Source organism: Mesoflavibacter sp. CH_XMU1422-2 (assembly GCF_037029245.1).
Taxonomy (GTDB): domain Bacteria; phylum Bacteroidota; class Bacteroidia; order Flavobacteriales; family Flavobacteriaceae; genus Mesoflavibacter; species Mesoflavibacter zeaxanthinifaciens.
Genome location: NZ_JAYMEE010000034.1, coordinates 59,397 through 174,739, shown reverse-complemented (window position 1 = coordinate 174,739; position 115,343 = coordinate 59,397). Strand labels below are relative to the sequence as shown.

The following is a 115,343-nucleotide window of genomic DNA, read 5'->3' as shown; positions in this document are numbered from 1 at the left end:
AACATTCTGGGTAAAACTGTTGCTAAACCATAAATAAATGTTTGCTTAAAAAGAGATTTAAATCCGCTCAAAAGGTTGTTTATTTTGACCTAAATGTATTGAATTTGTTACAGTAATAAAAACATTAATTAATTGGTGGTCCTTCTGGATAGTAAACACCTTCTTTTTCTTCTATATTTGAAACCTTGTAATACTTAGTTGTACCATTTTCTATATAACTAATTATACATTCTCTATTTTCTAATTGAAAAGGAAAAAAACCTTTAGTTGTAAGAGCATTCCCTTCTTCGTTAGTTAATCTTTTAGTTAATCGAGAAAAATATTGACCTTTTAAAGGTGTTAGTTTTCCTTTCATTTTTCTAAAGTACACACTATCCATTTTAATACTTGAATGGTTTGGATAAAGGTTAGAAAAATAAAGGTTGACACCAGAGCTACCAATAGCTACACCTGTTGTCCAATGCTGTAAATACGTTTTAGTTAATTGAATTGGTGCTTGTTTTTGTAATGCGTATTTAGAAGGTGAACAATTACAAATACAAATAAATAACACAATTAGTGTTATTGATTTAAGGGCTTTCATAATGTAAGTAGGTTAATAATTAATTATTTTTTGGTGGCGCACTCGGAAAATACTCAGCTTGTTTTTCTTTTATATTATTAATTTTATAATACTTCTTTTTATCGTTTTCGGTATAAATGATAACTGCTTCATTTTCTTTTAAATCGAAAGGAATTTCTGCTTCTGTTTTAGGAGAGAAATCTTCATTTTGATTAGCTTCAGTTAAAATACGTCCTATAAACAGATTTGGATTATTTGGTTTAGTTTCTAGTAAAACTTTATGCCCTCTAAAATATAAACTGTCTAATGATGTATTAGTCTTTAAGTTAGTTACAGGAATAAATATATTAATACCTGATCCGCCATTTTTAACTCCTGCAACCCAGTTTTGATAATAAGATTGTTCTATTTTAAAACTCACACTATCTTGAAGTTTTTGGACACTAGAGCATTGTAAAAAAAATGCAAATACTAAAAATGTAAACGTGATGTATTTAAAAAAGTTAATCATGACCTTAGTTTTTATAAATATAACAATCAAATTGCATTCCATAAAAAAAAGCCTTATCAAAATTGATAAGGCTTTTTATTTATTATAATTACTTTTAGTTTAGCACAATTAATTATTTAATGCTTCTGCACCACCAACAATTTCTAATATTTCATTAGTAATTGCTGCTTGACGTGCTTTGTTGTAAGTTAATTTTAATTGATCTCTTAACTCTGTAGCATTATCTGTTGCTTTATGCATTGCTGTCATACGTGCTCCATGCTCGCTAGCAAAGCTATCTCTTATACCTTTATAAAGCTGAGTTTTTAAAGATTTAGGGATTAACTCTTCTACTATTTCGGCTTTAGAAGGCTCAAAAATGTAATCTAAATTAACGTTTTCATCCTGTTGTATTGGAACAATAGGTAAAAACTGTTCTGTCATTACTATTTGTGTTGCTGCATTCTTAAATTTGTTGTAAACGATTTCAATTTTATCAAATTCGCCTGTAACAAACTTATCCATTAGCATTTGTGCTATTTCTGCAACGTTATCAAAAGTTAGATCGTCATAAATATCACTTTTGTTAGCAATAACAATTCCTTTTTTTCCAAAAGCGTCATTAATCTTTTTTCCTATTGCTAAAACAGATACTTCTTTACCTGCGTAAACATTATCTATCAAATTGTTTGTTTGTTTGATAATGTTAGAGTTAAAAGCACCACATAATCCTCTATTTGAAGATATTGAAACTATTAATACTCTGTTTACTTCACGTTGGTCTGCAAATTTACTTCCTGCATCTGCTTCTAAAGTTGCACTTAAGCTTTGTAAAAGTTCTGTTAACTTGTCTGCATAAGGACGCATTGCTGTAATAGCGTCTTGGGCTTTCTTTAACTTTGCAGCAGATACCATTTTCATAGCACTGGTTATTTGCATTGTTGAAGATACCGAAGATATCCTATTACGTATTTCTTTAAGATTTGCCATTTTTTAGTAATTAGTATTGAGTATTCAGTAGTGAGAAAACTTTCTATCTCACTACTCAATACTAAAATCTATTATTATGCTTTATATTTAGCTGAAAGGTCTTTTGCTACTGCAGATAATGTATCTGTAACCTCATCAGTTAATTTTCCTGCTTTTAAAGTATCTAATACACCTCTGTGTTTAGCATTTAAGAACTCGATGTAATCTCTTTCAAATTCTTTTACTTTTTCAACAGGTACATCTCTTAATAAGTTTTTAGAACCAGCGTAGATAATTGCTACTTGGTCTTCTACTGTATAAGGATCGTTTTGTGCTTGCTTTAAGATTTCTACGTTACGCTTACCTTTTTCAATTACATTTAACGTTGCAGCATCTAAGTCTGAACCAAATTTAGCAAATGCTTCAAGCTCACGGAACTGTGCTTGGTCTAACTTTAATGTACCAGCTACTTTCTTCATTGACTTAATTTGCGCAGATCCACCTACACGTGATACCGAGATACCTACGTTAATTGCTGGACGTACACCAGAGTTAAATAAGTCTGACTCTAAGAAAATCTGACCGTCCGTAATAGAAATTACGTTAGTTGGAATATATGCAGAAACGTCTCCAGCTTGTGTTTCGATAATTGGTAAAGCTGTTAAAGATCCACCACCTTTTACTACTGGTTTTAACGATTCTGGTAAATCGTTCATGTTTTTAGCAATATCATCATCTGCAATTACTTTTGCAGCACGCTCTAATAATCTAGAGTGAAGGTAGAAAACGTCTCCTGGATACGCCTCACGTCCTGGTGGACGACGTAATAATAATGATACCTCACGGTAAGCAACTGCTTGTTTTGATAAATCATCAAATACAATTAAAGCTGGTCTACCAGTATCTCTAAAATACTCACCTATTGCAGCACCGGTAAATGGCGCGTAAACTTGCATTGCAGCAGGATCTGATGCATTTGCAGCTACAATAGTAGTATAAGCTAAAGCTCCTTTTTCTTCTAAAGTTTTAGCAATGTTTGCAACTGTAGACGCTTTTTGTCCTACTGCTACATATATACAATACACAGGCTCTCCTGCATCGTAAAATTCTTTTTGATTTAAGATGGTATCAATACAAACTGTTGTTTTACCAGTTTGACGGTCACCAATTACAAGCTCACGTTGCCCACGTCCTACAGGAATCATGGCATCTACAGATTTAATACCTGTTTGTAATGGCTCGTTTACTGGCTGACGGTAAATAACACCTGGCGCTTTACGCTCTAATGGCATTTCGTAAGTATCACCAGCGATAGGTCCTTTACCATCAATTGGATTTCCTAATGTATCTACTACACGACCAACAATACCTTCACCTACTTTAACAGAAGCAATACGGTTAGTACGTTTTACTGTAGAACCTTCTTTTACTCCAGTTGATCCTCCTAATAATACAATACCTACGTTGTCTTCTTCAAGGTTTAGTACAATACCTTCTAATCCTCCTTCAAATTCTACTAACTCTCCGTATTGAGCATTTGATAATCCGTAAGCACGTACAATACCATCTCCTACTGTTAATACTGTTCCAACTTCGTCTAATGAAGCACTTGCTTCAAAACCAGATAGTTGTTGTTTTAAGATTGCTGATACTTCAGCTGGTTTTACTTCTGCCATCTTATTTAGATATTAGATGTTAGATTTAAATCTAACTATATTTAATTTATTGTAAATTCTCTTTTTAATTTGTTTAGTTGGTTAGCAATACTTGCGTTGTATTGTGTATCTCCAACTCTTAAGATGAAACCTCCTAAAATGTTTTCATCTACTATATTTGTTATTGCTGCCTCTTTACCTGTAAGTTCTTTTACTTTTGCTAGTACTTTTTCTTCTAACTCTTTAGTTAAAGGTACTGCTGTAGTTACTTCTGCAATTTGATTTCCTTTTTGTTGTTCAAAAAGTGTTACAAAACTAGAAGCTACTTCTGGTAATAGAGATGTACGCTTGTTAGCAATAAGTACATCTATTAAATTAACTGTTGCTTTGTTAGCGTTTTTAAAGATTTCTAACAATGCTGCTTTTTTAACAGATGAACGTATTACAGGACTGTAAAGCATATCTTTTAAATCTTTACTCTCAGCAACAGTACTTTTTATTAGCTCCATATCTGTATTTACAGCATCTGCTGTATTACTTTCTGTAGCTAAACTTAATACTGCTTTTGCGTAACGTATTGCTGCTCTTTCTCCTGCCATTTTTTGACTAGTTTAATTTAGCGTCTCCTAACATAGACTCTACTAATTGTACTTGCTTGTCTTTGTTAGATAATTCTTGACGTACAACTTTTTCTGCTATCTCTAAAGATAATCCTGCTACTTGACCTTTTAGCTCAGCCATAGCAGATTTCTTTTCGCTTTCTATTGCTGCTTGAGCTTGCTCTATAATTGTATTAGCTTGCTCTTGTGCTTCTGTTTTAGCGTCTTCAATCATTTTTGTTTTTAACTCGCGTGCTTCTTTTAACATTGCTTCACGTTCTGCACGTGCTTCTTTTAATAACTTATCGTTATCTGCTTGAAGGTTTTGCATTTCTAACTTAGCATTTTCTGCTGCATCTAATGCATTTTGGATACCTTCTTCTCTTTTTTCTACTGCATCAAGAATTGGCTTCCATGCAAACTTTCTTAAAAGTAAGACTAATCCAACAAATAATACTAGTTGCCAGAAAAATAGTCCAATTGAAAACTCGTTAATTAACTTGTCCATTTATATCTATAGTTTTTTAATAAATATTTTTTAGTTTAAAAAACAGCTTTAACCAACCGTTAAAGCTGTTTTTATGTTTTTAAGCTGCGAATAACGCTGCGAATCCAATACCTTCAATAAGTGCTGCTGCAATAAGCATAGCAGTTTGGATTTTTCCTGAAGCTTCTGGTTGACGTGCAATAGCATCCATTGCTTGTCCACCGATTCTACCAATACCTAAACCAGCACCGATAACGATCAAACCAGCTCCTACGAAATTTAAACCTGTCATAATATATATATTAAAAATTAAACATTCTTATTTTAGTGGTCGTGGTGTTCTTCTACCGCAGAACCAAAGTATAGTGCAGATAACATTGTAAAAATATACGCTTGTAATGCTGCAACTAATAATTCTAATAATGATAAAGCAAATGCTAAACCAAATGATAATGAACTACCTAACCAGTTTTTAAATATAAACATTAAACCTATGATACTCATTAATACGATGTGTCCTGCGGTAATATTTGCATAAAGACGAATCATTAATGAAAAAGGTTTAATAATTGTTCCTAATAATTCTATTGGTGCTAAAATAATTTTCATTGGAACTGGCACACCAGGCATCCAGAAAATATGTCCCCAATAATTTTTATTAGCTGTAAATGTTGTTAAAAGATAAGTAATTAAAGCTAACGCTAAAGTTACTGCTATGTTATTTGTAACGTTTACTCCTAAAGGCGTTAATCCTAATAAATTTATAATCCAAACAAAGAAAAATACAGTTAATAGATATGGCATATACCTTTTGTATTTCTTTTTTCCAATATTTGGAAGTGCTATATCATCTCTAATGTAAAGTATAATTGGCTCTAAAAATCTACCCATACCTTTTGGCATGCTTCCCGTTTTATATTTTTTAGCCATACGACTAAACATAAAAAACATTAATAAGCCTACAATAAAAATTGTAAATACGTTTTTAGTGATCGAAAAATCTAAAGGCTTAGTATTTGTTGGATGATCGTGATCGTCTAAGTTAATTGTTCCTTCTGCATCGGTTTTGTAAATTTTACCGTGAAAAGATTTGTAGTAGTTACCATTAACTTCTGCTACAGCTTCTCCATGATGTAATTTTGATGAAGAAAACACCTGTAAACCATTATCCCAAAGAATTACAGGTAACGGAAATCCAATATATTTATGCTCTCCACTATCTGTTGTATATGACGTCAAGCTAAAATCATGAGAGTCAAGTAAGTGATGATTAATGTATTCTTTAATTTCAGTTTTTATACTTTTATCTACGTGCTCTTCAGTATATTCTTGAGCAAAAGAAAAAGATGATACAAAAAGTAATAGTAAACTAATTGTTTTTATAGAAATAATATTTTGCATATCACTTATTATAAATAGTGGCTTAAAAATCGGTGCAAAGGTATGCTTTTATATCAAAATCAAAAAACAAAATTTAATATTATTTAATAGGCTTATAATTAGGCTTTAATATTTATCTAAATTATTTAAAAATTTGGCTAAAATTATACACTCTATCGTTAGGCAAATTGCATACGGAATAAAGAAGGTAAAAAACTCAGGCTTAGTCATATCACCATCCATTTTATATGATGGATAAAAAAGAAGAAAAAAGAATACAAACTTTAATAAACTAGCTGCCATAAATATAAAACCTAATTGGTCTTTTAGTTTCTTTTTTAAAAGAAATAAAAGCACAATTACGCCACAGGCTAATAAATAATTTATGATGTATGAATAAATAATTTGTCTACTTGTAATTTCGGTATCAATATTTTTGTTGATATAAACATGTATTACAAAAAATACCAAAGCAACGAGACTTAGCTTTAGACAATTATTTATTATCCATTTAAGTGTCAAGGATTAAGTTTTTTGATTTGCCTTAAAGTTGCATAAAGAGAAATAGCTACTCCTGCTAAAGTACATATTATTAAAAAGGTTTTACCTGATTCTGTATATTTAGAGTCTAACCACTTACCAAGTAAAACAAACAAATAAATAGTCACACCCATTTGTATTGCAATACCCGTTAATGCAGCAAGTTGCTTAAGCTGTTTTTTGGGTTTTTGAGGTTCCATTTATATCTTTTACAGAAGATTTCATCTCACAAGTTACGTTAAATGTAGCTCCTGGTTCTACAGCTAATTTTTCGGTAATAACGTCGCCTTCAATATGCGCTGTAGACTTTAATGTTAATGTGCCGCTAAGCTCTAAAGTTCCAGTAAGTTTTCCTTCAAAATAAGCATTACTACATGATAGTTTTCCAGAGATTTCGCCGTCTTTTCCTACTACAACTTTTCCTGGTGTTTGTATGTTTCCTTCAATAATTCCATCTACACGTAAGTCGCCTTCACTAAAAAAATCGCCTACAATTTTTGTTCTTTTTGCTATTATATTTTGGATAGAAATATGTTCTTGATTTTTGCTCTTCTTCATAATTTAGGGGAGATTATTGATTTGCTATATATGTATCTAAGTTTTTATGTATTTGGATAATCTGGTAATTTTCTTGCGAAATCCCAAAAAATGGTCTATCTATTTTCTTTTTATCCTCTTCTTCTACAATATTAGCAAACCCTTTTGCACCATCTATACTTTTTATACCATGTACTACTAGAAATGTTTTGTCTTTATTATAAACATCTACAGAGGTTGATAAATCGTAGTAAGATATTTTTTCTATCACTTTATCTAGTGTTTCTTTAAATTCTTTCATTTCTTCAGATTGACTACTTTCAAACTGGTATACTACTTTAAAGTTTTTAGATACATCATTTGGCACAAATATTTGTTTACTTAAAGACTGTAAGCTATTAATTAGATTTTGTGCTTTTATACCTTCTTCTGTGTTAGCATAATCTAATGCTATTTGGTTTAAGGCATCCATGTAAGCTGTGTAACCATTTAATCTACCGTTTGCTGTTGCTTTTAGTAATTCAAATTTTGGCACAATTGGATCGCCGTCAAAGTAGTTTATATATTGGTCACTATCTTCTATAACAGATTGATATTGTTGCTCTTCAAGTTTTTTATAGGTTTGCTCGTAAAGATTTTCTGGGCTTCTTTCATTGTCTGCAACTGCTTGATTTGGATTCTGTAAAATAAAGGCATATCTAGAATCTGGATAATTACTTATTATATCTTGCTTAGTAATTTCAGCTTCATTTGTTTGTCCTAAAATTTCATAGATTTTATACAGATTATATTTTGAAGGTAATATTAAACGTTCTTCTGGAGCACTTTTTAAAAGCGTTTTAAATTTAGTTTTTGAAAGCTCGTATTCTTTAAATTTCTCTTTATAAATTAAACCTAATTGATAGTAAGCATAGTTTCTATCTTTCATTATACTATCAATTTCTTTATCTGTGCTTGGTAATTGTTTTAAATAATAATCTGGAGAGAATTTTTCGTTTTCAGAACTATTTTCTCCTGCAGAAGCAATTGCGTCTTGATTAGCAAATCCACTTCTACCGTTTGTTGACCAACGCCAATTATCTTCATTACTTCTTTCTCCCCAAAGTTGATCAAATTGGTTTTTACCGTAAGCTACAGTTTCTTGATTATAAAAATAGAAACTTGCTGCGTTACCTGCTGGCGAAGCACCACGTGGTGGACCAAAACCGCTTTTAGTATCTGGAGTATTTTGTTGAAAATCTTTTATGCGCTTTTCGGTTTCTAAACGCTCTTGCTCTTCTTCGGCTTTAGCTTTTAATTTATCTGTATATTCTACAAAAAACTGTTCTCTTTCTGCTATTGGCATAGCAACTAACTTTAAAATACTATCGTTAGTTTCTGCAATACCTTCGTAAAAGATAACATCTTCTAAATTTTCGTTTTTCTTTTTAATTACACGGTATGGTTTACTGTTTTCTACCATATTGATTAAAGTACTGTCGTAATAGGCACCAGCTAGTTTATACTCTGTATTGTCAAAATAGTAATTACCTAAAGTTTCGTAGTTTTTGGCTACTAAAATTTTGTCTTTAGAGTTGGTGCGAAGTGATTTATTGTAATATGCTATTGCTAAAGAATCGAATTTATTTTCTAAATGAAACTCGGCAATTTGATAATAAATTTTATCTAAAAACGGACGGTTTTCACGATTTTCTTCAAGCTTAGTTAGATGTTCTAAAAATTCAATTTTATTACCGTTTTCATAATCGAAATTTTTAGCTTTTTCCACTTCAGCAGCAATAAGATATTGACGTGGTATTTTTCTGTTTAAATCAATAACCTCATCAAAAGCTATGTTTGCGCTATCTTTATCTTCTAAAGCATTGTAAAGCTGACCTTTTATAAAGTTGAAACGACCTTTTTCTTCATTCTTTTTTGTAGCTTTAGACGCTGTTTTTATATGCACAATTGCACTATCTAACTGCTCTAAATTAATATAAGCTTGTGCCAAAGTAGATGTGGCATCTGCAAGTTGTTGGTCTTCTAGATCTTCTTGTTCTAATAGGCGTTTAAGGTTTTCAATAGCAATTTCGTTATTTTCTAATCGCATATTGGTTTTTTCTCGCCATACTTTTGCTGTGTTGATTTTATCAGAATCGCCATAACTTGATAAAATTTTATTAAAAGCGTTTAAGGCTGGTACAAAACGTTGGTCAAAATAACGGGCTTGACCCAATAGCAAATAAGCTTCATCTATTTGTGGATTGTGCTCTTTACCTTGAATATTCATACCGTGTTTTTGAACGGCTTTTACTGCTTTTTCTTCAGCTTTTGTAAAATCAGAATTTTTGGATTGACCTGGTAAAACAACTTCATCTGTAACTTGCATACGCTCTACAGGAAGTATTTCCCAATAATTATCAAAATAAGTGGCATTAAGACTATTACGTCCTTGCTCTAACGCGTTGTAACCGTTAAATAACGTATTATATTCTGCGGTTACTGCGTGAAAATTACGACTTATAAAACTGTCTTTTTTACGAGAGCAGCTGGTAATTGTTAGTACTATAACCGTAAAGGCTAAACTTATTTTAAATGCTAATTTCAATGCGGTTGTATTTTGTGTAATACATAACTGTTTACATGCAATTTTATTATATTTTTTGCATGTAAGAGCGTAAAAATAAGCATCTTTTTTTAAATAACTTAACGCATATCAATTTACAGAGAAAAAACTATAAAATATTACACTTCTGATATGCCCGAAAAATGCGCTTCTAATTCTTTTAAAGTCGCCTCGCTAGTTTTAATATCTTTTACAACTTGACCTTTATCTAAAACCACAATACGCTCGCAAACATCAGTAACGTGTAATAAATCGTGACTTGACACTAAAACAGTAACACCTTGTTTTTCGGCTAAATCTTTAATGATTTGTTTTAATCTAATTTGTGTTGTTGGGTCTAAGTTTGCAAAAGGTTCATCAAGAATAATGACTTCTGGATTACCTATTAATGCAGCAACAATTCCGGCTTTTTTCTGGTTTCCTTTACTTAAATCGCGTAAATATTTTTTCTGGTTTAAGATTTCACCATGAAAAAAATCTTCAAACTGTGCCAATAAGTTGTCTACGTCTTGTTTGTTTTGCCCACGTAAATCACCAATAAAATAAAAATATTCTTCTGGTGTCAAGTAACCAATTAAGAAGCTTTCGTCTATAAATGCAGAGGTAAATGGTTTCCAATCTTCACTTTCGCTAACAATAACGCCATTATTTTCTATCTGTCCTGTTGTTGGTTTTATTAAATCAAGAAGTAAACTAAAATAAGTTGTTTTACCTGCTCCGTTGTTTCCTACTAATCCAAAACTTTGTCCTTTTGGGATTTCTAAAGTTGAAATATTTAAAACTTCTTTACTATTATATTTTTTTGAAAGGTTTGTTGTCTTTATCATGATTAAAAGTGAATTAAGGTTAGCTGTCTTGACTAAATGCGTCTATCATTTTATATTTAGAGTCTAGGTATTTTTGTGTAATTAGTTTCATTAATTTTTGATGAAACACAATACCTAATAAACCTAAAAAGGCTAGTGCAAATAGACCGACTTGAAAATTGATAAAAAATGAAGTCAAGCCAAATATTGCTGCAGGTAAAATCATTAAAGGAATACCAATAATCCATTGTACTGCACCAGTACCTTGATAGTTAAATGCTGCACGTTGGTTTAAGTCTATTTTTTTGCGATTAAAGCTTCCGCCAAGCATAATTACATAACTATTAACACCAATGTTATAAATGGCTGCTGCAAAATGTGCTGCTAAAATTTTCCAACCAAAATACACATACGGAATACTAAGTACAAACATGATAATTACGCTTAAAATCATTAGCGTGTATTTAGATTTTAGGTATTGCTCGTATTTAATGTTTTGGCTCATTAACATTTTGTAGTAACCGCTATCCCAAGCAGGAATAAACTGCCCAAAATTGATTAAAAAAATACCTGTTACAAAAATACCTACAAAACCAAATATCATTGGCGAATCTTGAAATTGAGGATTAGGGTAAAAGAATAATCCATATAGTAAGCCAATAACTAAAATAAATACCGAAGATTTTGGTCTTTTATTACGCCATATTAAACGTAAGTCTAATTGCATAAAAGGTGCAATGTCCCCAAAGTTTTTTGTCCAGCCAAGGTTAGAAGCATTAACTTCTTTTATTTTAGTTTTTAAAGAATGGTCTAAATACAGTTTTTGTCTTAAAATCTTAAAATTAAACCAATAACAAACACCTAAGATAGCGACTAATATTAATAGATATATTGGGTTATTAGCTATAGCTAAAATGGATGCAGATAGTAATCCTGAAATATCTAAGATCTCAAAATAGTTTAAAGCAAATAATCCTCCAGCAACTACAATAATTGGTAGGTAAGATAATTCGGTTTCTGACGAGATACTTTCAATAATAAAATTTAAAAAATTACTGATTAACGATATCAAAACCATTGCTACTAACCATGTTAACACCATAGATTTTGAATATCCTTTTGACATTAAGACTATGCTAAAAGGTATTGTTGCAAAAAGCGGTAAAAAGTTAATAAACGCTAAAGTTGATTTACCCAAAACATAGTTAACCACTGTGTTTCTTTTAACAGGAAGCGTTAGCAAAGGTTTTACACTCATTACTGGTAATTTCTGAAAGAAAAAACGAATAAGAAGCTCCATTAAAACCCAGTAAAAAATAACTTGATTTACAATAATAAAAGGATCTTGATCTGGAAATGCTTTTTTTAAACCAGGATATAGTCCAACACCTAACGCTAAAAATGTAACAATAAAATAAAGCGCAAAAAAGCCCATTAAAATTTTTAGGGCTAAGCTTTTTCCGAAACTAGCAGAACGAAAAAATTGTTTCCACTCTAAACTTATAAACTTGCTTATCATAGATTAATATTTTGGTTTGGTTTATGTATTGGTAGCTAAGTTTATAGATTTGTTACAAACTAAATTCAGGATAGGTTGTTTTTAACAACTCTTCTGCTTTATCTGGTATAACTCTAAAGCTTATATAATTAACTAAATATAAGAGTGTAAAAATTGCTGCAGTTAATAAAACTAATTTGGTATTAGATATAAAAACATCACTCCACGTTGAGACATTATAAAATTGAGATAAAAAAATTATACCAATACTTCCTGCTTGTTTAAAAATAAGCTCTTCTAACAACCATTTTTTACTAGATATCTCTTTTCTTTTTCTAAACTCTCTATTAAGCTGTATACTTCTAAATAATGTCCAAATTGCTAATACACCAAATATTATAAAGAAAAAATATTTAGCATAACTTGTTTGAAGTAGTGTAAAAAAGGTAACAAATAAAGTTGCGGTTATTATTATTTTTGGGATAGAAAACCATTGTTTAAGTTCTGATAATAAATATTTGTAATAACGTTTATTCATTGCTTTTTGGCGTTGCTCTACCACATCCATAAAACCAAAAACACCAAACTTTTTAAAAGATTGGTCTCTTGCTTCTTCAAAAGACAGCTTAGGGTTTTCTTGCCAAATAGATTCTATATCATTAGCTAAATGGTCTACAAGCTCGGTTTGTAAATCGTAATGATATACATAATGATTTCTTGTAAAGGCGTATAAATCTTGTAATTGTGATGGTGTAACTTTCAAAATCTAATTTGTTAATTTAGAAAAAATATTTTTGTATTTATTATAATATTTAAAGTAAGTGTTTGTACTAGACCTCATGATAGGGTAAAGTAATATTGCTGTTATAAATAGTATATAATATGGTTTATTATCTTGGTCTTTATTAAGCATTACAAACAACTGAAAAACCATATTATATAAACTCCATGCCAACATTATAATACCAGAAGACATTGTAATATTTAAAGACCGTTTTGAAACCTTATCCTTTATTGAGTGTAAAGCGCTAAAAAATAATGGTAACATTAGTAGTCCTAAAACCAATGTACTTGACACTTTAGGATAAAAATTAAAACCATAGTAACTAATAATGCCAAAAGCTGTAAACTCTAATAAAAACTTAGGCGTAAACATTAAATTTTTCAATTCTTGCCAATGTGCTTTTCTTAGTTTTCGGCCTATACTTTTCTGTTTTTGTCTTTCAAATTTTTTAAAGCCATTATTATCTGCATACAATCCTTCTTTTAAAAGTTTACCATGATAAATCCCGTAAACCTCTGTACTATTTCCAAAACTTTGATGCACTTCTAATAAAGCTTCGTTAAATGAAATTCCTTCTTCTTCTATTTTTTCTTCTACTGCAGATGCAATATGATCTAATAGTTCTACACGTACATCCCAATACTTAACCTTAGATTTGATTAAGTAATTGTCTATATATTGTATTTCTTCTTTTGTAAGCTTCATTTATTAAATAAGATTTAGTCTATTACTGTAATATTGAAAGTTTTTAATAGTTATACTAATAAAATTAAACCACGTTACAATAAAGAACACTAATAATCCTAAATACAGGTAATCTTTATTATCATTTGTTACAAAACTCATACAAATATCAATAAAAGCACTTTTTGCGAAGTAAGTTAAAAGTAACATTGCAAGAAATAACTGCTCTATTGCTATAAATCTTGTTTTAGTTTTTGTATTACTATATAACCATAAAACAAAAACTAAAAGCGTTGTGAAAAACCAAAGCATAATAAAAACATCTTCATTTAAATATGTAACAATGTGTTCTTTAAAGAATAAACCTAAGCCCAATAAAACACAGGTTAAAAAAATAGATTTTAAAGTTAAAAATGATCTCAAAAGCTTTAATGTTAATTTGTTAAGCGTTTTACTTTTAAATGATTTATAATTGTTTAATAATGAGGCCTTATTATTAACCATGTAATCTTTAAATATGTAATAAAAATCTCTTTCATCTCCATTTTTCATAGAGTTTTCTATATCTGAGGCTATATGGTCTACCATTTCTAACCTAACATCTGCATAAACCACATCTGAGTTATCTAAATAAGTGTCTATAAACTGTATGTCTTCTTTAGTTAACTTCTTCATTACTCTAAACCAAATTTTGGATTAACTAAAATCTGCATGGTTTTTATATACTCTTGTAATTCATTTAGTTTATTAACCGTTTCTTTGTTTCCTTTTTCTGTAAGTTTATAGTATTTACGCAAACGATTATCAACTTTTTTTATCTCAACTTCCAACAAACCATCTGCTTCTAATTTATGAAGCGCAGGGTATAATGCGCCTTCTGTAATTTTAAGCTCTCCTTTTGTAATTTCTTTTACTTTTTGGGTAATTTCATATCCATACATTTTATCACTTTCATTTAAAAGCTTTAAAATAATTGTAGTTAAACTACCTTTATATAATTTAGAATTTGCCATGATTCAAATATACATAATTTTCTTATGCATAATAAACTTAGGTATTAATTTTTTATAAAACAGACCACTTTCCGTTTAGGCTTCATTATTTTTGCATTAAAATTTAAAACTATGTCTCAATTTCATACACTAAATATTAAAGATATTACACGTCAAACAGATCAATGTGTATCTATAACTTTTGATGTACCAGACCATTTAAAAGAAGATTACAAATTTAAAGCAGGACAATACATTACTTTAAAAACAGATATAGATGGTAAAGAAGTAAGACGCGATTACTCTTTGTGTACTTCTCCGTCAAGCGGAAATCTAACCGTTGCGGTTAAAGAAGTAGAAAATGGAACATTTTCTAAATATGCTAATCAAGTTTTAAAAGTTGGTGACACTTTAGACGTTGCGCAACCACAAGGTCGTTTTACCTTTACACCTGACACTTCAAAAACTAGAACCATAGCTGCATTTGCTGCAGGTAGCGGTATTACACCGGTTTTAAGTATTTTAAAAACAGTTTTAGAAGAAGAACCAAACAGTAAATTTGTCTTAGTTTATGGTAACAAGACATTAAAAGACACTATCTTTTTAAACGACCTTTTAGATATTCAAAATAAATATAGCGACCGATTAACTATCCAGTTTTTATACAGTCAATCTCAAGAAAAAGATGCGCTATTTGGTCGTATTGAAAAAAGCACAGTCAACTTTATTGTTAAGAATAAATACAAAGATGTAAATATTGACGCATTTTACCTTTGCGGACCAGAAGGTATGATTAATACCGTAAAAGATGTGTTAGCAGAAAATAACATAGAAGATAGTAAAGTCTTTTTTGAATTATTTACAACAACTTCTTCAGTCTCTGTAGAAGATTTAGAAGAAGTCACTGACGGCACAACATCTATAACCGTAATTGTTGATGACGAAGAAAAAACATTTACAATGTCACAACAACAATCTGTTTTAGAAGCTGCTTTAGAGCAGGATTTGGATGCTCCTTATTCTTGCCAAGGTGGTATTTGTAGCAGTTGTTTAGCAAGAGTCAAAGAAGGTAAAGCTACAATGAGACAAAACAATATTTTAACCGATAATGAAGTTGCCGAAGGATTAGTCTTAACATGCCAAGCACATCCTGTATCTTCAAAAATTATTGTTGATTATGATGATATTTAAGCGCTTTGTCGGTTTTTATTGTGTTTTATCGAACAATTCAAATCGTTGGATATCATTTTAAAGTTCTTAAACAAATCACTATAAATTAGCTAAAGATTAGAATGCTACAAATGTGTTAGTTTAAGGGATAATATTAATATGAATTAGTAGTAAAATCTAAAAAGCCTCAAGAAATTGAGGCTTTTTTTTATGCTTTTAAAATAGATTGAATTTTTTCTATAACTTCTTCTGAAGCAATACTTCCTGCAACATCCTTATAGTCTTCTGGGTATTTATTACCATAAATTGAGGTAGGAATTTTAGTAAATGTATTTCTATCTGGTAATAAATGATAATCTGATGGTTGATTAAACGCTGAAAAACCAGCATAAGGATGAGTTACGCCCCAAATTGTCAATACTTTTACTCCAAACATAGCTGCTAAATGAGCATTACCAGAATCCATAGCAACCATTAAATCTAAATTTGAAATTAAATCTAATTCGTCTTCAAAATTTAGTAATCCTGCAACATTTACAACATTTTTTGAACTTGACAATTCACTTAATTGTTGCTGTTCTGCTTTAGCTCCAAATAAAAATATATTGTATTGCTCTTCTAAAGCATTTACAACGTTTTTCATTTGTGACAAAGGGTATATTTTTGAAGGATATTGAGCAAATGGTGCAATACCTATCCATTGTTTTTTTGATGGTTGTACTTGCTCTATAATTAACTTAGGAAGCGTTTTTCTTTCAGGAAACCTTGGGTTTGATAAATCTAAAGAATAGCCTAATTTTTTAAACACGTCGGCGTATCTTTCATGGGTTGTTTTTAAGGGTTTAAAACTGTCACCATTTATCAATGCCTTCTTCTCTGCTCTACCTTTATCGATTTGTACAAACGTCTTTCCGAAAAAAAATAACTTTAAAATTTTGGTACGTAAAACGTTGTGTAAATCGGCAACTTTATCAATATTTAGCGCTTTTAGTTCTTTGTATAATTTATACAACCCAAAAACACCTTTATGCTTTTGCTTTTCGTCAAAAATAAAAACCGAAGTATTTGGTAGATTTTTAAAAAAAGGCGCAAAAAAAGGTCTAGTTAACACCGTTAACTTGACCTTTGGATGTTGTTGTGTAAATGCTCTCAACACAGGAACTGTCATAGCAACGTCACCCATTGCAGATAGACGTATAACTAAAATGTGTTGTGTTGTTTGCATTTCAACTTATAATTAAATTGAAATTATTTCTGATTTCTTAATACAGGATTAAGCTCATCATCGTTATACATTTTCATCTGCTTATACACTTTCATGTATTTATCACCTTTAGAAATATCGTCTAAAAGTGTATCTATTGCAGTACTTAAATCTACACGTTGCTCTAATAATACGTCTAGTTTTTTCTGGCAAGCTTCTTTGTGTGCATCCGTAGCATCTTCACGAGTTGCTTCTTCGTGCATGTGATAGATTTTTAATGCTAAGATTGATAATCTATCTATTCCCCAAGCTGGACTTTCTGTATTAATAGTTGCATCTGCTTTAGGTGTAACGTCTTTATATTTTTCTAAAAAATAACTATCAATATACTCTACCATATCCGTTCTATCTTGGTTAGAGGCATCGATTTGTCTTTTTAATTTTAAAGCTGCGACAGGATCTATTTGTGGATCTCTAATTATATCTTCATAATGCCATTGTACGGTATCAATCCAACATTTACGGTATAATAAGTGTTCTAAAAGGTTAGATTTTTTGTCATAAGGGTTTGTAAACGGTTGATCTACGGTATTGATAACGTGGTATTTTTCTATAACGTCTTGAAAAATTTTATTGGCTTTGTCTGTAAACATATTTTGTAATTTAAGACTGTAAAATTACGCATTTTAAAAATAAAAATGAGTCATACCTTAAAAGGCTTTACAAATAATAATAAATTTGTAATTCACATTAATAATTAAGTCATGATTGTTCATAATTTATCTGAAGAAAACTCTATCCTAAATCAATTTATAGCCGAACTTAGAGACGTTTCTGTTCAAAAAGACAGTATGCGTTTTAGACGAAATATTGAACGTATAGGTGAAATTTTAAGTTATGAAATGAGCAAAACCTTAGAGTTTTCTTCTAAAAAAATAACAACACCTTTAGCCGAAATGGAAGTTAAAACTCATGACAACAATATTGTTTTATGCTCTGTTTTACGTGCTGGCGTACCTTTACATAACGGATTACTTAATTATTTTGATGCTTCTGAAAATGCTTTTATTTCTGCATACAGACATCATTTAGATAACCCAGAATCTTTTGAAATTGTTGTTGAATATTTAGCCTGTCCTGATTTAAATAACAAAACATTAATCCTGGCAGATCCAATGCTAGCAACTGGACAATCTCTAGTTGCAACTTATAAAGCTTTACAACCTTTTGGAACACCAAAAAACTTACACATTTTTGCCGTTATTGGAGCTAAAGAAGGCGTTGAGTATTTAGAAAAACATCTACCTAAAGATGCCCATTTATGGATTGCTACTGTAGATGATAAACTAAATGATAAAGGCTATATTGTACCAGGTTTAGGAGATGCTGGCGACTTAGCTTTTGGAGAAAAACTACAAAACTAACAGCACAATTGGCGCTATGATTAGTAGTGCTAAAAATGAGTTTTTAAACCAATTGTCTGTAATCGTTTCAATGTAATTCATAATAATTACAGATAAAGGCGCGAATAAAAACAACATCTCACTACCGTTTTTATTTGGTGTAATTATAGCAATTGCAGTCGCTAACATACAAGCAACAAACATAATTTTATATGATGGTCTGTAACTTCTCATTTTCTTTTTTATATCTGCTAAATAAAACACAGAAGACCATAAACCAAAAGACAATAAGATTGTTATTGCACCAATGAGTTGAAACGAATTGTATGCTGTATAATTAAAGCTGAAGGCTACTTTCTGAGGAAAAATTGAAAAAATATCACCATAAAATATTACTGAAACTGCAGTCAAAATGACAACTAAAGTTGCTAAACCTAACACCGGAATAAAATAATATTTTGCTTTAGATTCAGAAAAAAACAATAGTGAAATTATGATTAACGGAAAGAATAATATGGACCAAAAATAAAACACACTTGCTAGTCCAATTAAAAATCCAGAATCGAATAATTTTTTAATAATTTCTTTTTTAGATCTAATGCTTATCATTCGGCGTAAAGCCATCAAAATAAACATATTAGAAACTATAATTTCATAAGATATAAATGTTTGTGGTACAGCTAAAACAAATAAAGCAAACACTAAAAGTTCTATATTACTTTGTTGTGATAGACCATTTTTTAAAACAATAAAGTGAAGCACTAATACTGAAAAAAATACTATTAAAAACATGCTTATTTTAGTACCTAAACCATAATTTACCGATAGGCCGTGTGCATACTTAAATTCCAATATTAAAAGTGAAGCAAGTAGCACACAAAACACTATTAAAAAATTAATTGGTTTGGATTTACTAAAAATTGTTGTAATCATTAACTCTTTTTGTATTTTTGCTGTATAAATATACAATCATGAAAGATTTTTTTTACGCAATACAAGATTTATTTGTTAACGTTTTATTTGCTCCATTAGACGCTTTAAGAGAATTAGAGTTAGAAAACTGGTGGGCAGCAAACATAATGAACTGGTTATTTGTGATCATTGGTTTTGTTGCATTTGTTTATTGGATGGGACAATTAAAAAAGTTTAATAACAACAACGAAGAAGATAAAAGTATTTCGTCTCATTCTTATTTATAAGTCGAAACCAATATCTTTTCTATAATACATCTTATCAAACTTTAGATTATTTTCTATAGTTTGGTAAGATTTTTTTATGGCCTCTTGGTACGTATCTCCATAACTAGTTACCGCCATAACACGTCCGCCAGACGTTACTATTTTACCATCTTTTTCTTGTGCTCCAGCATGAAATAAAATAGAATCTGTTGGTTTTTCTACTCCAAAAATTTCTTTTCCTTTTTCGTAAGCTTCAGGATATCCGCCAGACACTAACATGATTGTTGTTGCAGCTCTTTGATCTACTTCTAAAGTAACTTTATCTAATGTTTGATTTGCTATAGCATCCATTAAAACAACAAAGTCGTTTTTAAGTCTTGGTAGTACAACTTCTGTTTCTGGATCGCCCATACGCACGTTATATTCAATTACTTTTGGATCGTCACCAACTTTTATTAAGCCAATAAACACAAACCCTTTGTATGGTAAATTATCTTTTTGTAAACCTTCAATAGTTGGTTTTACAATTTGGTTTTCTATTTTATCTAAAAACGCTTGATCTGCAAAAGGTACTGGAGATACTGCTCCCATTCCGCCAGTGTTTAAACCTGTATCGCCTTCGCCAATACGCTTGTAATCTTTTGCTGTTGGAAGTATTTTATAGTTTTTACCATCGGTTAACACAAAACAACTTAATTCTATTCCGTCTAAAAACTCTTCGATAACTACTTTGGTACTCGCATCACCAAATTTAGCGTCTACAAGCATACTTTTTAGTTCGGCTTTAGCTTCATCTAAATCATTTAAAATCACAACACCTTTACCAGCTGCTAATCCGTCTGCTTTTAATACATACGGCGGATTTAAAGTCTCTAAAAACGCATAACCGTCTTCTACATTTTGCGCGTTAAAACTTTGGTATGCTGCAGTAGGAATATTGTGTCTAAATAAAAATTCTTTTGCAAACTCTTTACTACCTTCTAAGGTTGCTGCTGCTTTTTGAGGTCCGATTACAGCGACGTTTTTAAGTTCTTCGTCTGCTAAAAAGTAGTCATGAACACCTTGCACTAAAGGATCTTCTGGTCCAACAATAACCATTTCTATATTGTTGTTTAGTACTACGTCTTTTATTGCAGGAAAATCGGTTACCGAAACTGGTACATTTTTAGCAATTTTTGCTGTTCCAGAGTTTCCTGGTGCTACAAAAAGATTACCACATTTTTCGCTTTGCGCTAATTTCCAAGTTATTGTATGTTCTCTTCCGCCAGAGCCTAGTACTAAAATATTCATGAGTTGTTTGTTGTGTTGTTTGGCACAAAAATAATTATTTAAAAGAATTCTGTTAGGATTTAATCAGATAGTTTTAATATTTAAATTCGCTTTCAATTTGTAATTGAAATTTATCAAATATTGTCTATTTGAGTAATTTTGAAATATGAGAAATTGTATCGAGATCTATTTTAGTTAAAATTCTTGTTTTCGATACAAATTTTCACTCTTTCTAATCGTGAAAATTCACTCAAACTGACGAATTTCATTATAAAGTGTAATATATTTACAATATAAAATTCAACCTTTTGAAACGATTTGAATGGTCTTTACGTCTTAAAGGTTTCCCGATAAAGGAAGCTAAAAAAACCTTGCGCTTAATTGAAAGTTATGACGAGAAAGCGTATGCTAATTTTTTAAGCAGACAATTGCGAAGTATTGTGCAATTTCATTTAGAAAACACGCCATTTTATCAAGAGTTATGCAACGGTATTGACTCTAATAATTGGAACGAATTACCTGTCTTAACCAAAGCTAATTTACAGCAACCTTTAAAAGATCGTTTGTCTAACAAATACACCGAAAAAACGGTACATCAACATAAAACTTCTGGCTCTTCGGGTACGCCTTTTAGCTTTGCCAAAGACAACTTTGCACATGCGATGACTTGGGCTACGTTTATGCAACGTTATGCTTGGTATGATATTGATTTAAACACGTCTAAACAAGCGCGTTTTTATGGCATTCCGCTAGATAAAAAAAGCTATTACAAAGAGCGTTTAAAAGATTGGTTGGGTAATCGTTTTCGGTTTTCAGTGTTTGATTTAAGTGATGCTGCTTTAGAAACTGTATTGAAAAAGTTTAAGCATACTAAATTTGATTACATTAACGGTTATACCAGTAGTATTGTACAATTTGCGAAGTTTTTAGAGCAAAAAAATATCATTTTAAAAGAGGTTTGCCCAACGTTAAACGTATGTATTGTAACCTCTGAAATGCTTTTTGAAGCCGACAAAAAATTACTTGAAAGACAATTTAATATTCCAATTGTTAACGAATATGGCGCTGCAGAATTAGGTTTAATCGCTTTCCAAAATAAAGACAACCAATGGTTAGTTAATAGCAACCATTTATATGTTGAAATTTTAGACGAAAATAACCAATCTTTACCTTACGGAAACACAGGAAAAGTAGTAATTACAGATTTGTTTAATCGTGCGCATCCATTTATACGTTACGAGCTAGGTGACATTGGACGTTTATCTAAAGCTAGCACCTTACAACAACCCATTTTAGAACAATTAACAGGAAGAACTAGTGACATTATTAAATTGCCTAGCGGAAAAATGGCAGCAGGATTGACATTTTATTACGTCACTAAAACCGTGATGGATACAAAAGCCAACGTTAAAGAATTTGTCATAGAACAGACACAATTAGACATGTTTTTAATTAGTTATGTTGCTGAAAACGAATTAACCAATGATCAAAAACAAGCAGTACAACTTGCGGTTGATAAATACTTAGAACCAAATCTTAAGCTAGTTTTTGAGCAAAAAGAGGTATTACAACGTCAAAACAGTGGAAAGTTGAAGCAGTTTGTTAGTAGGCTATAACGAAAATTTCTTGCTAAACAATAATTGTCTAGGTCTAAGTCTAAAATTTGATTCTTTATTGTTAAAATTATCAATATTAATTGTTTTATTACTTTTAGTATTAAAAATCATAATTTGTTAGATTAGAATTCTAAACTCTTAGAAAGAATATGTAAAATTTACTAAAAAATATCTTTTTAATAAATTAATACGAAAGGAATTATTCGAAATATCTGTCGTATTTTCTTGAATAAAATAGTTTTGATTTAACAAATTAATCCCAGATATATTTAACATCCAATTTTTATTTTTGGGCTTAAAAATTATTTCAGAATTTAAGAACGAGAAATTGTTAATTTTATTCTTAAGTGAAGGAACGAAATAATCATAAGAAATTGTACCTGAAATTTCTTTATAAGGTTTAAAAATTAATTTTAAATTATTCTCTATGGACTTATTAAGAAATGTACTTGTATTCTTATTTTCTTGTAAAATATACGTAGTCTTATTCTCTAAATTAATGGGTAAATTAAATGCTGTTTTAAGAAAAAAACTATTAGAAGAAAAAACACTTTTATTGTTTCTTAATCCAGAATTATTTACTATGTTTTTAGAGTTAAAAATTGAATAGTTAGAACTAAGTTTTACGTTGGTTTTTAAAAAGGTTATTAATTTTGAAAAATTTAAATTAATAGCAATATTTTCTGTATTTTCTGGGAGAAAGAAATTTTCGATTTCTGTTGTGTTTTCAGTAATTGATACGTTATTAAAAATGTTCCCTTTTTGTTTAGTGTAACTTGCTCCTAAATATAATTCTAACTGATTAAATAGGTCGTTTTTTGAAAAAAAAAGATTTATAGTTTTGTTTTTTTGCAACGATATATTTGGTATGTTTTTTTTTACTAATCTATTATCAATTAATATTTGATTAGTAAAAAAATACTGTAAAGATGAAGTATTTCTGTTTAAACCTGAAGTTAAATTAAAATAAGAAGTTCTATCAACTTTATATGCTATGGTAATTGAAGGCTCAAAAACTAAATTGTGAGATTTTGATGAAGAGAATTCTTGTTCTAAAATTTGATCTATATATTTTAAAGAATAATTTGGTGTTATCGTAAATTTGCCTAAACGCCAATTATAAGAACCATTAGTATAAAATACATTCTTTTTATAATCCAAATTATTTGTACTATCTTCTATAGTTACTATTTGCGTGTTATTTTGACTGAACAAATTAGAGTTGAAGGATTCGTTATTTAATTTAAATCCAAAATCAATACTATATTTATTATTCTTTATTCCTTTACCAAGAAAAAGAGCTTTTAAAGACGTATTTTGCTTTTTGTTATTATTATTTTGAACATCATACCCGAAATCTAAGTCATTTAAAGTTGATGGTTGAATATTAAAGTTTTGACCTAAAATGTTTGTTGTATTTGTGATTTTAATTTGTAAGGCTTCTTTTTTTGATATTTTTTTAGTGTAATCAAGATTCTGTTTTAAAAACGTATTAGTTGATTCTAAATATGATCTAAAATCATTTTCTTGATTTGATAAGATAGAAGCGTTTGTATCAATAGATTCATCTCTTAAACTTAAATTATATTCGAGTAAAGAAGTTTCAGAAGTATTAAATTTTAATTCTATATCACCTCGATATTGAATAGGTTTTTTTTCAATTAAATTATTATCAAATGTGTTAAACTCTTGATTATTAATCCTAATGTTACTCTCAGAGAGTTGATCACTCCTAATTCTGTCAGAAATAAAATATAGATTAATTTTTGTTTTAATTTTTTCTGAAAATGTAAAAATACTATTTAAGTTTCCAAAAAATTGATTATTAATATTTGAAAGATTATTTTTTGTTACCAGAGGCAGGTATAATTCTGGTATAATTTGCTTAGCTAAATATTGGTTTTCTTTTAATTGTTCTAAATTAAATTGATTGCCTGAGTAGTTAAAAGGAGAAGAATTTTCACCAACGTTATTGTATGTGGTTATTAAAAATGATTTATGTTTTTTATTAATAGCTAATAGATTACTGGATAAATTTATAGGTGTTTTATTTACATCAGGAAAATCTCCAAACCCTATATCTGTAGTTACTGATAAATCAGTTTTATTTTCTTTTATCTTTAAATTTAATATTACTTTATCACTATTTTCAATACCCTTTAATAGCTTGTTTTCTGAATAATTCTCTATAGCTTCAATCTCTTTTACTAAATCAATATTAATATTCTTAGTACCTATACTGTAATTGTAATCAAATAAGTTGTCTCCCTCAATAGTAACAGTTTCAATACTTTTACCTCTATATTTAATTATGTTATTATCATCGCTAATTTCAATTCCAGGTAGTTTTTTTAATAAGTCCTCTACTTTTCTTTCTGTACCATCTTTATAAGATTCTACATTATAAACTACTGTGTCATTCTTTATTGAAAACGGTCTTTTTCTACTTTCTAAAAAAACTTCCTCAAGTTTTTCTACTTCTTCCTTTAATAGAATGATGTCAAAATTTATATTTTTTTTTAATTCAATAGCTTTGATAAGCTTTTCATATTTTTTATAACCAATAGCAGTGACTTCTAATAAAAGACCATTAGTACTATATTTTTTTTTAAGTTTATAATTAAAGATGCCTTTTTGGGCTATTACAAATTCGCTTACGTCCTCTTTTTTATTAGGATCCTTTATTAATATATTGGCTTTAATAGGATTGCCTTTACTGTCAGATACCGTTCCACTTATTGTTTGAGCATAACTATAATTTAGAAAAAAAAATAAGAGATAAATAAGTTTAGTTGTGCAGTTATTCAAAATTGAAAAAATCAATATGTTATTGTTGTGATTTATGTATTTTTTTTAAAGCTTTGTTATATTCCTCGTCATCTTCGTCGATATAGTTCTCAATACCTCCTCTGGAAGACTCTACACCAACTGCATTTTCATTTGGTTTATAACTAATAAGTTCTATAGCTTTTTTCTTATATAAAGCTTTAAATTCTTCCCAAGTAAGTACTTTTTTTGTGTTAAGTGGGTTTTCAATAGTCTCTAATTTAATTTTTGCATTTTTAACATTAAATGCTTTGAAAGCTATAAAATTATCTAATGATTTAATTTCCAAAATCATTCCTGGTAACCCATCATACTTCCATGGACCACCAACAGGAAGTTCTGTTGTAAACCACGCTTCATATTGTCTTCCTCTAAAAGACATAGTAGCTAACTGGCATTTAAAACCTAAAATCTCTTTACTATCGCTTAAAATAGTCCAATTATAGATGTTTAGACTGTCTTTGACTACAAAGTATTTATATGCAATCTCATGCTTGTTGTAAAAACAATTCTTATCATAATCTTTATATACTACACTCACATTTTTTTCTGATGGTGTATTTATAAAAACAGTATCATCGTCATCATCCACGACAAGTTTATTATTATTTTGATAGGCATTTTTTCTTTGAAAAAAAGATTTTTCAAACTCAATAAAAGTAGTTAACTCATAAACGCCATGCAAAGTGTTTTGAGTAGACTCTACGGTTAAAGTTCTATCATATTGTACTTGATAAACATTTATAGAGTCTTGCTGTGCGTAAATATTTGATTGAAATAGAATAATAATCGATAATAGAAATATTTTTTTTATCATAATCAATTTAATAAAAAAGTTTCGGAGGTTAGTTAATAATTATTAACTAACCTCCAAATTTAATTTAAATATAAAGGTTTGTTTTTATTGTAGACCATCAATAGTAGACTGTGCATTACTATATGCATTTGATCCACAATTAGACAATGCAGCACTTGGTGATGATCCAGAACCTATACCATAAACTTTTTTAGTTTCCCCAGTTTCAGCGTTTACTATAGTTACATAACAAAGTGCAATATATTGTTGGTCAACATTAGTTTTTTCTTTGTTAGGTGTAATAAGGTTTTTTAATTCAAGATTGTTAGTTTCGGATTTAATGTCTTCGTTTTTTAAAGAGTTATTTGCAAAACTAGTTAGAGCAAAAAACATCATAAGAACTACTAATAATTTTTTCATAATTTCTAAAATTTTAAACCAGTTATATGTTTTATACTGGTTGGTTAATAATTGTTTAATTAGCCGTAAATTTTAGTCGTTGGGTCTAGTCGTAATACTATTTTAATAATTTAGTCAGGCTATTAAAATAAAAAACAAGCGCTTGTTAAAGATTAATCTTGTTACCTATAAAAGAGAATGAATACGACTAAATTTTCATTCTAGTTTTAAAGGCAAGATAAAACTATAGGAAAAAACTTAATGTTATTTGTTTTTAATCGTTTTTTTTTTTGCGGTTTATCTAATATCTGTAATATTCATTCTTTTTTGTTGTGGTAAAAGCCGTAATTAGAAAATATTGCAGTGCATTTAATATTAGGGTTATTAGGTTCACTTCGACTACGCTCAGTGACCAAGATTAACATTTAAAAAACGGTAGTTGTTTATTTTAAAATTACAAATAGTTATATGGTTCTCGATACAAATTTGTTCACGCTTCACAAATTTACTCGAACTGACGCGTGAACTTATTTTGTAGAAACGATTTACCATTGTTGCTGTTTAATTAGTAATTTACCTAATGTGAGATGTCTCGCTATGCTAGACATGACAAAGACTATTTTATTTTGGTTATCAACTTAGATTTTACCATAAAATGTTCCCAAAGAAAAATAAGCATTCTGTAAAGCGATTTTATAGTACTAAATCCTAAGCCTTTTTTATAGACTAGGTAATTGTATTTAAGTAATTCTATTTTATTAGAAGACATTGAATTTTGCCTAACACGATAATACGCTAAAGATTCTTGAATACCTAACGCTGGTTTGCTTGACTTTTTAATTGCAGCTAACCATAATAACCAATCTTGTCTTTTTCTTAAATCTGGACTTGTTATTTTGCCTAAAGTTTTGGCATTATACATTCCTGTTAAGTTGCCGATGTAGTTTGTTTTTAGGTATTTATTATACGTAAGTTTTGGTATGGCTTGTACTAATTTGTGTAGTGGTTTACCGTTTTCATCAATTTGCTCGTAACTAGAAAAACTAACGTCACAATTATGGTTTTGCATAAATTGGATTTGTTGGTCTAGTTTGTTTGGTTTCCATAAATCGTCTGCGTCTAAAAACGCGATGTAATCACCTTTGGCTTCAAGTATACCTTTGTTTCTGGATTGTGCAGTACCTAAATTAGTTGGATTTTGAAGTAGTGTAATGTTAGAATATTTCTGCTTAAAATCTTCAACAATTTGAATGGTATTATCGGTTGAACCATCGTCTATAAGCATCAATTCCCAATTAGAATAGGTTTGATTTACAACGCTATTAATAGTTTTCAGAATAAATTTTTCTGAATTATACATTGGAGTAATAATGGACACTAACGGTTGCATTAATAGGCTTGTTTTTGTCCTTTAAAGATATTAATTGTTGTTTGAAAAATGATTTTTAAATCTAAAACTAGTGACCAATTTTCGATATAAAAATTATCGTATTTAACACGGTTTATAATGTCTTCATCATTTTTAACTTCTCCTCTATACCCTTTTATTTGCGCTAAACCGGTTACTCCTGGTTTTACATTATGTCTAAAAATGAAGTTATATTTATCTATTTTTTTCGAGTAATCTTCTGTGTAAGACAGCATATGTGGTCTTGGTCCTACAACGCTCATATCTCCTTTTAAAACGTTATAAAATTGAGGTATCTCGTCTATGCTTGTTTTCCTTAAAAACTTACCAATTGTGGTTAATCTGTTATCATCTTGTGTGACGTAAGTCCCTTTTACTTCTTTAGTTTCTCTTAAGGATCTAAACTTATAGCAATCAAATTCTTTATAATTAATTCCGTTACGTTTGTGTCTATAAAATAAAGGACCTTTAGATTCTAGTTTTATTAAAATGAATAATAGCGGCGTTAACCACGATAAAATAAAAACAATTACAAATAGAGAAAATAAGACGTCAAATGTGCGCTTAACCAGTTTATTAAAATTATTATTTAAAGCTACTTCCTGCATTGATAACACAGGTAAATAATTGTAATAATCGGTTTTTAATCGCTTAGTAATTAACTTATTTGTTTTAGGAATAAACTTGATGTTACAATGATGAAGATTAGCATACTTTACATACTCGTTTACTTGCTTTTCGGTAAGTTCGTCTATTGAGCAATAAATCTCATCAATGCCAGAATTTTCATTTAAAAATTGAAAGCTTTGCTCTATATTTCCTGTAAATTCATTTAGATTTTTAGAGTTAGCAAACATTCCTTTTAGCTGATAACCTAATTCTTTTTTTAGGTTAAATAGCTGTTTTAGCTCTAAAGCACCTTCACTTTTACCGATTATAATTACACGTCTTACGTTTCCGTTTAAATAGCTTCTAAAACTCTTCAAAACATAAAAACTAATTAGTTTAATAAAAGCTATACAAGCAAAACTGTAAACAAGGTATTTTAATGTTGTAAAAGCTTGGATATCTATACTTCTAAATATCCCTATAAAAGCAAATACAATGATAGCAAACACAAAAAATTGCTTGATTAAAAGTGAAATTATATTAAGAACAGAGGTATATCTATATACACCATAAAAGTTGATTAATGATGTAGACATTAACCAAGCGATAGTTGAGTAAAAGATGTATAATAAATGCTTATTATTTAATAACGCTGAAGAGAAAAAGTATAAATTTTCTTCATTAAAATTGAAAATATAAAACGCAAAAAGATTGATGACAAAAATGTCAAAAAGCACCAAAAATGGTCTTAACAACCAAGAATATCTACCGCGTTTAAACTCCATAAACTATTTATTTATGGTAATTAGTAAAGTCTTTGTGTTCGCTTTTGTAAAGCTCGTCTTCAGTAAGACTTTTAAAATATTCGAAAGTTTTTTTCATTCCTTCTGATCTACCTACTTTTGGTTCCCAACCTAAAATGTCTTTAGCTCTTGTAATGTCTGGTTGGCGCTGCATAGGATCGTCAACTGGTAAATCTTTATAAATTACTTTTTGATCTGTACCTGTTAATTGGATGATTTCTTCTGCAAAATCTTTGATTGAAATTTCATGCGGATTACCAATGTTTATAGGATTTGTGTAATCACTTAAAAGTAATCTATAAATACCATCTACTTGATCTGACACGTAACAAAACGAACGTGTTTGAGAGCCATCACCAAAAACGGTTAAATCTTCACCACGTAAGGCTTGTCCCATAAATGCAGGTATAACACGACCATCGTTAAGTCGCATACGTGGACCATAAGTATTAAAAATACGAACTATTCTAGTTTCTAAACCATGAAATCTGTGATACGCCATAGTAATGGCTTCTTGAAAACGTTTAGCTTCGTCATAAACACCTCTTGGACCAATGGTATTTACATTACCATAATAATCTTCTGTTTGAGGATGAACTAATGGATCACCATACACTTCTGATGTAGAAGCAATAAGCATTCTTGCACCTTTTGAGCGTGCTAATCCTAAACAGTTATGTGTACCTAAACTACCAACTTTTAAGGTTTGAATAGGAATTTTTAAATAATCTATAGGACTTGCAGGCGAAGCAAAATGAAGAATATAATCTAAATCACCTTCTATATTAATGTAATTGGTTACATCGTGCTCTACAAACTTGAAATTAGAGTTTCCTGTAAGATGTGCTATGTTTTTAGAATCGCCAGTAATAAAATTATCCATACCAATAACATAGTAACCTTCGCTTACAAATTTATCACATAGATGAGATCCTAAAAAACCTGCTGCACCTGTAATTAAAACTCTTTTTTGACTCATTATCTTCCTATTGAAATGTATTTAAAACCTTCGTTTTGTACTTCATTAACTTCGTATAAATTACGACCATCAAAAATAGTGTGACCTTTCATTAAGTCTTTCATTTTTGAAAAATTAGGTGTTCTAAAAATACTCCATTCAGTAGAAATAACTAAAGCATCTGCATTTTCTAAAGTATCGTACATGTTATCTGCAAAAGTAATTTTATCTCCTAATTTGCGCTTTACATTTGGCATTGCTTCTGGATCAAAAGCTTTGATGTTACATCCTTGAGATAAAAGTTGGTCAATCATGTATAATGAAGGTGCCTCACGAATATCATCTGTTTCTGGTTTAAAGGCCAATCCCCAAACTGCAATGTTTTTACCTTTTAAATCGTTATTAAAATGATTTTCTATTTTAGGAATTAACACTAATTTTTGTCTAGCATTGACATTAATTACTGCATCTAATATTTTAAAATTATAGTTATTTTCTTGTCCTGATTTATGTAATGCTTTTACATCTTTTGGAAAACAAGATCCACCATAACCTATACCCGGAAATAAGAAACGTTTACCAATACGAGAGTCTGTACCCATACCTATACGCACCTTATCTACATCTGCTCCAACTTTTTCACAGAAGTTAGCAATCTCGTTCATAAACGTTATTTTTGCTGCTAAAAAGGAATTTGAAGCGTATTTAGTAAGCTCGGCAGATTTTTCGTCCATTATAATAATTGGATTACCAGATCTAACGTATGGTTTGTATAGTTTCTCCATAAGTTTTGTTGCACGCTCACTACTAGATCCAACTACTATACGTTCTGGTTTTAGAAAGTCGTCTACAGCAAATCCTTCTCTTAAAAACTCAGGATTTGAGACTACATCAAATTCTACTTTCGCATGTTTTGCAATAGCAGCTTTTACTTTATCTGAAGTACCAACAGGCACAGTACTTTTATCTACGATGACTTTATAATCTTTGATTAGTTTACCAATATTATCTGCGACACCTAAAATATATTTTAGATCTGCAGATCCATCTTCATCTTCTGGTGTTGGTAATGCAAGAAAAATAATATCTCCATGCTCTAATCCTTCTTCTAGACTTGTTGAAAATCTTAGTCTATTTGCTTTAATGTTTCTTTCGAAAAGTACATCTAAATGTGGTTCGTAAATTGGAACTTCTCCATTTTGCATTTTATTAACCTTTTCTTGGTCAATATCAATACATAATACGTCGTTTCCTGTCTCTGCTAAGCATGTTCCTGTTACTAATCCTACATATCCGGTACCTACTACTGCTATTTTCATTTTATTACTTTTTATCAAAAATTTCATAGTCAGAATTCATACTAATAAACTCTGGAACTATGTCTTTCATTTTTTTAACGATTGCATTTTTATCTTCCTCTTTAGCAATCGTTATTAGTTCTTGAATGTGTTCGTTGATTACTAAGTGAGAGTAAGCCTCTACTTTAGCTATCATTATTTTCTCATTATATGTAGGTAGTGTTGTAGACTTGTCGCTTAACAATTCTTCATATAGTTTTTCTCCTGGTCTTAAACCTACTACTTTAATATCTATGTCTTTATAAGGTGTAAATCCTGCTAGTCTAATTATTTTTTTAGCTAGGTCTATAATCTTTACAGCCTTTCCCATATCAAATATAAAAATTTCGCCTCCATTGCCCATTGCTCCTGCTTCCAAAACTAACTGACAAGCTTCTGGAATAGTCATAAAGTATCTAATGATGTCTGGATGCGTTATTGTTAGTGGTCCACCTTCTTCAATTTGTCTTTTAAATAAAGGAACTACAGACCCATTACTACCTAAAACATTACCAAAACGTGTTGTCACAAAGTTTGTTGTGGCTTTGTTTTTTTTATTCACCTTTTGTTGAAGAGCTTGAACATAGATCTCGGCAATTCTTTTAGATGCACCCATAACGTTACTTGGGTTTACTGCTTTATCTGTTGAGACCATTACAAACTTTTCTGCTTTATACTTACAGGCTAAATCTGCAACATTTTTTGATCCAATGATATTGGCAAATACAGCTTCTGAAGGATGACATTCCATTAATGGGACATGCTTATAGGCTGCTGCATGATATATAACATCAGGTTTATATTTTTCAAAAACTGTTTCTAATACATCTGCTTTTCTTACATCTGCAATAACAGCCTCGTATTGTAGTTCTGGAAAATTATTTTTAATTTCTAACTGAATATTATATAAAGGCGATTCTGCTTGATCTAAAATTAATAGTTTTTTGGGCTTATAATTAGCTACTTGTCTAACTATTTCGCTACCAATTGAACCTGCTCCACCTGTGACTAAAATTGTTTTATTAAAAATTTCTTTAGCAACTAGTTTGTTATCTAGCTTAATAGGATCACGCTCTAAAATATCTTCAATTTGTATTTTTTGTATTTGAGAGGATAAGTTAGTTTTGTTTTCTATATCAGAAATTAATGGTGCTCTAAAAACTTTATAATTGTGCTCTAAACAGCTATCAACAATTTTAATACTTTCTTCTTTTGTAAGGCTGCTATCTGCAAGTATTAAAGCTTGTGCATTATAAATTCTTAAAATTACAGCTGTCTTGCGATTAATATGTATAATTGGTAAGCCTAATATCTCTTTGCTTTTATTTTTACCTTCTTTATCTATAAACCCTAACACATTATATCTTGCCGGCTTTTCAGATTTTAAAGCACTTGCAATTGCTATTGCATTTTCGCCTGTACCATATACTAATACATTTAATTTTGTATTAATATCACTGTAGCTTTGATAAATTTCAAAAATTTGTTTTACTAAAACTCTAAACAAAAATAAACCACAAAATGAAATAACTGCATAAATAAACAATTGTGGAATAAAGAAAACCTCTTCTGATGTAAACAAATAATACCCATAGTGAATAGCTAACACCGAAAATAATGTAGCAGCAGTAGCTATAAAAAACTTAGCCGCATCTATAAATGTAGAGTGTCTAATTAATCCTGCATAAGTCCTAAATAGTATAAAGAATAGTATATTAATTAGCAATAAGACAACCTCTTGTGAAGAAAAACCAAAATCTATAATTATTGTCTTTTGTATTTTGCTTACAACTAACCTTGTTATAAACAAAGAGATAAGTAATGTTATTATATCAAAACAAAGTATAGCCCATCTTGGTAAGTATCCAATATTTTTAAAATCTATCTTCTTACGACTAGATTCGATAACTTGACGGAAGGCTTGTTTTAATTGATTAAGCATTTAAGTTGTTTAAACAGATAGCAAATATCTTAAATATATCTACAATATAGAAATTATTGAGTTTAAAACGCTTTTATGATAAGATATTAACCTTATGCTAATAAACTATTTACCACATTTTTTATACGGTTAAGCTCATTCTTTGTTAAGTTTGAACCACTTGGTAAACAAACTCCTTTTTTAAATAATTTTTCGCTTATATTTTTTCCATAAAATGGTAAACCGTTAAATATAGGTTGAAGGTGCATTGGCTTCCATAGTGGTCTTGTTTCAATATTTTCTGCATCCATAGCTGCTTGAAATTGCGCTTTTGTAAATGGCGCATCATCATGAATTAATATACAACTTAACCAAAAATTAGAGTAGTAATCTTGGGTTGGTTGCTGTTGCACCTCAATACCCTTAACGTCTTTGAATAAGTCATTATAAAACTGATTATTAGCTCTTCTTAAGTTAATGTGTTTGTCTAAGACTTCCATTTGACCTCTTCCTATTCCTGCACTAATATTACTCATTCTATAGTTGTAACCTATTTTTGTGTGCTCGTAATGCGGTGCATTGTCTCTAGCTTGTGTTGCAAAAAAGATCGTTTGCTTCTTTTCTTGTTCTGTATTGCAAACTAATGCACCACCACCAGAAGTAGTAATAATTTTATTACCGTTAAAGGACAATATTGAATATGCGCCAAACGTACCGCATTTTTTTCCTTTATAAGTTGAACCTAAAGCTTCTGCAGCATCTTCAATTATTGGTATATTATATTTATTTGCAACTTCTAATAATTGATCTATTTGTGATGGCATACCATAAAGGTGAACTATTATAATTGCTTTTGGTGTTTTTCCTTTAGCTATTCTATCTTTTATGGCTTCTTCTAAATAGTTTGGACACATATTCCAAGTCTGTTCTTCACTATCTACAAAAATTGGTTTTGCTCCTAAGTAAGTAATCGGGTTTGCAGACCCACAAAAAGTAAATGTTTGACAAATTACCTCATCATCTCTTTTAACACCTAATTGCAATAAAGCTAAATGTATAGCTGCTGTACCAGATGATAGACAAGCTACATGTTTATCATTATTCAAGTAATTTTCTAAATCATTTTCAAAGCCAGTTACATTAGGTCCTAATGGAGCTATCCAATTGGTATCAAATGCTTCTTGCACATAGTTTTGTTCTGTTCCTCCCATATGCGGTGAGGATAGCCATATTTTTGGTTTCATAGTTATGCCCTATATAAAGGAAAAAAATTAGAGTCTAATTGACTCTTATCTGAAATTAGTTTTTCCGTTAATTTATAATATACTTCCTCGTTTACAACATAGTTAAATGTGTTAAACTCGCACTGAATTTTTGAAAACCCACGTTTAAATCTAAATAAAGGATCTTGATCTGATGAGGTTGTTCCTCCTCCTAAATGAAAACAATCATAACCTTTTTGGGTACCATATAATCGTATTTCATCTAATAAAAGTTTCATAGGCGTTATTTTCATATAATCACTTCTTGTTCCAGCAAGATGATATTGAATGATATTTTTACAAAATATAAATAATGCGGCTGCAATACGTACCCCATCCATTTCAACAAATACTAAACGAGTCTTAAAATCTTCACTTTTAAATAAAGTAGAGTAATATTCTTTTGAAAAAAAGTATCTTTCATGAGCATTAACCCTTTTCATTGTTTCTTCATAAATTTCAATAAATTCTTCAATGTCTTCTTCTTTATGATCAGACCAAATTACTTTTGAGTTTTTTCGTAATTTATTTATTTCGCTTTTATTAGATTTCCTGTAATGCTTACGTTGTTCTTCTAATGATTGTTTTAAATCTATTTGTATTGTATTACTGTTTTTTATTACATCTCCTATTTTTTTTAATAAAAAACCTTGATGTATTGTAGGATGTAATCTTGAAAACACCGAAATTATATTGTTATTATTACAATGCTCTTGAAATTGAGATCTAAAACTTAAACAATGTTGTTCTGTTATTTTTCCTTTAAAAATTGGACCAACATAACCGTATGCAGAAGTGTAATCGAATGCTATTATTTCTCCGTTTAAATTGGTTACTTTACGTTTTAAAAATGGAAATACAATTAAGTAATCTTCATCTTGTTTAACAATTAGCTCTGGTTCGCCTTCATTATTATCTTTACTGATTTTGTTATAGTCCCATGTGTGATAAAAATCAAAATCATCACATTGTGAAACATATTTTTTCCACTGCTCTTTTTGCGATATATCAATAATTTTTAACATGTAAGCTCCTTGAAATTAGACTTTAACCAAAGTTCAGCTTCTTTAAAGCCTTCATAATGTTGACCAAAATTTGTTGATTTATTTTCTATTATATCAACCCTTCTTTCATGGTCTAACTTTTTAATTAATTCTAAACCGGTTATTTTATTATAAGCATTTTCTAGTACAACACCTGTATTATTACATAGGTTAGAATACTCTATCACTAATTTATTTTTTGACGGTATATTTTTTAATTGCTTTTCGTATTCATAATTTAAAAAAAGTATTTGTCCTATAATTTGCCTGTAAATATTTTCATTTTTTAAGAATGAATATTGATGTGGTTTCATTGATGCCCAAATAGTTTCATTTCCAAACATTTTTTTTCTAAGCTTTAATATTGAAAACGCATTTGGATATAGATCTCTTTTTATATGAATAAAAAGAGTTTTAGGCATCATCTTTACAGCTTCTTCTATATGAAAACCATATAAAAAAGATTTATAAATAATCGGTTTATTGTAAGCTAATCCCATTTGATACAAAATTTGTCTTAACTGATCCCAATCTATTGTATGTATTGGATTATATGTTTGCTGTAAATGATCTTTGTATTGAAGATGGTGCTTCCAAAAATAGCCAAATTCGTGAGGCTCTTGTATATTATTTGTTCTTCCAAAATCTGATTTTAAATTAGATTTATAGTTATCACCTAATAATTTTTTTGAAAGGTGAATACCATATAATGGAGCATTCCAAAATGTTGCAATAAAGTTATTTACATATCCTAAATCAAAATTTGATATTAATAGTTGCATTAATAGTGTGGTACCTGATCGAGGTGAACCAATAACATGTATTGATGTTTGGTCTTTGATGTTTTTTTTAAACAACTCTTTTTGTGAAAGGCTTAATTGACTGTTTAATGAGTTGAGTACTGCCTCAAAAGAAGTTGCTTTTTTATATTGTTCTGTAAGTTTATCTTTACTCATTAGCTATTAATTTGTACCATTAAATGGCTCATTAATTTCAATACCTTTTTCCCCTACTCCTTCTCTTTTAATCACTTTTAATATTGTTAAATAAAGAATTTTTAAGTCAAGTTTAAATGATAGATTATTAACATACCATACATCTAATTCGAATTTTTTTGAGTGAGATATTGCGTTACGACCATTGACTTGCGCCCAACCTGTAATACCTGGCTTAACTAAGTGTCTTTTCTTTTGATCTTCAGAGTAAAGCTCTAAGTATTCAACTTTTAGTGGCCTAGGACCAACTAAAGTCATATCACCTTTCAATACATTTAATAATTGTGGTATTTCATCAATCGAGGATTTTCTGATAAACTTTCCTACTTTGGTTAATCTTTTTTCGTTAGGTAATAATTTACCATTTTCATCCTTTTTATCTGTCATACTTTTAAATTTAATGATATTAAAGATTTTTTCATTTTTACCTGGACGTTTTTGAAAGAAAAAGACAGAGCCATTATTATTTAAAAGTAATAATAATGTAACCAGCATAAATATTGGACTCAAAACAATAATGGCTATAAGTGATGCTATAAAATCTAGTATTCTTTTAAAAAAGGATTTATACATTCTGTTTTTTTGTGTTTTCAATAACTTTAACCACTTGTGGCACTAGGATAGACTTATCGTATTTAGTCTCTGCTAACTGTCTGGAATTAACAGAAAATATATTAAATAAGTTTTTGTCTTGTTGTAAAATTTGAATTTTATAGATTAACTGTTTAGGGATTAGTGGGTCAGCATAAAAACCACAGTTATGATCTTCTACCATAGTTTTAGTCCAACCAGCAGAGTTAACTATAATTGGCTTACCTGCAGATAAAGAATCAAATAGTTTGTTTGGAGAATTCGTTTTTAAAATCTCTATTTTAGCAAAACTCACAATTGATATATCACATGCATTTACAATTTCGGAGACTTCTTTTAATGCTTTCGTACCTAAAAACTTGACATTGTCTAGTGCATTATCTTGAACATATTTTTTAAATTTTTCATACATAGCACCTTCACCCAAAAAGATAAAATTAATAGTTGTAATGTTATTATCTTTTGCATATTTTGCTGCTTCTAAAAGGTGTTCTAAACCATTAGCTTTACCCATAGCACCAAAATGAATACAATTAAACTTTTGTGGATTTATACCCAAATTTGATTTTTGCTTGTCTGATACTTCTCTAGGATAAAACACGTCAATCTTAGACATATTTGGTATCATGCTAACTTTAGAGTGATTTGTAATAAATTTTAATACGCCTTTTTCCATACCTGGCGATAGGGCTATTATATGACTGGCATTTTTGTATATGATTTTTTCAAAACCTAATGCTAATTTTATTAAAAACTTGTTTTTTAAAGCTCCCATTTGTATTGGCACTTCTGGCCATAAATCTCTAACCTCAAAAATATAAGGAATCCCCTTAAACCATTTACCAATTAAAGCTGGTAAACCAACTGTTAAGGGTGTTGAAGTAGCAAATACTACATCTACCTCTTTTTCTTTTAATAAGTAATAACTTGACATGAACATAAATGATAAGAAAGACTTAAGTCTAGCAACAATTGAAAAATTATTAGAATATGGAACGTTTAAATATAACACTTTAATGCCGTCAACAGTTTCGTACCTTTTTAATGTATCCATGTTGTTTTTAGTACTAAAAACTAAAACATCGTGGTTTCTCTTAATTAACTCTTTAGCTATCCAATAGGATCTAGTGCCACCAGATTCTGTTGGTTTTCTAAAATATTGATGTATGTAAATTATTTTCATTTTTTTAGACTTTGATCTCTGTCGTATTTAATAAATAAAAAAGATATAAACATGATAACTATGGTATTAACACTTGTAAGTAAGTTCCCTGAGAATAACAATGCAAAAATAAAACTAAATATTATGAAATTAGAATACTTCGTTGAACTCACACAAAGATTTTTGAAGAACAATACATATGCAACAATACCTGTAAAACCAAAAAACAATATTAAATCAAAAAAACTCTAACTCAATTCGGCTATTTGCAAATTTTGGTCCTCCAAATATATAATTTAAAATCCGCCAATTTTCTTCAATATAAGGAATAATTTTTTTTGTAAAAGCACATTTCTATAAGAAGTGAAAGATGTAAAAAAACCTTCTTCTGAATACAGTTTTGCAAACAATGAAAATTGTTTAGTAAAAACATCTATAAATATATGTCTAAACAAAAAGGTGAAAATTAAAATACTTGCTAAAAAATAAGAGGTTAATCTTTTTTTTAGTAAATTGATATTATCAAAAAAAAGTACAACAAGAATATCAAAGATAAGAATGATGCTTTTTTTGTACCAAGTTTTGGTATAAGCTTATTTAATTTAAATGCATAAGAAGCTGTATTTAATATACGTCTCCAGTTATTAACTTTATAAGGAAATGTTTTAACCCAAATAAACTTAACTCCATTATTTATTTCTTCATAACAACCTTTGTTATTATATTCTACTACATGCTTAAGCAACGTATGATGATATCCAGAACAAAATATTGTTACATTAAAGCCTTTTTCCACTAATTCTATGCCTAAATCAAAATGTCTAGTACCTCCGGGAAGGTTAGCTCCTTGTGCATAGTGATTAAAAAGCCAAAGATTTTTATTTTACATTATTCTTTATATAAAATTTGTTAAATGTATTACCCTTGTGGGTTTTTAAAATTAAGCCTAAAAATAAAAATAACAGCCACAAATCTGTAATATTTCCTGTTTTCATTGCGCTTAGGAAAAGAAAAAAATAAATAGCCTTTAATGTTTTTGATGTGTTTTTAATAAACAGAACAGATGTAGTAATAAAGATAAGTAGAATTGCCCCTAATATACCCAATTCAAACCATGATTCCAAAAATATGTTATGAGGATAATTTCGAGCATCTATACCTTGAGATAAAATACCATAACTACCTATACCATTTCCAAAAGTAAAATTAATAGGTGAAGACAGAATAGTTTCAAAAGAATAATCATAATGATGAAGCCTTCCTAAACTTGATTGATCTTCAGTAAAATTTATTAAAGATTTAAATCGAGCTATTCCAATTGATATAATATTGAAAATCTTATTTCTAAAGTTAATAAATACACCTACAAAAATTATCATGAGCAATAATAATGATACTTTTTGACTACCTTTTAACTTCCTTATTTTTATTTTAAATATTTCATGATAATGAAAACAAATCAAAGTTATAATCGAAAAAAGTAAAGACCCTCTGCTTCCTAATGCCAAAATCATGAAAAGTAGTATAAAAACTTGCAACCAATTTTTTTTAAAACTTTCATAAATTAAGCTAATTGAAACTAAAACACCTAGTGCTAAATATACAGCGCTTAATTTAATGTAACTACTATCAGGACCTCTATATTCAGCATTTGAGGGTAACCAATAACTATATCTTTGATATATAAAAAAAACACTTAATACTATTGCGGTATATTTTACTATAGTCATTACTTTTTTTATGTTTACTTTATTGATAAAAAGAGGATAACATAAAGTAACACAATTCACAATAAAATTCATGCTCTTTATATATTTATATTTAGGTGATGGAGAGTAAAACAGAGTTATAATAATTAATAGATAAAAACAAAACATTAAACCAATAATTATAGCATAATTAGATGGTATTTTAATTTTCCGTCTTGATAAATTAAATATAATATCTATAATCACTATAACTAATACAAGGAAGGTTAAACTAAATTCAATAATGTAAGCGTTTAATAAGTTATTTAAAACTCCTGATACTATAATAAAAGAAAGTAGTCTGTTTTGAAATTTATTATAAAAGTTTTCCATTTAATTAATCATAATTAGCATATATATATACTATTACTATTCTTTTATATTCTTTTATATTCTTTTATATTCTTTTATATCTAGTTATTTATATTGAATTTTATGAGACAAAAAATTAAAAAGTAAGATATTGCTTTAAGATAATTAATATTAATTTGTTGTTTTAAATAACTTAAATAATCTATTTATTCTTGACAAACAAAATATTTTTAAAATTAAAATAATCTGTATTTTCTTGGTTCATGTACATCAACCCAATTGTTAAAAATAATGTCCATAAATCTGTAATATTTCCTGTTTTCAATGCACTCAAAACTAAAAAAAAATAGATAGCTTTTAATAAAAGTGATTTACTTTTTATAAAAAAAGGTATCAGAATAATTAATATCATTAAAACAAAACCAATAATACCTAACTCAAACCATGATTCTAAAAATATGTTATGAGGATACTTTCGTGCATCGATATTAACATATAAAACACCATAACTACCTATACCATATCCAAAAAGGATAGAATATAAAGAAGAAAAAATCATTTTTGTAGTATAAGTATAATAATCTATTCGACCAAGAACTGAAGCATCATTTAAAATATTTAAAAAAGAATTAAACCTAGATATACCAGCAGATGCTATATTATATTTTTTAATATCAATATAAGAAAGAAATATAGGTATCACTAAACCGATTATTATAAAACTTAAACCATTTGAAAACCATTTTTTTATTGAATATTTTTTTTTAAAATTAAATAATAATAAGACAAAGATTGAAAAAACAAACGACCCTCTACTACCCAAAGCTATTATTATAAATAATAGTAATAAAACTTGAATCCAATTTTTTTTAAAACTTTCGTTTAGCAAAGTTATTGAAATTAAGACACCTAATCCTAAATATGCAACACTTAACTGACGATGCTTTGCATAAAAAGTATCACGACCAACATTTGATGGTAAAAAATAGTTATATCGCTGGTAAATATAAAATAAGCTTAAAAAAAGACCTACAAACTTTATCAAGAATAAGGCCTTTTTTATATCTATTTTTCTTATGAAAAAAGGATAAATTAGGTAAATTATACTAACTATAAAATTTGCTGATTTAATATATTTATACTTTGGAGAAGGAGAGTAAATTAACGATAATAATATTACAGCATAAAAACCTAACACTATTAAAAAAAAATTAAAATAATTTTTAGGTATTTTAATTTTTTTTAAAGATAATAAATTATAAATGATATCTATTGTAACTACAAAAACAACTACAAATGAAAAACTAAACTCATATAAATATACATTTATAAAATTATTTAATACTCCTGAAAGGATTATTAATGACCACAATATATTTTGAAAACTGTAATATAATTTCTGCACTTATTTAGTGTTTTAAAAAGTTCTTTTTACTTACTTTTACAATTAAAATTTATGAAAACAATATTTAGAAAATTACTTCTTTTAATTTTCCCTTTTACACTTTCATTACCACTAATACCACTAAACATATCTTCTATAGCTTTAGGTTTGTTTTGTTTAGGTGCAATTATAAACGAAAAACCTTCTGTAAAAAGAAAAGTCAAAGATAGTTTTTTAGTTTTGTTTTTACTGTTTTTTTTATCTGACACTCTAAGTAATCTATTAAGGTTAGATTTCAATTCTCATTTTTTTAGAGAAATAAAATTATCTTTCTTAATCTTTCCTATAATTTTCATAGCATACTCTAAAACTATTATTGAAAATTTTAAACCAATTTGCTATTCTTTTGTTTTTGGTGTTTTAGTTTATGTAATATACTCATGGTGGTTTGTTTATGATTTTTACTACATTACTAATCGCGGATATAGACTTTTTTCTTTAACTGATGGTTATATTCGTTATATGCTTTACAATTATCTTCCAGGTGCCATTCATCATTCTTATATAGGAATATATATTGTTTTTTCGATTTCTCTGATACTACATGACATTATTACTTTAAAAAAAAGAATTATTATAAAGTCTTTATTATTACTTATTTTATTTGTTAGTCTGTTTTTCATTGGAAGTAAGTTTTCAATCATTATGCTAATTTTTTTCATATTCAGTTATTTACTGATACTTAAAAAATGGATAGTAAATTTTATATTTATAGCCTCTTCTTTATCTGGTTTATATTTAATTAAAATGTGGATTCTAGGAGTAGGATTAAATAGTAGTTTTTATTCAAGAATTGAGTATTATAAATGCTGTATTATTATTATAAAGAATAATTTTATTTCGGGAGTTGGAGCAGGAAATTTATCAAAGGCTTCTTCATTACTATGTGATAACGACATACTAATACCTCACAATATATATTTAAGATCTTTCGCTGAAAATGGTATTTTAGGCTTTTTGATTCTTGTAGCTATTTCCTTTTATTTAATAAAACACTCATTAAAAAGTAAAGATTATTTATATCTAAATATAGTTTTATTATTAATTTTAGGAGGATTAATAGAAGATTTTATTTTTTTACAGAGAGGCGTGCTATTTTTTATGCTTTTTCTATCCCTTTTTTATGTTAAAAATAAATACAATACTTTACAGCAAATTTAAGCTATATTGTATGATTGAAAAAAACATCTTACGTTTGCTTTTTTTTATAAAAAGCGAGAAAACACAAAGATAGTTTATAGAATATTTAAAATACCTTTATATATTTTACAATATATATTAGCAATTGCTTCCCAATTAAAAGTTTTACTTTCAACAATAGCTGTATTAGATATTTTAGAATAATTATTAAGTAATGCCCTTATTTTACTTGTCTCTAATTTTAAGTCTAATATGTTTATTGGTGCTCCAACATGACCTTCTTTAAAATAACCATCTACGCCTTGGTTTTTAGTATATATAATTGGTAAACCTTGAGACATTGCTTCTATATATACTAAACCAAAAGTTTCTTTTTTAGATAACATTATAAAAAAATCTGATTTATTGAACTCTTTTTTAAGAGTTTCCTTTTCATAAACAGGACCTAAATAATCAATCCAATTATTGGTCTTAATTAATTTTAAAATATTTGAAGACTTTTTTGTTTCTGGACCAATTATAGTAAACTTTACCTTTAATCTATATGTTTTCTCTATATTCTTTAAAAAGCTAATAGCACCTTCTATATTTTTATTACTATTTAAAACTCCAATAAATAAAAATCTAATTTCTTCTTTATTTAAATCTCTAGGTTCTACAGTTGTGTTAAGCCAGAAAGTATCTATACCGTTGGGGATTACTTTAGTTTTTTTTGTAAATTCATTTTCATAGCCACGAAACGTACTTTTTTTTAAAAAATTTTGATAAGAAGGAGATATGAAAATAATGCTTTCTGAAGCTTTTAATATTTCTTTTGCATATAATCTAAGGTTAATGAAATATTTATAGAAAATATTTACATCGGTATTTCTAATTGCCGAAATATAAGGGATATTATACTTCTTTTTTATTTCAAAAGCGACACCTCCATTTGAATACAAAAAATGAGAATGAACTATGTCTATCATGGATAAATCTATTTTAGATTCTATATCATTTAAAATCGTTTTTATTTTTAAATGATATAATACTCTCATGGACTTTTTTAAAATTACAGAATATACTAAGGTAGTATTTTCAAATGCTTTAAATTGTTTTTCAATCTCTTGTAATTTATCATAATTTTCTCCATATTTAAGTGGAACATATATGATTTGATTTACACCTAACTTATCTAGAGATCTAACTAAATTAACATATAAATTGGTATTAAAAAATGCAGAACAAATATGAAGTACTGTGGGCATTATATTTTTACGTTATTAGAGATTGTTATAAATGAAAGCAAAATTTAGTTATTAAAAAATTGTTTTTAACAACAATTAAAAAGGTAACTTTTCTTTATCAAACTTAGAGTTTAAAACCCTAATAGCATCACCTATAGTCTTTATATTGCTTTCTTGAATAATTCTATTGAAACTACTTCTGTTATATAAAAAAATATAGACTCTATTTATAAATATTTTAACACAACTAAAAATAAATTTAAAATTAAATAGACTAAAACGAAAATCTTTAAAAATTTGATTTCGCTTATTATAATCAAAAACAAATAATTTAGCGTACAAGTATTTAAAATTAAAATCCTCTATTTTATTTTCCTGATTGCATGCTCTCAATGCATCTAATACAGATTGAGCCCAAATAGTTGGTCCTGTCCAATATCTAGGGATTCTTTTATCCCAATTTTCTTTAGTTTTATTTGGCAAATGACCAACATCTTCTATCCTAGCAATATGTTGATGTAAAACACCTCTACCTCCAATACTACTAGATGATTTTCCACTTATTACAACAGGAAAATCTAAGTATTTAAAATTGTTTGTATAAAAACATAATGCTATAGCGTTAGCCATATCTGGACTAGGTCCAGGAAAAAAAGAACCAGTTTTTTTGTATATTTTATTTAAAACAGATCTTTCAGCAATTCCATGGTATAAGCACGGTAATTCATTAATATTGGTACCACCTTTTTTCAAGGCATTATTCAGAACTTTAGGTAAGTTTACATCTATAATTTTAAAAGTCCCTTCTTTAAACTTTAAAACACCACTCTTATTGTTTTCTAAAATATTAGACTGTAAGCCTGGCCAAGTATACATTGGCTTGTATGATTTAATAACATCTACTGTATTGTTTTTCATCCATTTAACAACATCAATTATGTAAGGCATTACACCATCGTCATCACCAATAAAACAGACATATTCGCCCGTTGACTTTAATACAGCTTGGTCTGAGTTTCCTGTTTGTGATAGCTTTTCGAGTGTATGGTAATATGAAATTCGCTTATCGTTAACTTCTTTTAGATGTTTTAGTATTTTTTCATTATTATCACTATTATCATGAACTACAAATTCTACTTCTTGAGAGTCTATTGTTACCAAAAAATCCAACAATGGTAAAAGTGTAGAATATCTATTCTTGGTTGGAATTATTATACTAAGCAAATAGTTCATATTTTATAAATTTTAATATATTTTTTGGTTTTATTTTAAAAGAAAAACAGGTTGAGACTATAAATATTAAAACAGATGAAATAATAATATATATAAGAATTAACAATTGATTATTGATTAATTTCTGTTGAATTAAATAAAAAAAGTAGTTTCCTAAAAATATTAGTAAAAGAGGTTTTAAAAAATTTATTATTATCCAATCCTTAGTTTTCATACTAATGTATTTTTTTAATACGATTATAATAAAAATTGGAGTTATAAAACAACTGTATAAAAACCATCCCATTGCCGCTCCTTTAAGTCCATGATATTTTGACAACAAAATAACCAATGGAAAGAGTAAAAATAAACCTAAAATACCCATTTTAATATTGACTTTCGTGTTTCCTTTTGCCAAAAGTATATTAAATGGTATTACTTGAAAAGATAACATCATTTGACCCAATAGTAAATAAAACGCAGGTATACTTGCTTGAAGTGCTAATGTTTCATTCTGAGTCCATAAGGCGAGAAAAAAACTAGAATAAAAAGCTAATACAAATCCTGCTGAACTAGTCAAAAGTAAAACCATTTTAAATGAATTTTTAAATAGCTTTTCTAAATTTGGCACATCATCATTATCATGATAATTTACTAGTTTAGGGAAAATTGCAGTAGCTATAGGACCAGACAATATTACAGGAATCATTGCTAAAGAATAGGCTAATGTATATATTCCTAATTCAGAAACAGAAAAATATTTGCTTATTAATATTTTATCAAATTGAGAATTTAATGCAGCGATAATAGATATTATTAGCATGCCTAAAGCATATTTCCAAACTTTATTTAAAACTTTAAAGTCTCTTTTAAATTTCCAGTGAAACTTATTTTTTTTGTATAATAGTTTCAATAATAAGAATCTTAAGGCTAAAACATATGCTAAATTAACAACTAGTTGCCACCCAAAAAATATCTCAAGCGTATTGTTTAGATAATAAATAGCTAATACTACACCTCCATTTTTTAATAACCCCCATAAGAATTGAAGTAAATTTGAAAGCACTTGTTTTTCCATTCCTATCAAAGCGCCTTGATATGGTTTTGATAAAAAATTGAGACCTAAAGCGAAAGCCATTATTTTAATACCATTAACTGTTGCTTCTTTATCTAAATCTTCAATATTTAACCAACTATCTACTATGTAGTTAGATCCAAAAAATATTAAGCTTGTAATAACAAATACTATTAATAGGTATATTAATTCTATAGACCTAAGAATCTTAAATTTATATTCTCTACTTTCTTCAGAATTATTTCCTTTGGCTAGTTCTCTTTTTAAGGTTGCTGTTAAACCTGCGTCTGCAAAAATCAAAATACCTTGTAAAATAGCATAGAAACTTACTACACCATATATCTTAACTCCAAGAATAGTAATGTATAAAGGAATAAAAATAAAAACAGACAAAATACTCCAGATTCTTCCCAGAATGTTTGCTAAAATGTTCTTATTAACTAAACTCATTTTAAATCTTATACCTTACGTTATAATTAAAATCTAATTTATACTTGTTCATAAACTCATATTGTTCAATTAACATTTGTTTATATGATTTTGAAACAATAAAATCAGGATGTAAGGTATTAATGAAACTTTTATCTTTAAAGAAGTTATCTTTTTTAGTTATTTGAATTTTTTCTTTTTTCCAAATATCTTTAAATAGGCATAGAAGATCGTATTTGGAAATTTTATTATTATTCGTTAAATGATATATCCCTGTTATATTATTTTTTAAAACTGTTACTATACCATAAGCTAATTCTAATGTAGTAACACCACTCCAATAGACCTTTGTAAAACCATTAATTTCACCATCTTGAGACATAAACCAATGAAATAAACCTTCTCCATTATCTTTTAATTCTGGTCCAATTATTGACGTCCTTATTGTAACACTATTTTTGGTATTTATTTCTCCAAGTGCTTTTGACCTTCCATAAACATCATCGGCATCTCTAAAGCTATCTTCCTTATACCCTCCATGACCATTACCAGAAAATACACAATCCGTACTTATATGAATAAATTTAGAACCTTGATTAAAACAAATTCTTTCGAGAAAATGAGGTAGGTAACTATTAATAAGAATCGCATTATCTGATGCTGATTGTGATCCTTTTATTAAAACTCCAACAGCATTAATAACATAATCTGGTTTTAGTTCTTTTATTGTTTTCTCAACCTCATTAAAATTAGTAACGTTCAGAAGAATATGCTCCTTTTGATTTTTTAATTCTCTATGAGATGAGCCTATAACTTCAAATTTATTTAATTCAGTAAGGGTTTTATATATAACATGCCCAGCCATACCAGCCATGCCTAAAAGTAAAACTTTTTTTTTATGCTTCATACTCTTCTAATTCTCTTTTCACATAATCAATTGTTAACAACAACTCTTTCAGTTCTTTAACATTTAACTGTTTTGTGTTGTCAGAATTATACTCATCACCTTGTAATTTAGTGCCATCTGATTGTACATATTTAGTATAATTTAAATCTCTCATATCTGCAGGAACACGATAATATTTTTCCATATTCTCTGATTTCGAAATTTCTTCCTTACTGCATAATGTTTCAAACATTTTCTCACCATGTCTTGCTCCAATAATGCTAATTTCGTTATTAGCGTGAAATAATTCTTTCAATGCTTTAGCTAATGTTAAAACAGTAGCAGCTGGGGATTTTTGGACAAAAATATCTCCAGGATTTGCATTTTTGAAAGCAAACATTACAAGATCTACAGAATCTGTTAATGACATCATAAATCGTGTCATATTTGGATTAGTAATTGTTAAGTTTTTTTCTTCTTTTATCTGTTTTATAAATAAAGGAATTATAGATCCTCTAGAAGCCATCACGTTGCCATATCTAGTAGAACAGATAACTCCATTATTTTCTTGAACTCTAGTATCTCTAGCTTTTGATATTGCTAATTTTTCCATTAATGCCTTGGTCATACCCATTGTATTTATTGGATAAACCGCTTTATCTGTACTTAATACTACTGCTTTTTTTACATTATTTTGAGCTGCTGCTTCTAATACATTTTCTGCGCCTAAGATATTTGTTTGAATAGCCTGCATTGGATAAAATTCACAAGATGGAACTTGTTTTAAAGCAGCTGCATGAAATAGGTAATCGACTCCTTTCATGGCCTTGTTTATACTATTAAAATCACGAATATCCCCAACAATAAAGTTTAATTTATCATTCTTGTAGTTAATTCGCATATCTTCTTGCTTTTTCTCATCTCTGCTAAAAATTCTAATTTCTCTAAGATCAGATCCTAAAAATTTTTCTAAAACTGCGTTACCAAAAGAACCTGTTCCGCCTGTTATCAATAATACTTTATCTTTAAACATATTATTTATTATTTAGTGGTTTTATATGTAACGTTTCGAACATATATTCTCTTTTTACTTATTTCGTTTGTATTATCATTTAATAATTGCAAAATTATTTTATCGAATTCACCTCCGCTTTCTGACAAGTTAACTACAAAAAAAATATCACCATTATTTTCTATTTCATTAATTTTCGAATACCATGAATCATACTTTAAATTGCGTTTTTCAGTATCTTCTCTTAAATCGTCTAAATAAGTCGGAAACGTTCTTACAATAATTCTATAGTTTTCTTTGATATCATTTTCTATTCGTTCGCTTAATTTGAAAACAAGAAAAGTTTTCTTTTGAATTTTATCTTTGAATACGGAGATATTCTCAATTTTAACAGACTCTCCAAGGAGATCATTTACTTCTACTACATTTTCTTTATTGTCTAATTGAATATAGTCTTCTATTGTTTCAATTTTTTTTTCTGGCTTTTTCTTAAAATTATCTTTCTCATTTGAATCTTTACAAGATATCGAAAGAAGGATAATAAAAATAAATACTATCTTATTCATGATTTTTTGTTTTAAATTTTATTAAAGACGTTTATCTACGGTTTTAAATTCTAAAGTTCCTTTAACATCATAAACAATTCCTTTATTAGATTTTAATTTTTTTAAATCTAAATCTAAAAATTCTTTATGTGATACAACATGTACAATTGCATCATAGTTTGTTGCTAATGTTTGAATTGTAGATATGTTATACTCATCCTTAACCTCTTCTTGATCTGCCCAAGGATCATAAACATCCACATCCATATTAAAGCCTTTTAGTGCTTTATAAACATCTATAGCTTTTGTGTTTCTAATATCTGGACAGTTTTCTTTAAAGGTAATACCTAACATTAACACTGTAGCATCCTTAATAGTAATGTCATTTTTTACCATTAATTTTAAGACTTCAGTTGCTACATATTCTCCCATAGAATCATTTAAACGTCGTCCTGCTAAAATTATTTCGGGATGATAGCCTACTTCTTGTGCTTTTTGTGCCAAATAAAAAGGATCTACGCCTATGCAATGTCCGCCTACTAAACCTGGTTTAAATGGTAAAAAATTCCATTTTGTTGCAGCTGCTTCTAAAACCGCATGTGTGTCTATATCTAATTTATTGAAGATTTTAGCTAATTCATTTACAAAAGCAATATTTATATCACGTTGTGCATTTTCTATTACTTTGGCTGCTTCTGCAACTTTAATGGTTGGTGCTAAATGTGTACCTGCTATAATAATAGATGCGTATAAATTATTAATTTCTTCTCCTATTTCTGGTGTAGACCCTGAAGTAACTTTTAAAATATTAGCTACTGTATGTTGTTTATCACCAGGATTAATACGTTCTGGAGAATAACCACAATAAAAATCTTGATTAAATTTTAAACCACTTGTTTTCTCTAAAACAGGAACACATTCGTCTTCTGTTACTCCAGGGTAAACTGTTGATTCGTAAATAACAATATCCCCTTGTTTAAGTACTTTACCTATAGTTTCTGAAGCTTTAATAAGCGGTGTTAAAATAGGTCTATTATTTTTATCTACCGGTGTTGGAACTGTAACTATGTAAACGTTACATGAAGAAATATCTTGAGCTTTATCTGTTAGTTTTAAACCTTTATTTTCATTCTGATTTAAAACAGCTTTTAAATTTTCGTCACTAACTTCTAAAGTATCGTCATGACCGCTGTTTAACTTATCTACACGAGAAGTGTTAATGTCAAAGCCTGTAACTTTATGTTTTTTTGCAAACTCTACTGCTAGAGGTAAACCAACATAGCCTAAACCTATTATTGCAATTGAATAGTTTTTGTTTTCAATCATTTTATTGGCTTTAAATTATACAACCATACCAGCAGCTACAGTCTCATTAGTAGTATCATCTACCAAAATAATACTTCCTGTTGTTCTATTTTCTCTGTATGAGTCTATCATTAACGGTTTTGTAGTTCTTATTTTTACTTTAGAGATATCGTTCATCTTTAAGTCTTTATCCTCGCTGTTACGCTCTAAAGTATTAATATCTATTTTATAAACCACTTCTTTTATCATTGCTTTTTGATCATTAGAAGTATGTTTTATAGTATATTTTGCTCTAGGCTTTGCTGGACTATTATTTAACCAACAGAGCATCACCTCGATATCCTGAGAGGCTTCTGGTTTGTTGTTAGAACGTACAATCATATCTCCTCGGCTAATATCAATATCATCTTCTAATGTTATTGATACAGACATTGGTGCGTAGGCTTCACTAACTTCTCCTTCAAAGGTGTCTATACTTTTTATTTTTGAAGTAAATCCAGAAGGCATTACTGTAACCTTATCATCTTTTCTAAAAATACCACTAGCAACACGACCTGCATAACCACGATAGTCTCTAAAATCTTCACTTTGTGGTCTTAAAACAGTTTGCACAGGAAAACGTGCATCTACTTTATTTACATCGCTACTAATATGCATCGTCTCTAAAGTATGTAATAATGGTGCACCTTGATACCAAGACATATGTTGTGAACGGTTAACCACATTATCTCCTAATAATGCTGAAATTGGTATAAATCTTACATCCTTAACTAACATTTTAGATGAAATACTCTCAAACTGAGAAACAATGTTATTATAAGCATCTTCAGAAAAATCTACTAAATCCATCTTATTAATACATACGATAATATGTGGAATTTGTAGTAATGAAGCTATAAAAGCATGTCTTTTAGTCTGTTCAATAACACCATGTCTTGCGTCTACTAAAATTATAGCCACATTTGCTGTTGATGCACCTGTAACCATATTACGTGTATATTGAATATGTCCTGGTGTATCTGCTATGATAAACTTACGTTTTGGCGTTGTAAAATACCTGTAAGCAACATCTATGGTAATTCCTTGCTCTCTTTCATCTCTTAATCCATCTGTAAACAAAGCTAAGTCTACACCATCATGTCCTTTTTTCTTACTTGTACTTTCTATGGCTTCTAATTGATCTTCAAAAATAGATTTTGAATCGTATAATAATCGACCGATTAGTGTGCTTTTTCCGTCATCTACACTTCCTGCTGTTGTAAATCTTAATAATTGATTATTGTCTAACATGCTTTGCTTTCTTTTTAAAAGTAACCTTCTCTTTTTCTATCTTCCATTGCAGATTCTGAACGCTTATCGTCACTTCTGTTACCTCTTTCGGTTTGCCTCATTGCTGCTACTTCTGTAGCTATCTTCTCTACAGTATCTGCGTCAGATTCTATTCCTCCTGTAATGGTAATGTCTCCTAACGTTCTAAAACGTATTTTTTTTGTTACGACTTCTTCACCTTCATCTAAAATTAAAAATTCAGATTTTGGTATCCATGAGTTACTTCTCCAAACCACTTCTCTTTCGTGAGCAAAGTATAGTGATGGAATTGAGATGTTTTCTCTTTTAATATAATTCCACACATCCATTTCTGTCCAGTTACTTATTGGGAATGCTCTAAAGTGCTCGCCTTCAAAATGCTTTCCGTTAAAGATGTTCCATAGTTCTGGTCGTTGGTTTTTTGGATCCCATTGTCCAAAATCGTCTCGATGTGAGAAAAAACGTTCTTTAGCTCTCGCTTTTTCTTCATCACGTCTTCCTCCTCCTATTGCACAATCTATTTTATTAGCTTCAATAGCATCTAAAAGTGTTGTAATTTGTAGTGCGTTACGAGTTGCATTTTTTCCTTTTTCTTCTGCTACTCTACCTTGGTCAATAGATTCTTGTACAGATCCAACTATTAAATTAGCACCTAATTCTTTAATTAAATTATCTCTAAATTGAATAGTTTCAGGGAAATTATGTCCTGTATCTACATGCATTAAAGAAAATGGTATTTTGCTTGGGTAAAACGCTTTTCTAGCTAAATGAGTAACGACTATTGAGTCTTTACCACCAGAAAAGAGAATGACTGGATTTTCAAACTGTGCCCAAACTTCTCGCAATACAAATATTGCTTCACTTTCTAATTCATCTAAATAGTTTAAGTAATACTTACTCATTGTCCAGTTTTAATTTTGGTGTTATGTGGTTAATAATTTTATTAACCGCTTCTTTTACAGATACTTCTTCTGTTTTAATTTCTATATCAGGTTGTTCTGGTGCTTCGTAAGGCGCCGATATACCTGTCATGTTTTTTATCTCTCCTGCACGTGCTTTTTTATAAAGTCCTTTAACGTCTCTACGTTCACATTCTTCAACACTAGTGTTGATAAAAACCTCGACAAAATTACTGTTTTTAACGATATTCTTGACGTTTTCTCTATCTTTTTTATAAGGTGAAACAAATGCTGCTAAGACAACTAAACCTGCATCAATCATTAGGTTTGCGATTTCTGCAATCCTTCTTATATTTTCTGTTCTATCTTCAGGTGAAAAGGTTAAATCATTATTGATGCCTTTTCTAATATTATCACCATCAAGTGTGTAGGTTTTTATTCCTTTTTCAAAAAGTTGCTGCTCTACAAGGTTTGCTATTGTCGATTTACCAGATCCTGATAGACCAGTAAACCAAATCAAAAACGAATTGTGGTTGTTTTTATATTTTCTGTCCTCACGACTTACTTGATAATCGTGTTGTATAATGTTTTTACTTATATCTGATTTATTTCCTTCTTTCATCTAATCCATAATTTATTTTATACCATGTTCTTTCATGTAAATAGTATAATAGCATTTTTGTAATTACTTCTGCAAAACCTATTTTAAGTCCTGTTAATGGGTCACCTGATATAATCCATGCTAAAATTATTGTGTCTAATGTCCCTATAAAGCGCCATGTTAATGTTTTTGCAATGTGTCTTTTTCTACTTTCTAGTATTTTACCGTCTTTTGATAGGTTAATTTTAAACCATGTTCTTTCATGAAGATAATACAAAACCATTTTTGTAATCACTTCGGAGAAACCAATCTTTAACCCAGTAAACGGATTACCAGATATGATACATGATAGTACAATAGTATCTATTGTACCAACAATACGCCATGTAATAGTTTTGGCAAGGTGCCTTTTATATGAGCTATCTTTCATTTTATTTAGACACTAAAAACCAAGGGTTTAATAAATCTTCTTTGTTATAAAGTAGTGGTTTATTGGTTTCTTTTGAAATTACTGAAATACCAACAGCATTACATATAGCTTGTCCTGCAGCGGTATCCCATTCCATAGTTGGTGCAAAACGTGGGTAAACATCTGCTTTACCTTCTGCAACTAAACAGAATTTTAAAGAACTTCCTTTTGATACTATTTGTACCTCTTTTCCTTGTTGTTTTAAATCTTCTACATAATCAAGTGTTTCTTGACTCATATGAGAACGACTTCCAACAACTTCCACTAATGATGAATCATCTTGTTTTGGTGTCAGTTGAGTTGCTGAACTTAAAACTACATCTATTGAAACATCATGAACATTTAATTCTGATTTAAAAGCTAATTTATTTTCTACATCTGCAACATAAATGGTTTTAATTGCAGGTACATAAATGACTCCTAATTTTGGAATACCATCTTCGGCTAATGCTATGTTTACAGTAAACTCACCATTTCTTTTTATAAACTCTTTGGTACCATCTACAGGATCTACAATCCAGCATTGATTCCAGTGTTTTCTTTCGTTATAATCTGTTTGTTTATTTTCTTCTGAAATAATTGGAATTTCTGTGGGAATTAAAAACGAATTAATAATGTCATTCGCTCTTTTATCTGCTTCTGTTAATGGCGATTTATCGTCTTTGTATTCTACTTCAATTTCAGAATTATACACCTTCATTATTTCCTTTCCGGCATGTAATGAAGCTTTTATTACTGTTTCTAAGTTTTTTGAAATGCTAAATGCTTTCATTATTATCTATATAATATTTTATCGTGTGTTTTATACCTTCTGAAAAGGAAAACTCAGGATTGTAATCAAAATTTGTTTTGGCTTTAGATATATCTGCCAAAGAGTGTTTTACATCGCCTTGCCTTTCTGGTCCGTTAGTTACTTTGGAGGACGTTGAAATGTTTAACGCTGAAAGTCCGTTTTTAATGGCTTCAACCAATTCATTTAAATTAGTGTTATCTCCAAAAGCAACGTTATATACTTGATTAACTGCGTTTGGGTTATCTGTTAAAGCTGCTTTTATATTGGCTTGTACTACATTTTCTATGTATGTAAAATCTCTTGAGTGTTTTCCGTCCCCGTTGATAATAACCTCTTCATTATTTAAAAAACGACCGATAAATTTTGGGATTACTGCAGCGTAAGCTCCGTTTGGATCTTGTCTTTGTCCAAAAACATTGAAATATCTTAAGCCAATAGTTTCTAATCCATAAGTTTTGTAAAAAACATCTGCATACAGTTCATTAACATATTTAGTGACTGCATATGGTGATAATGGTTTACCTATGTTGTCTTCTACCTTTGGAAGTTGTTTACTATCGCCGTATGTACTAGACGAAGCGGCGTACACAATTCGTTTTACGGTTGAAGAGTCTTTAGCCGCCACCAACATGTTTAAAAAACCAGAAATGTTGACTTCGTTAGAAGTTATTGGATCATTAATTGATCGTGGTACAGAACCTAAAGCCGCTTGATGTAAGACGTAATCTACACCTTGCATTGCTTTTTTACAAGTGTACAAATCTCTAATATCGCCTTCTAAAAACTCGCAATTAGATTGTTTGATAAAAGTGCTAATATTAGAAAGTTTTCCTGTTGCAAGATTATCTAAAATAACAACTCTTTTCGCCTGATTTTTTAGTAAATATTCAACTAAATTTGAGCCAATAAAACCTGCGCCACCTGTGATTAAAAAGGTGAGATTTTTTAATTCTTTATTATGAAAATTAGAGCTGTACATCTTAAATTTGTAATTAATTAATTTCTTTCAAACACTTTTCTAAACTTTTCTCCCATTGTATTGGTTCTAAATTTAGAAGAGAATGTATTTTACTAGTATTTAATACACTATACTTTGGTCGTGTTGCAAGTGTTTTAAATGTATTTGAGTCAGTTTTGTAAAGATTAATATCTGCATTTGATTGCTTAAAGATTTCTTTTGCTAAATCATACCAAGTGATTTGTCCTTGGTTTGAATAATGGTATATTCCAAAGTGCTGAGATTTACTATCTATGATTTTTAATATAACTACTGCTAGATCTTTTGCGTAGGTAGGACAACCCGTTTGATCATCAACAACACTTAATTCTTTTCTTTCTTTAGACAACCTCAACATAGTTTTTACAAAATTATTCCCAAATTCTGAATATAACCAAGATGTACGAATAATAAAGTGTTGTGGTAGGTTAGATATTATTGCTAATTCTCCATCTCGTTTTGTTTTTCCGTATACAGATATTGGATTTGTAGTATCTTCTTCGGTATAAGGTAATTTTGCTGTTCCATCAAAAACAAAATCCGTTGAAATATGTATCAAAGTCACGCTATTTTTAAAACAAGCATGCGCTAAGTTTTTAGCTCCAATTTCATTGATCTGTTTAGCTTTTTCTGTCTCTTCTTCTGCTTTATCTACTGCTGTGTATGCTGCGCAATTAATACAATAGTCAAAAGTATTATTTTTAAAATAAGCTTCTACTCCTATGTTATTAGAAATATCTAAATCGTTGCTGCCTAAAAACACAAAATCTAACGTTTTAAAGTCGTTAGATATAGATTGCAAACATTGTCCTAATTGCCCTTTTCCTCCTGTTACTAAAACTTTTATCATTGAGAAAATTGCTTTATTGTTGGTAGTACTTTATCTTTTTCTGATATCATCAATTGGTCTTCATTTAACAACCAGTCTATGTTTAAATCTGAGTCATTATATATAATTCCTTCTTCGGCTTCTTTGTTATATAAATTATCACATTTATAGTTGAAAACTGCTGTTTCACTTAAAACTACGAAACCATGTAAAAATCCTCTTGGAACAAATAATTGCTTCTTGTTTTCTGAAGATAATTTTACTGATACATGTTGTAAATATGTGGGTGAATCTTTTCTAAAATCTACAGCTACATCTAGTACTTCGCCTTGTGTTACTCTTACTAATTTAGCTTGAGCAAACTCACCTTTTTGACTGTGTAATCCTCTTAAAACTCCACGAGAAGAAAAAGACTCATTGTCTTGTACAAAATTTATATTTTGGTTTATCAGCTTATCAAACATTTGTTTGTTGTAGCTTTCAAAAAAATAGCCTCTTGAATCACCAAAAACAGTTGGTTCTAGAATATAACAATCTTTTAATTTTGTCTCTAATGCAACCATTATTCTTCTTTTACTAAGCTTATTAAATGTTTACCATATCCGCTTTTTAAAAGTGGTGTTGCAAGGTCTATTAATTGTTGTTTAGAGATAAAACCACTTGTATAGGCAGCTTCTTCTATTGCACCTATTTTTAATCCTTGTCGTTCTTCAATAACTTGAACAAATTGAGAAGCTTGCATTAAAGATTTAAAAGTACCTGTATCTAACCATGCAGTACCTTTGTCTAATATACTTACTTGCAGCTTTCCTTGTTCTAAATAAGCTTTATTAACGTCGGTAATTTCTAATTCACCTCTATGACTTGGTTTGATATTTTTTGCAATTTTTACTACCTCATTATCATAGAAGTATATACCAGGAACCGCGTAATTTGATTTAGGATATTCTGGCTTTTCTTCAATAGAAAGTGCTTTTCCTTCTTTATCAAAATTAACTACGCCATAGCGTTCTGGATCTGTGACGTGATAAGCGTAAACAATACCTCCATCTGGATTATTATTTGCTTTTAATAAATCTGCAAGTCCTGTTCCGTAAAAAATATTATCTCCTAATATTAAAGCTACTTTATCTTCTCCTATAAATTCTTCTCCTATAATAAATGCTTCTGCTAACCCGTTTGGCGCATCTTGTACGGCATATTGAAAAGTACAGCCTAAATTTGATCCATCTCCTAAAAGCTGTTTAAAAAGAGGAAGATGTTCTGGTGTTGATATGATTAAAATTTCACTTATTCCCGCTTGCATTAATGTTGATAGCGGATAATAAATCATTGGTTTGTCATAAATAGGCATTAACTGCTTACTTAAAACTTTTGTTAATGGGTGAAGTCTGGTTCCTGATCCGCCTGCTAAAATTATTCCTTTCATTAATCAGTATATTTTTTGAGGTACCAATCTATAGTTTTTTTAATACCTGTTTCAAAGTTTTCGTCTGCTTTCCACCCTAATTCATTTTCAATTTTTGAAGCATCTATTGCGTATCTAAAATCATGACCTGGTCTGTCTGTTACAAAAGTAATTTGATCTTTATACGATTTGTCTGCAGGTTTTATTTCATCTAAAATAGAACAGATTGTATCTACAATGTAAAGGTTATTCCTTTCATTTCTTCCTCCAATATTGTAAGTTTCTCCAGCTTTTCCTGTATTAAAAACTAGGTCTATACCTTTACAGTGATCTAATACATATAACCAATCTCTAATATTTTTTCCATCACCATAAATAGGAATGTTTTCTCCTGAAAGAGCTTTTCTGATAATGGTTGGTATAAGCTTCTCATCATGCTGTTTTGGACCGTAATTGTTAGAGCAGTTTGTGGTTACTACATTCATTCCATACGTATGAAAATAACTTCTAACAATAAAATCTGAAGACGCTTTTGAAGCGCTATACGGACTATTTGGCGCGTAAGGTGTGTTTTCTGTAAATAAACCAATCTCGCCTAAGGTACCATAAACCTCATCTGTAGATATATGGTGAAATCTATTGTTTTCACAACCTGCTTTAAATGTAAATGGCGCATCCATCCAATAGGATTTTGCAACATCTATTAAGTTAAAAGTACCTGTTATATTTGTATCTATAAAAGCACCTGGGTTTTTTATTGAATTATCTACGTGTGACTCTGCAGCAAAGTGAATAACCCCATCAAATTGATATTTATCAAACAAAGACTCGATTAATTTTCTATCACAAATATCACCTTCTACAAATGTGTAATTAGGGTTATTTACAACTTCTTGTAAATTAGAAAGTTCTCCTGCATAGGTCAGTTTATCTATATTAACAACCTTAGTGTTGGGATTAGCTTCTATAAAATAAGGGACAAAATTTGAACCTATAAAACCTGCGCCTCCTGTAATAAGAATAGATTTATTCTTCATAATTTAATGTAAATATTATAACTTTTTTAGCTATAAATAAAATGATTAGCAGTATAAATGCTAAAACTGGGAATATAATAGAATATTTTTCTAACCAACTAGAAGACGCATTTCCAACTCTTTGAAAACTTGATATGACTTCAAATATAACATCTTGCTCTATTTTTTCTTCTTCTAATTTTTTTATTTCGTTTCTTATCTTTTGTTCTTCTTTTAACAAGTCAAATTCTCTAGTTTTAGAGCTTTCATTTGAAGTAATTGAAAACTCGCCTAGTCTAACATTCTGTTTTTTGTTATCGGCTTCGGCTCTAACAACATCTATATAAAATTGTTTTAAAGAATCTACTTGCTTTAATTGATCATAAAGATTTTGCTTCTGAATTTCAATTAAAGTATCTCTTCTTTTCATCTCCTTATTAGTATAATCGTTGGTAAAAGAGTTTAAAATACCTCCTTCTAAATCTTTAAATATGTTAGACTTATACGCATTAGCTTTTATTAAAAAATATCTTCCTGCATACACACTCCTGTTTTCTAAAAACTCTTCATAAGAATAATCTTGAGCTCTAACAGAATCTAGTTTACTAATAAACTCCTCATACTGCAATAATTTATCATTTTCAGTTTCTGGTCCTGGTTCTATTTCAAAACTTTTAACTTCGTTTATAACATCATCTCCAACTTTAAATATGTCTTTTAAGGTTTCTTTCTCGTTATTGGAAATTAATGCGTTAAAATAATTTATGTTAGTTACTAATTGATATTTTGAATTAAAATATGGCTCTACCAACATTTCTGTAGTATAAATTGTTGGTCTTGATTTTTCTAAAGCATAACCTACTATAGCTGCTATAAGCAAAACTCCTAAAACTATTTTCCAACTTTTAAAAAGTGTCTTTAAGGTATAAATAATTGAAGAGAAAATTGTTTTAAGAATGCCTTTAAAGAAATCTAAAACTTTGTTTATTGCATTTCCAATAAGATTAAAAAAAACAATTAAGTCTACTTCTTCGTTTTGTTTTTGATTGTTTGGTAATTCTTTACTCATAGCTTTTAAGCAAATATTTGTTGTAATATTTTACGTGTTATTAAATATGTTGGCTTTACTCCAGAAGTACCTAAACCTCCTGAAGCTAACGTGCTTCCTGTTTCTAACGGATTATCGCTTGCGTAATAAGCGTATCTTACCTTTACATCTGGATTAATACTTCGTCTTACTTTAGATGCTGCTTGTATAGCTTTTTGATAATGCGCACCTTCCATTTCTAATCCAATAACATTCCATGTTGAATTAAAAAAGAATTTAAGTATATCTTTATTTTGAAGTGATGTTCCTAAAACAGTTATCATAGAGCCTTCATAAACATCTACACCTTGACCTTCTAAATCTGCTTTAGATAATTCATTTGTAAAAGGATAGTTGTCTGCTGTACCTTCAAAAATATGAGCAGAAGGTATCATAATATCTCCTTTTCCTCCTTCTAATATTCCTGCTTTACCCATTATTGATACAGACTCAATATTTAAAAACACTTTTTCTCCTTCGTTAGTGTAGGGTTTTAAAAACTCGTCAATGGTTTCGTATGCTTGCTCACCAAACGCATAATCCATTACAAATAAAACTGGTGCTTCCTTGTCTTTAGAAGGTTTAGGTAAATTTAAATCTGTTTTAGAAAGATCTATTTTAGATGTGTCAAAAATCTGAACGTCTATGTTTGTTCCCGACTCATCTTCTATAAAAATCATTCCTTGCTGTAACGCCTTTTGCTTTACTTTATTGCGAAGCGATGTATTGTTACTTTGACTTAAACTTTCGTAAACTTTAAAAATGTCGTTTTTAGAAGTTTCTGATTTTAATGCGATTGGTGCAAAAAGTGTATTCATAACACTGTGTAAATTTGCACTAATTATATGGATTGGCCTTTCTAAAAGCTTATGTTTTTGAAGTGTTTCTTTTATTCTATTTGCCCAGATTTCTCCATGTAAATGGTGCCCTAATCGCTCTCTTAATACAGGACTAAAAGTAACTGTTCTTTTATTGTTATGAACAACTTCGTCTATTGCAAGATTACCTAGCCAATAGACTATTTCTAATAAACGTTCTGGTTTATTTGGTAAAGCAAAAGCGTTGTAAACTTTAGTAAGTTCTTTAAACGTTCTTCCTAGTATATTAGCAGTGTGTGTTATTGCTATTTCTCGTTCTTTTTGAGTAAGCTTTTTTGTCTTTAAGACTGCTTGTTCTAACTTTTGCCAATCTCTTGTTGTTGCTCCGTTTTCATCAATAAGAACACGCTTACTTATTTTATGAGACTCTACAAACAAAAAGGTTAGATGGGTTAATATATCGTATATTTCTGATCTTCCTCTTGTTATTTCAATATTCATCTGCTCATCATCAATACGATAACAGTTACGACGTCTTTTAGGAGGTATTATAACCTCAAAATGTGAATCCTTATAACCTTCGTCGCTTGTTAAATTGATAAATCGGCATTGTTCTATACCGTATGGTAAACGGTCTATAACATAAAGCAAGCCTTCTAATTCTGCTTTTTCTTCTGATATAGAACCATAAATTTCTGGTCGTAAAACCAATAATGCTTCTCTTAATGTTTCTCCAGAAACACCCATTGGCTTATAAAACCCACGATTAAACAAGTGTCGCATGGTAATATACATGCGTTCAATTGCATTTGAGCTTTCTTGAGCTCTAGTTCTTTCATGTGGTTTTTTTATACTCATTATCTAGTTTTGTTGAGGCAAATATAATATTATTTAACCAATAAGAATGCTTTTAGGGCTTCAGCTATCTTTCTATCATTAGACAGTCTTGGCATTTTATTTTGTCCACCTAATTTACCTATAGATTTCATGTAGTTTTGAAATCCATTTTTTTCAATTTTTGTGATTTTTAATGGTTGAAGTACTTTTCCTTCAATTAAATCAAAATAATAACTGTTTTGCTTTTGCAAGGAAGCATCTAATTTTTGCGCTAAAGCGGAAAGATTATCTGGTTCATTTTCAAATTCTATAAACCATTCGTGATACGGTAATCCTGTATCTGGATTTATTTGCGGTGCTACAGTAAATTCATTTATTCTAATTGAAGTATTTGTTGTTGCATCTTTCATTGCTTGCTCTACTTCTTTACCAATTACATGCTCTCCAAACGCAGATATAAAATGTTTAATCCTTCCAGAAACAATAACTCTGTAAGGCTTTGTATTTGTAAACTGAATGGTATCGCCAATGTTATAAGCCCAAAGTCCTGCAGTTGTTGATATAATCATAACATAATTTACACCAACCTCAACATCTTTTAAAGTGATTCGTTTAGGATTTTCGTTGAAAAAATCTTCTGCTTTTACAAACTCATAAAACATACCTGAGTCTAGTTGTAAAAGCATTCCCTTTTCATCTTGCTTGTCTTGAAAAGCAAAAAAACCTTCACTTGCAGGATACAATTCTATACTATCTACTTTTCTTCCTATTAAGTTTTCAAATTTAGCGCGATAAGGTTCGTAATTCACACCACCAAAAATGAATAGATTGAAATTTTTAAACACATCTCCAACCTTTTTGCCGGTCTTTTGTTGCAGTTTTTCAAAATACATTTGTACCCATGACGGAATACCTGATATTACTGTCATGTTTTCTGGCAATGTTTCTTCTACAATAGCGTCTACTTTGGTTTCCCAGTCTTCAATACAGTTAGTTTCCCAAGATGGCATACGATTTTTTTGAAGGTATTTTGGAACATAATGTGCTACAATACCTGATAATCTACCTAATTGTACTCCGTTTTTTTCTTGAAGTACTGGACTACCTTGTAAGAAAATCATTTTTCCGTTAACAAAATCTGCATTACCAGTTTCGTGTATGTACATTAAAATAGCGTTTCTAGCTGCATTTACATGTGTTGGCATACTATCTTTGGTAAGCGGAATGTATTTTGCGCCAGATGTTGTCCCAGATGTTTTTGCAAAGTATAACGGTTTGCCTTTCCAAAGTACATCTTCTTCACCGTCAACAACACGATCTACGTATGGTTTTAAATCTTCGTAATCTCTTATAGGTACACGTTTTACAAAGTCTTCGTAAGTGTTGATACTTATAAAATCGTGGTCTTTACCAAATGCGGTTTCTGTAGCTTCTGAGATAAGGTTTTTAAAAACTTTTTCTTGAGTTTCTATGGGATTATTTGCCCATTTTTGAACTTTCTTGTAAATACGTTTTGCAAATGGTTTTGCTAATATGGATTTAAATGAAGGCATTACTTAAAATCTATAAAATTAGTTGGGTTTACAGGGTATCCGTCGCTCCAAAGTTCAAAATGAAGATGTGGTCCAGTGGTTAATTCTCCTGTATTTCCTGCTGTTGCAATAACCTCACCAGCTTTAACTAAATCTCCTTGAGATTTGGTTAATGACGCATTGTGTTTGTATACAGAAATTAATCCTGAGCTATGTTCTATTAAAATTACATAACCTGTTTGTGCAGTCCATTCTGCAAAAATAACCGTTCCGTCTGCAGTTGCCTTTATTGGCGTGTTTTCTTCTACAACAATATCTACAGCATAATGTTTACTTTTTACATCATAAGACTCACTAATGGTACCGTTTACTGGAGGAAAAAGTACAAAGTTTGTTTTTGCTGTAGCGGTTTCGAATAAGCTATATTTATCTTCTTTATCTACTTTTTCTCTTAATAAAGAGTCTTCTTTTATTGGTGATAAATCTACCTCACTAACTTCTTGCTTTACTGCTTGGATAATGGAATCTTTATCAAAATCTGCAACACTAACTTCTCCTTGTAAAACTTGCTTTATTGACGCAAAATATTTTTCGTTGAAATCTATAACGCGTTGTAAGGAATCTGTTTTAAAACTTAGCGCTATAGCTTTCTTTTTTAAAGATGTTGACGAATAACCAGGTATGTATTCTTTTAAAGGCGTAAATGCAATTAATAGTGTTGTAAATGCAATTAAAAATATAGCCGATAATGTACCTATTACAAATACATTTAATCGGTTTAAGTTTAAAGATAAACGCTCTTCAAAAGTATCTTCATTTAAAATAACTAAACGGTACTTGTGTAGTAGTTTCTTCTTTATTTTTTTTGATTTCTTTTCGCTTTTTGCCATAGTAAAAAACAAAAGTAATTAAAATATTATGTTAAGCACTTTAAGCAAATGCTAAAGTTAGTGTTTAAACGTTATTATTAAAGTTTAATTATTAACTTTGTAGCCTAAATTAAAAAGTTATGATTTCTAATAGTATATTTTTAGGTGTAGTAGGACCTTGGCAAATTGCCGTAATTGTTATTTTGGTTTTACTTTTATTTGGAGGTAAAAAAATACCAGAATTAATGCGTGGTCTAGGAAGTGGAATTAAAGAGTTTAAAGACGCAAGTAAAGAAGATAATAAAGAGGAAAACAAATAATCTTTCTCATTCTTATAAAAAAAACCCAATGCAAATGCGTTGGGTTTTTTTATGCTTTAAATCTAACTGTTATTTAACTTTAAGCGACTTTATAATCGCTTCAAGCTCTAAAACAAAGTCTCTTTTGTTTACAGATGGTGCAAAAGTAAACCCTTCTGCAACTATGTACCTATTGTTTGGTTTATCCTCTATCATATAATTTACAAAAGGACCAGCATTAAAAGTACCTTCTATATCCCAAGTACTTCTTACCTCGTAAGTTGGTTTATTGTCAATTGTTGTATTGAATAAGAATGGCGAGTAAGCCTCTTCTGTCTTCATATAGCTACCGTCTAAAGGTCCTGGTATATACTTTTTACCCAAACTATCTCTATGTTTAATAACTTGCTCTATGATGTCTCCTTCTTTATTGATAGAATCATAAGGAATGGTATATAGCATAACGTTGTTTGTTCCTGTGCTTAGGTTTTTTCTTATCCAGAAAAAGTTATCGTCCTTTTTAGCAAATCTGTAAATAGAAGGAAAGCTAATAGTTACGCCTAATTCTTTCTCTACTTCATCTGTATTTAATACAGATTTTTTTATTTGATCTTGGCGCCATTTTACTTCTTGCGCTTTAAAAGCACTAATTATTTTATCCTTATTAGCTTTTAAAATTTCGATAATTTGATCGTTGTTTTGTCCTGTTACAAATACTACTTTCTGTGGTTTTGCATATACATTATTTGCAATTTTTAAACCTGCTTCTTTTCCTTTGCTAACTCTTAAAACGGTTCTGTTTTTTGTTGCAAAATCTTTAAAAACTTGAGGTGGAATTTGATTTACATCAAACATAGGCTCGTTTTGTGGTAAGCCAGGTACATTTGTAGTGACTACATCTCTTACAGCATCTCCTACACGACCTTTCCATAAATCACTATCAATAACGACAGACAGGTTATTTAAAACTCCTGATGAGTCTTGTACGTATCTTTGTTCTTTTTTATTCTTATCATTACACGCAATAGTAAGTGTAGCTGCTAAGACCAATAAAATTATTTTTTTCATTATATAACGATGTTTTAATTTGAAGTTTAGCCTTTAGACAGTTTTAATGTCATACCTGGCTTTAAATTAGTACCACTAATACCATTCCATTCTTTAATATTTTCAACAGAAATTCCTGAAAATTTTTGAGAAATACTCCACAAGCTATCTCCTTTTTGAACGGTATAGGTTTTTCCTTTATAGTTTTTTAGATTTGAACTATTTGAATTTGAAGCTGTTGATTGCCTTATTGCTGCACCATTACGTGGGTAAATAGTTAAGCGTTGACCAATTCTTAAATTATTACTTCTTAAACCATTCCAACGTTTTATTTGACTTACTCTTACTCCAAATTTTCGTGCAATTTTACCTAAATAATCACCTTGCTTAACACGGTATCTAGTTTTTGTATCTGTATTAAAAAATTGAGGTAACGGTTTTTCGCGTTTATCAAATTCTGCTTTAGCATAAGCATACATTTGGTCTTCGTTATTTACAAAAGCGCCAATAATATTTCTTGGCAATCTTAAAGTGTAATTTTTTCCTTCGATGTGAGGAATAATATCTAGTTTGTACGATGGATTTAAAAACTGAAGCGTTTCTATCTTAACACCTGTAAACTCTGATACTTGATCCAAAGTAATCATTTGCTTAACGCGAATCGTGTCAGTATCTATGTAATTAAATTCTGGTTTATGTTGAATGAAACCATGCTCTTCTGCATATTCAAAAATATACATAGTGGCTAGAAATGCTGGAACGTATCCTGCTGTTTCACGTGGAAGATGTGGACGGATATTCCAATAGTTTTGATAACCGCCAGAACGTCTAATGGCTTTACTTACATTACCTGGTCCAGAATTGTAAGCCGCTAACGCTAAGTCCCAATCGCCAAAAAGCTCATAAAGTTTTGCTAAGTATTTTGCAGCAGATTCTGTTGATTTTATTGGGTCACTACGCTCATCTACATAACTGCTTACGTCCAAACCGTATTGTTTACCTGTTGCAAACATAAACTGCCATAACCCTGTGGCACCAACACGAGATCTAGCTCGTGGTTTTAAAGCAGACTCTACAATTGCTAGATATTTCATCTCTAAAGGAATATCGTAGTTGTCAAATTCGCGTTCAAACATTGGGAAGTAGTAATTACTTAATCCCATTAAACGCTCAAAAGATTGATGTCTATTCTTTAAGAACATTTTTATCACACTTTCTAACGCAGGATTATATTCTACATTAAAAGGTGTTTTTGCATTTAACCTTTTAAGTCTTGCTTTTAGTGTATCTGTGGTTAATTCTGGATAGTAAACTGCTTTATAGCTAAGTCCTTTAACATCTCTGTAAATGGTATCAAAAAGTGTTGTACTATATAACTCTTCTAACCATTTTTTATCAATTTCTGCAGCGTATTCATCATCTAAAAGTTGTTCTGGAATTTCTGCAGAAATTGCTTTAATTGACTTTTTATAATACGTCTGACCATCAATAATTGTGTCTATCTCATAACTTTCTCCAGAAATTAATTGGTCTTGTTTTAGCCTAGTTGAATTGGTTTGCAAGGAATCTTGCGCCAATAACCAGCTACAACAAAGTGATAAAATTAAAACTATTAAAAATGATTTTTTTAAAGACATATAAAGCGTTTATTGCTTAACGTTAATTATTTATATTTTATTCTAAGATAGCAGCGATACCTGGTAAAGTTTTTCCTTCTAAACTTTCTAACATTGCGCCTCCGCCGGTACTTACGTAGCTTACTTTATCTTCAAAACCAAACTGTTTTACTGCTGCAACAGAATCGCCACCACCAACAAGTGAAAATGCACCGTTTTTAGTTGCTTCTGCAATAAAATTACCTAATTCTATAGTACCGTTAGCAAAGTTTTCCATTTCAAAAACACCTAAAGGTCCGTTCCATAAAATGGTTTTAGATTCTAAAACAACATCTTTAAATTGCTCTAAAGATTTTGGTCCAGCGTCCAAACCTTGCCAACCATCTGGAATATTATTTATATCACAGATTTGAGTATTTGCATTATTATCAAACTTATCTGCAGCTTTAACATCTACAGGTAAATGTATTTGTACATGTTTCTCTTTTGCTTGTTTTAATATATCTAATGCTAATGGTATTTTATCATCTTCGCAAATAGAATCTCCTACTTTTCCACCATTAGCTTTGGCGAATGTAAAAGACATACCGCCACCAATAATTAAATGGTCTACTTTATCTAAAATGTTTTCTATAATTGTAATTTTAGAAGACACTTTTGCACCACCAAGTACTGCTAAAACTGGTTTTTCGCCAGTTTTCATTACTTTTTCTATACTTTTAATTTCTTGTTCTAAAAGGTATCCAAAGCATTTGTTTTCTTTAAAAAATTGTGCAACTACAGTTGTAGATGCGTGTGCACGATGCGCAGTACCAAAAGCATCATTTACATAAATGTCACCTAATTTTGATAATTGTTCTGCAAAACCTTTATCGCCTTTAGTTTCTTCTTCATGAAAACGTAAATTTTCTAAAATTAAGATTTTTCCAGGTTCTAGATTTGATACTGCTTGCTCTACGTCTTCTCCAACACAATTGTTTACAAACTGAGTTTCTACACCAATAATATCTTCTACTTTAGATACAATATGCTTAAGAGAAAATTCTTCTTGCACACCTTTAGGACGACCTAAATGAGACATTAATACACAACTACCACCATCTTCAAGTATTTTGATTATTGTTGGTTTAGCTGCTTGTATACGAGTTGCGTCTGTAACCTTAAAATTAGCATCTAAAGGCACATTAAAATCTACTCTGATTAAAGCTTTTTTGTTTTTAAAATTGAAATCGTTAAGCGTTTTCATTAGTTTTTAATTTTGTTGTTAATCGAGATTGGCTTTAAAAATCCAAGCATCTCTATATCTATAATTTGTTCTTAATTCTTCCATAAGCTTAAAAGCTTCTTCTGCGGTATCGCTTCTAAGTACGTAAACGTAGTTCCAATTATTTTTTGGGTTTACAAATACGTCTGCATCAAATCCTTTTTTTATTAATGATGCTGTCCATTTTCCTGCTCTTTGTGCTTCTGAAAACACATTAGTAACCACATAATAACCTCCTTCTATACCTATAACAGATGTAGATTTTTTTCGTTTTAAATATCTAAAAGCATTAGAGTTTAACCCTTTTTTGTAATATACGTAAGGTGCTCTTTTTGTGTCTTTAGGATCTTTACTTGCTATAGTAGAAGCGTTAGATCTTACTACTTCTGGTTCTACTTCGGCTTTTTTGCTTACTGGTGTTGTTTCTTGTACTACATCTTCAAAAAATGTTTGTGCAATCTCGGTTTGAAATGCGGTAAAGTATAAGTAAAAACGATCTGATTTTGTTTTTAATCTCATCGTTGTTTCATTTATATCATTACTAATTATTGTGTTATTATAATTAGGGATTTTTAATTGAGCAATGTCAAAACCTAAAGTATTTTCGCTATTAGGGTAACGATCTCTATTGACCATAGAGTTATTGGTTATTGTACTATTAAAAAAGTTTTGCTGGTATCTTGCACCATTACTTAAGGATTGAAATTGATTGCTATTTGCTTTTAAAATGGCACACTCGTCTAAATCTAAATTATTATCTCCTTCTAAAGCAGATACAACTAAAGAAGTGTTTACTTTACCTTGATTAATAGATTTAAAATTTTTAAAGTTTATATCTACCGGTCTACTATTTACTAATGCAAAACCATTGTAAGTTGAAATGTACTTTGGATTATCTGTAGGTGATTGATAAATAACATACAACATCCAACCTGCTGCACTACCACCAGACAAATAACCTTCTGTTGCTTTAACATTTGCAACAGTGTAGTTACCTGCTTTATCTTCTGTGTTTTGAAGTAATTTTGTAACATCTGCATAACAAACATATGGCGAGTTTATTGCATGCGTTACATTAGTTGATCCGTCATAAATAATATCTCCTGTAATGTCTTGATAATCTTGATTTGGAAGCTTAAGTTTTATTTGATTTATTACTGGTGATCGCTCTCCATTACCTCTAAAGATATAATTATCCTTTTTAGCTTTTCTTGTGCCTTTTTCGTACGCGTAAGTTGCTGTCCAATATAAACCTGCATAAACAATTTTTTTAAAATCATCAGGTAATGTTAATTTTGCTTGACTAGAAGAAAACGTTTCTGGATTATCATCAATATCAACATATTTCATTTTAATATTGTCGTTGTCTTCTTGTCTATTGTTGTATGGTTTTTTATTGTCTTCACTTAAAAGATTGTTACCAATAACAGCAGCATCACCAAAGATATAAAACTCGTTAACCGGTTTAAAAGAAACACCATCAGAAAGCGTACTATCTATAGCTACTTTTAATTCTTGAGCTACTGATATATTTATACTTAAAAAAGCAATAAAAAATACAGATAGATATTTCATTTAATTTTAATGATTAAGTAATTTTCAAATATAGACATTTAGAGTGATACAAAACAGTGTAATTATTAAAATCAAGCGGTAAGATATTCGCTTTTATTTTAGAAGAAAACTATATTTGCTTTATGCTTTTTAGTGATATTTTAGGACTTCAACATATAAAAAAACACCTTACAACTAGTGCAGACCATGGTCGTATACCACATGCACAGTTATTTGTAGGACCAGAAGGGTCTGGTACATTACCTATGGCTATTGCCTATGCACAATACATTTTGTGTGGTAACAGCAATGCAGAAAACGATGGTAATAATCAAGCTTGCAACTTAAAGTTTAATAATTATTCGCATCCAGATTTACATTTTGCCTTCCCGGTAACTACAACAGATAAGGTAAAAAAACATCCTGTTAGTAGTGCTTTTTTAGAAGAATGGAGGCAATTACTAACCCAACAACCTTACGGAAATTTATTTGACTGGTACAGACTTTTAGGTGTAGATAATAAACAAGGACAAATTGGTGTAGATGAAGCCCAAGATATAGTTAAATCTCTTAGCCTTAAAGCTTATGAAGGTGGCTATAAAATTATGCTAATTTGGATGGCAGAAAAGCTTAACACGCAAGCAGCAAACAAGCTTCTTAAGTTAATTGAAGAACCGCCAAATAAGACCATTTTTTTATTAATTGCCGAAGACGAAGAGCAAATTATAAATACCATTAGATCACGTTGCCAAATTATACATTTTCCGCCATTAGCAGAAGAAGATATAAAAAACGGATTGATAAAACAGTTTGATATTAATGAAGCTGATGCTACTAAAATTGCACATCAAGCCGAAGGTAATTATAACAAAGCATGCGATTTAGTCTATCATGATAGCGAAGACACTCAGTTTGAAAAATGGTTTGTCTTTTGGATTAGATCTGCTTTTAAAGCTAAAGGAAACAAAGCTGCTATACACGATTTAATAGGTTGGAGCGAAGAAATTGCAAAAACAGGTAGAGAGACACAAAAGCAATTTTTAAACTTCTGTTTAGACTTTTTTAGACAAGCCTTACTGCTTAATTACGGTGCTGAGGATTTGGTGTTTTTTGAAGCTAAAGCTGAAAAATTTGACTTGTCAAAATTTGCTCCTTTTGTACACAATAATAATATTTTAGATATTTCTAACGAGTTACAAGATGCAATTTATCATATAGAGCGTAACGGAAATTCTAAAATCATACTAACCGATTTATCTATAAAACTAACTAGACTTTTACACGCTAAGCAAGAGTAGTTTTAAGCTAAAATTTCCTTTATAATTTTAATATCTTTGAATATAAACTAATTAACTATGATTTCTATTTTAGACCACATTACCGAAATAATTTTATTACTTTTTTTAGCCATCACTTTTTTACAATCTGGATTAGATAAAATTTTAGATTGGAAAGGAAATATTGGCTGGTTAAAAGAACATTTTTCTAAAACTTTTATGGGAAAGATAGTAGAAATAAATGTTGCTATTATCCTAATAATAGAAGTTATTGCAGGGATTTTGGCAGTTTTAGGTATATACCAACTTGTAGTTAATGATAACTCTACTTTAGGATTTTATGCTGCTATTTTAAGCGCTATTACATTACTTTTATTATTGTTTGGGCAGCGTGTAGCTAAAGATTATGACGGTGCAAGAACTATTGTTATCTATTTAATTCCTACTCTTTTTGCTTTGTATTTAATGCAATAGATTAAAAGTCTGTCATATTTACCTTAAATACCCAGTTATCCTTAAAAAGATTTTGCTCTAAAAACGATTTATGTTGCATGTAAGCATCATAAAAGTTTTCTGTATGAAAGATATAAACATAGTAAAGTTTATTTTTTTCATCTATTAAAAAGTCGCTATTATACCCTTTTTCTTTTAAGTCTTTTTGCCAATTAAAAGCATTTTGAGGCGAAGAAAAAAACTTTGTAATAACGTAATATCCCTTTTTAGCACCATCAATCTCTGCTGCATTTTTTTCTAAGACAAGTTTAAATTGTTGAGTTTCTAAAGGCTTTTCTTTAATCTTTAAAGCTTCAACATAAGTAGAAGAACTAATAATAACATTGCTTTGCTTTATTTGTTGTTGCTGGTAACCAGATGTAGCTACTTTTGGGCTTAAAGAATTTTTATCCTCTTGTTCTTGGATAACTTCTGGTTTTTTAAGCACAACATTTTCTGCTTTAACTTCATTATTTACAACTGTTGATTTAATCTTTGTTTCTGCTTTAATTTCTATTTTTTCCTCAACTACTTTTGGCTGTTCTTCTTCTCTTGTTGTAGATTTTATAACCATAGCTTTTTCGGGTAAATTTGCTTCTATTTCATTGAAAAAAGATTTGCTGATTTCAGTTTCAAAAGCAGTAAAAAACAAGTAAAACCGGTCTTCTTTTGTATTAAAAAGTAATTCTACATTATCGGTATTATTATCTATTACTATTTCTTTATTTTTTGGTACTTCTAGACGTGTAATATCAAAACCTAAAGTATTTTTACTGTCCGGAAAACGCTTAATATTACTATCTATACTGCTATTAAAAAAGTTTTTTTCTTGTCTGTTTATTGTACTTAATCGTATTGCTGTTTTAAGATTAGGATTTGCTATTATACACTCGTCTTCAGTAATATCTGCATCACCTTCTAACGTTGCTAAAGTTAGATTTGTATTTATTTCTCCTTGTTCTGGCGATTTAAAATCTTTCAAATTTATAACAACAGGCTCTGTACCAACATGAGCAAAACCATTAAATGTTGTGATGTATTTTGGTTGTTCGGTTGGTGCTTCATAAACAATATAAAGCATCCAACCTGCTGAGCTTCCACCAGCAACAAAACCTTCTGTAGCGTGAATGTTTGCAACTGTAATTTCGCCATTTTTTTCTTCGGCATTTTGTAATAAACTAGTTACATCTACATAACAAGCGTAAGGAGAATTAAGATGAAAACCGCTTTTTTTATAGCCATCAAATATAACTGTTCCTGTTATGGTTTGATAAGATTGGTTTGGCAGTTTTAATTTAATATTTCTTATTAAAGAACGGTTTTTCTGTCTTTTTCCAGAGAAGAAATGTTGTCCGTTTTGAGACCGTCTTTCTCCCTTAATATAACTATACGTTGCCGTCCAATAAAGCGCTGCATAAACTATATTATTTTGATTTTCAGGTAGTTGAATATAAGAAGAACTAGAATTAAATGTAGAATCATCATTATCAACATCTACAAATGTCATTGGTATATCATCGTTAGCAATTGATGATTCATTAAATGGTGTGGTTTTTTCTTTACTTAAACTATTATTACCAATAACCATTGCATCTCCATATACATAAAACGATTTTTCCGTTTTAAATGAAGTTGCAACTTGGGCGTTAATTTGATAAAAAAAAGTAAAGAAAATGATTAAATGCGTTAGCAATTTTCTCATAGTCTTTTATAAATGATTAATAGCACGATAAATATAATTAAAACTATGAAAACAACTGATAAATAACAGTTTATAAATAAAAAAAAGCGTTAAACCGAAGTCTAATGCTTTTTTTATAAGTAAATATCTAATTACTTTTTGTAATTATTATCTAAGTCTTTTATAATTGTTTCTGTAAGGTCATATTCATCTTTTGCATACATAACGCTTGGAGAAGACTCTACAGTACCTAAAATAACATCAAAACCATTTGTTTTACCGTATTTTTTAACATAATCCTTAACCTTAGTAATTAAAGAATCCATTTCTTCTTGGTAAGGTTTAGATATTTGTTGTTGCTCCATTTGAAATTGTTGTTGCAACATTTGCTGTTTTTGACCAAGCTCTTCATATTTAGCTTGAGCTTTAGATTGACTCATTTTTTGAGCTTCCATCTGGAATTTTTGAGCTTCCATTTGAAAAGCTCTTCCTATACTATCCTTTTTAGCATTAAAAGCATTAAGCTTTGTTTCGTATTTTTTTTCTAAATCAACTTTCTCTTGCATTTCGTTAATTACTTTTCCGTTGTCAACATATCCTATTTTCTGTTTTTGACAAGAAGTAATAAAAATTGCAATAGATAAAACCGCTAATATTTTTTTCATCTTAATTTTTGTTTTAATGAATTTTCGCAAATGTATAAAAATTAAAAAGTGATAAACACATTTTATGTAAATATTGTACTAATAAGCAAAATCTATTTTAATTTAATTTTAAAATAATTATTAGCTATGAAAAACAACTTCAAATAAAGCGATTTAAGACACTTTCTAAAAAAGGTAAGGTTATCTGTTGTTTAAGACTAAAAATTAACCTTATGCTTTTTTAAAATAAGTTTTAACTGTTTTTAAGCACATAAATTAGCGAAGAATACTCTCTAGTACGACTTGCATTTAAATTAGATCGTAATCCGTTATAAAAACCTTTAAAAATATTTTTACGTCCAGATTTATATTGTTCAGAAAGTAAGCTAACATAAAATGCATCAAATAGCATTGGTTTAAGTTGTTCTATTTCCATATCAATAGAAGCAAATAATTTTGATATTGAATTTTGATCAAAATGCCATAAATGTCTTGGCACATCATAAGCTGCCCAAAACTGATTATAATAGTTTGCATCAAAACTTTTATAATTTGGTACAGCTACCACTAACCTACCTTTAGGTTTTAAAAGTTTTTTTAATATTGAAATTTGATATTCTAAATCTGGAAGATGTTCTAAAACATGCCAAAGTGTAATTACATCAAAACTATTAGATTCAAAATTATTTAACTGTTCGATATCAAAAACTGCGTTTTCTGTTTTTTGATTTGCTATTGTTCTTGCTTCTGCATTTGGTTCGATTCCAGAAACTATCCAATTATTGTCTTTAGCTGTTTTTAAAAAATCTCCTGTACCGCAACCTACATCTAAAAGTGTTTTTGTTTCGGTTTTAAAACCATTGATTAGTTTTAGTTTTTGTTTTAAAGAAAAACGTCTAACTAAATGATATGCTTTTTCAAACCAATTTCGTTTTGCATCTGTGTGAGAAATGTAATCTTCCGTTTTATAATATTCTGAAAGTTGATTAGTTTTTGGTTGAGGAAAAGTCTCTAAAAAACCATATTTTTCATTCTTTTTTAATTGAAACATTTCACCAGAAACGGAATGATCTTTTATATATAATTGTGTTTTTTCTTTACTCATAAATTAAAATCTAATCAAAAAAAAGGGAAGAATTGAAACTAAAAAAAATAAACGTTCCACGTGGAACGTTTAAAATTTATCGTCCCAAATACACCAATAAAACAGAAATATCTGCAGGAGAAACACCACTTACTCTAGATGCTTGAGATATGGTTACAGGCTGAATTTTATTTAATTTTTCCCTTGCCTCCATACTCATCGATTTAAGTTTTGAGTAATCAAAATTATCTGGTATTCTGATATTTTCTAGACGCGTTAGTTTATCTGCGTTATTTTTTTCTTTAGCTATATATCCTGAATATTTTACTTGTATTTCGGTCTGTTCTATAATCTCATTATCTAGATTATGTTCTTCGATGTAATTTGAAACAGACTCGATTTTTTTCATGTCTTCAATATCAATATTTGGTCTAGCAAAAATCTTAAACATCTTATCTTGCTGTTTCATTAATGAAGAATTTTTAGACTCTAAAATCGGATTTATTTCTCCTGTAGTCACACTAGTATTTTGAAAAAACTCTACAAACTTTTCTGCTTGTTCATGTTTTTCTTCCATACGTTTCAAACGTTTTTCAGATGCTAAACCAAGCTCATATCCTTTTGGTGTTAATCTTAAATCGGCATTGTCTTGACGTAATAATGTTCTATATTCTGCTCGAGAAGTAAACATACGATACGGCTCTTTTGTACCTTTTGTAATTAAATCGTCTATTAAAACACCTATGTAAGCTTCGTCTCTTTTTAAGATAAACTCATCTCTTTCTTGAACTTTTAAAGCTGCATTGATACCAGCCATTAATCCTTGAGATGCTGCTTCTTCATAACCGGTTGTCCCGTTAATTTGACCAGCAAAAAATAGTCCACTTACCAACTTAGTTTCTAAAGTATGTTTTAATTGTGTAGGCGGAAAATAATCATACTCTATAGCATAACCAGGTCTAAAGAATTTAACATTTTCAAACCCTTCTACAGAGCGTAGAGCTTTAAATTGTACATCTTCTGGTAATGAAGTTGAAAAGCCATTTATATAATATTCAACTGTATTCCAACCTTCAGGTTCTACAAATAATTGATGTCTATCTTTATCTGCAAAACGGTTAATTTTATCTTCTATTGAAGGACAATATCTAGGACCTAAGCTTTTTATTCGACCATTAAACATTGGTGAGCGATCAAAACCATCTCTTAATAAATCATGCACTTTTTCACTTGTATAAGCAAGATGACAACTACGTTGTTGCGTTAGTGGTTTTGTGATATCTAAATAAGAAAATTTATCAGGATTTTCATCACCAGGTTGTTCAATCATTTTAGAAAAGTCTAAAGATCTTCCATCAACTCTTGGAGGTGTTCCTGTTTTCATTCTACCAGATTCAAAACCTAAATCTACCAACTGTTCTGTTATACCTGTTGCTGCTTTTTCTCCTGCTCTACCACCACCAAAATTTTTATCTCCAATATGAATTAAGCCATTTAAAAATGTTCCGTTAGTTAGTACAATAGACTTTGCTTTTATTTCAATTCCAAGCGACGTAACTACACCTTCAACCTTTCCATTATTGACTAAAAGACCTCTAACCATTTCTTGATAAAAATCTAAGTTAGGTGTGTTTTCTAACATCAATCTCCAGTCTTCTGCAAAGCGCATACGATCGCTTTGTACCCTTGGACTCCACATTGCAGGACCTTTAGATTTGTTCAACATTTTAAATTGAATTGCAGATGTATCACTAACAATACCAGAATAGCCACCAAGCGCATCTATCTCTCTTACAATTTGTCCTTTTGCAATTCCTCCCATTGCAGGATTACAAGACATTTGAGCAATGTTTTGCAAATTCATAGTCACTAATAAGGTTTTACTACCCATATTAGCAGCTGCAGCTGCAGCTTCGCTACCAGCATGTCCTGCACCAACAACTATTACATCGTAAACTTCGTTAAACATAATATTTTGATTGTTCCACGTGGAACGTTTTTAAAATTCGACTTAAATTTGGCGTGCAAAAATACAACAAACTATGACATTTCTTTTAATATCAAAAGTGCTTCGTCCTCTTTAGCTCGCATTAGTTTGGCATCACCTTCGGTCTTATCTTTAAAACCACAATAGTGCAAAATACCGTGTATGATTACACGATGTAGTTCTGTATTAAAATCTACATCAAAATCTTTAGCGTTATCTTCTACCCTTTCAACAGAAATAAAAATATCTCCAGATATAGTTTTTCCTATTGAATAATCAAAACTTATAATATCTGTTAAGGTATCGTGATTTAAATACTGAACATTTAATCGATATAAATATTCATCGTCACAAAACACATAACTTATTTCTTCTTTTTTGCAATTATGATGCTCTATAATTTTTGATATCCAATTAGAAATTTTAGCTTCATCTAATAGCTTAAAATCGGTTTCGTAATTAAAACTAATCATTTTTTTGTTTGAAATATTCTTGTACTTTTTGCTTATAAATTTGCTGCAAAGGTAAGCTTTGTTTATTCAATATTTCGGTAGTATTAAAATATTGTTTTGCTTTGTCTATCTGATTGTTAGTTGTATTAGAAAATGTTTTGTTATTGGTTTGAGATTCGCGTTTTGAATCTTGTCCTTGTTGAAAAGTTGCGTTTTCTAACTTTAGTAATTGATGTTTTAATTCCATCATTTTAGTTAAAGTTTCATTAGTAAAGCCTTCATTGATTAATTTTAATTCTACATCTTCCATATCATTTAAAAGTTTTTTGGCGTCACCATTTCCTCTTAAACCATCTTTCTCTAAACGTTGTTCTAGTTGTTGACGTAATAATTGTTGTTCTTGATAAATTTTAAATAATTCGGCATTCATCTGTTCATTAAAGTCTCCTTCTCCTTGTTGACTTCCGCCTTGTCCTTGTCCGTCACCATCTTTACCGCCTTCTTCACCGTTTTTACCTTTTTCTCCTTTGTTTCCTTTATCTCCTTCTTTACCTTGATTACCTTCATTCTCTCCTTTCTGATCACCTTCATTTTTTCCATCTTTGCCAGACTTTTGTTCGCCTTGCTGACCTTGTTGTCCGTCTTTACCTTTTTCGCCTTTTTTCATTGCTTCTTCCATTTTTTTAGCCAATTCTTCTTGACTTATTATAATATCTGGAAGTGGCATATCGCCTTCTCCTTGACCTGGAGATGGCATACCCATTTGGTTTTGCATATTATCTAAAGCAGCACTTAAAAAATTAGCTAGATTATTAGCAGACGTTAACGCATATTGTTGTGAAGATACACCTTGATATAATTGATTTTCTGATAACTGATCTAATGCTTTATCAATATTAAAATACACATCATTAATTTCTTTATTGATTTGTTCTGAAAATTGTGGTTGTCTTAAGGATATTGCAAATAAACTATCGTCTACGTGCTCAAAATGTGTGCGTAAATCGTATTGCTTTTTTAAGTACTTAGCATATTCATTATGGTTGACTTCTATACTTTTAAACTTGTTCATTAAGTCTTCTTCATCAAAAGAAAATACGACTAAATTATCAATGATTTGTCTAAGCATTTCTATATCTTCTTGCAATTGTTTTTTACTACCTGAAGACATTTGCATTTGCATACTCATACTCATCTGTTTCATTTTTTGAGCTGCATTTTTTTGATTCTGTTTTGCAGAATTTTGTTTATCCTGCTTTTGTTTTTGATCTGTAGATTGTTCTTTTTTTTCTAAATCTTCACTTGCCTGTTGTTGATCTTCTTTAATATTCTCTTCTGCATTTTTATTTCGTGGAACATCCATTGGAGACTTTAATTGCTTATTTTCTTTTTCTAAATTTTCTAACTGTTTCTGGATGTCTTCAAACTTTTTATTTAGTTCGTCTTGTTTCTCTTTTGTGTTTTTTTCTGGATCTTCGTTAGCTAATTTATCTTGTTCTTTGGCTAAGTTATCAAGCTCGTCACTAATTTTTTCCATCTTTTTAGACACGTAGTAACGCTTGGTCAATTCTAATAATTGTTCCATACTACGCTTTTGGTTTTTAGCCTGTTTTGCAAGATTATCTAACTTCTCTGTAAATTCTTCTTTTTTAAATTTTTCTTTAAGCTTTTCTAATTCTTCAAGTAGCTTTTCATCTTTTTTTAATTGCTCTTCATTCTCTTTTAATCGCTCTTGCAATTTTTCTTTAAACGGATCTTCTTTTTTATTTTCCTTTTGAAATTCTTCTAAATTATTTTGAAGCTTTTTATTGAATTGCTTCATCATTTCTTCTTGTTGCTTTTGACGCTTCAAGAAATTCTCTAGCTTCTTTTTATCATTATAATTTAGTTCTGATTTTTCTTTTTGAGTTTTTGAAATTTCTTTAAGTTGTTCTTCTTGTTTTTCAAAATTTTCAAGAGATTTATTAAGATCTTTTATAGTTTCATTTTGCTCGTTAAGTTGCTTTTGTTCTTCTTCGTCTTTAGTACGCTTTCTGTATGTAAACACAGAACTTTTTGTGCTTTTGTTTTTATTTACCGCATCGTTATCAAAAACTTCAAAATACAACTCGTAAGGTATACCGGCTTCTATATCTAAATTATTTGGGAAAGCAGTTAAAAACTCATCAAAATTAGAAGATGAAATTGGTATATTTTTTACAGTTTTATTAGTTTCGTTTTCTGAAGGATAATAGACAAATTGTAATTTAGATAAGCCATAATCGTCACTAACTTGACCTTTAAAATACAAAGTTTGTTGGTCTAAGCTATCTGTTTTAGATTCAATTTTAAGTTCTGGATATTGATCTTTAATAACCGAAATACTATACGCTAAATTCTCGTAATTTTTAAGGTTTTTATTACTTGTGCTAATGTTATAGTCTAAATTATTATAAACGCGTTTAGAGGCTTTAAAAACACCATTTTCTTCTGTAGTAAACGCTAAAGTATCTATACTAATTAAATCGACTTGATCGGTTGCTTTGGTGTTAAGTTGCCAAGTAATTTGTGTGCCTTGTGGTACAACTGCATTACCAATACCTTTTAAAACTTCGTTACGTTTGTTGGTATAGTTTGGATAATTTAAAACCATCTGAAAATTTAACAATGTTGGGACTTCTACAACATGTAATGTATATGGTTTTGAGTTAACACCATTAGCAGATAAATTAAAAGTAATGTCTTGTTTTGGTTGCTCAAAAACATACTCAAAAGTACCTGGTTGACGTTGTTGCAAAAAGTATGACTGATCGTTAAAATTGATTTGTGCATCTTCCGGAACAACATCTCCTTCGGTTTGTACAAATAACCTGAAGGTTTTGTTTTCTTCGGTTTGCAAGCTTTCATTTATAACAAAAAAACTGAAAGGTGCTGGCGGCTCATAAGCAGTTTGATAATTTACTACTCTTTTATAACTATCTGTAAACCAATTAGTTTTACCTAAAACAAAGCTAAATAATAAAATAGCAATAGGAATAACAGCGTATTTTAAATATTTAGTGTTGTGTTTAAAATTAATCGCAAAATTGAAAGGAATTGGGCTTAATTCTTCAGCTTTTTGATCGATGCTGGCTAGAAGTAATTCGCTGTTATCGTTAGTTTCTTTTAGTTGAAGTACATTAAGTAACTTATCATTAACTTCAGGAAAATGATTACCAATAATCGCCGATGCTTGTTTATAGTTAATACCTTTTTGAAGTTTAAATAACTTGGCTAAAGGCAATGCAATAAATTTGATAAACAAGCCAACCTCAACTGCAATAAACAACCAAAATAAAACTGTACGTAAACCAGAATTTAACCACAGAAAATATTCAATTAGTAACGTAATAATAAGATATAACAAGCCAATACTAAAAAACAGGATAGCGCCTTTAATCAACTCATTAGTGTAATATTTTCTAATAAATTGTTCTAATTTGGTTTGTATGATATTGAAGTTATTCAAAGCCATCGTTTTAATTAACTTACTAAAATACAGTTTTTATTTTTTTATGTCTGTTAAAGGCGCTTAAAACTTGTTTTTAAATAGTTCTTTGTGTTTCTTCTACTCTATTCTATCTTTGCACTTTCAAACCAAAAGAAATGTCAAAACAAGTTAGAGTGCGTTTTGCACCAAGTCCTACAGGACCTTTACATATTGGCGGCGTACGTACCGCATTATTTAATTATTTATTTGCAAAAAAATACAACGGTACTTTTGTGCTACGTATAGAAGATACAGACCAAAACCGTTATGTAGAAGGTGCAGAACAATACATTATAGATAGTTTAAATTGGTGTAATATTCCGTTTGATGAAGGTCCAAATAAAAATGAAAAATTTGGTCCATACAGACAAAGTGAACGTAAAGACTTATACAAACAATATGCCGATCAATTAATTAAAAGTGGTCATGCCTATTACGCATTTGATACTGCAGAAGCACTTGATGCACACAGAAAAGACCATGAAGCTAAAGGAAAAACGTTTATCTACAATTGGCATAACAGAGAAAAATTAAGCAACTCTTTATCGCTTAGCGCGGAAGACGTGCAAGCTAAATTAGATGCTGGTGAAGATTATGTAATTCGATTTAAAAGTCCGCAGGATCAAACACTTCATCTTAAAGATATTATTCGTGGTGATATTAAAATTGATACCAACATTTTAGATGATAAAGTTTTGTTTAAAGCAGACGGAATGCCAACTTATCACCTAGCTAATATTGTTGATGACCATTTAATGGAAATTACGCACGTAATTAGAGGTGAAGAATGGCTACCAAGTCTTGCTTTACATTACCAATTATACGATGCTTTTGGTTGGGAAGCACCAGAATTTGCTCATTTACCGTTAATCCTAAAACCAACAGGAAAAGGAAAATTAAGTAAACGTGATGGCGATAAATTAGGATTTCCTGTATTTCCTTTAGAATATATATCTCCAGAAGGTGATGTTTCAAAAGGTTATAAAGAAGATGGATATTTTGCTGAAGCTGTTGTTAACTTTTTAGCCTTTTTAGGATGGAATCCTGGAACAGAACAAGAAATTTTTAGTTTAGAAGAACTTATAGAAGCGTTTGATTTATCTAAAGTGAATAAAGCCGGAGCACGTTTTGATCCAGATAAAATTAAATGGTTTAATCACCATTACATGCAAGAACAAAGTAATGATAATTTAGCTGAAGCTTTTAAACCAATCGTTGATAGAAATGTAACATTAAATTCAGATGATCTAGGTGATTATGACATAGATGTTAATTACATATCAATGGTTGTTGGGTTAATTAAAGAACGTGCTACGTTTGTAAACGACTTTTGGGATTTAAGTAATTTCTTCTTTGTAGCTCCAACAGAATATGACGAAAAAGCTTTTAAAAAAGCCATTAAAGACGATACAAAATCTATAATGACAGACGTAAAATCTATCATAAATAATATTGAAAATTTTGAAGTTGAGACACTTCAAAACGATGTAAAAGGTTGGATTACGTCTAACGACATTGGTTTTGGTAAAGTGATGATGCCACTACGTTTAGCCTTAGTTGGTGCATTACAAGGACCAGATGTTTTTGACATCATGTACATGATTGGTAAAAACGAAACTGTTAAACGTATTGATAATTTAATTGAAAAAATAGGTTAAAATATTAATCAAACCCTTTGTACATTTTGATTTCAATTTTATAATAAAACGTCAGTTCGAGTGATTTTGAGGAACGAAAAATTGTATCGAGAACTTGTTTGGATTAAAAAATTCTATTCTCGATACTGATTTTACTCATTTTCAATCGTAAAATCCACTCGAATTGACGAATTTTTTTATGATACACAATAGAATAATACATAAACAAAAAAGCCTCTAATATTTAGAGGCTTTTTTAATTAATTTATTTGGTATAAATTTTAAAACGTTATCAATAAAGCTATGGTTAACATGCTTTGATTTCCTTTAAATTTTTTATTAGTAAAATTAGCAGCATTAGAATCATTTAAATCACCAAGTATATTAGTAAAACCATAGATATATTGTCCTCTTATTTTAAAGTTTTCAAAACCTGCGGTTAATCCAATCGCACCATTCACATTAAAATTAGTAAGATCTACAAAATCTTTAGCCAATAAACTATCAAACTCTGCAACAAACCAATCTTCTTGACCTTCATCATCAAATTCTAAATCACTATTGTACTGTAAAACTGGTCCAAAATCTAAAGTTAAATATGGTCCAGCTAATTTTGCATGTATTAAAAAAACAACTTGAGCAGTTAAAATCTTGTAATCTATAGGCTTAAAATTATTGCTTAAAGCAGATGCAAATCCGTTTACACTCATGCTATTTTCAGATAATTGCATACCATAACTTACATTGTACCATTTATGAGGAATATCTACCGTTGCAGACATATGTGCTAACCAACCTGTATTACTTTTAGTTTCAAAATTATCAGTAATAATATCAAACTGAGTTAATCCACCACCAAGAGCAAATCCGTTTTTTATGTTGTAAGAACTTCTTTGTGCAAAAGAAAATGTAACAAATAGACTACAAATTGCTACTAATAGATAAAGTTTAAATTTTTTCATTACTAATAATATAGATTAGTGAACAAATATAACTTAAATTAGTAATCAATAAAGTAAAACCAAAAACCATTAATTATGCCTTTTTTAATTCCTATTGTAGTCTTAGGACTAATCATTTTAATTTCAGCATTTTTTGTTGTTAAACAACAAACTGCAGTAATTATAGAACGCTTTGGTAAATTTCATAGTATAAGACAATCTGGTCTTCACTTAAAAATTCCTTTAATAGATAAAATTGCTGGTCGATTAAGCTTAAAAATTCAGCAATTAGATGTCATTGTAGAAACTAAAACATTAGACGATGTATTTGTTAGACTTAAAGTTTCTGTACAATACCGTGTGTTAAGTCAAAAAGTGTACGATGCGTTTTATAAGTTAGATTATCCGCATGAGCAAATTACAAGTTATGTATTTGATGTGGTACGTGCAGAAGTACCTAAGATGAAATTAGATGACGTTTTTGTTAAAAAAGATGATATTGCATTAGCGGTGAAAGCTGAGCTAAACGACGCGATGTTAGACTATGGATTTGACATTATTAAAACTCTTGTAACAGATATAGATCCTGATGCACAAGTAAAAGCTGCAATGAACCGTATTAATGCTGCAGAACGTGAAAAAACTGCTGCACAATATGAAGGTGATGCACAACGTATTTTAATTGTTGAAAAAGCTAAAGCTGAAGCTGAAAGTAAACGTTTACAAGGTCAAGGTATTGCAGATCAAAGACGCGAGATTGCACGTGGATTAGAAGAGTCTGTAGAAGTTTTAAACCGTGTTGGTATTAATAGTCAAGAAGCATCTGCATTAATAGTTGTAACGCAGCATTACGATACGCTACAATCATTAGGTGAAGAAACTAATAGTAACTTAATCTTATTACCAAATGCGCCACAAGCTGGAAGTAATATGCTAAACGAAATGGTTGCAAGTTTTACCGCAAGTAACCAAATTGGTGAAGCTATGAAAGAAGCTAAACGCAAAAAAGAAGAAGAGTAAAATCTAAAATAGTAAACACAAAAAAAGCCTCTATTAAGAGGCTTTTTTTATTTATTTTCTTTCTCATAATTATCTATCAAACTCTGTAAAGAATTTAGATAATCTTCTAAAGATTGTTTATCAATATGTGTTTCGTTATTATCCTTTGGTAATGTAATACGTTGCTCGTCTAAGTACTTTTGTAACTCTGGATAATCTTCTTCTATTTCTCTTGTCTTAGCTGTAATTTTACTTAATAATTCTTGTATTGCGTCCATTTTATTTTTGATTTAAGTTATCCATTCAAAATAATTCAAATCACTTATAAATCAAAAGATTATATACTAAATGGTTGTTAAAATTTATATATATAAAAACCCGCTAAGTAAAACTTAGCGGGTTTTAGTTTGTGTTTTATATTAAGCTAACTGTTGCGCTTCTTCTACCAACAACTTGTTTTTGTCTTCTAATGCTGTATTTATAAACTCATTAATAGCTTCGTTTTTTTCTAAACCATTTTTAAGTAAAACACCAAGTGTGATCATTGTAATAATACGCGTACCACTTTTCTTTTTAGAAGTATTAAAAAGTGGCTCTACATCTTCATAAGATACGTCTTTGGCTAATTCTAAGATTTCTGCTTTTGCTTTTGCTCTAGCATCATCTGGTAGTCTATCATACTTTTTACCAAAAGACTTTATTTGCTCTATTGCAGGACGATTATTAGTTTGCTTTTGAGGCTGAATCTGGTTTTGTTTTGGTGCTTGTTTTGCCCAACTATCACGTAAACCAACAGTTTTATTGAATACTAAGGCGTCAGATTTAGAATCGTCATCCACATTAAAATACCCTAAACGTTGAAACTGAAACTGCTCTCCTACTTTAGCTTCTGTTAAACTTGGCTCTACAAATGCATTGATGATGTTTAAAGAATTTGGATTTAAAAATTCCATAAAATCTTTACCATCATGACTATCTGGCGCTTCGTCCATAAACAGCCTATCATATTCTCTAACTTCAGCTTTTACAGCATGTTTAATAGAAACCCAATGTAACGTTCCTTTTACTTTTTTAGAGGTATCTGTATCGTAAGTACAATGTACTTCGGTAATATTTCCTTCAGCATCTTTTACAACGTTTTCAGCTTTAATAATATAAGCATTTTTTAAACGTACTTCGCCACCTAATTTTAATCTAAAAAACTTACTTCCTGCTTCTTCTTTAAAATCTTCTTTTTCAATATATATTTCTTTAGAAAAAGGTACTTTTCTAGATCCAGCACTATCGTCTTCTGGATTATTTTCGGCATCTAACCATTCTTCTTTATCGTCTGGATAATTAGTAATGACCGCTTTTAAAGGATCTAAAACCGCCATAACACGTGGTGCAGTTTTATTTAAATCCTCACGTACGCAGAATTCTAAAAGCGCAACATCGATCACGTTTTCGCGCTTTGCAACACCTACTTTTTCTATAAATTGTCTTATTGAATTTGGTGTATAACCTCTACGTCGTAAACCAGAAATGGTTGGCATACGCGGATCGTCCCAACCCGAAACTACCTTCTCTTCTACCAATTTAAGCAACTTACGTTTACTCATAATGGTATAAGAAAGGTTTAAACGCGCAAATTCGCGCTGTTTTGGCTGCATTGGATAGGTTTCCTTAGCATAATCGTAAACTTGCTCTTTAAACCAATCGTAAAGCTCTCTATGTGGTTTAAATTCTAAAGAACATAAACTGTGACTAATTTGCTCGATATAATCGCTTTCGCCATGCGTCCAATCGTACATTGGATAAATGCACCAATCGTTACCAGTACGATGATGATGTTTCTTTAAAATACGGTACATAATAGGATCACGCATTAACATATTAGGATGTTGCATGTCTATTTTAGCACGTAAAATATGTTCACCTTCATTGAATTCGCCATTTTTCATGCGTTCAAAAAGGTCTAAATTTTCTTCTACAGATCGGTTACGATAAGGACCATCTATACCAGGTTGTGTTGGTGTTCCTTTTTGTTCTGCCATCGCTTCAGAAGATTGGCTATCTACATACGCCTTTCCGTCTTTAATTAATTGTACAGCCCAATCGTATAACTGTTGAAAATAATCTGAAGAATACAGCTCGTTTTCCCATTGGTAACCTAACCAAGCCACATCTTTTTTAATGGCATCTACATATTCTTGCTCTTCTTTTGCTGGGTTAGTATCGTCAAATCTAAGATTAACAGGCGCATTGTACTTTAATCCTAAACCAAAACTAATACCAATAGCTTTGGTATGACCAATGTGCAAATAGCCATTAGGTTCTGGCGGAAAACGAAAACGTAATTTATCCTTAGCTAATCCATTAGCTAAATCTTCTTCTATAATATGCTCAATAAAATTGAGTGATTTTGTTTCTTCAGACATGTAATTAGGTTTATTTTTAAGTGATTACTGCTATTAATCTACTTTAATAATAAAGTGTAAAATTAGTTATTTTTTAGTTGAAATGAATTGTTCTTTCCTTTAAAAATAGAGCACGTAAAATTTTTAGGTATTTTTGCTGAAATTTTATTGAAATGGGAAAAATTAAAGTTGAAAATATTAGAGTATTTGCGCATCACGGTTGTTTAAAAGAAGAAACTGCTATTGGTAGTGATTATCGTGTGGATTTAGAAATTACAGCCAATTTACAGCATAGTGCAAAGACAGATCAACTGAAAGATACGGTAGATTACGTGTTTTTAAACCGAATTATTTTTGAAGAAATGAAAGTACCAAGCGCACTTTTAGAGCATGTTGCACGACGTATTTTAAACCGAATTTTTACTGAAGATCAAATGATTAAAAAAGCAACAGTTAGTGTTAGTAAAATAAATCCGCCAATTGGTGGCGATGTAGAGCAAGTAACAATTGTTATGAGTGACAAAAGAAAAAACTTCAAGAAATAGTGTAAAAAGTTTATTTTTTTTACATTTGCTGTCCAATTATAATTGGCGTCTTGGCCGAGTGGCTAGGCAGAGGTCTGCAAAACCTTGTACAGCGGTTCGAATCCGCTAGACGCCTCTAAAAGCTTTCAGAAAATCTGGAAGCTTTTTTTGTTTCTAATTAATTACGTCTAATTAATTACGTCAGTTCGAGTGACACGACAAAGGAGTGTTGTATCGAGGACTTTTAATGCAACTACTTCTCGATACAATTTGTTCGTACCTCTCAAATCTATCGAAATGACGTTGCTTTTTTTTAAAATTCTAATCCAAAGGATTAATCTGTTCTATTTTTTCTTTAAGTAATTCTTTTTCTTTTGGGAAGAAACCTTGGACTAGTAATAGCACGCCAAAGCCTAATATTACTAAAGCTACAATCTTTTTAGTCTTGTAAATAAGTCTTGGTGTGAGCTTATTTTTTAAAGCTTTTGCAGCTGTAATTTTTACTAAATCTGCTAAAAAGTAAGTTATTAACATGGTACTAATAAAGACAATTACACCATTTTTAGACGTGGTTATAGAATTAGCAATTACAATAAAAGCTACCCAACCTAACAGTACACCAATGTTAATAAAGTTGAGCAAAAAGCCTTTTAAGAATAATTTACCATAGCCTTTTTTAATTTCTACTTTATGATATTCTCTTACTATTTCTCTAAACGATTTTGATGTTTTTATAAATGAAATAAAGCCATAAATGGCTAATAAAACACCACCAAAAATTAAAAAATTAGGATCTTTTTCTATTTTACCTACCAATTTTTCGGTACTAAAAAATGCAACTACAATAAATAAAATATCTGCTAGAATTACTCCTGCATCAAATATTAAAGCACTTTTAAACCCTTTGGTTGCAGCAGTTTCTAACAAAACAAAAAATACTGGTCCAATAGTAAAAGAAAGTATGATACCAAAAGGAATTGCAGTAAGAATATCGTCAAACATGTTGTATAGCTGGATTGTCTTACAAAGTAAAGAAATTATTTATTGATTATAGAATGCTTATTAACAGAAATAAAAAAAGCTTCAATTTAAAACTGAAGCTTTATGTTTTTTATTTAGGTTTCGACTGCGCTCAACCTGACATAACTGTAATTAAGTTATTAATCTTTAACCGTAATAGATCCGCCAAAGGTATTCTTTTTAGTAACGGTTCTAGGATTACCATAGATATCAATATCTCCACCAGCCGTAATACGTGCATCTACAGTATCGCTTGCAGTTACTTCTGCTTCTCCTGCAGCTCTTACTTTTATGTTTGTATTTTTAGTTTGAAAATCTCTTCCTTCGTAAATTCCACCTGTATTTAATGTAATATTTTGAGTGTTAGCTTTACCTCTAGTTTCTATAATTCCGCCAGTTACAGCTCTTACATTTACTGTGTTTACATCTAATCCTGCAATAATTGTTGCACCTTCTTGGGCACGTAATTCGATTGTGTCTTGTGTGATAAGCTCGTTACCTACAATTTTAGATCCTTCATTAGCATCAATAACTTTTATGTCTTTATAATGCACTGCAACAAAGGTTTTTGTACCATCAAAAATACGGTCTATGTCCATGCGTATTTTTAACATATCGTTTTTAATTACTACTTCCACATCGTCTACATCTTCACCAGTAATAATCACTTTATTTTCGTCAGACTTTACTAGACTTACTTTTATTAAATCGAAAACTTTAACCGTTGTAAAGTCACCTACATGCTGACTTTTTGGGTTTTGTGCAAAGGTATTTAAGCTAAAAACTAAAGCTAAAATAGACAGTAAATATTTCATAATATTAAAGGTTTTGTTTGTATTAAGAGTCTATTTTTTGATTAGTGTTACAGTTTTATAAATATTTTGTTCTTGATATGATTTTTTAATGCTTAAAAAATCACTCGAACCGATGATTAATTATGCAACATTTACTGCTGTTCCTACTACTGAAACAAAAAAATAAGAGCCATTTACAGTTTCTATATCAAAACTAATTCCAACTACAGCATTAGCATTTAAATTTTTAGCATTGTCTTGTAACTCTTGAAACGCATGTTCCTTAGCTTCGTTAATTACCTCTTTTGTAATGTCTTTACTTTTTTCGACTTTAAAAGAAAACTTTGTTTTCATTTCAAAAGAAGTACCAGTTACAATGCCTTTATATTCTATTATTTTAAAGCCTTCTATAGTATTTGTAGTGGTTAAAATCATGGTTTATATTTTATTAATTAGTCCTTTAAATTTATAAAATGTTACAAATAAAATAGATTCTTCGTTTGACTTTGAATGAACTATTAATATTTTTAATTGTCATTCAGAAGGAAGCATGACTGATGAATCTAAATATTAATAGTTATAGTTGAGATTCTTCGCTTTCATTTCGACTACGCTCAATGTGACAGCTCTGAATGACAAAAAAATCTACTCTTCGTGTTTACCAATTAAATCAAAATCTAAATGACGTTTTACCAAATCTGCTTGTTTTACTTTTACAACAACTTCGTCTCCTAATTGGTACATGTTTTTTGTTTCGCGTCCAACAAGTGCAAATTGGTCTTGATCAAACTCGTAATAATCATCTTTTATATCTCTAATACGGACCATTCCTTCGCATTTATTAGCAATAATCTCGACATAAATTCCCCAATCGGTTACACCAGAAATTACGCCTACAAATTCTTCATCTTGATGATCTTGCATAAACTTAATTTGCATGTATTTTATGCTATCACGTTCGGCTTTTGTGGCTAAATATTCCATATTACTTGAGTGCATGCATTTTTCTTCATAAATCTCTTCGTTTGCACTTTTTTCGCCATCTAAATAACGTTGTAATAAACGGTGCGCCATGACATCTGGATAACGTCTAATTGGCGATGTAAAATGACTGTAATAATCAAAAGCAAGACCGTAATGTCCAATGTTATGGGTTGTATATTCTGCTTTTGACATGGTTCTAATAGTCAAGGTATCTACTAAATTTTGTTCTTTTTGACCTTGAACATCTGACAATAATTTATTTAAAGACGCTGCTATATTATCGCGACTTTTAAAGTTTAATTTATGACCAAATCTAGCAACTACACCTTGTAAAGCTGCTAATTTACTTTCATCTGGCTCGTCATGCACACGATATACAAAGGTTTTTGATGGTTTCATTTTAGAAACAAACTCTGATACTTTACGATTGGCTAATAGCATAAATTCTTCTATTAACTTGTTAGCATCCTTACTGGTTTTAAAATGAACGCCTGTTGGATTTGCTTGTTCATCTAAAGTAAATCTTACTTCAACTTTATCAAAACTAATTGCTCCAGAACGCATACGTTTGCTTCGCATTTTCTTTGCTAATCGGTCTAAAACTAAAATAGCTTCGGCTATATCTGGTTGTGTATTGTATGTTTTACCGGTAAGTGAAACGTCTTCTGGAATTTCGGTTTTAATATAACTCAGACTGCGTTCAGTGATCGTGAAATCTGTGTTATTTTCTATAACAGCTTGCGCTTCTTCATAAGCAAATCTTGCATCACTATACGTTACTGTTCTACCAAACCATTGGTCTTTGATTTCGGCTTTTTCATTTAGTTTAAAAACTGCTGAAAAGGTATATTTTTCTTCATGTGGACGTAAAGAGCAAGCGCCATTACTTAATATTTCTGGAAGCATTGGCACTACTCTATCTACTAAATAAACAGATGTTGCACGCTCGTAAGCTTCATCATCTAAAATGGTACCTTCTTCTAAATAGTGAGATACGTCTGCAATGTGTATTCCTATCTCAAATAAGCCATTTTCTAAAACTTTAAAGGATAATGCATCATCAAAATCTTTAGCGTCTTTAGGATCTATGGTAAAGGTTAAATCTTTACGCATATCGCGACGTTTTTTAATTTCTTCTGGCTTAATAGAGGTATCTATTTGATTTGCAAAATCTTCGACTTCTTTTGGAAATTCGTACGGTAACCCATATTCGGCTAAAATAGCATGGATTTCAGTATTGTGTTCTCCTGGTTTACCAAGCACTTCTTTTACACGACCGTTTGGTGAATCTGCTTTTTCTGGCCAATCTACTAACTCAACTAAAACTTTATCACCATCTTCGGCTTTATTAATTTTGTTAATAGGCACAAAAATATCTGTAGTCATTTTGTTAGAATCTGGGACTACAAATGCAAAATTGTTCTTTTCGTGTATTTGTATAACACCAACATATTGCGTTTTTGCACGCTTAATGATTTGTGTGATTTCGCCTTCTAATTTACCGCGTTTACGACGTTTAAAGACGTAAAGTTCTACTTCGTCACCATCTAACGCTTTGTTAACATTGTTAGAGGCAATAAAGATATCTTCATCAAAATCATCACAAATCACGTATCCTGCTCCTCTTGAAGAAGCATCAAAAATACCAGTATGATACTCGGTAGTAACAACTGCTTTAAACTTACCACGTTCTACTTCTTCAATCTCTTGCTTTGCTTTAAGTTGGGCTAGTTTTTTTATAATCTGGTTACGACTACTAGCATCATTAACGCCTAATTTAGCTGCTATCTGCTTGTAATTAAAGGTTTTATTACGTTCTTTTCTAAGTATGTTTAGAATAGTATCTGTTAGATTGGAAATCTTATTATGACTAGGTTTCCTTTTCTTTTTCTTCTTTGACATTTATATTTTTTAATGTATTGAATTTCTAAAGTTAAGTGAAATTCGGTTTATAATTAACTTAATTAGTGGGAAGAGAAAGTCATTAAGTTTTTACAAAGCTACATTTTTAAATTTAAAATAGAATTAAGGAAGCGTTAAATTAAAGACTTCAAACGTTATTCACATTTATATTATATATCATTTCTTTTCTTTTAAAATTTTAAAAAAATAATGATGATTATTATAGCTTGTTAATAGCGGTATAACTTTTTTTAGTTTTTATTTGAAATTACGTTAGACTTCTTCTATTAACAACTTATTAGCTTATTAAGTCTCTGATTTTAAAGCTTAATTACTACATTATTAACAACTGTTTATAACCTAAATTAACTAAAGATTTTTAATAAATACTTATAAAATTGACGTTGAAAATTGACATTTTAGTGCTTATAAGTTTACAAAAAATTAAGGTTAACTAATTTGGTTGTTAACTAAACGTTACGGATTGTAAATTTTAGCTAATAATCCAAATAAAAGTTTTAAAAAAGAATAAGAAGATATTAACAACTAATCAATACTTAAAATAGAGAAATTAACAATTATTAGAGTTATTAACTTTTTTACGTATTTATGGATAAGTTACTATATAAAGATTATTAATAATGGTAAGCAATTAGTAACTTTGAAGCACTTTAAACAACACAACATCAATTATTATGAAAATTTCAATAGGTAACGATCACGCTGGTACAGAATATAAATTTGCTATAAAAAAGCATTTAGAGGACAAAGGTATTACAGTTATTAATTATGGTACAGATGCATCAGATAGTGTAGATTATCCAGATTTTGTACATCCTGTAGCTAAAGATGTTACAGATGAAGCTGCAGATTTTGGTATTTTAATTTGTGGAAGTGCTAACGGTGTAGCTATGACAGCTAATAAACACCAAAAAGTAAGAGCTGGTGTATGTTGGACTAAAGAAATTACAGAACTTACCCGTTTACATAACAATGCAAATATTATTTGTATACCTGCACGTTACACCGCTTTACAACAAGCTATTGCTATGGTAGATACATTTTTAGAGACTAAATTTGAAGGCGGAAGACACCAAAATAGAGTAGAAAAAATACCTATATGTTAATAAGATGGGGCACCATCATACACATAATCACAATCACGCACATGATTTAAGAGGAAAAAAACTTTTAATATCTATCCTTTTAAATATTGGTATTACCGTAGCACAGATTATTGGTGGTTTTGTTTCTGGTAGTTTATCATTACTTAGTGATGCTTTACACAATTTTACAGATGTTATTTCTTTAATTGTAAGCTATTTTGCTGCAAAATTATCAAAGAAAAAAGCGTCTAATAATAAAACTTTTGGTTATAAACGTGCCGAAATTTTAGCAGCATTTATAAATGCTTCAACATTAATAGTAATTGCTATATTATTAATTATTGAAGCTGTAAAACGCTTTCAGAATCCAGAAACTATAGAGTCTAATCTTGTTATTTGGTTATCTCTTTTAGCTATCATTTTTAATGGATTAAGTGTCTTATTATTAAGAAAAGATTCTCAAACCAATATCAATATAAAATCTGCATACTTACACTTATTAACAGATATGTTAGCAAGTGTTGCCGTGTTAATTGGTGGTTTATTAATGAAGTACTACCAAATATTTTGGATAGATAGCGTATTAACATTTTTAATAGGTTTATACTTAATTTGGGTTGGTTACGCTTTGTTAAAAACCTCAACCAAAATGCTAATGTTATTTACACCTTCGCATATAAATGTAGAAGATGTTGTAAAACGTGTTAATAGTATAAATCATATTAAAAAACTACATCATGTACATATATGGAATTTGAATGATGACGAGCTTCATCTAGAAGCACATTTAGATTTAGATAAAGATATTACAATCACGCAATTTGATGCTATTTTACAGCAAATAGAGCAGTTATTACATGACGAATTTGATATTAATCACGTTAATATCCAACCAGAATACAAAAAGGAAGATCCTAAAGATATAATTGTACAAGATTAAATTTATGCTAAACATTAAAGTAAAAACATTTAGTCAATTAACTACAAAAGAACTGTATGATTTACTACAATTACGTAGTGAAGTCTTTGTAGTAGAGCAAGATTGTGTATATCAAGATATAGATGGAAAAGATCAAATAGCACTACATGTTTTAGGTTTTAAAGATGAAGTTTTAGTTGGTTATACAAGAATTTTTAAACCTGGAGATTATTTTGAATTAGCAAGTATTGGTAGAGTTGTAGTTAAAGAAAATGAACGTAAACACAAGTATGGTTATGATATAATGGATGCATCTATAAAAACTATTAAAGATGTATTTAACACGACAGATATTAAAATTTCTGCACAGTGCTATTTAAAACGTTTTTATAATAATTTACAGTTTTTTGAAGTAGGAGAGCAATATTTAGAAGATGGTATACCACATATTGCTATGGTTTATGAAAATAAATAATAATTATTTTTTATCTGCAATATAGGTAATCAAGATTTCTACACGTCTATCGTATTTAGGATCACCACCAAGAGGAAATTTACGACGTAAACCGACATATTTCATGCGTTTTTTATCTACACCTTTACGTGCTAAATAATCATAAATATATTTTGCTCTAGCTACAGATAAATTACGTTTTTGTGTTCTTTTATCTACAGCATCACGACTATTTTGTGTACAACACACATGACCTTGTATAGTAAAATAGACGTTTTTCTTTGCAACTAAAATTTTAGCTAATTTTTCTAAAGTTTTTTTAGAATCTGAAGTAACATAACTGTAATTAGTTTTAAAATAAATTTTATCTAATCGTATTTTATCACCTGTTTTAATGTTGCCATTAGCTATATCTTCAGGTGTTATTTTTTTGTCTTTATTAGAAGTTTTATCAATAACTGTTTCTTCTATGTTTTGCTCTTTTGTAGCTAACTTTTTTGGTTCAACTATAATTTCTACTTTACGATTTAACCCTCTAACTTTGTTTACTTCGTCTTCTTTTAAAACTTTTAATAAAATTTCGCCTTTACCATTTACATTAGTTATTAAGTTTTGATCAATACCATAATCAGCAAACATCATTTTTATAGCATCTGCTCGGTTTTGAGAAAGCTCCAAGTTATAATCATTGGTACCACGATCGTCACAAAATCCATAAATTGAAATTTTATCAATTGTAATGGTGTCTAGTGAAGAAATAAAAAGCAGAAGTCTGTTTTCTTCTGTTAAAGGAACATCATATTCGTCAGTATTAAAATACACATCATGTTTTAATTCGCTTTGCGAAAAAATAGACGTGTTTATTAACAGAAAGATGATTAAAAAGTACTTCATTTTAAATTGCTTAACCACTAAATATAATAAATTTTTACTAGATTTTAATTTAAATATCTATTGTATTTACTTGGGTTAGCCAATATTTGTGTTGCTGTTTTAATCTCTTGATTATTTACTTTATAGTAGTCGTACAGTCCTTCTCTATATACATAACGTTTTACAATCTCGTCAGTTAGTAGATTAACTAATTGTGTTTTATTTTGGTCTACAGTTTGTGTCTTAGTTTTGTCTAAATGTTGTAATAAAGCATTGTATTCTTTTTGAATATCATCATTTAAATTTTCTGTTTTAGAGACTTCAAAAGCTTTTTTAAGCGCTTTTTCTGTTTCGGTTTCAAACTCAAAACTAGAGTTTTTTAAATGATTTTTAAATGCATTAAAATCTGTATCAGATAATTTAAAACTGTTAATATCTTCAATTTGATGATTGTAATAATACTGAGTTGCAAAATCAAAAATGGCTTGACTGTTTAATATAGCATCTGTAATTGCAGAATTTTTTGTTGTTTCTAAAGCTTCATCAGGAAAAACACCGCCACCATCATAGACTTTACGTCCGTTTTTAGTTTTAAACTCATGATAATTTTCTTGTTTTATACGTACTGCGTTACCGTTTTCATCACGATTCCAGTAATCTAAAGATTGTATACAACGTCCTGAAGGCGTGTAGTATCTAGAAATTGTAACTTTAAGTTGTGTACCGTAAGTTAGCTTTTTTGGTCGCTGTACTAAGCCTTTACCAAAACTACGTGCGCCAACAATTACAGCTCTATCTAAGTCTTGTAATGCACCAGAAACAATCTCGGAAGCAGAAGCACTACGACCGTTAATTAATACTACAACAGGTATTTCTGTATCTACAGGCTCGTTTTTTGTATAATAGGTTTTATTGTATTTTTTAACCTTAGATTTTGTCGTTACTACCAATTGTCCTTTTGGTACAAAAAGGTTAACAATATTTATGGCTTCGCGAAGTAATCCACCAGGATTATTACGTAAATCTAATATGATGCTTTTTGCGCCTTGTGCCTTTAAATCTTTTAAGGCATACTCGGTTTGCATAGACGCTTTTGTATTAAATTTTTGAAGTACAATGTAGCCTGTAGTTTCATTAATCATAGAAAAATGAGGTACAGCATTAATTTCTATTTCAGAACGTGTTAAGGTCGTTGTATTGGTTTTTCCTTGACGTTTGTAAGTCACTTTTAATGTTGAATTTGGTGCACCTTTTAATAAGTTAGAGGCATCATCTTCATAACCATCTACTTTGATACCGTCTACTTCTATAATTTCGTCACCTGCTTTAAGACCTGCTTTATCTGCTGGATAATCTTTATAAGGCTCTACAACTACTAATTTATCTTTTAAAGTTCTAATTCTTGCACCAACGCCAGTATAATCTCCTGTACGACGTATACGCTCTGCTTCTACATCTTGTTCGTTATAAAATTTGGTATACGGATCTAAATCGTTAAGCATATTTTTAATGGCATTATCCATTAAATCTGCAGGATTAGTTTCGTCTACATAATTCATATTAAGCTCTTTAAAAAGCGTGGTAAAAATTTCGATTTGTTTAGCTATTTCGAAAAAATCACTTTTAAAGGCGCTTCCGGTTATAAAAATAGTTAACGCAAAAACAGGAATTAAAATGCGTTTTTTAAATATCTTTTTCATTCTTCTCTATATTAGAAACTTGGTCATTAAATTTAGTTAGTAATGCCTTCATTTTTTTGTCAATAATCTTAAAATCCGGCATTTCTTTACTAATATATAAAATCATTAGCGTGTAATGGTCTAACTTATTGTCTATTAACAGATTTTTATTAAGTCTGTAGCCTTCACGTAGCAAACGTTTTACACGATTACGATGTACCGCTAATTTAAAATTTCGTTTACTTACAGATACACCAACTTTTAGTTGAGATTGGTTATCTAAATAGACCATACGCAAAGGATATGCCGAAACAGATTTTCCTTCAGCAAATAATTGCTCAATTGCTTTTTGGCTTTTAAGTTTTTCGTCTTTATTGTAAGTGTAGCGCATTAATTTAGTTTTTTAATGCTTCTTGAAGTTGTAATAATTTACTTTCAAGCTCGTGTAAACGGTCATAAACATCCATTGGTTCTGGTATTTGTTTTGATGCAAACATTGTGACGTGCCAAACTTCCATAATGTCTTCTGCATTTATGGTGTATGTTGGATAATTTCCGTTTGTGTTATCACTTTTTAAAATAAGTTTTCCTTTTTCTTCAATATTATTGATAATTCGTTTTAAAACAATACCATCATTTTTACTGACAATAACGTAAACACGACCATTTTTAATATCTTTTAAATCTTCTACATATTGACCAAAAACCAAATCGCCATCTGCAAATGTGCTAAACATAGAGTTGCCTTGTACTTCAAAACACCTGTATGTTCCATTAGTAAGTTGTGGCATATGAAACGTTGGTAAAGTCTCGATATACTCGCTATCTCCGTAACCATCTAAATATCCAGCTCTTGCTTTTACAGGAACGTAGACTACGTTTTCTTCATCATTTTGATTAACTGCAACTACTTTTGGTATTCCAGAATATGTTTGAATTTTAGCTACATCTTGCTTTAACATTACATCACTTTTACCAAAAAGGTAGTCTGGATTGATGTTGAACTGATCTATAATCGCACTTAACACATCATAACCAGGTTTGGTTTTTTTACGAGTTCCATCTGGTTGAGGTCTACCATTAACAATACTATCTATTGTTGTTCCGGTAACACCTATACGTTTTGAAAACGCATAATTATTAAGCTGAAAATGATTAATTATAGCGGTTATTTTTTGATCTATTTGCTGCATGTTTCTTTAAAAGAAAGGTCTTGAAGACTTATAATTTAAGCTAAGATATGAAAATTCAAACATTTGTAGATATTGTAGTTTATCTAATCAAACAAAAATAGTAAACGTTCTTGATCGTCTGGTAAGCCAATAATATTGTTAGCATAATCGTTTTGATATGCTAATTCTCCTTTTTTAATATAACCTTCAGCTTTTGGCATGCAAGCGCTCCAAGCTCCAGAAGGTTTGCAGTCGTTAACATCTAATTTTACAATGGTATGATTATCTACGGTGATGACTACATTTTTAAAGTCTTTAGCTTTAGTTAAAGCATCTTTAATATTGTCTTTATTTAGCTTAATAACTTCGGTTGCAAGGTTTGTTGCTTTTGTTTTAAACGTTTCAATTGGATTAGCAGACGTGTCTTTTTCTAAGCTTTTAATATCTATTAGAAAAGGTAAATTTGTTGTAGTTTCTGCATCTTTTTCAGTGTTTTGTGTTGTGCTTTCTACTTTAGTATCTACTTTTTCTTTTTGGTTGTTTTTACAACTAAGTGCTAATACTAGAATTAATACGTAGGCTAAATGTTTCATTTTTTATTTTGATTTTTATTGAATAGCTTTTCAAATATAGAGTTTTAAGAATAAAAAAAGCTTCAACAATTGTTGAAGCTTTTAATTTCATTTTAATAGATAGTTTACTCTAATGTATTGTTGCTTTTATCAACATCTGCCATTAGTTGTTTTGGATCTATTTTTATGCTTTTTATGGCACTTTTAGGTTTGTTTATACTAAAACTATAGGTTGGATATGCCCAAGCCCAATCGTTTAATATTTTTACGTTTGAAGCTAAAGGTTTTTCGCCTCTCATTATTCTTAAAGGAATATTATACCATTCAGACGTTCCGTCAGTATATTCTACTTCAATATCTAAAGGCATTGGCATTAAACCTTTACGCTCTAAATTTACTGTTGTTATGCTATTATTTTCTTCTGTAGAAGTTACTGCATAATCAATAGTATTAGTAGTTTGTGTCCAATCTATTAAGTACCAATCTAATTCTAAACCTGATACTTTTTCGGCAGTTCTAATAATATCAATAGGTGTTGGATGTTTAAAAGCAAAATCGTCAAAGTACTTTTTAAGTGTTTTTTTAAGATTGTCTTCACCTATTATGTAACCTAATTGAGATAAAAATACAGAACCTTTGTTGTAAGCTGTTATACCATAAGCCATATTAGTTTCGTAACGATCTGCATGTGTAGTTTGTGGTTTTTCTTTACCAGATTTTGCTAAATAAATATAACCTCTATAAGCATTTGCGTTAGGAATTTCTTTCCCTTCGTTCATCACAACATTCATAGCATGATCACTAATGTAACTAGTAAAACCTTCGTCCATCCACTCGTGTCTAGCTTCGTTTGTCGCTAATAAAAATTGAAACCAAGTATGTGCTAACTCATGTGCTGTTACACCAACTAAACTACCAAAGCTACGTTTACCTGTAATTAAAGTACACATAGCGTATTCCATACCGCCATCACCACCTTGAATAACTGAATATTGATCGTACGGATATTTTCCTACGTTTTCAGAAAAATACTGCATTAACTCAACGGTTTTAGGTTGTAAGTCTTTCCAATATTTTAAGTTATCTGCAGGTAAATCTTTTTTGTAATAAAAATGAAGCATTGGACCGTTTGGAACTTGCATAGTATCGTGAATATAATCCGGATCTGCAGCCCAAGTAAAGTCATGAACATTAGGCGCTAAAAACTGCATAGTTTTTTTGTTGCCTTTAATTTCAGGTTCGCCTTGTAAGTAACCAGTACCGCCAACAATGTAATCTTTATCTATGGTTAAGTTAACTTCAAAATCTCCCCAAACACCATGAAACTCGCGTCCTATGTATGGATCTGCATGCCAACCTTCAAAATCATATTCGGCTAACTTAGGATACCATTGTGTCATAGAAAGTGCAACACCTTCGGCATTATTACGACCAGAACGACGAATTTGAACTGGTACTTGCGCATCAAAATCCATTGTAAATGTTACACTTTGTCCTGGTTGAATAGGTTGAGCTAACTCTACTTCTAAAACAGTACCAACCGTTTCATAATTAATTTTTTTACCGTCTTGTTTTAGGCTATTTACGTTGATATAACCAATCTCGTTAGGTTTTAATTTACTTATACGATCGCCAACTCTAGAATCTGGATCTTCAATAGTACGAGAACGCACATCCATTTCGCTACCTGGTTGAAACGCATTAAAGTATAAATGATAAAACACTTTATCTAAAACGTCTGGCGAATTATTTGTATACACCAACGTTTGTTTTCCTTGGTATTGATAGTTGTTAACATCCATATCAATATCCATTTTATAATCCACATGTTGTTGCCAATATGTAGAGTTTTTTTCAGTTGAACTTTCTGAAGTTGAAACCGCTTGTTTTGTAGAACTACAAGCAGTTAAAAAACCGAAAGCAATGGTAAGAAGTAGTAATTTTTTCATTCTTTAAAAATTTAGTTGAAATAAAAAAGCCTCAACAGTTTTGGGTTGAGGCTTTTTGTATCTTGTTATGTATTAATTAGCAACTTGAGATGCCATAATTAAAGCATTGTAAGCGTTAACTATTTTTGCAGATTTACTAATTTCTGATAAAGTTTGAATATTATCAGCATCACCACCAACAATTACCTGAGATTTTACTGGTAAACCAGAACTCATGATAATTTGTTTTACTTGAGAAGCTTTTAAGTCAGGATATTGAGACCAGATTAAAGCTGCAACACCAGCAACTGCAGGAGCCGCCATACTTGTTCCGCCTTTAGTATCGTATTCGTTTTCTGGAGTTGTAGAATACACTTTTGCTCCTGGAGCAAATACATCAACATTTTTAAGACCGTAGTTAGAAAAACTTGCAATCATCTTTGTACCATAACTAGGCGCTAAAGCACCAACGCGAATGTATGTATCTGAAATTTCAACAAAATCTACATTATCATCTGGAAAGTTTGGCTTTTCATCAACATTTTTACTGTCGTTACCTGCTGCGTGAACAAAGATGACGTTATTATCACTTGCATATTTAATAGCATCTCTTACCCAGTCAGAATGTGGAGAATAGCTTTTACCAAAGCTACCGTTAATAATTTTTGCACCGTTATCTACAGCATATCTAATAGCTTTAGCAATATCTTTATCATACTCGTCACCATTTGGAACAGCTCTTAAAGACATGATTTTTACATTGTTTGCAACACCGTTAGCACCTAACCCATTATTACGTTCTGCAGCGATAATACCAGCAACGTGTGTACCGTGACTTTCAGATTTAACAGAAGGCATTACGTTGTTGTTTCCGTAACCTGGTTTGTCATCAAAATCATCTGGATTATCTCCTGTTGTACGACCGTTAAAGTCTTTATTTAAGTTATAGTTTACTTGGTCTGTAAAATACTCTACACCACCTTTTATTTGTTCTTTAGCTTCTTTCATAGACGTTAAACCATTTCCGTAGATAAAATTAGCAACACCAACAGCATCTTTTAGTGCTTGGTCTTCTGTATTGATTGCTTTAACTTCTTCTGCAGTGTAATCTTCTTTACCAAAATGCTTTGTTAACACATCGTGTGCTCCAGAAACTTGAGCGTAAATTTGGTCATAACGTTGCTTACCAGATAGCGCTTCTTGATATTTTTTGTCTAGTTCTGCAACAGCTTCAGCATATCTAGGTATGCTAGCATTACCACTAGCTGCGATACGCGTCATTTCTAATCTTTCGTTGTATGCATCACCTAAGAAATTCCATCCATGGATATCGTCTACATAGCCGTTTTTATCATCGTCAATGCCGTTTCCTGGTATTTCGTCTGTGTTTGTCCAGATTACTCCATCTAAATCTTCGTGTTCGATGTCAATTCCAGAATCGATTACAGCAACAATAATTTGTTGTCCTTTTTTTCCTTTAATAATTTCGGCGTAAGCCTTATCAACACTCATCCCAGGAATGGTGTCTTTTACTAAATCTAAATGTCCCCAATTATGTGCTTCTGCTTCTGTTAAAGGTGTTTCTTTAATTGGCGTATTGTCAATATTTTCAATTGGAGTTGAAAGGATTGGTGCATTACCACCACAGCTTGAAAGCACAACTGCTGCAAATGCAGACAGGATTAATGGCTTGTAATTAATTGTCATTGCTTTGTCTTTGTGTTTGTTTTGTTAATTAAATATATCGTTGCACGTGTAAGTGTCTTTTAATCGTACGCCTTTTTCGGTATGTTGTACGGTTATAATTTCGTTGTGTGCATCGTGTTCCAAAAATAAGTAATAATTATTATCTGCCGCTAGGTTTAAGAATTTTTCTTTCTCGTCTAACGTCAGTAATGGTCTTGTATCATAACCCATTACAAAAGGTAAAGGCAGATGTCCTACGGTAGGAAGTAAGTCTGCCATAAAGCAAATGGTTTTTCCTTTGTAATTGATCATTGGTATCATTTGCTTGTCTGTGTGTCCATCTGCAAAAAAGATGTCAAAGCCAAGTTCTGAATTTTTTAAAATATCATCTTGCGGAATACTTGTAAATTTTAAGTGACCGCTTTCTTCCATTGGTAAAATATTTTCTTTTAAAAATGAAGCAACTTCACGACGGTTAGGTTGTGTTGCCCATTTCCAATGGTCTTTATTACTCCAAAAGTGCGCATTTTTAAAGGCTGGTTCTAATTTAGTACGGTCTTTATTATAGTTTATGCTTCCGCCACAATGGTCAAAATGAAGATGTGTCATAAATACATCTGTGACATCATCTGTAGAAAAACCTGCTGTTTCTAAAGATTTTTCTAAACTATCATCGCCCCAAAGATGGTAATAGCCATAAAACTTTTCACTTTGTTTGTTACCCATTCCTGTGTCGATTAAAATTAATCGATTACCGTCTTCAATTAATAAACAACGCGCAGCAATATCTATCATATTATTACTATCTGCAGGATTGGTTCTGGTCCATAAAGATTTTGGGACTACACCAAACATAGCACCGCCATCTAATTTAAAATTTCCAGCTTGTATTGGATATAATTTCATAAAAGAAAGATGATTTAATAAGTTGCTGCAAATTAATAATTATAGAAGAAAGCTTAAGTCTTATTAGGGAATTATTAAGAAAAATAGAATAATTAAATTATTTGTTAAATTGACTTAGAATTAAAAAATGTAATTTTTGATGTATTTGACTAAATTTGGGTTAAAATTTATAGCATAAATTTTAGAATTACTATTTTCACGCAAAACAAGTTTAAATGTTAGAATTAGCAGGAATAATCATTTTAGGAATATTAGCACAATGGGTAGCATGGAAGTTTAAAATCCCAGCGATTTTACCCTTAATTTTAATAGGATTACTAGTTGGTCCAATTGCTGCAGAATTTATAACAGACGATGGTTCTAAATGGATAGAACCAATTTGGAATGAAAGAGAAGGCTTATTTCCTGGAGAAAGCTTGTTCTACTTTGTGTCTTTAGCCATTAGTATTATTTTATTTGAAGGTGGATTAACCTTAAAAATGGCAGAAATAAAAAACGTAGGTCCTGTAATTACTAAGCTAATTTCTATCGGATCTATTGTAACATTTTTTGGTGCTGGTATTGCGGCTCATTATATTTTTGGGCTAAGTTGGGAAATTTCTTTTCTATTTTCTGGATTAATTATAGTTACTGGTCCAACAGTAATTACGCCTATTTTAAGGAATATTCCACTTAAAAAAGACGTATCTGCAGTCTTAAAATGGGAAGGTATTTTAATAGACCCAATAGGTGCTTTAGTTGCCGTATTAGTTTTTGAATTTATTAGTGTTGATGCTGGTGGCGAGTTTACAAAAACCGCATTAATAGAATTTGGTAAAATTGTGCTTTTTGGTGCTACATTTGGGTTTACTTTTGCGCACGCCATGAACTTTATAATCAATAAAAAATGGGTGCCACATTATTTACTTAACGTATTTGCTTTAGCAGCAGTTTTAGGTGTTTTTGTGCTTTCAGATGCATTTGCACACGAGTCTGGATTATTAGCAGTTGTGGTTATGGGTATGGTTTTAGGTAATTCAAAATCACCTTACTTAAAAGACTTATTATATTTTAAAGAATCGTTAAGTGTATTATTAATTTCGATTTTATTTATTCTTTTAGCAGCTAATATTAATTACAGCGACCTGTTATTAATTTATAATTGGAAAACGGCTATTTTATTCGCAATTGTTGTTTTTGCGGTAAGACCTTTAGGCGTATTTTTAAGTACACAAGGTTCTAAATTAAAACTGAATGAAAAACTATTTATCAGTTGGGTTGGTCCTCGCGGTATTGTTGCTGCAGGTATTGCTTCTCTTTTTGGTTTAAAGTTAGCCCGAAATGGTGTTGCAGGAGCAGAGTATATAACGCCATTAGTCTTTGTAATTGTATTAGGAACAGTACTTTTAAATGCCACAACAGCGCGTTTATTTGCTAAGTTGGTTGGAGTGTTTTTAACAAAATCTGGTGGAATTTTAATCGTTGGCGCCTCAAAAGTATCTAGATTAATCGGACATTATTTAGAATCTAACGGAAGACATGTTGTACTTATTGATAGTAATCAAAACAACATAAATAAAGCTAAAGAGTTAGGCTTAGAAGCCATCAATACCGATATTTATTCTCAAACTTTAATTGATAATATTGAATTAAATGACGTTGGTTATTTAATGGCACTTACAGGAAACAGTGACATAAATAAATACGCCATTAACAAATTTGGAAAACAATTTGGAGAAAACGGCGCCTTTAGATTAGTGTCTTCTTCTGAAATGGCAGATAAAAATAATAACCCAAAGGAAGGTTTATTTTCTCATACAGATGATTTTAATTCTTTATCTGAAGTGACCAGAAAATACCCTAGCATTCAAGAAATTGAAATAATAGATAAAGAACATTTAGACGACTTAATTAAGACAACTAATAATGATAAAGACATTATTCCTTTATTTATTAAAGATAATGAAGGCGAGCTACATATTATTTCATCTTACAATACCGAAATTACAGATGTCGAAAAAGGCTATCATTTAGTCTATCTAGGAAAACCTTTAGATGTCGAAAAAGTAGAAACAGTACAAAGCTCTTAAAAACAAAAACCTTCAGCATTAACTGAAGGTTTTTTTATATGTATAAGGTTTAAGTTTTAATCATTTAGTTTTAAAACCGCCATAAATGCTTGTTGAGGTATTTCTACATTACCAACTTGACGCATACGTTTTTTACCTTTTTTCTGCTTTTCTAAAAGTTTACGCTTACGCGAAATATCTCCACCGTAACATTTCGCGGTTACATCTTTACGTAACGCTTTAATAGTTTCTCTAGCAATAATTTTTGCTCCAATAGCAGCCTGAATTGGGATATCAAACTGTTGACGTGGTATTAATTCTTTTAGCTTTTCACACATCTTTTTACCAATATGATAAGCATTATCTGCATGTATTAAAGCCGAAAGCGCATCTACATTTTGTGCGTTTAGTAATATATCTACACGTACTAATTTTGAAGCACGCATACCAATTGGATGATAATCAAAAGAGGCATAACCTTTAGATACAGTTTTTAAACGATCGTAAAAGTCAAAAACAATTTCGGCTAAAGGCATGTCAAAACTAAGCTCAACACGCTCGGTAGTTAAGTAAGTTTGATTGGTAATTTGTCCACGTTTTTCAATACATAAACTCATTACATTACCAACAAAATCTGCTTTGGTAATAATTGTAGCTTTAATGTAAGGTTCTTCAACACGATTTAAAGTTGAAGGTTCTGGTAAATCAGATGGGTTATTAACAATAATAATTTCATCTGGATTTTTATTGGTAAACGCATGATAACTAACGTTTGGTACGGTTGTAATAACGGTCATGTTAAACTCACGTTCCAGACGTTCTTGGATAATTTCCATGTGTAACATTCCTAAAAACCCACATCGGAAACCAAACCCTAATGCAGCCGAGCTTTCTGGCTGAAATACTAATGATGCATCGTTAAGTTGCAGTTTTTCCATAGAGGCACGAAGCTCTTCATAATCTTCAGTATCAACAGGATAAATACCTGCAAATACCATTGGTTTTACATCCTCAAAACCGCCAATTGCATTTTTAGTTGGGTTAGCAGCATCGGTAATGGTATCTCCTACTTTTACTTCTTTAGCTTCTTTAATACCAGTAATGACGTAACCTACATCACCAGCTTTTATTTCTTTTTTTGGTAACTGTTTTAGTTTTAAAGTACCAACCTCATCAGCACCGTAAGTTTTTCCTGTTGCGATAAACTTAATTTGTTGATTCTTTTTAATAGAACCATTAATAACTCTAAAGTAAGTTTCTACACCTCTAAAAGGATTGTAAACCGAGTCAAAAATTAAGGCTTGTAAAGGTTCATCTTCGTTACCTTTTGGTGCAGGAATACGCTCTATAATTGCTTTTAAAATATTGTCTACACCAAAACCTGTTTTTCCGCTAGCGTGAATTACTTCTTCTGGGTCACAACCTAATAAATCTACAATATCATCAGTAACTTCTTCTGGATTAGCACTTGGTAGATCTACTTTATTTAAAACAGGTATAATTTCTAAGTCATTTTCTAACGCTAAGTATAGGTTAGAAATAGTTTGTGCTTGTATACTTTGTGCTGCGTCTACGATTAGTAAAGCACCTTCACAAGCTGCGATAGAACGAGAAACTTCATAAGAAAAATCTACGTGACCAGGTGTATCAATTAGGTTTAGTATATAATGTTCACCTTCATGAATAAAATCCATTTGAATGGCGTGAGATTTTATTGTAATACCACGTTCACGTTCTAAATCCATGCTATCCAAAAGCTGATCTTGTTTTTCGCGTTCGGTAACAGAACCAGTGTAATCAAGTAACCTATCTGCAAGTGTACTTTTACCGTGGTCAATATGTGCAATAATGCAAAAGTTTCTAATGTTCTTCATAGTCCAAATATCTTCATTAAAAAAGATGTTGCAAATATAATGTAATTATTAAGGATTTAAATATATTTATTAATAAGGTAAATGATTGAAAATTGCGGTTTTTCCCACAAGGAAAAGTAATTAACAATTATTATCTTGCACGACCTATTAATTTTTAAATGAAATACTTAGCCAATATTTTATTCTATTTACTGTCTTTTTATGCTATTGGGCAAGAGGCGACCATTACTGGTCAAGTAGTAGATCAAAATAACCAACCACTATCTTTTGTTAACGTTTTAGTTACAGATGCATCAGATAATTCTATAGTAAAAGGAGCAAGTACAGATGAGTCTGGAAAGTTTATTATTACAGGATTAGACTTTAAGACTTATATTTTGCAAGCTACATTTTTAGGTTTTGAAAGTTATACTGAAAATTTAACTATAGCTAACACAACATCTGTTAAAAATATTATTTTAAAAGATAGTACAGAAAATTTAGAAGAAGTTGTTGTTACAGCTAATAAACCAACCCTTAAAAAGGAAGTAGATAGATTAGTGTTTAATGTTGCAAATACTTCTTTAGTAGAAGGTACAATGTTAGACGTCTTACGAAGCACACCAGGTGTTTTGGTTTTAGGCGGAAATATTTCAGTTAAAAACAGTACTCCTACAGTATTTATTAATGGCAGAAAAGTGCAACTATCTGCATCAGAAGTAACACAGTTGTTAGAAAACTCTTCTGCAAATAGCATTCAAAAAGTAGAGGTTATTACCAATCCTTCTGCTAAGTATGATGCAGAAAGCGGAGTTGTTTTAGATATAGTAATGACTAAAAACTTAATAACAGGTTACAGAGGTAATGTGTTTTCTAATTATACGCAAGGTGTTTTTCCTAGGTATAATGCAGGAATCAATCAGTTTTACAAAACCGATAAAGTTAATATTAACCTTAACTATAATTATAACCAAAGTAAGATTAACAGAGATAATATTAACGAAATAAACTATTTAGATAATAACAATACTATTTCAGAAAATTGGTATTCTACTTTAAATAGAAATACAACTTCAAAAACTCACAATGCAAATTTAAACTTTGATTACTTTTTAAGTGAAAGAAGTACGCTTAGTCTAACATCTAACTTTTTGTATTTACCTTATTTTGATTATTTAACAAGAGGATATACAACAGTAAATGATTTACAAGGAACTAATAATTATAATTTTAATGTAAATAATAATTCTAATGATGATAAATATAATCTTGGAGTAGATTTAGATTTTGTGCAAAAGTTTAAAAATGAAAGTTCTTTAGCTATTAATGTGCATATGACTAAATATGACTATAAGAGACACCAACAAGTAGAATCTCAGTATTATTTTGTTAACAGTAACTCTAATTTTGACACTGCTTTTACAACAGATAATAATCAAACAACAGATATTATAACATCACAAATAGATTACAATACTTCATTAAGTGACAACTCTTCTTTTTCTACAGGAATAAAAACGTCTGTAATTAATACAGACAGTGGTATTACTCAATTTGATATAGATCCAAATACAGGAAATACAACATTTAATACTCAAAACTCTGATACCTATCAATATGATGAGTCTATTTTTGCTGCATATTTAGACTATCAAATAGATTGGGAAAAATGGAGTTTTTCAGGAGGATTAAGAGTAGAGCAAACAGATATTGAAGGTCAATCTATAAGCACAAACGGATTAAATAACCAAGATTATTTAGAATGGTTTCCTACACTTAATTTAAGTTGGCAAACTTCAGAAAATATAAATCTATACACTAATTATAAACGTAGTATTAACAGACCAGATTTTCAAGATTTAAATCCGTTTAATTTCTTTTTAAATGATAACACAATAGTAACAGGTAACCCTATTTTACAACCAACATTTACCAACAAATTTGTTTTAGGAACATCTATAAAAAGCAGATATACATTTGAATTTTACTACAAAGACATATCAGATCAAATACATGAAATTCCAATTCAAGACAATACTAACAACATTTTAATCTATCAACCAACCAACATTGGTAAAGCAACCGATTTTGGTTTAGATTTTATAACATATTTTGATGTTTTAAATAGCTGGTCTGTTTATTTTGTAACATCTTTTTATAACATACAAGAAGAAGCTTTTTTAGATAATCAAATAGTTAAACAAGATCAATGGAGCAACTACTCTGTGCTTAGTAATGATTTTTCATTACTAAAAGACAAAAGCCTATCTGCTAATTTTACAGTTATTTATACAAGTAAAAATTTACAAGGATTTAAAACGGTAGATGGTCGTTTAATATCAGATTTGTCTATTAGTAAAAAGCTATTTAAGGATAAAGCAACATTGTCTTTAGCTTTTGCAGATTTATTTAATAAGCAAGATTTTACTGTACGCACTAAATATGGTAGACAAGACAATTATAACTTCCATAACCAAGATAACAGATATGTTAAGTTAGGTTTTAACTATAAATTTGGTAATACAAGTTTACAGACTAACGAACGTACCAAAGATAAGAAAGAAAGAGACCGATTAGAGTAAGAAAACAATCTTTACTAATAAAACGTTTTTAACATAAAAAGACCGTGTAACATAAAGTTATAAGGTCTTTTTTATTTGGGCTCAAAAGAGTTTATAATTAACATGGCATCATCAAAATATTTATCAAATAATTTTTCTTCCATATGAAATTCGATATAGTCTAATTTAGAGTCTCTAACATAAAAAAACTCTAATCGTTTAAATTTTTCTTTAAAAGATTGTCGCTCAATAGTCGATTCAATTTTATAGATATATTTAGAACCTTCTGGTAATTTAGTTAGTACATATTCTTTATTAATTTCTCCTCGTCTTAACGTTCTGCCATGTTCGTTTAAAGTGTTTTCTACGCCATTAAATTTTTCAATATAGAAAGGATTTTTGCTCAGGGATATGCTATTTAATTCAAAATCAGGTCTTATTTTTCTTAATTCTTTAGGTCTAAAAAACACATAACCCATAGATCCAAATCTATCCCAATTGTTTGGATACTGTACACTAAAATCACTGTCTTTTATAGTTTTTAATTTAATCTGGCTATTCTGTGTGCCACAGCTAAAAAAGATAATGCAAAAAATAATGATGAGTTTTTTCATTTAGAAACTAATTTGTATAAATATAGTTTAATCTTCTTTGTCTTACAATTATTTAAAAAGATGTAATTTTGCCAAAAAATTGTAACGTGGTAAAAATAGGTAATATAGAACTTCCAGAATTTCCGTTGTTGTTAGCTCCAATGGAAGACGTAAGCGATCCGCCTTTTAGAAAATTATGTAAAGAGCAAGGTGCAGATGTGGTATATACAGAGTTTGTGTCTAGCGAAGGTTTAATACGTAACGCTGCAAAAAGCGTTATTAAGTTAGATATTTACGAAAAAGAACGTCCTGTTGGTATTCAAATTTTTGGAGCTAATATGGATAGTATGTTACAAACCATAGATATTGTTTCTGAGTCTAAACCAGATATCATCGATATTAACTTTGGTTGTCCAGTAAAAAAAGTAGTTAGTAAAGGTGCTGGCGCAGGTATCTTAAAAGATATTTGTTTAATGGAACAATTAACTGCCGAAATGGTTAAGCGTACCAATATACCTATTACCGTAAAGACAAGACTAGGTTGGGATCATGATTCTATTAGGATTGTTGAAGTTGCAGAACGCTTACAAGACGTTGGTTGTAAAGCAATAGCGATTCATGGTCGTACACGTGCGCAAATGTATAAAGGTAACGCAGATTGGAAGCCAATTGCTGAGGTAAAAAATAATCCACGTATGCATATTCCTGTATTTGGAAACGGAGACGTAAACACGCCAGAACGTGCAATGGAAATGCGTGACCAATACGGTTTAGACGGTTGTATGATTGGTCGTGCTACAATTGGTAATCCGTGGTTTTTTAAACAAGTAAAACACTTTTTTGAAACAGGAGAACATTACCGACCAATAACTATGCAAGAGCGTGTAGATGCGGCAAGAAGACACTTGCAAATGGCTATAGATTGGAAAGGCGAAACTTTAGGCGTTTTAGAAACTAGACGTCATTATACTAATTACTTTAAAGGTATTCCTCACTTTAAAGAATACAGAACAAAAATGGTAACTAGTGATCATTCTGTTAATGTTTTTGCAGCTTTTGATGAAGTAGAAGAACAGTTTAGTGATTATGTGTTTACTGAGTAATCTAATCTGTTTTTACTAAATTTCTATTTATTCTAGATGCAGCAATCTTAGAAGCTATGACGCCTAAAACTGTTAGGGTTAGCATTACAATAACAAAGTTTTTAAATTGTAAAGCAACAGGGTAAGGTAAAACAGGCGTTATCATAATTAGTTTAAAAGATAATTGTAATTGCACTAATGTGTAACCAATAATTAGTCCAATGATACCGCCAATTAATGTCATTAATATACCTTGATATAAAAATATTTTTCTAATATCTTTTACGCTTGCACCTAAGTTATATAAAGTGTTTAGTGTCTTTTTCTTATCTAAAATAGCCATTATAATGGTGCCAATAATATTGAAAAGCGCAATGATTAAAACTAAAGTGAAAATAAGATAAACCGCCAGATTTTCGGTATTTAACATCTTATAAATAGCATCGTTTAATTGATCTTTATTTTTCACCAATATAGTTGGTCCTAAAACAGAAGCTATTTTATTTTTTACAGTGTCTTCATCTGCATTTTCGTTCAGTTTAAACTCAATGCTTGTAATTTGGTTATCGTTGTAGTTTAATAACTGCTTTGCTGTTTCTAAAGATGTAAAAATGTATTTATTATTTATTTCTTCATTAATATCATAAATACCAACATTAACTACTTTTACTTGGTTTATAGCTTGATTTTGAGATGTGATTTGACCTTTTCCTGGTTTTGGTACAGAAAGCGTCATACTTTTTCCGTAGTCGTTAGCGCCAACATTTAAATGTGTAGAAATGGTCCAACCAACAACAGATTGTGGTGTTTCTGGATAAATCCAACCACCAATAGGAATAACAGATTCTATTTTAGTAACTTCATTAAAATTTTGATCAACACCTTTTATGTAAGCAGGATGATTATTGCCATCAAAAGTAGCGATAACACGTTCTTCAATAATTTTTGAAAAACTAGTAACACCTTCAATATTCTTTAAATCTTCAGCTTGTTGTTGAGACAATGTAAACGATTTACCAATAGTTGTTTCTGCTTTTAAATCTGGATCGATTATAGAAGTAAACTCTAAAGTAAATTCGCGTAAACCAGCAAAACCAGAAAGTACAATAAATAAAGAAGCAGATCCTAATACGATACCAACCATTGCAATAATGGTTATAAAGTTTATAGCATTATTACTGCTTTTAGAACGTAAATAACGTTTAACTATGTACAGCGGAAAATTCAACTAAGATTTTTTTCGTTTGCCTAATAAATCTGAGTTTTTAATAGGATTATCCTCTCCTTTTAAAGACTTTTCAATTTTGTCAATATATTCTAAAGAGTCGTCTATATAAAACATTAATTGAGGCATACGACGTAATTGATTTTTAGTACGTTGCGCAATTTCGTGTCTTATAAAAGGTGTGTTTGCTTTAATACCTTCAAGCAACTCTTTTCCTTTATCGTTAGGGAAAATGCTTAAATATACTTTAGCATCTGTTAAATCTGCAGTTACTTTTACTTTAGATACCGATATAATTACACCTCTTAACCCGCCTTTAGTAGCAGCACCTTGTAGTACATCTACCAAATCTCGTTGAAGTACCGAAGCTATTTTTTTTTGTCTTTGACTTTCTTCCATGCTACAAAAATAGTTGTTATTACAAGAATATATTACTTTTAAGACATATTTAAGCAAATATTAGATCTAAAATACGTTAAAAAATGGAAAAAATTGAACATATTGGTATAGCAGTTAAGAGTTTAGAGGATTCTAACAAACTTTTTGCTAAACTATTTGGTAAACCACATTATAAAGTTGAAGCTGTAGAAAGTGAAGGCGTTAGCACATCTTTTTTTGAAGTTGGACCAAACAAAATAGAACTTTTAGAAGCAACAAAACCAGATAGTCCAATTGCAAAGTTTATAGAAAAAAAAGGTGAAGGAATACATCATATTGCTTTTGCGGTTAATGATATTGAAAAAGAAATTAAGCGTTTAAAAGAAGAAGGTTTTACAGTTTTAAATGAAACGCCTAAAAAAGGCGCAGACAATAAGTTAGTAGCATTTTTACACCCAAAAACAACTAACGGAGTTTTAATAGAACTTTGTCAAGATATCAAGTAATTTAAAAAAGGTTTGCAGTATTTTAAAAATAGTAGTAATATTGCACTCCAATTTCGGGTCCTATAACTCAGTTGGTTAGAGTATCTGACTCATAATCAGAAAGTCCCTGGTTCGAGCCCAGGTGGGACCACTTCTAGAAATTGAAAAGCTTCACAGTTTTGTGAAGCTTTTTTTATTTTCGTTTTAAATATTTTTGATAAAAGTATTTAAATAAAAAGGACGTTATCATATCGTTAAATATGTATTTTAACGATAAAATTTGCACTTAAAAGATAAATTTTAAGTAAAAACTGTTTAAAAAATTTTGTTAGCAGTCTTTTTTTCATACATTTACAACCGAATTTCTCTCAAGTTCAATAAAAAAATAATAGCCCTAATGTTATTTATGTTTTTTAACCTAATTTTGGCTCAGGCGCAAACACCGCCACCACCGCCACCACCATTACCACCGCCACCTGGTTTACCAGTAGATAATGGTATTATGTTTTTAATTGTTGCTGCTCTTATTTATGGTGTGTATAAGGTTATAAAACACAAACAAAGCTTAAGCGCTTAGTTCGGTTAAGCGTTTTACATATTTTCCTATTACATCAAATTCTAAGTTTACTACAGTTCCAACTTTAAAAGTTTTAAAATTTGTATGTGCAAAAGTGTAAGGTATAATTGCTACACTAAAGCTGTTTTTTTGAGAGTTTACAACTGTTAGACTTACACCATTTACAGTTATAGATCCTTTTTCAATAGTTACATTATTTAATTTTGGGTCATATTCAAAAGTAAATAACCAACTGCCTTCAGTTTCCTTTACATCAATACAAGTTGCTGTTTGGTCTACATGACCTTGCACGATATGTCCATCAAGTCTTTCACCTAATTTCATTGCGCGCTCAAGGTTTACGGTACTATCAATAATTAAATTACCGATATTTGTTTTATCAAGTGTTTCTTTTATGGCTGTTACAGTATACTGGTTATTGTCAATAGCAACAACAGTCAAGCAAACGCCATTATGGGCAACACTTTGATCTATTTTTAGCTCATGAGTAATTTCGCTTTCAATAGTAATATGTAAATTATCTTTTTCAGTAACAAGATTGGTTACTTTACCAAGTGTTTCAATAATTCCTGTAAACATAAACGTAATCGTTATTATTTGGTTAAATTTGTTGCAGGTAAAATTACAAACAATAGTTAGTTTTATTAATGAAGAAAGAAGAAAATATTAAAGTAGGAATTTCAATTGGAGATTTAAACGGGATTGGCTCAGAAATTATTCTAAAGATTTTTGAAGACGCAAGAATGTTAGATTTTTGTACTCCAATAATTTTTGCTTCCATTAAAACAATAAGTTTTGTAAAAAAA

109 protein-coding genes and 2 tRNA genes (2 of these 111 cut by a window edge) are annotated in these 115,343 nt (G+C 30.0%); 22 read left to right on the top strand and 89 right to left on the bottom strand.

The annotated features are described in order from the left end of the window. The 19 genes from WA340_RS04900 to WA340_RS04810 form a co-directional block, all read right to left on the bottom strand. Positions 1-71, bottom strand: partial view of an oligosaccharide flippase family protein gene (locus WA340_RS04900; RefSeq protein WP_336127616.1) — the 5' end (the start) only. 1,384 nt of this gene lie to the left of the window's left edge; 71 of the gene's 1,455 nt are visible here — the first part of the coding sequence; it begins with the start codon at positions 69-71; its stop codon lies beyond the left edge, outside the window. A 53-nt stretch (positions 72-124) separates the two neighbouring features. Further along, positions 125-583, bottom strand: a complete 459-nt coding sequence (locus tag WA340_RS04895) for a hypothetical protein (RefSeq protein ID WP_336127615.1) — start codon at positions 581-583, stop codon at positions 125-127. A gap of 19 nt (positions 584-602) precedes the next feature. Then, entirely contained in the window at positions 603-1,073 is a 471-nt protein-coding gene (locus WA340_RS04890; RefSeq protein ID WP_336127614.1) for a hypothetical protein, read from the bottom strand. 108 nt (positions 1,074-1,181) lie between these two features. Beyond that, positions 1,182-2,042: an ATP synthase F1 subunit gamma gene (gene atpG / locus WA340_RS04885; RefSeq protein WP_304140967.1), complete on the bottom strand. Its 861-nt coding sequence runs from the start codon at positions 2,040-2,042 to the stop codon at positions 1,182-1,184. A 74-nt stretch (positions 2,043-2,116) separates the two neighbouring features. Next, on the bottom strand, positions 2,117-3,697 hold the full coding sequence (gene atpA / locus WA340_RS04880; protein WP_304140965.1) for a F0F1 ATP synthase subunit alpha: 1,581 nt from the start codon (positions 3,695-3,697) through the stop codon (positions 2,117-2,119). 41 nt (positions 3,698-3,738) lie between these two features. Next, entirely contained in the window at positions 3,739-4,275 is a 537-nt protein-coding gene (atpH, locus tag WA340_RS04875) for an ATP synthase F1 subunit delta (RefSeq protein ID WP_336127613.1), read from the bottom strand. A gap of 7 nt (positions 4,276-4,282) precedes the next feature. After that, a complete protein-coding gene (locus WA340_RS04870; RefSeq protein ID WP_336127612.1) occupies positions 4,283-4,783 on the bottom strand; it encodes a F0F1 ATP synthase subunit B in 501 nt (166 codons plus the stop codon). A 79-nt stretch (positions 4,784-4,862) separates the two neighbouring features. Further along, a complete protein-coding gene (gene atpE / locus WA340_RS04865; RefSeq protein WP_298499142.1) occupies positions 4,863-5,054 on the bottom strand; it encodes an ATP synthase F0 subunit C in 192 nt (63 codons plus the stop codon). Positions 5,055-5,086: 32 nt separating this feature from the next. Then, entirely contained in the window at positions 5,087-6,163 is a 1,077-nt protein-coding gene (atpB, locus tag WA340_RS04860; RefSeq protein ID WP_336066680.1) for a F0F1 ATP synthase subunit A, read from the bottom strand. A 105-nt stretch (positions 6,164-6,268) separates the two neighbouring features. After that, a complete protein-coding gene (locus tag WA340_RS04855; protein WP_336066681.1) occupies positions 6,269-6,664 on the bottom strand; it encodes a DUF6168 family protein in 396 nt (131 codons plus the stop codon). Further along, the gene (locus tag WA340_RS04850) at positions 6,661-6,882 is read right to left on the bottom strand and encodes an AtpZ/AtpI family protein (RefSeq protein ID WP_336066683.1); all 222 of its coding nucleotides are present in this window, start codon (positions 6,880-6,882) and stop codon (positions 6,661-6,663) included. Before WA340_RS04850 ends, WA340_RS04855 begins: the two co-directional genes overlap by 4 nt. After that, a complete protein-coding gene (locus WA340_RS04845) occupies positions 6,851-7,240 on the bottom strand; it encodes a bactofilin family protein (RefSeq protein WP_336127611.1) in 390 nt (129 codons plus the stop codon). The genes WA340_RS04850 and WA340_RS04845 overlap by 32 nt, the downstream gene beginning before the upstream one ends. Before the next feature lie 13 nt (positions 7,241-7,253). Further along, positions 7,254-9,806 carry a type IX secretion system periplasmic lipoprotein PorW/SprE gene (gene porW, locus WA340_RS04840; protein ID WP_336127610.1) on the bottom strand — a complete coding sequence of 851 codons (2,553 nt, stop codon included), beginning with the start codon at positions 9,804-9,806 and terminating at the stop codon, positions 7,254-7,256. Between the two features lie 137 nt (positions 9,807-9,943). Then, positions 9,944-10,651: an ABC transporter ATP-binding protein gene (locus WA340_RS04835; RefSeq protein WP_336127608.1), complete on the bottom strand. Its 708-nt coding sequence runs from the start codon at positions 10,649-10,651 to the stop codon at positions 9,944-9,946. A 19-nt stretch (positions 10,652-10,670) separates the two neighbouring features. Further along, a complete protein-coding gene (locus WA340_RS04830; RefSeq protein ID WP_336127606.1) occupies positions 10,671-12,149 on the bottom strand; it encodes a DUF5687 family protein in 1,479 nt (492 codons plus the stop codon). Positions 12,150-12,201: 52 nt separating this feature from the next. Further along, positions 12,202-12,891, bottom strand: coding sequence for a hypothetical protein (locus WA340_RS04825; RefSeq protein ID WP_336127604.1), 690 nt, complete (start codon positions 12,889-12,891; stop codon positions 12,202-12,204). A 3-nt stretch (positions 12,892-12,894) separates the two neighbouring features. Next, complete coding sequence (locus WA340_RS04820; protein ID WP_336127602.1) at positions 12,895-13,617, bottom strand: hypothetical protein; 723 nt, start codon at positions 13,615-13,617, stop codon at positions 12,895-12,897. 3 nt (positions 13,618-13,620) lie between these two features. Next, on the bottom strand, positions 13,621-14,271 hold the full coding sequence (locus tag WA340_RS04815) for a hypothetical protein (protein WP_336127600.1): 651 nt from the start codon (positions 14,269-14,271) through the stop codon (positions 13,621-13,623). After that, positions 14,271-14,609, bottom strand: a complete 339-nt coding sequence (locus tag WA340_RS04810) for a PadR family transcriptional regulator (RefSeq protein ID WP_336127599.1) — start codon at positions 14,607-14,609, stop codon at positions 14,271-14,273. Before WA340_RS04810 ends, WA340_RS04815 begins: the two co-directional genes overlap by 1 nt. 111 nt (positions 14,610-14,720) lie before the next feature. Between WA340_RS04810 and WA340_RS04805 the strand changes: the two genes are divergently transcribed. Continuing rightward, positions 14,721-15,779 (top strand): ferredoxin--NADP reductase, encoded by a 1,059-nt coding sequence (locus tag WA340_RS04805; protein WP_336127598.1) that lies wholly within the window; start codon positions 14,721-14,723, stop codon positions 15,777-15,779. Positions 15,780-15,966: 187 nt separating this feature from the next. Here the strand turns inward: WA340_RS04805 and WA340_RS04800 are convergent, their stop codons facing one another. Both WA340_RS04800 and WA340_RS04795 read right to left on the bottom strand, forming a co-directional pair. Next, positions 15,967-16,983 (bottom strand): glycosyltransferase family 9 protein, encoded by a 1,017-nt coding sequence (locus tag WA340_RS04800; RefSeq protein WP_336127597.1) that lies wholly within the window; start codon positions 16,981-16,983, stop codon positions 15,967-15,969. Positions 16,984-17,006: 23 nt separating this feature from the next. After that, a complete protein-coding gene (locus tag WA340_RS04795; protein WP_027879290.1) occupies positions 17,007-17,615 on the bottom strand; it encodes a DUF4254 domain-containing protein in 609 nt (202 codons plus the stop codon). Between the two features lie 111 nt (positions 17,616-17,726). Here WA340_RS04795 and upp point away from each other — a divergent pair, with 111 nt between their 5' ends. Further along, positions 17,727-18,386, top strand: coding sequence for a uracil phosphoribosyltransferase (gene upp / locus WA340_RS04790; protein WP_336127595.1), 660 nt, complete (start codon positions 17,727-17,729; stop codon positions 18,384-18,386). Here the strand turns inward: upp and WA340_RS04785 are convergent. Next, positions 18,375-19,298 carry a DUF6427 family protein gene (locus WA340_RS04785; RefSeq protein WP_336127593.1) on the bottom strand — a complete coding sequence of 308 codons (924 nt, stop codon included), beginning with the start codon at positions 19,296-19,298 and terminating at the stop codon, positions 18,375-18,377. The genes upp and WA340_RS04785 overlap by 12 nt on opposite strands. Before the next feature lie 38 nt (positions 19,299-19,336). Between WA340_RS04785 and WA340_RS04780 the strand changes: the two genes are divergently transcribed. Then, positions 19,337-19,564: a DUF6341 family protein gene (locus WA340_RS04780; RefSeq protein ID WP_336127591.1), complete on the top strand. Its 228-nt coding sequence runs from the start codon at positions 19,337-19,339 to the stop codon at positions 19,562-19,564. On the opposite strand, the gene purD is transcribed toward WA340_RS04780, so the two are convergent. Beyond that, entirely contained in the window at positions 19,559-20,833 is a 1,275-nt protein-coding gene (gene purD / locus WA340_RS04775) for a phosphoribosylamine--glycine ligase (protein WP_336127590.1), read from the bottom strand. The genes WA340_RS04780 and purD overlap by 6 nt on opposite strands. Before the next feature lie 287 nt (positions 20,834-21,120). Between purD and WA340_RS04770 the strand changes: the two genes are divergently transcribed. Next, positions 21,121-22,428, top strand: coding sequence for a phenylacetate--CoA ligase family protein (locus WA340_RS04770; protein WP_336127589.1), 1,308 nt, complete (start codon positions 21,121-21,123; stop codon positions 22,426-22,428). Positions 22,429-22,566: 138 nt separating this feature from the next. Here the strand turns inward: WA340_RS04770 and WA340_RS04765 are convergent, their stop codons facing one another. The 15 genes from WA340_RS04765 to WA340_RS04695 all read right to left on the bottom strand — a co-directional run bounded on the left by WA340_RS04765 (position 22,567) and on the right by WA340_RS04695 (position 42,003). After that, the gene (locus tag WA340_RS04765) at positions 22,567-25,236 is read right to left on the bottom strand and encodes a hypothetical protein (RefSeq protein WP_336127588.1); all 2,670 of its coding nucleotides are present in this window, start codon (positions 25,234-25,236) and stop codon (positions 22,567-22,569) included. Positions 25,237-25,255: 19 nt separating this feature from the next. Then, positions 25,256-26,071: a GLPGLI family protein gene (locus tag WA340_RS04760; RefSeq protein ID WP_336127586.1), complete on the bottom strand. Its 816-nt coding sequence runs from the start codon at positions 26,069-26,071 to the stop codon at positions 25,256-25,258. Positions 26,072-26,155: 84 nt separating this feature from the next. Then, a complete protein-coding gene (locus tag WA340_RS04755) occupies positions 26,156-26,470 on the bottom strand; it encodes a hypothetical protein (protein WP_336127585.1) in 315 nt (104 codons plus the stop codon). Between the two features lie 595 nt (positions 26,471-27,065). Then, complete coding sequence (locus tag WA340_RS04750) at positions 27,066-27,839, bottom strand: glycosyltransferase family 2 protein (RefSeq protein WP_336127584.1); 774 nt, start codon at positions 27,837-27,839, stop codon at positions 27,066-27,068. Next, positions 27,839-29,251 (bottom strand): exopolysaccharide biosynthesis polyprenyl glycosylphosphotransferase, encoded by a 1,413-nt coding sequence (locus WA340_RS04745; RefSeq protein WP_336127583.1) that lies wholly within the window; start codon positions 29,249-29,251, stop codon positions 27,839-27,841. Before WA340_RS04745 ends, WA340_RS04750 begins: the two co-directional genes overlap by 1 nt. 7 nt (positions 29,252-29,258) lie before the next feature. Further along, positions 29,259-30,248 (bottom strand): UDP-glucuronic acid decarboxylase family protein, encoded by a 990-nt coding sequence (locus WA340_RS04740; protein WP_336127581.1) that lies wholly within the window; start codon positions 30,246-30,248, stop codon positions 29,259-29,261. Continuing rightward, positions 30,248-31,546, bottom strand: a complete 1,299-nt coding sequence (locus tag WA340_RS04735; RefSeq protein ID WP_336127580.1) for a UDP-glucose dehydrogenase family protein — start codon at positions 31,544-31,546, stop codon at positions 30,248-30,250. The genes WA340_RS04740 and WA340_RS04735 overlap by 1 nt, the downstream gene beginning before the upstream one ends. A gap of 4 nt (positions 31,547-31,550) precedes the next feature. After that, positions 31,551-33,506, bottom strand: a complete 1,956-nt coding sequence (locus WA340_RS04730) for a polysaccharide biosynthesis protein (RefSeq protein ID WP_336127578.1) — start codon at positions 33,504-33,506, stop codon at positions 31,551-31,553. Between the two features lie 92 nt (positions 33,507-33,598). After that, positions 33,599-34,729 (bottom strand): DegT/DnrJ/EryC1/StrS family aminotransferase, encoded by a 1,131-nt coding sequence (locus WA340_RS04725; RefSeq protein ID WP_336127576.1) that lies wholly within the window; start codon positions 34,727-34,729, stop codon positions 33,599-33,601. Positions 34,730-34,731: 2 nt separating this feature from the next. After that, positions 34,732-35,772: a GNAT family N-acetyltransferase gene (locus WA340_RS04720; protein ID WP_336127574.1), complete on the bottom strand. Its 1,041-nt coding sequence runs from the start codon at positions 35,770-35,772 to the stop codon at positions 34,732-34,734. After that, positions 35,766-36,746 (bottom strand): sulfotransferase, encoded by a 981-nt coding sequence (locus WA340_RS04715; protein WP_336127572.1) that lies wholly within the window; start codon positions 36,744-36,746, stop codon positions 35,766-35,768. Before WA340_RS04715 ends, WA340_RS04720 begins: the two co-directional genes overlap by 7 nt. Before the next feature lie 6 nt (positions 36,747-36,752). Beyond that, positions 36,753-37,358, bottom strand: coding sequence for a sugar transferase (locus WA340_RS04710; RefSeq protein WP_336127571.1), 606 nt, complete (start codon positions 37,356-37,358; stop codon positions 36,753-36,755). After that, positions 37,351-38,559 (bottom strand): glycosyltransferase family 4 protein, encoded by a 1,209-nt coding sequence (locus WA340_RS04705; RefSeq protein ID WP_336127569.1) that lies wholly within the window; start codon positions 38,557-38,559, stop codon positions 37,351-37,353. The genes WA340_RS04710 and WA340_RS04705 overlap by 8 nt, the downstream gene beginning before the upstream one ends. 857 nt (positions 38,560-39,416) lie before the next feature. Continuing rightward, positions 39,417-40,619, bottom strand: a complete 1,203-nt coding sequence (locus tag WA340_RS04700) for an O-antigen ligase family protein (protein WP_336127567.1) — start codon at positions 40,617-40,619, stop codon at positions 39,417-39,419. Between the two features lie 181 nt (positions 40,620-40,800). Further along, entirely contained in the window at positions 40,801-42,003 is a 1,203-nt protein-coding gene (locus WA340_RS04695; protein WP_336127565.1) for an O-antigen ligase family protein, read from the bottom strand. Between the two features lie 51 nt (positions 42,004-42,054). Between WA340_RS04695 and WA340_RS04690 the strand changes: the two genes are divergently transcribed. Next, positions 42,055-43,203, top strand: coding sequence for an O-antigen ligase family protein (locus tag WA340_RS04690; RefSeq protein ID WP_336127564.1), 1,149 nt, complete (start codon positions 42,055-42,057; stop codon positions 43,201-43,203). 74 nt (positions 43,204-43,277) lie between these two features. Here the strand turns inward: WA340_RS04690 and WA340_RS04685 are convergent, their stop codons facing one another. The 21 genes from WA340_RS04685 to WA340_RS04585 all read right to left on the bottom strand — a co-directional run bounded on the left by WA340_RS04685 (position 43,278) and on the right by WA340_RS04585 (position 64,356). Next, entirely contained in the window at positions 43,278-44,429 is a 1,152-nt protein-coding gene (locus WA340_RS04685; RefSeq protein WP_336127563.1) for a glycosyltransferase family 4 protein, read from the bottom strand. A 75-nt stretch (positions 44,430-44,504) separates the two neighbouring features. Then, positions 44,505-45,641, bottom strand: coding sequence for a glycosyltransferase (locus tag WA340_RS04680; protein ID WP_336127562.1), 1,137 nt, complete (start codon positions 45,639-45,641; stop codon positions 44,505-44,507). Beyond that, on the bottom strand, positions 45,625-47,145 hold the full coding sequence (locus WA340_RS04675) for a lipopolysaccharide biosynthesis protein (protein ID WP_336127561.1): 1,521 nt from the start codon (positions 47,143-47,145) through the stop codon (positions 45,625-45,627). The genes WA340_RS04680 and WA340_RS04675 overlap by 17 nt, the downstream gene beginning before the upstream one ends. Position 47,146: 1 nt before the next feature. Then, a complete protein-coding gene (locus WA340_RS04670) occupies positions 47,147-48,031 on the bottom strand; it encodes a dTDP-4-dehydrorhamnose reductase family protein (protein WP_336127559.1) in 885 nt (294 codons plus the stop codon). Further along, positions 48,021-49,043 (bottom strand): polysaccharide biosynthesis protein, encoded by a 1,023-nt coding sequence (locus tag WA340_RS04665; protein ID WP_336127557.1) that lies wholly within the window; start codon positions 49,041-49,043, stop codon positions 48,021-48,023. The genes WA340_RS04670 and WA340_RS04665 overlap by 11 nt, the downstream gene beginning before the upstream one ends. A gap of 8 nt (positions 49,044-49,051) precedes the next feature. Beyond that, positions 49,052-49,588, bottom strand: a complete 537-nt coding sequence (locus WA340_RS04660; RefSeq protein ID WP_336127555.1) for a hypothetical protein — start codon at positions 49,586-49,588, stop codon at positions 49,052-49,054. Positions 49,589-49,609: 21 nt separating this feature from the next. Next, positions 49,610-50,893, bottom strand: coding sequence for a nucleotide sugar dehydrogenase (locus WA340_RS04655; RefSeq protein WP_336127553.1), 1,284 nt, complete (start codon positions 50,891-50,893; stop codon positions 49,610-49,612). A gap of 15 nt (positions 50,894-50,908) precedes the next feature. Then, entirely contained in the window at positions 50,909-52,162 is a 1,254-nt protein-coding gene (gene cysN / locus WA340_RS04650) for a sulfate adenylyltransferase subunit CysN (protein ID WP_336127551.1), read from the bottom strand. 14 nt (positions 52,163-52,176) lie between these two features. Next, a complete protein-coding gene (gene cysD, locus WA340_RS04645; RefSeq protein ID WP_027879316.1) occupies positions 52,177-53,082 on the bottom strand; it encodes a sulfate adenylyltransferase subunit CysD in 906 nt (301 codons plus the stop codon). Continuing rightward, the gene (cysC, locus tag WA340_RS04640; RefSeq protein ID WP_336127771.1) at positions 53,075-53,677 is read right to left on the bottom strand and encodes an adenylyl-sulfate kinase; all 603 of its coding nucleotides are present in this window, start codon (positions 53,675-53,677) and stop codon (positions 53,075-53,077) included. Before cysC ends, cysD begins: the two co-directional genes overlap by 8 nt. 7 nt (positions 53,678-53,684) lie before the next feature. Next, positions 53,685-54,110 (bottom strand): DUF2061 domain-containing protein, encoded by a 426-nt coding sequence (locus WA340_RS04635; protein ID WP_336127548.1) that lies wholly within the window; start codon positions 54,108-54,110, stop codon positions 53,685-53,687. Between the two features lies 1 nt (position 54,111). After that, entirely contained in the window at positions 54,112-54,921 is an 810-nt protein-coding gene (gene cysQ, locus WA340_RS04630) for a 3'(2'),5'-bisphosphate nucleotidase CysQ (RefSeq protein ID WP_336127546.1), read from the bottom strand. Continuing rightward, a complete protein-coding gene (locus tag WA340_RS04625; protein ID WP_336127545.1) occupies positions 54,908-55,921 on the bottom strand; it encodes an SDR family oxidoreductase in 1,014 nt (337 codons plus the stop codon). Before WA340_RS04625 ends, cysQ begins: the two co-directional genes overlap by 14 nt. A 13-nt stretch (positions 55,922-55,934) precedes the next feature. Then, positions 55,935-56,789 (bottom strand): dTDP-4-dehydrorhamnose reductase, encoded by an 855-nt coding sequence (rfbD, locus tag WA340_RS04620; protein WP_336127544.1) that lies wholly within the window; start codon positions 56,787-56,789, stop codon positions 55,935-55,937. Continuing rightward, a complete protein-coding gene (gene rfbC, locus WA340_RS04615; RefSeq protein WP_336127543.1) occupies positions 56,786-57,331 on the bottom strand; it encodes a dTDP-4-dehydrorhamnose 3,5-epimerase in 546 nt (181 codons plus the stop codon). Before rfbC ends, rfbD begins: the two co-directional genes overlap by 4 nt. Continuing rightward, positions 57,331-58,197, bottom strand: coding sequence for a glucose-1-phosphate thymidylyltransferase RfbA (gene rfbA / locus WA340_RS04610; protein WP_336127541.1), 867 nt, complete (start codon positions 58,195-58,197; stop codon positions 57,331-57,333). The genes rfbC and rfbA overlap by 1 nt, the downstream gene beginning before the upstream one ends. After that, positions 58,197-59,213: a dTDP-glucose 4,6-dehydratase gene (gene rfbB / locus WA340_RS04605; RefSeq protein WP_336127539.1), complete on the bottom strand. Its 1,017-nt coding sequence runs from the start codon at positions 59,211-59,213 to the stop codon at positions 58,197-58,199. The genes rfbA and rfbB overlap by 1 nt, the downstream gene beginning before the upstream one ends. Continuing rightward, on the bottom strand, positions 59,203-60,261 hold the full coding sequence (locus tag WA340_RS04600; protein ID WP_336127537.1) for a hypothetical protein: 1,059 nt from the start codon (positions 60,259-60,261) through the stop codon (positions 59,203-59,205). Before WA340_RS04600 ends, rfbB begins: the two co-directional genes overlap by 11 nt. A 5-nt stretch (positions 60,262-60,266) precedes the next feature. Then, positions 60,267-61,955 carry a DUF6909 family protein gene (locus WA340_RS04595; RefSeq protein ID WP_336127535.1) on the bottom strand — a complete coding sequence of 563 codons (1,689 nt, stop codon included), beginning with the start codon at positions 61,953-61,955 and terminating at the stop codon, positions 60,267-60,269. Positions 61,956-61,984: 29 nt separating this feature from the next. Further along, entirely contained in the window at positions 61,985-63,487 is a 1,503-nt protein-coding gene (locus tag WA340_RS04590) for a GH3 auxin-responsive promoter family protein (RefSeq protein ID WP_336127533.1), read from the bottom strand. After that, entirely contained in the window at positions 63,487-64,356 is an 870-nt protein-coding gene (locus WA340_RS04585) for a M23 family metallopeptidase (protein ID WP_223077797.1), read from the bottom strand. The genes WA340_RS04590 and WA340_RS04585 overlap by 1 nt, the downstream gene beginning before the upstream one ends. A 119-nt stretch (positions 64,357-64,475) precedes the next feature. On the opposite strand from WA340_RS04585, the gene WA340_RS04580 reads away from it, so the two are divergent. Continuing rightward, the gene (locus WA340_RS04580) at positions 64,476-64,655 is read left to right on the top strand and encodes a Sec-independent protein translocase subunit TatA/TatB (protein ID WP_223077798.1); all 180 of its coding nucleotides are present in this window, start codon (positions 64,476-64,478) and stop codon (positions 64,653-64,655) included. A gap of 69 nt (positions 64,656-64,724) precedes the next feature. Here WA340_RS04580 and WA340_RS04575 read toward each other — a convergent pair whose 3' ends face one another. Genes WA340_RS04575 through WA340_RS04560 form a run of 4 tightly spaced genes read right to left on the bottom strand, consistent with a single transcriptional unit; the run spans position 64,725 to position 70,136 of the window. Then, complete coding sequence (locus WA340_RS04575) at positions 64,725-65,702, bottom strand: DUF4837 family protein (protein ID WP_336127530.1); 978 nt, start codon at positions 65,700-65,702, stop codon at positions 64,725-64,727. Between the two features lie 26 nt (positions 65,703-65,728). Next, on the bottom strand, positions 65,729-67,318 hold the full coding sequence (locus tag WA340_RS04570; RefSeq protein WP_336127528.1) for a lytic transglycosylase domain-containing protein: 1,590 nt from the start codon (positions 67,316-67,318) through the stop codon (positions 65,729-65,731). Between the two features lie 37 nt (positions 67,319-67,355). Next, complete coding sequence (locus WA340_RS04565; protein WP_336127526.1) at positions 67,356-68,543, bottom strand: phosphoglycerate kinase; 1,188 nt, start codon at positions 68,541-68,543, stop codon at positions 67,356-67,358. An 18-nt stretch (positions 68,544-68,561) separates the two neighbouring features. Continuing rightward, positions 68,562-70,136: an SPOR domain-containing protein gene (locus WA340_RS04560; RefSeq protein WP_336127524.1), complete on the bottom strand. Its 1,575-nt coding sequence runs from the start codon at positions 70,134-70,136 to the stop codon at positions 68,562-68,564. A gap of 122 nt (positions 70,137-70,258) precedes the next feature. On the opposite strand from WA340_RS04560, the gene WA340_RS04555 reads away from it, so the two are divergent. Continuing rightward, complete coding sequence (locus tag WA340_RS04555) at positions 70,259-71,413, top strand: DNA polymerase III subunit (protein ID WP_336127522.1); 1,155 nt, start codon at positions 70,259-70,261, stop codon at positions 71,411-71,413. Positions 71,414-71,470: 57 nt separating this feature from the next. Next, positions 71,471-71,866, top strand: coding sequence for a DoxX family membrane protein (locus tag WA340_RS04550; protein WP_223077804.1), 396 nt, complete (start codon positions 71,471-71,473; stop codon positions 71,864-71,866). A 1-nt stretch (position 71,867) separates the two neighbouring features. On the opposite strand, the gene WA340_RS04545 is transcribed toward WA340_RS04550, so the two are convergent. The 6 genes from WA340_RS04545 to WA340_RS04520 all read right to left on the bottom strand — a co-directional run bounded on the left by WA340_RS04545 (position 71,868) and on the right by WA340_RS04520 (position 81,225). Further along, positions 71,868-73,586 (bottom strand): hypothetical protein, encoded by a 1,719-nt coding sequence (locus tag WA340_RS04545; protein ID WP_336127519.1) that lies wholly within the window; start codon positions 73,584-73,586, stop codon positions 71,868-71,870. A 131-nt stretch (positions 73,587-73,717) separates the two neighbouring features. Continuing rightward, the gene (locus tag WA340_RS04540) at positions 73,718-74,230 is read right to left on the bottom strand and encodes an OmpH family outer membrane protein (protein WP_027879336.1); all 513 of its coding nucleotides are present in this window, start codon (positions 74,228-74,230) and stop codon (positions 73,718-73,720) included. A gap of 232 nt (positions 74,231-74,462) precedes the next feature. Then, complete coding sequence (locus tag WA340_RS04535) at positions 74,463-75,314, bottom strand: class I SAM-dependent methyltransferase (RefSeq protein ID WP_336127517.1); 852 nt, start codon at positions 75,312-75,314, stop codon at positions 74,463-74,465. A gap of 76 nt (positions 75,315-75,390) precedes the next feature. Continuing rightward, positions 75,391-77,262 carry a tRNA uridine-5-carboxymethylaminomethyl(34) synthesis enzyme MnmG gene (gene mnmG, locus WA340_RS04530; protein WP_336127516.1) on the bottom strand — a complete coding sequence of 624 codons (1,872 nt, stop codon included), beginning with the start codon at positions 77,260-77,262 and terminating at the stop codon, positions 75,391-75,393. Positions 77,263-77,333: 71 nt separating this feature from the next. Next, positions 77,334-77,753 (bottom strand): rRNA maturation RNase YbeY, encoded by a 420-nt coding sequence (ybeY, locus tag WA340_RS04525; RefSeq protein WP_336127514.1) that lies wholly within the window; start codon positions 77,751-77,753, stop codon positions 77,334-77,336. Next, on the bottom strand, positions 77,746-81,225 hold the full coding sequence (locus WA340_RS04520) for a DUF4175 family protein (RefSeq protein WP_336127513.1): 3,480 nt from the start codon (positions 81,223-81,225) through the stop codon (positions 77,746-77,748). The genes ybeY and WA340_RS04520 overlap by 8 nt, the downstream gene beginning before the upstream one ends. Before the next feature lie 131 nt (positions 81,226-81,356). On the opposite strand from WA340_RS04520, the gene gltX reads away from it, so the two are divergent. Beyond that, positions 81,357-82,898 (top strand): glutamate--tRNA ligase, encoded by a 1,542-nt coding sequence (gene gltX / locus WA340_RS04515; protein ID WP_336127512.1) that lies wholly within the window; start codon positions 81,357-81,359, stop codon positions 82,896-82,898. Between the two features lie 260 nt (positions 82,899-83,158). Here the strand turns inward: gltX and WA340_RS04510 are convergent, their stop codons facing one another. Then, entirely contained in the window at positions 83,159-83,839 is a 681-nt protein-coding gene (locus tag WA340_RS04510; protein ID WP_336127511.1) for a hypothetical protein, read from the bottom strand. A 75-nt stretch (positions 83,840-83,914) separates the two neighbouring features. On the opposite strand from WA340_RS04510, the gene WA340_RS04505 reads away from it, so the two are divergent. Next, entirely contained in the window at positions 83,915-84,838 is a 924-nt protein-coding gene (locus tag WA340_RS04505; RefSeq protein ID WP_027879343.1) for an SPFH domain-containing protein, read from the top strand. 47 nt (positions 84,839-84,885) lie between these two features. On the opposite strand, the gene WA340_RS04500 is transcribed toward WA340_RS04505, so the two are convergent. Both WA340_RS04500 and WA340_RS04495 read right to left on the bottom strand, forming a co-directional pair. Continuing rightward, complete coding sequence (locus tag WA340_RS04500) at positions 84,886-85,095, bottom strand: hypothetical protein (RefSeq protein WP_027879344.1); 210 nt, start codon at positions 85,093-85,095, stop codon at positions 84,886-84,888. A 141-nt stretch (positions 85,096-85,236) separates the two neighbouring features. Then, positions 85,237-87,237, bottom strand: a complete 2,001-nt coding sequence (locus tag WA340_RS04495) for a glutamine--tRNA ligase/YqeY domain fusion protein (protein WP_336127508.1) — start codon at positions 87,235-87,237, stop codon at positions 85,237-85,239. 152 nt (positions 87,238-87,389) lie between these two features. On the opposite strand from WA340_RS04495, the gene folB reads away from it, so the two are divergent. Beyond that, complete coding sequence (gene folB / locus WA340_RS04490) at positions 87,390-87,761, top strand: dihydroneopterin aldolase (protein WP_106680808.1); 372 nt, start codon at positions 87,390-87,392, stop codon at positions 87,759-87,761. A gap of 44 nt (positions 87,762-87,805) precedes the next feature. Then, positions 87,806-87,876: transfer RNA gene (locus WA340_RS04485), tRNA-Cys, on the top strand. 185 nt (positions 87,877-88,061) lie between these two features. On the opposite strand, the gene WA340_RS04480 is transcribed toward WA340_RS04485, so the two are convergent. From WA340_RS04480 to WA340_RS04465, 4 genes are all read right to left on the bottom strand, one after another. Further along, positions 88,062-88,742, bottom strand: a complete 681-nt coding sequence (locus WA340_RS04480) for a LysE family translocator (RefSeq protein WP_027879347.1) — start codon at positions 88,740-88,742, stop codon at positions 88,062-88,064. A gap of 158 nt (positions 88,743-88,900) precedes the next feature. Further along, on the bottom strand, positions 88,901-89,575 hold the full coding sequence (locus WA340_RS04475) for a head GIN domain-containing protein (protein ID WP_106680811.1): 675 nt from the start codon (positions 89,573-89,575) through the stop codon (positions 88,901-88,903). 120 nt (positions 89,576-89,695) lie between these two features. Next, positions 89,696-89,989 carry a YbjQ family protein gene (locus tag WA340_RS04470; RefSeq protein ID WP_336127506.1) on the bottom strand — a complete coding sequence of 98 codons (294 nt, stop codon included), beginning with the start codon at positions 89,987-89,989 and terminating at the stop codon, positions 89,696-89,698. A 210-nt stretch (positions 89,990-90,199) separates the two neighbouring features. Next, the gene (locus tag WA340_RS04465; RefSeq protein WP_336127504.1) at positions 90,200-92,440 is read right to left on the bottom strand and encodes a ribonuclease R family protein; all 2,241 of its coding nucleotides are present in this window, start codon (positions 92,438-92,440) and stop codon (positions 90,200-90,202) included. Positions 92,441-93,135: 695 nt separating this feature from the next. Between WA340_RS04465 and rpiB the strand changes: the two genes are divergently transcribed. From rpiB to WA340_RS04450, 3 genes are read left to right on the top strand one after another with little or no spacing between them, the layout of a single operon-like run. Then, positions 93,136-93,567: a ribose 5-phosphate isomerase B gene (rpiB, locus tag WA340_RS04460; protein ID WP_336127503.1), complete on the top strand. Its 432-nt coding sequence runs from the start codon at positions 93,136-93,138 to the stop codon at positions 93,565-93,567. A gap of 4 nt (positions 93,568-93,571) precedes the next feature. Continuing rightward, positions 93,572-94,486 (top strand): cation diffusion facilitator family transporter, encoded by a 915-nt coding sequence (locus WA340_RS04455; protein ID WP_336127502.1) that lies wholly within the window; start codon positions 93,572-93,574, stop codon positions 94,484-94,486. Between the two features lie 4 nt (positions 94,487-94,490). Further along, a complete protein-coding gene (locus tag WA340_RS04450; protein WP_336127501.1) occupies positions 94,491-94,940 on the top strand; it encodes a GNAT family N-acetyltransferase in 450 nt (149 codons plus the stop codon). Between the two features lie 3 nt (positions 94,941-94,943). On the opposite strand, the gene WA340_RS04445 is transcribed toward WA340_RS04450, so the two are convergent. From WA340_RS04445 to WA340_RS04410, 8 genes are all read right to left on the bottom strand, one after another. Then, on the bottom strand, positions 94,944-95,813 hold the full coding sequence (locus WA340_RS04445) for an OmpA family protein (RefSeq protein WP_336127499.1): 870 nt from the start codon (positions 95,811-95,813) through the stop codon (positions 94,944-94,946). Positions 95,814-95,857: 44 nt separating this feature from the next. Then, positions 95,858-97,492 (bottom strand): S41 family peptidase, encoded by a 1,635-nt coding sequence (locus WA340_RS04440; protein WP_336127497.1) that lies wholly within the window; start codon positions 97,490-97,492, stop codon positions 95,858-95,860. After that, positions 97,476-97,862 (bottom strand): ribonuclease P protein component, encoded by a 387-nt coding sequence (rnpA, locus tag WA340_RS04435; protein WP_336127495.1) that lies wholly within the window; start codon positions 97,860-97,862, stop codon positions 97,476-97,478. The genes WA340_RS04440 and rnpA overlap by 17 nt, the downstream gene beginning before the upstream one ends. A gap of 4 nt (positions 97,863-97,866) precedes the next feature. Then, positions 97,867-98,664 carry a S24 family peptidase gene (locus WA340_RS04430; RefSeq protein ID WP_336127493.1) on the bottom strand — a complete coding sequence of 266 codons (798 nt, stop codon included), beginning with the start codon at positions 98,662-98,664 and terminating at the stop codon, positions 97,867-97,869. An 83-nt stretch (positions 98,665-98,747) separates the two neighbouring features. Next, positions 98,748-99,236 (bottom strand): hypothetical protein, encoded by a 489-nt coding sequence (locus WA340_RS04425; RefSeq protein ID WP_336127492.1) that lies wholly within the window; start codon positions 99,234-99,236, stop codon positions 98,748-98,750. A gap of 104 nt (positions 99,237-99,340) precedes the next feature. Then, positions 99,341-101,164: a M1 family metallopeptidase gene (locus tag WA340_RS04420; RefSeq protein ID WP_336127491.1), complete on the bottom strand. Its 1,824-nt coding sequence runs from the start codon at positions 101,162-101,164 to the stop codon at positions 99,341-99,343. 72 nt (positions 101,165-101,236) lie between these two features. Beyond that, complete coding sequence (locus tag WA340_RS04415; RefSeq protein WP_336127490.1) at positions 101,237-102,850, bottom strand: S8 family peptidase; 1,614 nt, start codon at positions 102,848-102,850, stop codon at positions 101,237-101,239. A gap of 24 nt (positions 102,851-102,874) precedes the next feature. Continuing rightward, entirely contained in the window at positions 102,875-103,735 is an 861-nt protein-coding gene (locus tag WA340_RS04410; RefSeq protein WP_336127489.1) for an MBL fold metallo-hydrolase, read from the bottom strand. Between the two features lie 215 nt (positions 103,736-103,950). On the opposite strand from WA340_RS04410, the gene WA340_RS04405 reads away from it, so the two are divergent. Continuing rightward, positions 103,951-105,804: a cation:proton antiporter gene (locus tag WA340_RS04405; protein ID WP_336127488.1), complete on the top strand. Its 1,854-nt coding sequence runs from the start codon at positions 103,951-103,953 to the stop codon at positions 105,802-105,804. A 56-nt stretch (positions 105,805-105,860) separates the two neighbouring features. On the opposite strand, the gene lepA is transcribed toward WA340_RS04405, so the two are convergent. Beyond that, entirely contained in the window at positions 105,861-107,657 is a 1,797-nt protein-coding gene (gene lepA, locus WA340_RS04400; RefSeq protein ID WP_336127487.1) for a translation elongation factor 4, read from the bottom strand. Between the two features lie 158 nt (positions 107,658-107,815). Between lepA and WA340_RS04395 the strand changes: the two genes are divergently transcribed. Further along, positions 107,816-110,218: an outer membrane beta-barrel family protein gene (locus WA340_RS04395; RefSeq protein ID WP_336127485.1), complete on the top strand. Its 2,403-nt coding sequence runs from the start codon at positions 107,816-107,818 to the stop codon at positions 110,216-110,218. A gap of 71 nt (positions 110,219-110,289) precedes the next feature. On the opposite strand, the gene WA340_RS04390 is transcribed toward WA340_RS04395, so the two are convergent. After that, positions 110,290-110,811, bottom strand: a complete 522-nt coding sequence (locus tag WA340_RS04390) for a hypothetical protein (protein WP_336127484.1) — start codon at positions 110,809-110,811, stop codon at positions 110,290-110,292. An 86-nt stretch (positions 110,812-110,897) separates the two neighbouring features. Between WA340_RS04390 and dusB the strand changes: the two genes are divergently transcribed. Continuing rightward, complete coding sequence (gene dusB / locus WA340_RS04385) at positions 110,898-111,893, top strand: tRNA dihydrouridine synthase DusB (RefSeq protein WP_336127769.1); 996 nt, start codon at positions 110,898-110,900, stop codon at positions 111,891-111,893. Position 111,894: 1 nt separating this feature from the next. On the opposite strand, the gene WA340_RS04380 is transcribed toward dusB, so the two are convergent. Further along, a complete protein-coding gene (locus WA340_RS04380) occupies positions 111,895-113,100 on the bottom strand; it encodes an ABC transporter permease (RefSeq protein ID WP_336127482.1) in 1,206 nt (401 codons plus the stop codon). Beyond that, positions 113,101-113,496, bottom strand: coding sequence for a 30S ribosome-binding factor RbfA (gene rbfA, locus WA340_RS04375; RefSeq protein WP_336127481.1), 396 nt, complete (start codon positions 113,494-113,496; stop codon positions 113,101-113,103). An 83-nt stretch (positions 113,497-113,579) separates the two neighbouring features. Here rbfA and mce point away from each other — a divergent pair, with 83 nt between their 5' ends. The 3 genes from mce to WA340_RS04360 all read left to right on the top strand — a co-directional run bounded on the left by mce (position 113,580) and on the right by WA340_RS04360 (position 114,537). Beyond that, complete coding sequence (gene mce, locus WA340_RS04370) at positions 113,580-113,981, top strand: methylmalonyl-CoA epimerase (RefSeq protein ID WP_027879369.1); 402 nt, start codon at positions 113,580-113,582, stop codon at positions 113,979-113,981. A gap of 56 nt (positions 113,982-114,037) precedes the next feature. Continuing rightward, positions 114,038-114,111 (top strand) — tRNA-Ile (locus WA340_RS04365). A gap of 255 nt (positions 114,112-114,366) precedes the next feature. Further along, positions 114,367-114,537, top strand: coding sequence for a hypothetical protein (locus WA340_RS04360; protein ID WP_336127480.1), 171 nt, complete (start codon positions 114,367-114,369; stop codon positions 114,535-114,537). Here the strand turns inward: WA340_RS04360 and WA340_RS04355 are convergent. After that, positions 114,526-115,116, bottom strand: coding sequence for a riboflavin synthase (locus WA340_RS04355; protein ID WP_336127478.1), 591 nt, complete (start codon positions 115,114-115,116; stop codon positions 114,526-114,528). The two genes, WA340_RS04360 and WA340_RS04355, sit on opposite strands and share 12 nt — an antisense overlap. A 68-nt stretch (positions 115,117-115,184) precedes the next feature. Between WA340_RS04355 and pdxA the strand changes: the two genes are divergently transcribed. Then, on the top strand, positions 115,185-115,343 hold the 5' end (the start) of the coding sequence (pdxA, locus tag WA340_RS04350) for a 4-hydroxythreonine-4-phosphate dehydrogenase PdxA (protein WP_336127477.1). It continues 888 nt past the right edge of the window; only the first 159 of its 1,047 coding nucleotides appear in the window; it begins with the start codon at positions 115,185-115,187; its stop codon lies beyond the right edge, outside the window.

Coding starts and splice junctions, on each gene's coding strand:
- WA340_RS04665 (WP_336127557.1), bottom strand. CDS start 49,043: ATGTTTAAAGATAAAGTATTATTGATAACAGGCGGAACAGGTTCTTTT.
- WA340_RS04845 (WP_336127611.1), bottom strand. CDS start 7,240: ATGAAGAAGAGCAAAAATCAAGAACATATTTCTATCCAAAATATAATA.
- rfbA (WP_336127541.1), bottom strand. CDS start 58,197: ATGAAAGGAATAATTTTAGCAGGCGGATCAGGAACCAGACTTCACCCA.
- WA340_RS04740 (WP_336127581.1), bottom strand. CDS start 30,248: ATGAGTCAAAAAAGAGTTTTAATTACAGGTGCAGCAGGTTTTTTAGGA.
- WA340_RS04415 (WP_336127490.1), bottom strand. CDS start 102,850: ATGACAATTAATTACAAGCCATTAATCCTGTCTGCATTTGCAGCAGTT.
- WA340_RS04430 (WP_336127493.1), bottom strand. CDS start 98,664: ATGCAGCAAATAGATCAAAAAATAACCGCTATAATTAATCATTTTCAG.
- WA340_RS04590 (WP_336127533.1), bottom strand. CDS start 63,487: ATGCCTTCATTTAAATCCATATTAGCAAAACCATTTGCAAAACGTATT.
- folB (WP_106680808.1), top strand. CDS start 87,390: ATGGGAAAAATTAAAGTTGAAAATATTAGAGTATTTGCGCATCACGGT.
- purD (WP_336127590.1), bottom strand. CDS start 20,833: ATGAATATTTTAGTACTAGGCTCTGGCGGAAGAGAACATACAATAACT.
- rfbB (WP_336127539.1), bottom strand. CDS start 59,213: ATGAAGAATAAATCTATTCTTATTACAGGAGGCGCAGGTTTTATAGGT.
- WA340_RS04750 (WP_336127584.1), bottom strand. CDS start 27,839: ATGCAACCGTTAGTGTCCATTATTACTCCAATGTATAATTCAGAAAAA.
- atpB (WP_336066680.1), bottom strand. CDS start 6,163: ATGCAAAATATTATTTCTATAAAAACAATTAGTTTACTATTACTTTTT.
- WA340_RS04570 (WP_336127528.1), bottom strand. CDS start 67,318: ATGTCTTTAAAAAAATCATTTTTAATAGTTTTAATTTTATCACTTTGT.
- rpiB (WP_336127503.1), top strand. CDS start 93,136: ATGAAAATTTCAATAGGTAACGATCACGCTGGTACAGAATATAAATTT.
- WA340_RS04755 (WP_336127585.1), bottom strand. CDS start 26,470: ATGAAAAAATTATTAGTAGTTCTTATGATGTTTTTTGCTCTAACTAGT.
- WA340_RS04725 (WP_336127576.1), bottom strand. CDS start 34,729: ATGAAACCAAAAATATGGCTATCCTCACCGCATATGGGAGGAACAGAA.
- WA340_RS04830 (WP_336127606.1), bottom strand. CDS start 12,149: ATGATAAGCAAGTTTATAAGTTTAGAGTGGAAACAATTTTTTCGTTCT.
- WA340_RS04545 (WP_336127519.1), bottom strand. CDS start 73,586: ATGAGAAAATTGCTAACGCATTTAATCATTTTCTTTACTTTTTTTTAT.
- rbfA (WP_336127481.1), bottom strand. CDS start 113,496: ATGGAAGAAAGTCAAAGACAAAAAAAAATAGCTTCGGTACTTCAACGA.
- WA340_RS04800 (WP_336127597.1), bottom strand. CDS start 16,983: ATGCAAACAACACAACACATTTTAGTTATACGTCTATCTGCAATGGGT.
- WA340_RS04705 (WP_336127569.1), bottom strand. CDS start 38,559: ATGAAAATAATTTACATACATCAATATTTTAGAAAACCAACAGAATCT.
- WA340_RS04850 (WP_336066683.1), bottom strand. CDS start 6,882: ATGGAACCTCAAAAACCCAAAAAACAGCTTAAGCAACTTGCTGCATTA.
- ybeY (WP_336127514.1), bottom strand. CDS start 77,753: ATGATTAGTTTTAATTACGAAACCGATTTTAAGCTATTAGATGAAGCT.
- WA340_RS04635 (WP_336127548.1), bottom strand. CDS start 54,110: ATGAAAGATAGCTCATATAAAAGGCACCTTGCCAAAACTATTACATGG.
- WA340_RS04565 (WP_336127526.1), bottom strand. CDS start 68,543: ATGAAAACGCTTAACGATTTCAATTTTAAAAACAAAAAAGCTTTAATC.
- WA340_RS04870 (WP_336127612.1), bottom strand. CDS start 4,783: ATGGACAAGTTAATTAACGAGTTTTCAATTGGACTATTTTTCTGGCAA.
- WA340_RS04810 (WP_336127599.1), bottom strand. CDS start 14,609: ATGGCAAATTCTAAATTATATAAAGGTAGTTTAACTACAATTATTTTA.
- WA340_RS04535 (WP_336127517.1), bottom strand. CDS start 75,314: ATGAGTAAAGAAAAAACACAATTATATATAAAAGATCATTCCGTTTCT.
- WA340_RS04680 (WP_336127562.1), bottom strand. CDS start 45,641: ATGAACTATTTGCTTAGTATAATAATTCCAACCAAGAATAGATATTCT.
- WA340_RS04445 (WP_336127499.1), bottom strand. CDS start 95,813: ATGAAGTACTTTTTAATCATCTTTCTGTTAATAAACACGTCTATTTTT.
- WA340_RS04560 (WP_336127524.1), bottom strand. CDS start 70,136: ATGAAATATCTATCTGTATTTTTTATTGCTTTTTTAAGTATAAATATA.
- WA340_RS04390 (WP_336127484.1), bottom strand. CDS start 110,811: ATGAAAAAACTCATCATTATTTTTTGCATTATCTTTTTTAGCTGTGGC.
- WA340_RS04510 (WP_336127511.1), bottom strand. CDS start 83,839: ATGAAAAAATTTAAACTTTATCTATTAGTAGCAATTTGTAGTCTATTT.
- WA340_RS04450 (WP_336127501.1), top strand. CDS start 94,491: ATGCTAAACATTAAAGTAAAAACATTTAGTCAATTAACTACAAAAGAA.
- WA340_RS04505 (WP_027879343.1), top strand. CDS start 83,915: ATGCCTTTTTTAATTCCTATTGTAGTCTTAGGACTAATCATTTTAATT.
- WA340_RS04895 (WP_336127615.1), bottom strand. CDS start 583: ATGAAAGCCCTTAAATCAATAACACTAATTGTGTTATTTATTTGTATT.
- atpG (WP_304140967.1), bottom strand. CDS start 2,042: ATGGCAAATCTTAAAGAAATACGTAATAGGATATCTTCGGTATCTTCA.
- WA340_RS04575 (WP_336127530.1), bottom strand. CDS start 65,702: ATGAAAAAAATAATTTTATTGGTCTTAGCAGCTACACTTACTATTGCG.
- WA340_RS04720 (WP_336127574.1), bottom strand. CDS start 35,772: ATGTTAAAAATTATTGATATATCGCAAAAAGAGCAGTGGAAAAAATAT.
- WA340_RS04780 (WP_336127591.1), top strand. CDS start 19,337: ATGAAAGATTTTTTTTACGCAATACAAGATTTATTTGTTAACGTTTTA.
- WA340_RS04455 (WP_336127502.1), top strand. CDS start 93,572: ATGGGGCACCATCATACACATAATCACAATCACGCACATGATTTAAGA.
- WA340_RS04710 (WP_336127571.1), bottom strand. CDS start 37,358: ATGTATAAATCCTTTTTTAAAAGAATACTAGATTTTATAGCATCACTT.
- WA340_RS04685 (WP_336127563.1), bottom strand. CDS start 44,429: ATGCCCACAGTACTTCATATTTGTTCTGCATTTTTTAATACCAATTTA.
- WA340_RS04550 (WP_223077804.1), top strand. CDS start 71,471: ATGATTTCTATTTTAGACCACATTACCGAAATAATTTTATTACTTTTT.
- cysD (WP_027879316.1), bottom strand. CDS start 53,082: ATGAGTAAGTATTACTTAAACTATTTAGATGAATTAGAAAGTGAAGCA.
- WA340_RS04585 (WP_223077797.1), bottom strand. CDS start 64,356: ATGGCAAAAAGCGAAAAGAAATCAAAAAAAATAAAGAAGAAACTACTA.
- WA340_RS04480 (WP_027879347.1), bottom strand. CDS start 88,742: ATGTTTGACGATATTCTTACTGCAATTCCTTTTGGTATCATACTTTCT.
- WA340_RS04600 (WP_336127537.1), bottom strand. CDS start 60,261: ATGAGTAAAGAATTACCAAACAATCAAAAACAAAACGAAGAAGTAGAC.
- atpH (WP_336127613.1), bottom strand. CDS start 4,275: ATGGCAGGAGAAAGAGCAGCAATACGTTACGCAAAAGCAGTATTAAGT.
- WA340_RS04760 (WP_336127586.1), bottom strand. CDS start 26,071: ATGATAAAAAAAATATTTCTATTATCGATTATTATTCTATTTCAATCA.
- lepA (WP_336127487.1), bottom strand. CDS start 107,657: ATGAAGAACATTAGAAACTTTTGCATTATTGCACATATTGACCACGGT.
- cysN (WP_336127551.1), bottom strand. CDS start 52,162: ATGTTAGACAATAATCAATTATTAAGATTTACAACAGCAGGAAGTGTA.
- rnpA (WP_336127495.1), bottom strand. CDS start 97,862: ATGCGCTACACTTACAATAAAGACGAAAAACTTAAAAGCCAAAAAGCA.
- mnmG (WP_336127516.1), bottom strand. CDS start 77,262: ATGTTTAACGAAGTTTACGATGTAATAGTTGTTGGTGCAGGACATGCT.
- WA340_RS04500 (WP_027879344.1), bottom strand. CDS start 85,095: ATGGACGCAATACAAGAATTATTAAGTAAAATTACAGCTAAGACAAGA.
- WA340_RS04360 (WP_336127480.1), top strand. CDS start 114,367: ATGTTTTTTAACCTAATTTTGGCTCAGGCGCAAACACCGCCACCACCG.
- WA340_RS04730 (WP_336127578.1), bottom strand. CDS start 33,506: ATGCTTAATCAATTAAAACAAGCCTTCCGTCAAGTTATCGAATCTAGT.
- WA340_RS04700 (WP_336127567.1), bottom strand. CDS start 40,619: ATGGAAAACTTTTATAATAAATTTCAAAACAGACTACTTTCTTTTATT.
- WA340_RS04410 (WP_336127489.1), bottom strand. CDS start 103,735: ATGAAATTATATCCAATACAAGCTGGAAATTTTAAATTAGATGGCGGT.
- WA340_RS04465 (WP_336127504.1), bottom strand. CDS start 92,440: ATGTCAAAGAAGAAAAAGAAAAGGAAACCTAGTCATAATAAGATTTCC.
- WA340_RS04715 (WP_336127572.1), bottom strand. CDS start 36,746: ATGAGTAAAGATAAACTTACAGAACAATATAAAAAAGCAACTTCTTTT.
- atpA (WP_304140965.1), bottom strand. CDS start 3,697: ATGGCAGAAGTAAAACCAGCTGAAGTATCAGCAATCTTAAAACAACAA.
- WA340_RS04890 (WP_336127614.1), bottom strand. CDS start 1,073: ATGATTAACTTTTTTAAATACATCACGTTTACATTTTTAGTATTTGCA.
- WA340_RS04835 (WP_336127608.1), bottom strand. CDS start 10,651: ATGATAAAGACAACAAACCTTTCAAAAAAATATAATAGTAAAGAAGTT.
- WA340_RS04735 (WP_336127580.1), bottom strand. CDS start 31,546: ATGAAAATAGCAGTAGTAGGTACCGGATATGTAGGATTAGTAACAGGA.
- WA340_RS04745 (WP_336127583.1), bottom strand. CDS start 29,251: ATGGAGTTTAAACGCGGTAGATATTCTTGGTTGTTAAGACCATTTTTG.
- upp (WP_336127595.1), top strand. CDS start 17,727: ATGATTGTTCATAATTTATCTGAAGAAAACTCTATCCTAAATCAATTT.
- WA340_RS04540 (WP_027879336.1), bottom strand. CDS start 74,230: ATGAAAAAAATATTAGCGGTTTTATCTATTGCAATTTTTATTACTTCT.
- WA340_RS04495 (WP_336127508.1), bottom strand. CDS start 87,237: ATGTCTGAAGAAACAAAATCACTCAATTTTATTGAGCATATTATAGAA.
- WA340_RS04660 (WP_336127555.1), bottom strand. CDS start 49,588: ATGAATAAGATAGTATTTATTTTTATTATCCTTCTTTCGATATCTTGT.
- WA340_RS04675 (WP_336127561.1), bottom strand. CDS start 47,145: ATGAGTTTAGTTAATAAGAACATTTTAGCAAACATTCTGGGAAGAATC.
- WA340_RS04805 (WP_336127598.1), top strand. CDS start 14,721: ATGTCTCAATTTCATACACTAAATATTAAAGATATTACACGTCAAACA.
- WA340_RS04690 (WP_336127564.1), top strand. CDS start 42,055: ATGAAAACAATATTTAGAAAATTACTTCTTTTAATTTTCCCTTTTACA.
- mce (WP_027879369.1), top strand. CDS start 113,580: ATGGAAAAAATTGAACATATTGGTATAGCAGTTAAGAGTTTAGAGGAT.
- WA340_RS04655 (WP_336127553.1), bottom strand. CDS start 50,893: ATGATTGAAAACAAAAACTATTCAATTGCAATAATAGGTTTAGGCTAT.
- WA340_RS04580 (WP_223077798.1), top strand. CDS start 64,476: ATGATTTCTAATAGTATATTTTTAGGTGTAGTAGGACCTTGGCAAATT.
- WA340_RS04520 (WP_336127513.1), bottom strand. CDS start 81,225: ATGGCTTTGAATAACTTCAATATCATACAAACCAAATTAGAACAATTT.
- WA340_RS04425 (WP_336127492.1), bottom strand. CDS start 99,236: ATGAAACATTTAGCCTACGTATTAATTCTAGTATTAGCACTTAGTTGT.
- WA340_RS04670 (WP_336127559.1), bottom strand. CDS start 48,031: ATGAAGCATAAAAAAAAAGTTTTACTTTTAGGCATGGCTGGTATGGCT.
- WA340_RS04785 (WP_336127593.1), bottom strand. CDS start 19,298: ATGATTACAACAATTTTTAGTAAATCCAAACCAATTAATTTTTTAATA.
- WA340_RS04440 (WP_336127497.1), bottom strand. CDS start 97,492: ATGAAAAAGATATTTAAAAAACGCATTTTAATTCCTGTTTTTGCGTTA.
- WA340_RS04470 (WP_336127506.1), bottom strand. CDS start 89,989: ATGATTTTAACCACTACAAATACTATAGAAGGCTTTAAAATAATAGAA.
- WA340_RS04820 (WP_336127602.1), bottom strand. CDS start 13,617: ATGAAGCTTACAAAAGAAGAAATACAATATATAGACAATTACTTAATC.
- cysQ (WP_336127546.1), bottom strand. CDS start 54,921: ATGAAAGCATTTAGCATTTCAAAAAACTTAGAAACAGTAATAAAAGCT.
- gltX (WP_336127512.1), top strand. CDS start 81,357: ATGTCAAAACAAGTTAGAGTGCGTTTTGCACCAAGTCCTACAGGACCT.
- rfbD (WP_336127544.1), bottom strand. CDS start 56,789: ATGATAAAAGTTTTAGTAACAGGAGGAAAAGGGCAATTAGGACAATGT.
- WA340_RS04420 (WP_336127491.1), bottom strand. CDS start 101,164: ATGAAAAAATTACTACTTCTTACCATTGCTTTCGGTTTTTTAACTGCT.
- WA340_RS04405 (WP_336127488.1), top strand. CDS start 103,951: ATGTTAGAATTAGCAGGAATAATCATTTTAGGAATATTAGCACAATGG.
- WA340_RS04475 (WP_106680811.1), bottom strand. CDS start 89,575: ATGAAATATTTACTGTCTATTTTAGCTTTAGTTTTTAGCTTAAATACC.
- WA340_RS04815 (WP_336127600.1), bottom strand. CDS start 14,271: ATGAAGAAGTTAACTAAAGAAGACATACAGTTTATAGACACTTATTTA.
- WA340_RS04595 (WP_336127535.1), bottom strand. CDS start 61,955: ATGAGTATAAAAAAACCACATGAAAGAACTAGAGCTCAAGAAAGCTCA.
- WA340_RS04795 (WP_027879290.1), bottom strand. CDS start 17,615: ATGTTTACAGACAAAGCCAATAAAATTTTTCAAGACGTTATAGAAAAA.
- WA340_RS04395 (WP_336127485.1), top strand. CDS start 107,816: ATGAAATACTTAGCCAATATTTTATTCTATTTACTGTCTTTTTATGCT.
- WA340_RS04555 (WP_336127522.1), top strand. CDS start 70,259: ATGCTTTTTAGTGATATTTTAGGACTTCAACATATAAAAAAACACCTT.
- WA340_RS04625 (WP_336127545.1), bottom strand. CDS start 55,921: ATGTACAGCTCTAATTTTCATAATAAAGAATTAAAAAATCTCACCTTT.
- WA340_RS04355 (WP_336127478.1), bottom strand. CDS start 115,116: ATGTTTACAGGAATTATTGAAACACTTGGTAAAGTAACCAATCTTGTT.
- atpE (WP_298499142.1), bottom strand. CDS start 5,054: ATGACAGGTTTAAATTTCGTAGGAGCTGGTTTGATCGTTATCGGTGCT.
- rfbC (WP_336127543.1), bottom strand. CDS start 57,331: ATGGTTGCATTAGAGACAAAATTAAAAGATTGTTATATTCTAGAACCA.